The following is a 115,343-nucleotide window of genomic DNA, read 5'->3' on the forward strand; positions in this document are numbered from 1 at the left end:
CAAGCGGCTTTTGAATTAGATAAATTAGTTCAGATTATGACTAAATATCCTGAACTAGTGATTCATGCAACATCACATACAGATGCAAGAGGTCCGGAAGCTTATAATGCTGGTCTTTCTGAGCGTAGAGCAAAAACAACGGTACAGTACGTTATCTCTAAAGGGATTGATGCTTCTCGTATTACTGGAATGGGCAAAGGCGAATCTGAGCCTAAAATAGATTGTTCTGCCGGTTGTACTAAAGAACAACATGCCGAAAATAGACGATCTGAATTCCTTATTGTTAGCGGTGCGCCAATGACAGAGTAAGAATTTATCAAATAAATAATTATAAAGCCTATTCATTTTAAAATGAATAGGCTTTATTCTTTTTACCAATTAGTATAAGGATTTTTACTTAATTGAGAATTATAATACTTAACATCACCTGTCACCTCTTCACCAAGCCAATCTGGTTTTATAAATTTTTCATTCTCAGTATTTAATTCAACTTCAGCAATAACCAAACCTGAGTTATCACCGAAAAATTCATCCACTTCAAAAATATGATTTCCACATTTTATTTCGTATCGAATTTTATTAATAATACCTTTTTCACATAAATCTAAAAGACTTTCAGCTTCTTCAACAGAAATTTCTTTTTCCCACTCAAAACGAGACAATCCATTAGATGTTGACTCACCTTTAACTGTTAAATAACCCATATCTTTTTTTAAACGTATACGTACGGTACGTTTTTTATGACTATTTAAAAAACCTTGTTTAATACTATAACTATTAGAAGCTTCAGTTTTAAACATTTCAGAAGTCACTAAAAATTTACGTTCTATTTCTATCATATTTCTAACAATTGCTCCTTTAAATATATATTTTTTCCATTTGTCTATTATGCATTTTACTCATAAAGATAATAGCAAAAATAGCACCGACAGTTGCATACAACATATCAGACTGCGTGTCCCAAATATAACCTTGAGTTCCTAAGAAAGCATCTCCTCCCTCTCCAGTTCCTAAGGACACTGCCCATTCAATGAATTCATAAGTAACACTTATTGCCATTGCAATACAAACGACTACAAAATTCAACCACTTATTACTTCTAACAACATTTTTTCGAATAAGTATTTCCCTAATAATCATAGCGGGAACAAAACCCTGAGCAAAATGTCCAACTTTATCATAATTATTTCTAGACTGATTAAAAGTTTCTTGAATCCAATCAAACAAAGGGACTTCTGCATACGTATAGTGCCCACCAATTATTAAAATTGCACAATGCAAAAAAATTAAAATGTAAACCAAATTAGTAAACCTAAAACGCTTAAAAGTGACTATTAATAAAATAATACCTATTAGCGCAGGTAACACTTCTAAAAACCATGTAAAATATTCAAAAGGATTAATTGCCGACCAAATAAACAGTACTACTGTTAAAATAAGAAGGGTATATATAAGTTTCATAATAGTACCATTTATATAACCAAAGATATTATAAATTTGTTTCGTGCTAGATAACTTACCAATAAGAAAGATTATTCATGTAGATATGGATGCATTTTATGCTTCTGTAGCTCAAATGGATCATCCTGAACTAAAAGGTAAACCAATTGCTGTTGGAGGCGGAGGAACTCGAGGTGTTGTAAGTGCAGCGAGTTATGAAGCACGAAAATTTGGAGTAAAAAGCGCCATGTCTGGTCGGTTGGCAATAAAGTTATGCCCAGAACTTATCTTTGTAAAAACAGATTTTGAACGTTATACTGAAATTTCTAAACGCATTCGCAAGATTTTTTTAGATTATACAGATTTGGTAGAACCCTTATCTTTAGATGAAGCATATTTAGACGTTACAGAAAATAAAATAGGATCCCCTAGCGCATCATTAATTGCAAAGCAGATTAGACAACGTATTTTTAATGAAGTTGGCTTAACAGCGTCCGCTGGTATCTCTATAAATAAGTTTATAGCTAAAGTCGCTAGCGATTACAATAAACCCAACGGACAAAAAACCGTAAACCCAGAAGATGTCCTTCAATTTTTAGAAGATTTAGATATCAGAAAGTTCTATGGTGTAGGTAAAGTTACTGCTGAAAAAATGTATCAAAAAGGCATCTTTACAGGTAAAGATCTAAAAGCAAAAAGCTTAGAATATCTCGATGCACATTTCGGAAAATCTGGCCGCTACTACTATTATGTGGTAAGAGGCATTCATAACAGTGAAGTAAAACCTAATCGCATTAGAAAATCTTTAGCGGCAGAACGCACCTTTAGTGAAAACTTATCTTCAGAAATTTTTATGTTAGAAAAACTAGAGCATATCGCAGAAGAAGTCTCCAAACGATTAACCAAAAACAAGGTTACAGGCAAAACCATAACTTTAAAAATAAAATACAGCGACTTTACACTACAGACTAGAAGCAAAACTTTGCCTTATTATGTTAGCGAAAAAGCCATTATTCTTGAAACAGCAAAAGATTTATTATATCAAGATACCTTAAATAATTCCGTTAGACTTTTAGGAATCTCATTATCAAATTTAAACACAGATTCAAAAAAAATACAAAAAGAAGAAAAACAAGCTGTTAGTGTGCAACTAAAGTTTGAATTTTAAATTACATTCTAACAATGATTAAAATAAATGATTGCGAATTAAGCAAGATTCAACTTTTACACTTAATAAATAGCCAGCAAAAACTTAAAGCAGTAAAATTAATTAAGGATAAAACAGATATTGGATTAAAAGACTGCAAGGATATAGTGGATCAATTGGAGAGTAATCCAAATTATTATGATGGACAAACTATTAGTAAAACGATTGTAAATTATTCAAAAACGAATGAGAAAAAAGGAAGTCATCTAATAAAAGAGAATTCATCTAACAAGAAGAATCTCCTCGTATTATTACTAATTCTCTTGGCATTTATAATGCTTTATATGTATTCTATTAAGTAATCGTCTAATAGAATACATATAAAAGCTATTTTAATAATTCTTTACTTTAAAAACTACAACTTTCAATTTCAGTAATCCTCAATGTATTCACCATACCTTTATCTTGTATAGGCATCGCTGCTAAACTAATCAACATATCACCAACATCTAGGTAGCCTTTTTTACAAGCAATTACATTTACATCTTCAATGGTTTCATCTGTAGTAACAAACTTATCATAATAAAATGCCGTAACACCCCAAAGTAAACTCAACTGTGTTAAAATACGTCTATTAGATGTGAAAACTAAAATATGAGATGATGGTCTCCATGCCGAAATCTGAAATGCTGTATAACCACTATTTGTTAAAGTAGATATCGCTTTTGCATTGATCTCGTTTGCCATATTAGCTGCGTGATAACAAATCGCTTTTGTTATATATCGTTTAGTACGAATATGTGGTGGTGATTGAGGTACCTCAATAAGAGGAGAATCTTCAACACTCCTTATAATATTAGACATTTGGCGAATAACTTGAACTGGATATTGCCCTACAGACGTTTCACCAGATAACATCACAGCATCTGCTCCGTCCATCACAGAATTCGCAACATCATTAACCTCAGCACGTGTTGGTGTTAAGCTAGTAATCATTGTTTCCATCATTTGGGTTGCAATTATTACAGGTATTCTTGCGCGTTTAGCTCTTAAAACTAATTGCTTTTGTATTAATGGTACTTCTTCTGCAGGAATCTCAACACCTAAGTCACCACGAGCTACCATTAAACCATCACAATAAGCAACAATTTTATCAATATTCTCAACTGCTTCTGGTTTTTCAATCTTAGCTATAATTGGAATTTTGTGCTCACTATGTTCAGAAATTAGCTTTTCTAATTCCATTAAATCTTCTGCGTGACGCACAAATGATAATGCTATCCAATCTACTTTTTGTCCAATGGCGAAAATAGCATCTTCAATATCTTTTTCAGTTAAAGCAGGTTGAGAAATATTAGTATTTGGTAAGTTAACTCCCTTTTTAGATTTTAAAGGTCCACCTTGTATAACTCTTGCTTTTACTTCACTTTTCTTATCTGTAGAAACAACTTCAAAAATTAATTTTCCATCATCTAAAAGAATACGTTCTCCTGGTTTTGCGTCTTGTGGAAACTTATCGTACGTCATGTAAACGCGTTCCTTTGTACCTTCGAAACGTTTACCTGTAGCGAAAATAATCTCATCACCTTCATTTACAATAACCTCACCTTTCATTGTTCCAACACGCAACTTAGGACCTTGTAAATCGCCTAAAATTGAAGCATTATAGCCAAACTCTTCATTGAGTTCTCTAATCATTTTTATACGTTCTTCAACGTCTTTATAATCGGCATGAGAGAAGTTAATTCTAAATACATTACACCCTTCATCTAACATGGCCTTTAATACTTCTTTTGTACTAGTTGCAGGACCTAAAGTGGCTACTATTTTTGTTTTCTTATTTTTTGTTGACATTAATTCAAAATATTAAATGGTCTTTCGACTTTATTTTTAACGGGTCTACCGTATAACTTGTTATAATTTGTGGAATGGCTTTTAATTTATTTAAGATCACCTTTTCATCTACATTCTGTATTTCATCTGAAATCTTAATGAAATAATCTACTTTTTTGTGTTCTGAAATTAAATTGAATGTTTTAAGAACTTTTTCACTTTCGCTAAATAATGTTCCCGTACTACTCAAACTATCTTGTTCCTTTTTACAGACGTTAGAAATTAAATTCCATAACACATATTCTGTTTCATTATCCCATTCAAAGATACTGTATGAGGATTCTAAATATTTAAAGTCTATATCCTTCTCCTTACGTTCTAACTTAAGCCCTAAGTGTTTATTGAGGACATATGCTAATCTATAATCTTCTAACCTACAATGAATCGCAATTAATTTATAGGAATCATCATAAAAATCATCTACTTGAAGTTTGTGTAAAGCCATACAATTATAACTTTGAGCGGTAAATATAGTATAATAAACGGTTAAATTCTGTAACAATACGTTAAGATTAACCTTAAAATTCTACGAAAACGTTATCGTAAAGCTTATTTAATTCCTTGTAGCGAATCTATTTATTGAAGATTTGTAATTTCATTCTGAAAAGCAAAAAAAGCACGTTTAGCTGCTTTTTCTTCTGCCTTTTTCTTTGAAGTTGCTCTAGCTTTTGAAACCACCTTACCATTTAAAGTTAGTTTTACAGAAAAATGTTTTAATTCATCTTTACCTGTATCTTCATACACCTGAAAGTCAAAAGTATGTTTCTCTTTTTGGCACCATTCTATAAGTAAACTCTTATAGCTAATTACCTTACCTTCTAATGCTTCTATATCTATATGCGGATTAATAACGCGAGTATTTATAAATTTTTCACAAAACTTATAACCTCTATCTAAATAAATGGCACCTACCAAGGCTTCAAAAAGATTACCATGAATGTTGTCTCCAAAATTAGATTTCGGAATTCTACTTTCAACAAAATCTATAAGGCGTAATTCTTCACCTAATTTATTAAGATGTTCTCTACTTACTACCTTAGAACGCATTTTTGTGAGGTAACCCTCATCACCATGTGGTACTTTTTCAAATAAATAAGCTGCTATTACAGAACCAATTATAGCATCACCAACAAACTCCAGACGCTCGTAGTTAATTGGATTTCCTTTATCGTCCTTTATATTCATAGAACGGTGCGTAAATGCCGTAATATAAATTGATTTAGATTTGGGCTTAAATCCAAGTATCTCTTTGAGTTGTACAAAAAAATTCCCGTCTACTGGAGAGCGGGAATTTAATATGTTACGAATGAAGCTCATTCGGGATTTAATCTAATTTTTTAAATAACACACAAGCGTTGTGTCCGCCAAATCCAAATGTATTACTCATTGCGACTTTAATATCTCGTTTCTGAGCTTTATTAAGCGTTAAATTTAATTCTGGATCAATGTTTTCGTCAACCGTTTCGTGATTGATTGTTGGTGGCACAATACCATGTTCCATTGCTAAAATTGAAGCAATAGATTCAATAGCACCAGCAGCACCTAACAAGTGTCCGGTCATTGATTTTGTAGAATTAATATTAATGTTCTTAGCATGGCTACCAAAAACTTCAGATATAGCTTTTAACTCGGCAACATCACCTAAAGGTGTTGAAGTTCCGTGTGTATTAATATGATCTACATCTTCAGGTTTTAAACCAGCATTTTCTAAACAATTTTTCATTACCGCAACAACACCAATACCATCTGGATGTGGCGCTGTCATATGATATGCGTCTGAAGATAAACCTCCACCTACAACTTCTGCGTAGATTTTAGCTCCTCTTGCTTTAGCATGCTCATACTCTTCTAAAACAATCGCACCTGCTCCTTCACCTAATACAAAACCATCTCGGTTAGCATCAAATGGTCTAGAAGCTGTTTGTGGATCATCGTTACGAGTACTCATTGCGTGCATAGCGTTAAACCCTCCCATACCAGCAATAGTAACCGCTGCTTCACTTCCTCCTGTAATAATCACGTCACAAGTTCCTAAACGAATTGTATTTAAGGCATCGATCATTGAATTTGCAGAAGAAGCACATGCAGATACTGTGGTATAATTAGGACCCATAAAACCATATTTTATAGATATGTTTCCTGGCGCTATATCAGCAATCATTTTTGGAATGAAGAATGGGTTGAAACGAGGTGTTCCGTCACCAGCAGCAAAGTTTAACACTTCTTCCTGAAATGTTTCTAAACCACCAATTCCAGCTCCCCAAATCACTCCAACTCTCAGTTTGTTTAGCGAATCTAGATCTAGCTTTGAGTCTACAATTGCTTCATCTGAAGCGACCATTGCATACTGCGAAAACTTATCCATTCGTTTTGCTAACTTTCTATCAATAAAGTCAGTAACTTCAAAGTTTTTTATTTCACAAGCGAACTTGGTTTTGAACTTTTCAGGGTCAAAATGTGTTACCGGAGCTGCACCACTTTTCCCACTAATAAGAGCTTCCCAATATTCATCTTTGGTGTTCCCTATTGGTGTAAGTGCACCTAAACCCGTTACTACGACTCGCTTTAATTCCATAAAAATTGAGTTATTATTTTGCTGCTTCTATATAAGAAACCGCTTGACCAACTGTTGCTATGTTCTCAGCTTGATCGTCTGGTATTTGAATATCGAATTCTTTTTCGAATTCCATTATTAATTCTACAGTATCTAATGAATCCGCTCCTAAATCGTTTGTGAAGCTTGCTTCAGTTACAACTTCGTTTTCATCAACACCTAATTTATCTACGATAATCGCTTTTACTCGTGATGCAATGTCTGACATAATTTTTTAATTTTAAGTTTTAATTAGATGGCAAAAATAAAAAACTTTATTTGAATATTCATCTTTACCGATAAAATGTGTTTTTAATTTAGTAAAAATAAACAGAAGTATTTTAAGTTTTACCCTAATTGTTAATTATTATTCTTTTTTTTGTTTGAATAATTGAAGAAATATACCTGTAAATGAAACGTATTGTAATTTTTGCGTCCGGAAGTGGCTCTAATGCTGAAAATTTAATTAAGTTTTTTCACAACAGCGATAATGCGTCTGTTATTCAAGTACTAACTAACAATCCTCATGCCAAAGTTTTAGATCGCTGTAAAAAACTAAATATTAGCGCCTTATCTTTTAATAGAATTGCTTTTTCTAAGTCTGAAGATGTCTTAAATATTCTAAATACATCGCAACCAGATCTTATTGTATTAGCTGGCTTCCTTTGGAAGTTTCCAGAGTTTATACTAAAAGCCTATCCTAATAAGGTGATAAATATACACCCAGCATTATTACCAAAATATGGAGGAAAAGGTATGTACGGTATGAATGTTCATAACGCTGTAGTGGAAAATAAAGAAACCGAAACTGGCATCACTATACATTATGTAAACGAAAATTATGATGAAGGAGCCATTATTTTTCAAGCTAAATGTAGTGTTTTACCTACAGATACGGCAGATGATGTCGCAGAAAAGATTCATTTATTAGAAATGGAACATTTTCCTAAAATTGTAAATAGCTTATTATAGTATATAAAATCTAAAGTGCATTTTCGTAGAATTTACACACATGAGCAAAAAGAAAAAGAAATATTATACCGTTTGGCAAGGCCATAAAAAAGGAGTCTTTAATTCTTGGAATGCCTGCAAGGCCCAAATTAAAGATTACCAAGGAGCGCAATACAAATCATTCCCAACACTTGATGAAGCCGAAAAAGCACTAGAAGGGAATTACTTTGATTATATAGGAAAAAACAAAACATTTTCAAGTGGACTCTCGGAAGCTGATCTTAAAAAAATAGGACAACCTAATTATAATTCCATATCAGTAGACGCAGCTTCAAGCGGAAATCCTGGCATTATGGAATATAGAGGAGTGGATACAAAGACAAAAAAACAGCTCTTCATTCAAGGCCCTTTTGAACAAGGCACTAATAATATTGGCGAATTTTTAGCCTTAGTTCATGGTTTAGCATTTTTAAAACAACACAATAGCGACCGTATAATGTATACAGATTCTAGAACAGCTATGAGTTGGGTGCGTAAAAAAACGTGTAATTCTAAACTAAAACGTAGTGCCAAAAACAAACCGGTTTACGATTTGGTGGATCGTGCTGTGGAATGGCTAAAGACTAATGAGTATTCTACCACTATAGTAAAATGGGAAACTAAGGCTTGGGGAGAAATTCCTGCTGATTTTGGAAGGAAATAAACCCAATTAGTATTGTGTTAAATGGTGTTTCACAAAGAATATATTTTACGTAAATTTGCATCATAATTCAAAAATCTTTTATGAGTAAATTAGTAATTGTTGGTACTGTAGCCTTTGATGCTATTGAAACACCTTTCGGTAAAACTGATAAAATTCTTGGCGGTGCAGCAACATACATTGGCTTATCAGCTTCAAATTTTAACGTAGATTCTGCTGCTGTCTCTGTTGTAGGTGGCGATTTTCCGCAGGAATATTTAGATCTTCTAAAAAATAGAAACGTAAATATTGAAGGTATAGAAATTGTAAAAGATGGCAAGACGTTCTTTTGGAGTGGTAAATATCATAATGATATGAACTCTCGTGATACGTTAGCTACAGAGCTAAACGTATTAGAGCATTTTAATCCAATTGTTCCTGAAAACTATAGAGATTCAGAAGTTGTAATGCTAGGAAATTTACATCCTATGGTACAACAAGGTGTATTAGACCAAATGACTAAGAAACCTAAGTTGGCAATTTTAGACACTATGAATTTTTGGATGGACATTGCTTTAGATGACTTATTGTCTGTAATTAAAAATGTCGATGTTATTACTATTAATGATGAAGAAGCAAGACAATTAACTGGAGAATACTCTTTAGTTGTTGCAGCGAGAAAGATTCATGAAATGGGTCCAAAATACGTAGTCATTAAAAAAGGCGAACATGGAGCCTTATTGTTTCATAATGATAATGTGTTCTATGCTCCTGCTCTTCCTTTAGAAGAAGTCTTTGACCCTACAGGTGCTGGAGATACTTTTGCTGGTGGTTTTGCTGGTTATTTAGCAAAAACAGGCGATTTCTCTTTTGAGAATATGAAAACAGCCGTCATCTACGGCTCTACTCTAGCGTCCTTTTGCGTGGAAAAGTTTGGAACAGAGCGCATGCAAAACCTAACAGATAAGGAAATCTATAAACGATTAGACCAATTTAAAAGTCTAACACAATTTGATATCGAATTAAATTAAAACCAACGCGCTCTAAATTGAGTGCGTTTTTTTTTGTCCTATACCCAATTGAACTTTATTAAATAACACTAGCAGAAAACAAAACATGAGCGATGCTTTAAAACATGAATGCGGAATTGCACTCATTAGACTTTTAAAACCTTTAGAATACTACAAAGAGAAATATGGTAGTGCATTTTATGGTGTAAATAAAATGTATTTAATGATGGAAAAACAGCACAATCGCGGACAAGATGGTGCTGGTTTTGCAAGTATTAAATTAGACGTTAAACCGGGAGAACGTTACATAAGTCGTGTGCGATCTATTGCGCAACAACCCATACAAGATATTTTTGCCCAAATTAATGAACGTATTAATGAGGAGTTAACTAATAATCCACAGTATCAAGATAATGTGGCTTTGCAGAAAAAGAACATCCCTTATATAGGAGAAGTTTTATTAGGTCATGTTCGTTATGGTACTTTCGGCAAAAACAGCGTAGAAAGTGTTCATCCTTTTTTAAGACAAAACAATTGGATGCACAGAAACCTTATCGTAGCTGGTAATTTTAATATGACCAATGTTAACGAGCTTTTTGATAATTTAATTGAAATTGGTCAGCATCCAAAAGAAAAAGCGGACACCATTACAGTAATGGAAAAAATTGGTCATTTCTTAGATGACGCTGTTTCAAAAATCTATAAAGACCTTAAAAAAGAAGGCTACAATAAAAATGAATGCTCTCCATTAATTGCAGAACGTCTAAAAGTTGGAAAAATCTTAAAACATGCTGCAAAAAATTGGGATGGTGGTTATGCCATGGCAGGTTTATTAGGCCATGGAGATTCTTTTGTTTTAAGAGATCCTGCAGGCATTAGACCAGCTTATTATTATAAAGATGATGAAATTGTGGTGGTTGCCTCAGAGCGTCCTGTAATTCAAACCGTATTTAATGTTCCTTTTGAATCTGTTAAAGAATTAGATCCAGGACATGCCATCATTACTAAAAAGTCTGGTGAAACTAAAATTAAAAAAATATTAGAACCATTAGAACGAAAAGCATGTTCTTTTGAACGTGTCTATTTTTCTCGCGGAAGTGATGCTGAAATTTATCAAGAACGAAAAATGCTTGGTAGATTATTAATGCCAAAAGTTCTCGAAGCCATTAACAATGATACCAAAAACAGTGTGTTTTCATACATACCTAATACAGCAGAAACATCATTTTACGGTATGATTGAAACTGTTGAAGATCACCTTAATAAAAAGAAAACAGAATCCATATTAAACGGTAATGGTCAATTATCAACAGAAAAGGTTACCGAAATTTTATCCGAACGCCCGAGAATTGAGAAAATAGCCATTAAAGATGTTAAACTAAGAACCTTCATTACTGAGGATAGTAGTAGAGATGATTTGGTTGCACACGTTTATGATGTTACATATGGTGTTATAAAACCAACAGACAACTTAGTGATCATTGATGATAGTATTGTTAGAGGTACAACACTTAAAAAGAGTATCATTAAAATGATGGACCGATTAAACCCTAAGAAAATTGTTGTGGTTTCTTCAGCTCCTCAAATTCGCTATATTGATTGCTATGGTATAGATATGGCAAACTTGGAAACATTAATTGCTTTTAGAGCAGCTTTAGAATTATTAAAAGACAATAATCAATATCATATTGTAGAAGAGGTTTACCATAAATGTATTGAACAAGTTAACATGAAAGATAAAAATGTTGTTAACTACGTTAAAGAAATCTACGATAAATTTACAGACGAACAAATTTCAGATAAGATATCGGAGTTATTAGGTGGTGAAGATATAAATGCAGAGGTTAAAATTATTTTTCAACCTGTATCTAATTTACACAAAGCCTGTCCTAAAAACCTAGGAGACTGGTACTTTACTGGTAATTATCCTACTGCAGGAGGCAATAGAGTTGTAAATAGAGCTTTCATTAATTTTTACGAAGGCAATAAGGAACGTGCCTACTAAACGGTTCTAAAACAGCCTTTTATCCGATAAATATAGTATTTTATCGAAATAAAATGCATTTTATCCGATTATTGGTTCATTTTAACAAATTAAATCTACATTGGTCTCACCATAACATAAGTAGGTTAAGTTCATGGTAGATTTGGGGCAAAAAAAGGTGAACTTCGTTCACCTTTTTTTATACACCTTATTTAAAGTAACACTTTAAGTCATGCATTCAATAAAACCTAACTTTTACTCTTATTAAGTTAGAAACCTAGTACTTTCCACGCTTAGACTAATTTATAGGTCGTTTGTCCAAAAAATTGACTACTTAAAATAATGTCCACTTATATTTGACTCACCATAACATAAGTAGGTTAAGTTTATGGTAGATTTGGGGCAAAAAGGGTGAACATCTGTTCGCCCTTTTTCATACCCAATTCTTAAATAAAAATTTAGTAATACTAAAAAAATCCGAGCCTTTGTAAGACTCGGATTTTTCAATTTATTTAACACTAATAACGCTTAGCTTATTTAGCTTCAGCGTATCTTCTTTCAACTTCATTCCAGTTAATTACATTAAAGAATGCTTCAATATAATCTGGTCTTCTATTTTGATAATGTAAATAATACGCATGCTCCCAAACGTCTAAACCTAAAATTGGTGTGCCACCACAAGTAACACCTGGCATTAATGGGTTATCTTGGTTTGGCGTAGAACAAACCTCTACTTTACCTCCTTCATGAACACATAACCATGCCCAACCTGAACCGAATTGAGTTGCAGCAGCTTTAGAAAACGCATCTTTAAAAGCATCAACTGAACCAAATTCTGCTTCAATAGCATCTTTTAAATCACCAGACAAACGTCCTTTTCCTTCAGGATTCATTACCTCCCAAAATAATGAGTGATTGTAAAAACCACCTCCATTATTTCTAACAGCCTTATTATCCATATCTAAATTGATAAGAATATTTTCAATTGTTTTACCTTCTAAATCTGTTCCTTTAATAGCAGCATTTAAATTATTTGTGTAGCCTTGGTGATGTTTAGTATGATGAATCTCCATTGTGCGAGCATCAATATTAGGTTCTAAAGCATCGTAAGCATATTTTAATTTCGGTAATTCGAAAGCCATAATATTTTTGTTTTTAATTAGTTAATTATTTGTTTGAACTCAAATTTACAATAATGTCTGAGATTTTTTCTTAATAAACTATTAAGATTCCCTATTTTGGTATAAAAATTATCTCTTGCAAAATTCAACCTTCAAAATATATAATGCTTCTGCCGGAAGTGGAAAAACATTTACACTAGCAAAAGCTTATTTAAAAATATTAATTCAATCTAACAGTTACGATCAATTCAAATCTATTTTAGCGATTACGTTTACCAATAAAGCAGTCGGTGAAATGAAGGAACGTATTATAACTATGTTAAAATCGTTTTCGTCTGAAGAGAGTTTAAAAAACGCTCATCCAATGTTTGAAGCGATATGCGAAGAATTAAATATTAAACCCGAAATTCTTCATAATAAATCAAAACACATACTAAAACACATTATTCATAATTATGGTGCTTTTGATATTTCTACCATAGATGGCTTTACACATAGGGTTATTAGAACTTTTGCGCACGACTTAAAATTACCTGTTAATTTTGAAGTAGAGCTAGACCAAGAACGTCTTTTAAATGAAGCTGTTGATAGCCTTATCGCTAAAGCAGGAAGCGACAAAACACTAACTAAGGTTTTAGTGGATTTTGCAATTGAAAAAGCAGACGATGACAAAAGTTGGGATATTAGCTACGATTTTAATAAGATTTCGAAATTATTAGTCAATGAAAATGATCTATTTGCCATCAATACTTTAAAAGAGAAAACTCTTGAAGATTTTAAAGTTTTAAAACAGCAGTTAGCCAAAGAAATTATTCTGCTTGAAGAAAAAACTGAAAATATAGCATTTACGGCTTTAACTCTAATTGAAGAATCAGGTTTACAATTTAATGACTTCAATAGAAGTTCGCTTCCAAAACATTTTGAGAAATTAGCTGCTAAACAATTTTCGGTTGGGTTTGATGCCGCTTGGCAAAACGATTTAATTGAAGGCAATACACTTTACCCTAAACGTGTTTCTGATGATGTTGCATCAACTATTGAAAGTATTCAATCAAAATTATCGGAATATTTTGTTGCTTCAAAAACTTCAATTTTCAACATAAAACTAAAAAAAGGATTTTATAAAAACATTACACCTCTTTCGGTTTTAAATGCTATTAAAAATGAATTGGATCATTTAAAATCTGACCAAAATAAAATGTTGATTTCAGAATTCAACACTATTATTGGTAAAGAAATTAAAAATCAACCCACACCTTTTATATATGAGCGTTTAGGTGAAAAATTTAAACATTATTTTATTGATGAGTTTCAAGACACCTCAAAAATGCAATGGGAAAATTTAGTGCCATTACTAGAAAATGCACTTTCTGCAGCCAATGGTGATGCTATGCTGGTTGGTGATGCCAAGCAAGCTATTTACAGATGGAGAGGAGGTGAAGCTGAACAATTTATAAAGCTTTATAACAAGATTGACAATCCCTTTCAGCTAGAAGCTGAAGTATTACCTCTAGACACTAATTACCGGAGCGCCAAAGCAGTTATAGAATTTAACAATTCGTTTTTCGATTATTTAAGTGAAACTGCATTTAGTGAAGACGCTTATGCAGAACTTTTTAAAAAAGCGAAACAACAACCGCATAACACTTCAGAGGGTTATGTAAACCTTAATTTTTTAGATGTTCAAAAAGAAGATGATATTCACGAAATGTATGCTAGTGAGGTTTTAAAAACCATAAAGCAATGCCAAGACGATGGATTTCCTTTAAATGATATTTGTGTTTTGGTTAGAAAACGAAAAGAAGGTGTTGCTATTGCAAATTATCTTAACGAAAATGATATTAAAATTACATCATCTGAAACTTTGCTTTTAAAAAATTCGGATAAGGTTAATTTCCTTAATTCATTTTTAAAATTACTTGTTCAACCAAATAATGATAGCTTAAAAGTTGAAGTACTTTCCTATTTAGCAGAACAACGTGAAACGCAAGACAAACACTTATTTTACAAAACCTTTTTAAGACAAGATTTAGATGAGATGTTTTCAGAATTACATCAACTACATATTTATATTGACAAAAATCAATGCCTTCAATTGCCGCTTTATGAATTAGTAGAACATCTAATTAGAATGTTTAATTTAAATGAATCATCAGATGCGTATCTTCAATTTTATTTAGATGTTGTATTAGAATTTACGCAAAAACAAAATTCGGATTTGGCTGGTTTTATCAATTACTTTGAAAAGAAAGCAGATAAATTAAGTGTAGTCACACCAGAAAACATGAATGCTGTTGAGATAATGACGATTCATAAATCTAAAGGATTAGAATTTCCTGTAGTGATATTTCCTTATGCAGATCTTAATATTTATAGAGAATTAGAACCAAAAGTTTGGTTTCCGGTAAACTCAACAGACTACAATGGCTTTAATACTTTGTTATTAGATTACAAAAAAGATGTAGAGCATTTTGGCGAGACGGGAAAACTAATTTACAATACGCATCAAGCACAATTAGAATTAGACAATATTAACTTACTCTATGTTGTACTAACTAGAGCTGTGGAGCAATTGTACATTATTTCGAAAAAAGATATTAGCTCAAAAGGTGAAGTAAATAATAACACCTATTCTGGGAAGTTTATTAACTTTTTAATTAAAGAAAATAAATGGAATGACAACCAACTGAGTTATAGTTACGGTACAAAAACACCAAATAAAAATTCAGAAGAACAAGAGACTACACCAAGTGCTCTAAAGCTAATATCCGTTCCTAAAGAAGACCATAATTTAAAAATTGTTACCAAATCTGGCTTACTTTGGGATACACATCAAGAAGCAGCCATGGAGCGTGGTAATCTAGTGCATTTAATATTATCTAAAATAAAGACCTTTGAAGACTTAGACTTTGCTTTTAATGATTTATTGATTTCCGGAGACATTACTACCGAAAACAGTACAATTTTAAAGAACTTAGCTTTACAGATTATAGAGCACCCTAAATTAGAAGGTTATTTTCAAGACGATTATACGATATATAATGAACGTGATATCATTACGAGTTCTGGTCAACTTATAAGACCAGACCGACTAAATATTAATTCAAAAAATGAAGCTATTATTATAGATTACAAAACTGGTGAAGCCAAAGAGTCTTATGCAAATCAGCTTAACAATTATGAAGTTGTTTTAAATCAGATGAATTTAACTGTGATTCATAAATTATTGGTTTATATAAATGACACAATTGAAGTTATTGAAGTCTAATTTTTCCTAGTATCTTTGTTTAAACAACAAAATTAAAATTATGTACGGAGATATAAAAAACCATTTACAACAAGAAATAGAATCTATAAAAGAGGCTGGTCTTTTTAAAGAGGAACGTATTATCACATCTCCTCAAGGAGCAGAAATAACACTAAATACAGGGCAAAAAGTTTTAAATTTCTGCGCTAATAATTATTTAGGATTATCATCCCATCCAGATGTTATACAAGCGGCAAAAGATACTATGGATACACATGGTTTTGGGATGTCTTCAGTCCGATTTATTTGTGGCACTCAAGATATTCATAAAGAGCTAGAACAAAAAATTGCCGATTTCTACGGAACAGAAGACACTATATTATACGCTGCAGCTTTTGACGCTAATGGTGGAGTTTTTGAACCTTTATTAACTGCTGAGGATGCTATTATTTCAGATTCATTAAATCATGCTTCTATTATTGATGGCGTAAGATTATGTAAGGCAGCAAGATATCGTTACCAAAATAACGATATGGCAGATTTAGAAACACAGCTAATTGAAGCAAATGCTAAAGGGGCACGTTTCAAAATTATAGTAACTGATGGTGTATTTTCAATGGATGGTTTAGTTGCACCATTAGACAAAATATGTGATTTAGCTGATAAATATGATGCCATGGTGATGATTGATGAATGTCATGCTACTGGTTTTATTGGAGAAACTGGTATTGGTACACTTGAAGAAAAAGGGGTTCTAGGTAGAATAGACATTATCACAGGAACTTTAGGAAAAGCCCTTGGTGGAGCAATGGGAGGTTACACAACAGCTAAAAAAGAAATTGTTGAATTACTACGTCAGCGCTCTAGACCTTATTTATTTTCAAATTCTTTAGCTCCTGCAATTGTTGGTGCTTCAATTAAAGTATTTGACATGCTTAAAAATGATACTACGCTCAGAGATAAAGTAGATTGGAATACCAAGTATTTCAAAAAAGGTATAAAAGAAGCAGGTTTCGATATTGTAAATGGAGATTCTGCTATCGTACCCGTAATGTTATATGATGCCAAATTATCTCAAACTATGGCAAACATGCTATTAGAAGAAGGTATATATGTTATTGGTTTCTTTTATCCAGTAGTCCCAAAAGATAAGGCAAGAATAAGAGTACAACTTTCTGCGGCACATGATAGAAACCAGTTAGATAAGGCTATTTCTGCATTTGTAAAAGTTGGGAAAATATTAGAAATTATTTAAAACAATTACAAACTCGCTATTTTAGGGGTAAATCACAATATTTTTATACATTTATCTTTGTTAATAAAATTTAACAACTTACTTTTGCCTACAATTAACACTTAAAAATTTAAAATTAACTAGAATATGAAAAATCTTAGCAGATTATTTTTTGTTGCAGTGCTTATCGCAAGTTTTAGCACTTCTAATGCTCAAGACAAGAACAATCCCTGGGCTATTACAATTGGCGCTAACGCTGTTGACTTTTACCCAGTAGGAGAAGACGCACCTCAAGGAGAATATTTTGACCAATACTTTAATACAAAGGATCATTGGAACATTCTTCCTTCACTTTCTACAGTCTCAGTTTCAAGATATTTAACTGATGGCTTTACTTTTACTGCTAAAGGTTCTATAAACAGAATTGATAAATTCGGAGACTCTTCAGTAGATGACTTAAATTATTACGGTTTAGATGGTAAAGTTTCTTACAGCTTAATGGAAGTTATCAAATCTAAAACTATCGACCCTTATTTAGGTGTTGGTGGTGGTTACACTTGGGTTGACGAAATCGGAGCTGGAACATTAAACGGATCTTTTGGTTTTAACTTTTGGTTTACTGAAAACTTAGGTTTAAATCTTGAATCTACTTACAAGCATGCTTTTGAAGATTATTTATCTAGTCATTTCCAACATTCAGTTGGTTTTACATTTAAATTTGGTGGTACTGATACTGATGGTGACGGTGTTTACGATCATGAAGATGCTTGTCCTGACGAAGCTGGTTTAGAAATCTTCAATGGCTGTCCTGATTCTGATAATGATGGTATCCAAGATTCTAAAGATGACTGTCCTTATACTGCAGGTTTAGCTGAATTTAACGGTTGTCCTGATTCTGATGGAGATGGTGTAATGGATAAAGATGATAACTGTCCTGAAGTTGCTGGATTAAAAGCTTTAGCTGGTTGTCCTGATGCTGATGGTGACGGTGTTGCTGATGGTGTTGATAAATGTCCTAATGAAGCTGGTCCTATTGCAAATAACGGTTGTCCTTGGGCAGATACTGACGGTGATGGTGTATTAGATAAAGATGATAAATGTCCTAACGAAGCTGGTACAGCTGCTAATAATGGTTGTCCAGAAGTTAAGCCTACTGAAGAAGTAGTGAAAGCATTAAACACTTATGCAAGATCAATATTATTTGACACTGGTAAAGCTAGTTTCAAAAAACAAACTGACCCAATATTACAAGCTATGGTTGTAATCTTCAAAGAATATCCAAAAGCGGATTTCTCTATTGAAGGTCATACTGATAGTCAAGGTCCAAAAGCAAGTAACCAAGCATTATCTGAAAGAAGAGCTAATGCAGTTAGAGATTACTTAATTGCTAACGGAATTAGCGCTGCAAGATTAACTGCTGCTGGTTTTGGTGAGTCTAATCCTATTGCAAACAACAAAACTGCATCTGGAAGAAAAGAAAACAGACGTGTAGAGGTGAAGTTGAAAAACTAATCACATCTAAAATATATTAAAAAAACGCCTCGATATTCGGGGCGTTTTTTATTTTTATAGAATGGTAAGTTTTATAAAATCAGTTCTCATCGATCTTCAAAGCAAACACTTAAAATTAGAAGATCTATCATTTATTCTTCCAAGCAAACGTGCTGGTGTTTTTCTTAAACATCACCTTTCCACATTAATAGATCAACCCGTATTTTCTCCACAAATACTTAGCAGTGAAGAATTTGTTGAAGAACTTTCTGGATTACAAAAGTTACCAAATACAGATTTATTATTTAGACTATACGAAACGTATATAGAGCTTAATGATAACACAGATCAAGAACCTTTTGAATCATTTTCTAAATGGGCCCAAATACTTTTACAAGACTTTAATGAGATTGATCGCTATCTCATACCTCAAGAGCAAATATTCGATTACTTAAATGCCATAAAAGAGCTTAATCATTGGTCTTTGGAAAGCAACCCTACCAACCTTATTAAAAACCATTTAAAATTCTGGAAACAGCTTAAAACATATTATTCAGCCTACACCAAAAATCTATTGAATTCAAAACAAGGCTATCAAGGTTTAATTTACAGAGAAGCAGTAGACAACTTAGAGCATTACATAGAAAGCTCTAAAGGGAAAATACACATATTTTTAGGCTTCAATGCATTGAACACCGCTGAGTCTCAAATTATTCAAGGTTTGTTAAAAAATGATTTAGCTCATATTTATTGGGATATTGATGACGCATTTATTAATGACTCTATACATGATGCTGGTTGGTTTACAAGACAACATAGAAAACAATGGAATTATTTTAATGACCACACTTTTAATTGGGTAACAAATCACTATACAGAAGAAAAACAAATTCAAACTATTGGTATTCCTAAACTTGTTGGACAAGCAAAATATATTGGGCAGATATTAGAAGAACTCACTCAAAAAGAAACCAACCTTTCAAAAATTGCAGTTGTATTAGGTGAAGAACAACTATTACTTCCGGTTTTAAACTCAATTCCAAAATCAATAGATAAACTTAATGTTACAATGGGATTACCATTGCAATATGTACCTCTAGCTTCATTCTTTGAACAGCTTTTTAATATCCATAAAAACAATCCGAAGCAATTCTATTATAAAGATGTCATTGGTTTATTATCTCATCCTTCTATATATCCATTATTTAGCATATCTACACAAAATGTATCAAGCAATATTGTAGCTTCTATCCAAAAAAATAATACAGTATATATATCCTTAACTGAACTTAAGGAAATTGCTCAATCACACAAAGAACTTATAGAATTATTATTCAAAACTTGGGACAATACATCGCAAATAGCATTGCAAAGCTGTTCTGAACTCATTTTAAAAATGAAGGCCAATTTTGAGACAAATAAGGAAAGTCATAGTCTAGAATTAGAATATTTATATCGCTTCAATACCTTATTCAATCAATTATCTCAACTAGATTCAACTTACAAATATCTTAATTCAATTACAGCCTTACAATCTATTTACCAAGAGTTATTGAGCACCGAAACATTAGATTTTAAGGGAGAACCCCTAGAAGGACTTCAAATTATGGGTATGTTAGAATCTCGTGTTTTAGATTTTGAAACGGTAATTATTAGCTCTGTAAATGAGGGAATTCTACCTTCAGGAAAAACAAATAATTCGTTTATTCCATTCGATGTAAAAATTGAAAATAAACTACCAACTTTTAAAGAAAAAGACGCCGTTTATACCTATCATTTCTATAGACTTTTACAACGTGCTAAAAATGTATATATATTGTATAATACCGAAATTGACGCCTTAAAGGGAGGAGAGAAAAGTAGATTTATAACGCAATTAGATATCGAAGGTATACATAATATAAAGCATCAAATAATCGCACCAAACGTGCCTAATATTGAACAAAAATTACAACAAATAATTAAAACGCCAACTGTCATTGAACAACTAAAAGTGTTATCTAGCAAAGGTTACTCCCCCTCTTCCCTAACCAATTACATTCGCAATCCAATAGATTTTTACTATGAAAAAATATTAGGCATAAAAGAATTTGAAGAGGTTGAAGAAAATATTGCAGCTAACACATTAGGTTCTGTTATTCATAATTCATTAGAGGATTTTTACAAACCTTTAGAAGGTTCCCAATTGACCATAGAACACGTTAAATCTTTTAAAAGTGAGACCAAAGCAATGGTCACTAAACATTTTGAAGAGCTCTACAATAAAGGTGGGTTTTCTAACGGAAAAAACCTCATTATTTTTGAAATTGCCCAACGTTATATTTCCAACTTTCTCAATCAAGAAATTGAGAGTCTAAAACAAGGAAATGAAATAAAAATTCTTTCCATTGAAGCAGATGAAGACATCTCTATTAAAATTGAAGGTTTAGATTTTCCTATTAAATTAAAAGGGAAAGTAGATAGAATTGATAGCTTTAATGGTGTTACTAGGGTAATAGATTATAAATCTGGAAAAGTAGAACAAAACAAAGTAGAAATTGTTGATTGGGAAGATCTATGTTCCGATTACAACAAATACAGCAAGTCTTTTCAAGTGTTATGTTATGCCTATATGATGAAACAACAGAACCGTATTGAATTACCAATAGAAGCAGGTATTATTTCTTTTAAAAATCTAAACGAAGGCTTTTTAAAATTCGGAAAAAAACCGTCTTCTCATTCCAGAACAAAAGATCAATTAATAACACAAGATACTTTAGATAATTTTGAAGTTGAACTTAAAAAACTCATCACAGAAATCTGTAATCCTAAGGTAGATTTTATTGAAAAAGAAATTGACTAATGCAAATTGAAAAAAACATCGTTTTAGAACGAATAGACAAAAAACCCATTTTAATTGACACCTTTTATTCTGATGAAATAAAGCAAAAATCCGTCATTATTTTTTGCCACGGCTACAAAGGTTTTAAAGATTGGGGAGCTTGGAATCTAATGGCAACATATTTTGCTAAATCTGGATATTGTTTTGTGAAATTCAATTTTTCACATAATGGAGGCACAATAAATGACCCAATAGATTTTCCGGATCTAGAAGCCTTTGGTAATAATAACTACACTAGAGAGCTCGATGACCTAAATGACGTTATGGATTGGGTTCAGTCTCATTTCAAAAACAATCCCAATATAAACACAAATGAGATATCCCTAATTGGACATAGCCGAGGTGGTGGAATTGTATTGCTAAAATCTGCAGAAGATAAAAGAATCACTAAACTCATTACTTTAGCAAGCGTGAGTGATTTTGCTAGTAGATTTGGCTCTACAGAAGAAATTATAAAATGGAAAAATGATAGTGTAAAATATGTTACTAATGGCAGAACCAAACAACAAATGCCACATTATTATCAATTTTTTGAAGATTTTAAGGCAAATGAAACAAGACTTGATATTGCTTCTGCTACAAAAAAAATAGACATACCCATTTTAATTATTCATGGAGACAAAGACACATCTGTAAACATAAATGAAGCTAACAACATTGATAATTGGAGTTCTAATAGTAAATTGGAGATTATCACAGACGCAGATCACGTGTTTAATACTAATCACCCTTGGACAAAGGGCGAGCTTTCAAGTGAATTAAAATCCGTAGTTTCAAAAATTATAAATTTTATTTCATAAAAAAAGGCATGCTCAAAACATACCTTTTTGTGGAGAAGATCGGGCTCGAACCGACGACCTCTTGACTGCCAGTCAAGCACTCTAGCCAACTGAGCTACATCCCCAAAATTTCTATATATTTATTTTAATCCACTTAAGACCAAAACAGGTATTTTACTACTATGAAAATCCTTCTTTAAAATTGTATTCTTTTCCCAAAGCTTCTTAAAGAAACCTCTTTTTCGTCTTACTACACATAATAAATCTGGGTCATTCATTTTGTGGTGCTCTAAAAATGCCATAAATGTAGTTGGACTTTCTGCCTGTATTGTTGTTGATATAAGAGATTTTAATTCGTCATTAACATCAAAATCATGTTTTTTATGATGTGGTGTTTTTACCAAAAGTAACGCAACATTAGCATCAAATTGAGTTTTGATAGCTTTTAAAGGATATAAAACATTCTCTTTTCTTATAGTTGCAGATTTTAAAGCTAATAAAAGTTTTGAAAAAGGCTTAAAAACATAACCTTCTGGCACAACTAAAGCAGGAATCTGAGTTTGTTTTATAATCTTACCAGATGTTTTACCTAAATAAACTTCGTCTTTAATAGAGTTTGTTCTTGGCTCTAAAATAATGAGATCAACTTCCAAAGCATTACAAACCTTTTCTAGGGTATCAATTAATTTTCCTTTAAATGTTTTGGTAATAACTTCCACTCCTTTTGTGTCTATTGATGCCACATGACTTTCTAAAAACGACTTTGATTCAGCTTCTAAAATATGGTCTATTTTAATCATAGTACCAGCTTTAGTATAAACGTTATATATTTGAATAACATAAACTTTAGCACCAAACACTTTTGCAAAATCTACAGCATATTGTAAATGTGACTTTGCGTTTTTTGAGGAACCAACAGGAACTAATATCGTTTTCATCTATAGAAAATTAAGGTTTAAATTACCACAAAAGTACACATTATAAATGATTCGTAAAGCAGAAGAAAAAGATATTGAACCTATTTTAGAAATTACCAAAGCCTGTGCTAAACACATGATTTCTAATGGTATTTATCAATGGAACGAGCATTACCCAAACAAATCTGCTTTTAAAAATGATATTATACGTAATGAACTTTATGTTATAGAATTGAAATCTAATATAATTGGCTGTATAGTAATTACAACACTTATGGATTGTGAATATGAGCCTATTAAATGGTTAACTCATAATAAAAACAACCTCTATATTCATCGGTTAGCAGTTCATCCAAAACAGCAAGGATTAGGTTACGCTAAACAACTCATAACTTTTGCTGAACAATTTGCTATTGATAACTACTATAGCTCTATTCGATTAGATACCTTTTCACAGAACAAAAGAAACCAAAAATTTTACGAACTTCGCGGTTATAAACGATTAGGCAATATTTACTTTCCAAAGCAAAGTGAATTTCCTTTTTACTGTTACGAATTGGTATTGTGAGCACAGCTATAACTTTAAAACAAATTAACAAATTGGCGATTCCTGCTTTAATTTCAGGAGTATCTGAACCTATTTTGTCTTTAACTGATGCTGCAATTATTGGTAATATGGAACAGAATGCCACAACATCTTTAGCTGCTGTTGGTATTGTTACTACATTTTTATCCATGTTAATTTGGGTTTTGGGACAAACAAGAAGTGCTATTTCTTCCATTATTTCACAATACTTAGGTGCCGGAAATGTAGAAGCAGTGAAAAATTTACCAGCACAAGCTATTTTTGTAATTACAACACTTAGCCTTATAATTATAGCTGTTACGTATCCACTGGCTTCGCATATTTTTAAACTTTATAATGCCTCAGGAGACATTCTAAATTATAGTGTAGACTATTATCAAATTCGGGTTTTTGGATTTCCATTTACATTGTTTACAATAGCTGTTTTTGGGACCTTTAGAGGACTTCAAAACACCTATTTCCCAATGTTAATTGCTATTTCTGGGGCATTGGCTAATATTATTCTAGACTTTGTTTTTGTCTATGGTATTGAAGGTTATATTCCTGCCATGCACATTAAAGGTGCTGCTTATGCTAGTGTTATTGCGCAATTAATTATGGCTTTACTTTCAGCATATTATTTACTAAAAAAAACAGATATTCCTTTAATCGCAAAATTGCCTTTTAATCCTGAAATGAAACGTTTCGCGTTAATGATTCTTAATTTATTCATTAGAACCATCGCTTTAAATATTGCTTTGTATTTTGGAACGAGCTTTGCCACAAAATATGGTGAAAGCTACATCGCAGCTTACACTATTGCTATTAATTTATGGTTTTTAGGAGCTTTTCTTATTGATGGATATGCAAGCGCCGGGAACATCTTATCAGGAAAATTATTTGGCGCCAAAGATTACAAAAGTCTATTAGAACTCAGTAATAAATTGATTAAATATGGCATTTTTGTTGGGCTTTTTATTGGTGTAATTGGTGCTGTATTCTACTACCCTCTAGGAAATCTTTTTAGCAATGATGAAAACGTACTGAAGGAATTCTATAAGGTGTTTTGGATTGTTTTGGCCATGCAACCCTTATGTGCTCTAGCCTTTATTTTTGATGGTGTTTTTAAAGGACTAGGTAAGATGAAATATCTTAGAAACGTTTTGTTATTTTCTACATTGGTAATTTTTGTTCCTGTAATATTTTGGGTAGATAACCTAGATTATAAGCTTTATGGTATTTTTATTGCATTCACGCTTTGGATGATAGCACGTGGTTTGCCATTAATTATAAAATTTAGAAAAACATTTATTCCTCTAGCGCAAAACACTTAAATTTGACCAATACAATTTACTTCTATAATGAGCTTATTAATAACAGTATTACAAGACGTTAAAATAGACGAAAAACTTAAAAATGCACCAGACGGCGACTATGGTATTGGCATTTTTATTGGTACACTTTTACCTTTTGTAGTTTTAGTTATTATAGCTTTTATAATCTATAGATATAATAAAAACAGATATAAAGACAATTAATATGGATATACTTGGCTTTTTAGGCGGAAATGGCTTGTTCCTTATACTAGGGTTAGTACTTATAATTATATTTTTCTACAATAAATATAAAAGACGTTAATATAGGTTTACCGCGTTTTTAACCAACCTGTAATACTCAATCTTTGTGTATTTACTGGTTTTACTTCATGCTCTAATTCTTGGCTTTCAAAAATAACAACTTTGCCAGGAAATGGGTAAATCGTTTTGTCTTCACCATCTAAATATAGCACGAGCTCACCACCATTTTCGGGTTTCCAATCTTCACTATTTAAATAACAAACAAAAGATAATTTACGTCTATCATCATTCTGAAATGTATCTAAATGTCGTTTGTAATAGGTGTCCTTAGGATAAATGGCATAATGGAATTCCTTCTGATTAATACCAAGGAAACACGTGCGATTGAGGTAATCTTTTAAGTCATTGATTTTGTTGAAGAATAATTGCTCGGCAGAATTGATAACATTTTCATCTATCCAAAGAATAATATCACCACGTACCGCTTTTTTTACTAGCGCATTCGCCTTATTACCAATAGCCGATTTTTTAAACGCATCTTCTTCATACTTTAAAAGCAAAGAATGTCTTAATGCAATAACCTCATCTTCTGAAAAAAAATCATCAACAATACTATATTTTTGCGATGAAATGTCTAAAATAACACGCTCATAAAGCGAATTTTCAACAAACGGAATAGCTTCGAAAAGGCTACTCACCGTGACTTTTAAAGAAATTTAATCCTTTCATTATTTTTTAAAAATTTAAAAAAAGTGCGCAAATGTAATCTAAAAAGCCATTCCTTTTACATTTATAATATCTTTGCACTATAATTTAAAATCGCATGAGTAAAATTCGCATTACAAAACAATTTTCTTTTGAAACAGGTCACGCCTTATACGGTTACGACGGAAAGTGTAAAAATGTCCACGGTCATAGTTACCACCTTTTTGTTACCGTAATTGGGACACCAATAGCCGATTCCAACCATGTAAAATTTGGAATGGTGATTGATTTTGGCGATTTAAAGAAGATTGTAAAAGAAGAAATTGTAGATGTTTTTGACCATGCTACGGTTTTTAATAAAAATACACCACACGTAGAATTAGCTAGAGAATTAGAAGCTAGAGATCATAATGTGTTACTCGTAGATTATCAGCCAACAAGTGAAATGATGGTGATTGATTTTGCTGAAAAAATAAAACAGCGTTTACCAGAAACTATAAAATTACATTCTTTAAGGCTTTCAGAAACAACATCTTCTTTTGCTGAATGGTACGCTAGTGATAATGACTAAAACTAATCACATACATATTGCGGACGGAAAGAAGATTTATTTCGCATCAGATAATCATTTAGGAGCACCAACAAATGAAGCGTCTCGACCTCGTGAAAAAAAATTCGTCGCTTGGTTAGATGACATCAAACATGATGCTGCTGCTATTTTTTTAATGGGAGATCTCTTCGATTTTTGGTTCGAATATAAAACCGTTGTTCCTAAAGGATTTACTAGAACCCTTGGCAAACTAGCTGAAATTGCTGATTCCGGAATTCCGATTCATTATTTTGTGGGTAACCACGATTTATGGATGAATGGCTATTTTGAAGAAGAATTAGGTATTCCTGTTTATCATAAGCCTGAAGAATTCACGTTTAATGACACCTCTGTCTTTATTGGTCATGGTGATGGTTTAGGACCAGGAGATAAAGGCTATAAACGCATGAAAAAAGTGTTTACGAGTCCATTTTTTCAATGGTTATTCAAATGGATGCATCCTGATATTGGAGTTAAAATTGGGCAATATATGTCTGTAAAAAACAAAATGATTTCAGGCGATGATGATGCAAAGTTTTTAGGAGAAGAGAATGAATGGTTAGCGGTATATTGCAAACGTAAACTCGAAGATAAACACCGAGATTATTTTGTATTTGGTCATAGACACTTGCCTTTAGAAATTGACTTAAATGAAAAATCTAAGTATATCAACTTAGGCGACTGGATTCAGTATTATACTTATGGTGTTTTTGATGGTGAAACTTTTGAATTGAAGACATATTAAACAACTTCTTTTTCGTGCGCTTTAATATCTTCTTGTAAATCAAGATCCCTTAATGGCTGATTCTTAACACCGATAACAACAACAACTATAAGTGTAATAGTACCACCAAGTACAACCGCTAACGGAGCTCCAAAAATTTTGGCTGCTATTCCACTTTCAACAGCACCTAACTCATTTGATGACCCTACAAACATTGAGTTTACTGCACCTACGCGTCCTCTCATATGATCTGGTGTTTTTAATTGTAATATTGTTTGACGCACAACCATAGAAATCCCATCAAAAACACCTGCAAAGAATAAGGTTAAAACACTAAGCCACATTAATTTTGATGCTCCAAAAATTATCATACAAATCCCAAAACCAAAGATGGAAATGAGTAATTTCTTTCCTGTATTTTTTGTAATAGGAATATAGGTTGTGGCTAACATAGTTATAATACTACCTGAAGAAAGTGCTGCATTTAAAATACCTAAACCTCTTGGACCAGCATCTAAAATATCTTTAGCAAAAACAGTAAAAATAGCAACAGCTCCACCAAACAACACAGCTATCATATCTAAGGTTAATGCTCCTAAAACAACTTTATCATTAAATACAAAATTCAGTCCAGATTTAAGGCTTTCCTTTACGGTTTCGCTATTTCCTTTATTTAAAATAGGTTTTTTGCTTATGCCAAAGACTAATATTAGTGATATCATTACTAAAAAGAATATGATACCAAGTGTAAAATGAACATCAATCCAGGCAATTAAAAACCCACCACATAATGCTCCAAAAACATTTGCACCTTTCCAAGTACTACTGCTCCAAGTAGCTGCATTTGGATATATTTTCTTTGGTACAAGTAAAGCTATGAGAGAAAAGATAGTTGGACCAAAAAACGCTCTTAAAACACCACCAAAAAACACCAATCCATAGATGCTGTATAACACAAAATTCATTTCCCATGTAGATTCTATTTGGTCTGAAGTAAGCCAAAATAAACCAAAACTTATTAAAGAAAATAGCGCAATACACAGTGTGAAAAGGTTTCGTTTTTCCTTTTTGTCAACAATATGTCCTGCAAAGGGAGCAAGAAAAAAAGCAGGTAAAAACTCACACAAACCAATTATGGCAAGGCTTAATTTATCATCAGTCATTGAATACACTTGCCACTCAATAACTACAAACTGCATAGACCAACCAAAAACCAATGCAAAACGCACTAATAAAAAGATGTTGAATTCTTTAATTCTAAGTGCTGCGTAGGGATCGTTTTTAGCCACTGTATTATTCAATTAATTTAAACTCAACGCGTCTGTTTAGTTGCCTTCCTTCTTCAGTTTCATTATCTGAAATGGGTTGAGAGCTTCCAAATCCAAAAGACTTTATCTTAGACACATTAAGACCTTGCGAAATTAAATAATCTGCAACAGATTTTGCACGTTGCTTTGATAATTCTTTATTCCTTTTATCTAAGCCAACATTATCTGTATGACCGTAAATTTCTATACTTAAATTAGAGTTTTTACTAAGATGATTATACAATTGATTTAGCTCTTCTTTTGAAACATCTAACAATTCTGCTTTATCAAATTCGAATAGCACATTTTTGAAGGTGTAAACTTCGTTGACTTTGATGATTGGTTCCTCAATATTCTCTTCAATCTCTTTTATGTCTTCTTTTTCTAAAGGTTCTATTGAGACATCGTCTATGTAGTAATAGGAAAACGATTCATATTTAGTTTGTCTAGCTTTACTTTTTTTAGTGTTAGAATTTGTATTAAAATTACCAATAGCAAAATAATTTTCAAATCCTTCCGCCGTATAAGTAAAGGAGACCTCTATCCATTCTTTATCATTGTCATAAAACTCTTTACTAAACGTTGGACGAAAAGCTAAGCTTGGATGATGTTTAGCGATGAGTTTTGCATTAATATTAGTATTGGATTTAAAATTAGCTTTTTTAGATGTCATCATAATTCCTAACTCTTTAAGCGCATATCTTGAATTCTCGGCTAAACTGATATGAAATTTCACTTGATATTTATTTCCTCGTTTTAAGGTAGACTTTAAACTGCCTTGAACATATTCTCTATAATTCTTTTTGAAATAGATGTAAATTCCAGCATAAGCATTCCCTGTTCTTGCTTTTTGATAACCATTGAAGTTTTGAAAACCCATTTTATCACTACATGAATTAAAATAATCCGTTGTTCCATTATTTGGATTGGTCCAATTTTTTACATTTCTATGAAATAAGCTCATATCCCTAGGACAATCGTAGAAATCTTCAAAACTTGGGTTGTGTACTAAGTTTTGACTTGTTGATATAATGCCACAAAAAAGGAGGAGCAATAGAATTGGTTGTTTCATGTTTTATCAACGAAAAGGGATAGATTATATTTTATACCTACAAGGTTTTGTACACCTTACAAGATTTATCATTCTTTTATATCCTTCAATTTCAATTGTAAACTCACATTGCCATTCCAATGATTTTCGTCAATAGCGTAGGCAGCACTAAATGGTCTTTTGCTTTTAATAATGTCAATTTTATCGCCTAAGCCAAAACCAATGCAAACGATTTTATCACTGAATGATTGCGTCGCTGTAATGCGTAAATGTTTATCGTCTTCACCAACACATTTTCCGTAACCAGTGTCTTTCAGATTTTGCGACATAAAAGTTGGCGACATATTCCCAGGGCCAAATGGTGCAAACTGTTTTAAGATTCGCATTAATTTATCATTGATTTCTCCTAATTCAATATCTAAATCTATTTTAAGTTCTCGTGTTAGAAGTTTAGGATCAATGGTTGCTTTAACAACACTTTCAAACTTAGCTTTAAAGGCTTCGTAATTTTTTGGATCTAAAGTTAAACCTGCTGCGTATTTATGACCTCCAAATTGTTCAATATGTTCTGAACAAGCTTCCAATGCATTATACACATCAAAACCTGAAACGGAACGTGCCGAAGCCGCTAATTTATCTCCACTTTTTGTGAACACTAAGGTTGGTCTATAATAAGTTTCAATTAAACGTGATGCCACAATACCAATCACCCCTTTATGCCAAGTTTCATCATAAACAACTGTGGTAAATCCTTCTTGCTCGTTATTCTCTTCAATTTGAATTAAGGCTTCTTCTGTAATACGTTTATCGGTTTCACGACGATCTGTGTTAAACTCATCAATATCTACGGCATATTTTGCAGCGAGATTAAAATCGGTTTCGGTTAAAAGTGTTACAGCGTGGTTGCCGTGTTTCATTCGTCCGGCTGCATTAATTCGAGGTGCGATAATAAAAACCACATCTGTAATAGTAAGAATGTCCTTTTTAACCTCAGCGATAATCGCTTTCATTCCAGGTCTTGGGTTGGTATTTATAATGTTTAAACCCATATAAGCCAAAGCTCTATTTTCATCTACAATTGGGACGATATCTGCACCAATGGCAGTAGCAACCAAATCGAGATATTCAGTTAAATCTTCTACCGTTTGCCCTTGATTTGAAGCCAAAGCGGTAATTAGTTTAAACCCAACTCCACAGCCACATAATTCTTTAAAAGGATACTCGCAATCATCGCGTTTAGGATCTAAAACAGCTACCGCATCTGGAATTTCAGCTCCTGGTCTATGGTGGTCGCAGATTATAAAATCGACACCTTTGTCTTTAGCATATGCGACTTTGTCAATGGCTTTCACACCACAATCTAAGGCAATTATTAATGAAATGTCATTATCGTCTGCAAAGTCAATACCTTTATAAGATACACCATAACCTTCATCATAACGATCTGGAATATATGTGGCAACAGCATCTGTTCTTGTTTTTAAATACGAAGACATTAAAGCTACAGACGTTGTACCATCCACGTCATAATCACCATAAACCATAATATTTTCACCTTCTTCAATTGCTTTTTCGATTCTAGCAACGGCTTTATCCATATCTTTCATGAGGTATGGATCGTGAAGTTCTTTAAAACTAGGTCTGAAAAATGTTTTAGCAGCGTCGTAAGTATCGATACCTCTTTGCAATAATAATGTAGCAACGATATCGTCTACTTGAAGTGCTTTTTTTAGTTCTTCAACTTTTAAAGGGTCTGGTTTTGGTTTGAGTGTCCAACGCATAATTAATATAGAACAAACTTTATGTTCACTGTCAGGTCGATCGCAGTAGAGACCTGAATTATAAATAAAATTTATTAACCTCTCGACTGCGCTCGAGGAGACTTGGTACTATATTTTGGTTGCTATATGATAATGAATATTTGTTTCAACAGTAGCAAAACGACGAAACATTTCCATAACTCCACAATATTTTTCAACCGATAGATTAACGGCACGTTCACACTTTTTCTTATTTAAATCTGAACCATAAAAATGATAATCCACAACAACCGTATGATAATATTTAGGATGCTCATCAGTTAATTCACCTGAAACTTCAATTTTAAAATCATCAATTTCAACTTTCATTTTATCTAAAGTAGAAATCACATCTAAGCCTGAGCAACCTGCTAAAGATGATAACATCATAGCCTTAGGAGCCATTCCTGAGTTGGTACCTCCAAAATCTTCTGAAGCATCCATCATAATTGATGGCCATCTTGGATTATCGGATTCAAACACCATGTTTCCTTTCCAATGTGTTGTTATTTTATCTGCCATTTTTTTTAGTTTAAAAATTAGAACTAGTATCTTGTACAATCAAAAATACTACTAAAAAAATAACTATGGCACTAGTAACACCATTGTCTGCGGACCATGATTTAGAAACTAAAGAATTAGCTGAATTTTTTAATGAAACTCTTGGGTTTTGTCCTAATTCAGTTTTAACCATGCAACGCAGACCAGCAATAAGCAAAGCGTTCATTAATTTAAATAAAGCCGTAATGGCCAATGAAGGCAGAGTAACCTCAGCCTTAAAACGTATGATTGCTTGGGTGAGTAGTAATTCTACTGGTTGTCGCTATTGCCAAGCACATGCTATTAGAGCTGCAGAACGCTATGGAGCAGAACAAGAACAATTAGATAATATTTGGGAATACAGAACACATGCTGCTTTTTCTGAAGCGGAACGTGCTGCTTTAGATTTTAGCTTAGCTGCTTCTATGGTGCCAAATGCTGTTGATGCGGAAATAAAAGAGCGTTTATATAAACATTGGGACGAAGGTGAAATTGTAGAAATGTTAGGTGTAATTTCTCTTTTTGGATACTTAAACCGTTGGAATGATTCTATGGGAACTTCTATTGAAGAAGGAGCTGTGGAAAGTGGCAATAAGTATTTAGGAAAACATGGTTATGAAGTTGGGAAGCATGATGGGTCTCGATATTAGTTATAATAAAATCTTTTTATGAAGCTAATTAAATTCACATTTCTAATCTTAGTAAATGTTTTGTTATTATTTGGGTGTAAATCTTCTGAAAAGGATGAAAATGATGATTCTTTTACCATTATAGAAAGGCATGCTTATACTATTAATAATTATAATGGACTAGATTATTATAGGCTTAATAAGACTAAGAAATTTATGGATGGCTACTATGTTGTCGGAAATAAAATGTCTAAATGGGAGGAATTTGAATTTGATGGCGGGTTATTAAATGGCGATTATATTGTGTTTCATCCCAATGGGGAAATGTTTTCTCATACCAAATATTCTAAAGGGAAAAGACATGGTGATGAACTAATGTATTATCCTAATGGTGTTTTAAATAGTAAAAGCACTTACGATAATGACATATTAATAGGGAGTAAATACACGTATTTTAATAGTGGAAAAGTGTTATCGGAATCCAAAATTGAAGATGGTAAATCTATAGAAACACAACATTTTGATGTATTAGGAAATATTGTCTCTCAACGTTTTATTAAAGACGGAAGAACTATAACCCAAAGAATTGTTAAAGGGAAAATTTATTCTGAAATGATATCCTCTAATTATGACAGCTATGAAACTATAAAATTTTATAATGAAGATGGAAGTACTAAAATTTATTTACAAAGAGAAGAAGAAAATGATACGATGTATATTATAGAATTAGATGACAACGGAAAGGAAGTAAAACGCGTGAATGTTACGACTAATCCTGAAGAAGGTATGAAATACGCTGCATATTTTAATTAAGTTTTAGCGCCATCTATTCCTTGAGTATGTTCTTTACTTGTTTCTCTAGTTCAGGCACAACCAATTCCTCAAACCAAGGATTTTTACTTCTCCAAAACCGATTGGTAGGCGAAGGATGCGGAATTGGGAAATATTTAGGTAAGTATTCTTTATAATCTCCAACGGTTTCTGTCAACGTTCGTTTGGCGCTTTCTTTTAAATAATACTTTTGAGCGTAAGCACCTATTAAAATAATCAATTCTACATTGGGCATTTTATCTAATAATTGTTCATGCCATTGTGGAGCACATTCTGGCCTAGGAGGTAAATCGCCTGTTTTTGCTTTTCCTGGATAACAAAAACCCATTGGCATAATGGCAAAATTTTCGGTGTTGTAGAATTGTTCTTCTGTAACATTAAGCCATTGCCTTAGTTTCTTTCCGCTTTGGTCGTCCCAAGGAATGCCAGAGTCGTGGACTTTTGTTCCTGGTGCTTGACCAATAATTATAATTTTAGATTTTATGTGTGCTGTTACAACTGGTCTTGGACCTAACGGAAGGCATGCTTTACAGATGGTACATTGGCTGATATTATGTAGTAAGTTTTCCAAAGAATATATTTAAATTAAATTCTTCTAAAATTTCAATAAGTTACTTCTTTGTTAAAGGAAATTCTGAAAACTCTAAACCTTCAAATCCCGTTTTCATGAAGTTTCTAATGTTTTGATGTCCATTTCCTGCTGCGTCAATTAAAACTTCCTTGAAATAATAGCTTCCAAAACACGCTAATGCTTCTTCTTTTGAAAGATTCTGCTGTATTGCAAAGGCAAATAATTTGCATGATCCAGAATTTTCTCCCTTTTCATTTTTTAAAATGCCGTTTGTAAAACTTGTTGGAGTAAAATTATAATTTTCTTCAATGACGCTCATGCTTTCAGAGAATTCAATGTCCTTTTGCTGTGCCTTCAATTTGGTTAAAAAATTCTCTAAACTCATACTTTTATTTTTGCTTACCTCCCACCACAATAACAATTTCACCTTTAGGAGGTTTATTGGTATAATGCTCTAAGACCTCTTTTGCTGTTCCTCTTATGGTTTCTTCGTAAAGTTTCGTTAACTCTCTCGAAACAGATACCAACCTATCGTCTCCAAAATACTCACAAAAATGACCTAAGGTTTTTACCAACTTATGTGGACTTTCGTAAAAAATGATAGTTCTAGTTTCTTCCGCTAATAATAAAAGTCGAGTTTGACGACCTTTTTTTACAGGCAAAAAACCTTCGAACACAAACTTATCATTAGGTAAACCGCTATTTACTAATGCAGGCACAAATGCTGTTGCTCCTGGTAAACAATCTACTTCAATACCATTTTCTACACAAGCTCTCACTAATAAAAATCCAGGATCTGAAATCGCAGGTGTTCCTGCATCACTTATGACAGCTATTGTTACTCCAGATTTTAGTTTTTCAACTAAATGATTTACCGTTTTATGCTCATTATGCATGTGGTGACTTTGCATATGCGTAGAGATTTCAAAATGCTTTAAAAGCTTACCAGAAGTTCTGGTATCTTCAGCAAGTATTAAATCAACATCTTTTAAAACTTCTATAGCTCTAAAAGTGATATCTTTTAAATTTCCTATTGGAGTTGGTACTAGGTATAACTTCATATATAGCTTAACTTAATATCAAATTTACAATCTTTCTATATCTTAACGCAACCATTTACGATATTTAGCATCTTTAACATAAGATAGGGATTTTGTGTATTTAACTGTTATACTATTAGATTATTCAATTTCTTATTGCATTAATAAAACTATGAATTTATGATTGTAAAACAATTCCGCTTATTGTTTTTGTTCCTTTTCTGTTTACAAGCACACAGTCAAACCACAGATTTATCTATAGCTATTGAAGCACAGAACCTGAGTGGCACTGCAATATCTCAAATTGACATATATGAAGATTTTCAATATTTGGTTACTGTTTTAAATTCAGGAAACACGGTTAATAATGCAACTATTTCGGTAAATTTTGACACTGATCTAACGATCATATCTTATAATTCTCAAAACAATAATGCAGGCGCTTCAGATTTTTCTAATATTGATATTACTGGAAATGTTTTAACAGCCTCACTTGCCACAATGCCTAATAACTCTAGTGTACAGTTATTAGTTTTGGTAACTGCACCAACCAATTTGGGAGGTATTACTGCAAACGGCACTATTTCTCCACCAACAGACACCCAAGATATAAATACAAGTAACAACCAAGCCATAATATCTATTGATGTATTAGATATTATTATTGATTTTTCGGTAACTCATACACAAATAAATCCTACTGAAGGCACAGCAATTAGTGCTTGGGGAGATTCTGTAACTTATCAATTTACCATAACCAATAATAGTTCCATTGATTTTCCTTTTGCAAATATTTTAGGTAACCTTAGTTTAAGTTCAACCTATAATAATGGACAACCTTTTGCAGAATTTATATCGCTAGAATGTTTAGGTGCAACCAACGGAACCTCTTGTCCTGATTTAACTGGTTTTACCGGAAATAATGCGACAATAGAAACTATTAGTTCATTATTTAATTACGATATAGAAACAGAAATAACAGCTGGTGGAAGTATTACATTTGAAATGGTTTACAAGTATACCAATTTCTCTTGTTCTCCAGAACCATTGCCTATTGCTGTGGATAGCTATATTAGTATATTGATAAACAGTGCAAATACAATATCTGTGGTTTCAAATAGCGTCACCACAAATTTGCTACTAGCAGAAGTCTGCCCTGAAACAGATCTCTGTATTGAAACGGAACAAACCAATCCAGATGTTTCAACGAGCTTAGATTACGGACAAGACATTACATTTATAACAACCGTTTGTAATAATGGACCTGCTGCAACACCTATGCGTTTCTTTTTTCAGAATTTATCTCCTATAGATTGGAGTATCAGTTCTCTTACGTGTTTAGCTACAACTGGACCTGTTACTTGTAGTGATTTCACCTTAACAATAGGTAACCAAATTTGGGTGAGTAATGATTTTATTCTTCAGCCAAATACTACTATCACTATTGAAACGGTTTTGAGTTATACAGAACCTGAATGTAATAACAGTATCAATGAAATTGTTGCCATTGTGCGCAGCGCAACTAATATTCTAGATAGTCAATTATTAGATTCTAATCCTGAAAATAATTATTATTCTAATACACTACTTTTTCCTACTGTAGAACCTTGTGATGGTGAAGACCCAATTAATTTAGAAGTGACTAAAAATCAAATAAGCCCAGAATTGCCAAATGGAAGTTCTCAACAAAATACAGCTGCATGGGGTTTAGTGAGTTATGAGATCACTTTAACAAATGCAAATGACGAAGACACTATTATTGAATTACAAGATTATATGCCTGCATCGGGTGTTAATGCTATGTTAGCTACACTAATAAACGTAGAATGTGTCTCTACAACAGGCACAGCATCTTGTTTTAATATTACAAATGCAAATATAGGAACAACACTAGACGGCATCTCCGAAAATGGTGAGCCAGATATCTTTTGGCAAATTACATCCGAAGAAAATTGGGAATTACCAGCTAATAGCTCTATAACTTTTAATGTTACTGTAGATTGGATGCCTGCATGTTCTCCTGACCCAATGATTGGAACTAATGTTGTTAGCGTCGATTTTATAGATACAGGTGGTAGTATTCTTGGTACTCGTACAGATTCTGTAAATACTTATTTTGCTCCTTGTTTGGATTTAATAGTACAAACCTATCCCGAATTTACACAAGTAGATGTCAATCAAACTTTTAATTGGATTGTTGATATTAGTAATAGTACAACAAGTTCTGATGCTATAGATGTTGTTTTTGAAAACACACTTAACCCTGTTTTTAATATTATTGGAAATCCAACATGTACTGTAACCTCCGGAAATGCCGCATGTATCACAAACATTATTGTTACAGGAAACTTTATAACGGCAACAATTCCTTCTATGGAAGCTGGCTCTACCGTTAGAATTAGTATTCCAGTCACTGCACCAAGTTTTGGAGGTGCTTTTAATAATATTGCTGAAGCAATTCCTGATGCCACAAACAACCAAGAATTAACACCAGAATCTAATATATCTATTAATAGCGTTCAAGTCATTGCTCCTGTTTTAGAAAAATCATTTACTCCAAACACCATTTTGGAAGGAGGCCAAAGCGAATTAACCTTTACGGTTTTTAATGTGGCTTCTAATCCTAATCAAAATAACATTTCATTTACTGATAATTTACCAAACGGAGTCACGTTATTAAACGCTCCAATGTGGATTGAATCCAATGGTTGTACAGCTACTTTTATTGGTACCAGCGATGATACTTTTGTTGGAATTGAAAATTTAGTATTTCCTAGTGGAGTAAATAGTTGCACATTCTCAGTGATGGTAACTTCGGATACTGCTGGTAATTATCTTAACAATTTTCAAAATTTTAGTAATAGCAATAACATTGACACCTCTCAAACTAATGCAACTCTTAATGTTATTATTGATAATTCTGATGTAGATATTGAAATCATTAAAATGGTTGAGCCTTCAGAAGCTTTTTATGGTCAAAATGTTGATTTTACCATTACAGCAACTAATTTGGGTACAACTACCGCTACTCTTATAGAAGTTATTGATGCATTGCCACAGGGTTATGAATTTGTAGCTGCAAGCACAAGTTTAGGTGTTTTTGATAACAGTACATTTATTTGGAATATTCCGAGTATAGACCCTAACAATTCTGAAACATTAGTTTTAACTGCAAAGGTCATTTCTACAAACAATTTAAAAAACATTGCACTATTGAATAGCGTAAATGAACCCGATAGAAATCTCAACAATAATGAAGATGAAGCAAGCATAGAAATTTCTAATTGCCTTTCAATACCACAAGGGCTTTCTCCTAATGACGACGGAAAAAACGATGTATTTATAATTCCATGTATTGAAGATTATCCTGAAAATACATTTAAAATATACAATCGTTACGGTACACAAATTTACGAAGCCAAAAATTATGTGAATACATGGAACGGCACTGCTAATATGGGACTTTTAAAGAATTCTAAACTATTACCTGTAGGCACTTATTTTTATGTGTTAGAAATCAATGGCTTTGAAGATGGTTTTGTAGGTTATATTTATTTAAATTACTAATTATACCTGCCCTCAACAAGCTCAATAAAACGTGCTTCGTATTCTTCTTTGCCAACCCAATTATTATAGTCTGGTTTTACCATCTCTAAAATTAATTTTCTTGCGTCATCTAAAGAATGTGTCGTATTAATTTGAGAAATCACACGGTCGTAATCTTCGTTTTGGCCTTCAAATAAATGCTTAATAAAAGCCAATTTATCGTTAAGACCAATATTTAAACGTTGTCCTTTTAGTTTATCATTAAGCGATTTCTTTTCTAATTCAGCTTCACGTTTTTTAGCATCCTCAATAGGTTCAAACTCAGGAATATCTTCAAAACCAGATGTAATGGTTTCAAATTCAATAGAATCAGGAGTTTCTATTTCTTGTGACTTAATTTGTTCTAAAATAGGATCTATAGGCTCTTCTTCTTTTGGCATATGCTCAAACATATCCTTGATTTTTGCCATCACAGGTTCCATAATACCATCATCTTCAACCTCATCTAAATTTATATAAGTTCTATCTTCGACTTCAACATTATCACTCACTTTATTATTAAATGCAGTATCTAGCATTCCAAAAAAAGAAGAATCATGACCAATGGTTGGCATCTTATCTTCAAAATTTTCTTGAGCAAATTTTAAAACGGTGAGCTTTTCGTAAAGTTTAGAAACTTCTTCGTGCAATTGATCCACATCTTCTCTGCCTGTCAGTTTTAGAATCCTATGCGCAATACTAACTAATTCTGATTCTAATTTCTTTTTCATCTTTTCCTGAATTTTACTTTTGATTTTTAATAAATTTGCGTGACCTTTATAAAATCGGAGACTAGCTTCGATTTAGTGCTAAAATTACAAAATGTTTCTCGAAAATACAGTAAATCAGAAAGAACAATTTGGGTGGATTGAAGTCATCTGTGGATCGATGTTCTCCGGTAAGACCGAAGAATTAATACGAAGACTAAAACGTGCTCAGTTCGCAAAACAAAAGGTGGAAATTTTTAAGCCATCTGTTGATGTGCGTTATGATGAAGAAATGGTTGTTTCTCATGATGCTAATGAAATACGTTCTACACCTGTGCCTGCTGCTGCTAATATTCCAATTTTAGCAGATGGTTGCGATGTAGTTGGTATTGACGAAGCACAATTTTTTGATGACGAAATAGTTCGCGTTTGTAACGATTTGGCAAATAAGGGCATTCGTGTTATTGTGGCTGGTTTAGATATGGATTTTAAAGGTAATCCGTTTGGCCCAATGCCAAATCTTATGGCAACAGCAGAATACGTAACTAAAGTCCATGCCGTTTGTACAAAAACAGGGAATTTAGCACAATATAGCCATAGAAAAGCATTAAGTGATGAATTGGTTTTACTCGGTGAGGTTGATGAGTATGAACCTTTGAGCAGAGCTGCTTATTTTAAAAGCATGCAAAGAGATAAGCTAAGACAGATCAAAGTGAACGAAGCTGAAGAAATGGATTTTAAAGACCAAAAACGGGATGCCTAAAGCTAAGGAAACAGTCCTCGAAATTGATTTAAGTGCGCTTACACATAATTTCAATTATTTAAAATCAAAATTACAACCACAGACCAAATTTTTAGCTGTAGTTAAAGCTTTTGCTTATGGCAGTGATGCTGTAGAAATTGCAAAACACCTCCAAAAGTTAAATGTAGATTATTTTGCTGTGGCTTACGTAAATGAAGGTGTTGCTTTAAGGGATGCAGGCATCACAGCTCCTATTTTAGTTCTTCATCCACAATCTATCAGCTTTAAAACACTTATTGATCGTTGCTTAGAACCAAGTATTTATAGCACTCATGTTTTAGATGAGTTTATAAAAATCACTAAAGCACAATCTCAAAAAGATTATCCTGTTCATATAAAATTCAATACAGGATTAAATAGATTAGGATTTAAGGTAAATGATATTGATTCTATTGTTTCAAAATTAGATAACACATCGTCTATAAAAGTAAAATCTCTTTTTTCTCATTTAGTAGCTAGTGAGGACACCAATGAGTTAGAGTTTTCTAATAATCAAATCGAAAAATTTAAAACCATTGCAGCAACGTTTGAGGAAAAATCAGGCATCAAACCTTGGTTACATATGTGCAATACTTCTGGTATTATCAATTATCCCGAAGCACATTTTGATATGGTACGTTCTGGTATAGGACTTTATGGTTTTGGTAATTCTATAGAAGAGGACAACAAACTAAAACCTATTGCAAGTTTAAAATCTGTGATTTCTCAAATACATACAATAGAAAAGGATGAAACTGTAGGTTACAACAGAGCTTACACTGCTAAAGGCATAGAAAAAACAGCGACCATACCAATTGGTCATGCTGATGGTATTAGCCGAATTTATGGTCAAGAAAAAGGCTTTGTTACTATTAATAGTGAAAAAGCACCAATAATAGGCAATGTTTGCATGGATATGATAATGGTAAACATAACCAATATAGATTGTAAAGAAGGCGATGAGGTTATCATTTTCGATAACAAATACAAAGCCAACACATTAGCAGAAGCTGCAAATACGATTTCTTACGAAATTATGACCTCTATTTCCCAGCGTGTAAAACGTGTTTTTATACCCTAAAAAAACTATTTTTTAACAAAATGTGACTTTTTTAATTACCTTAGTGTCATACTAACTTAATAACTAACTATTAAAAACATTTAAATTATGTTAAAAGAATTTAAGAATTTTATTATGACAGGTAACGTGATTGATTTCGCTGTTGCTGTAATTATGGCTGGTGCTCTTGGAGCAGTAATAAACGGTTTCGTTTCTAAAATTGCAATGCCTCTAATTGGCCTTGTAAGTGGAGGCGTGAGTTTCTCGGATAAGTTTTGGACTCCAGGAGATGAGGTTTATGCAACTGTTGCTGCTGCAAAAGAAGCAGGTGTTGCTGCCGTAGAATATGGTGCATGGATTGACACTATTATTAGCTTACTTGTTGTTGGTTTTGTAATGTTTTTGATTGTAAAAGCTTACAACAAAACTAAAAAACCAGCTGAACCAGCAGCTCCTGCAGGACCTTCTGAAGTTGATTTATTAATGGAAATCAGAGACGCATTAAAAAAATAAAACACGTTTAGCCTCATCGCTACACTATTATTTTTTAACTGAACCCAGACTGAAAAGTCTGGGTTTTTCTTTTTACAAAACCTTTTTAAGTTCTTGTGAGAAAAGTTTAGATGCTCTTCGTTACTAAAAATTGTAAAACCCATAATTAAAAGCCCCTATTTTTATCATATTTTTAAGAACCAATTGCCCAATTTAATTAAAGAAAAGCTATAATTTTGAAACCATTAAATATAAAGAACGCATGAAAGTAGCAATTGTAGGAGCAACAGGTTTAGTAGGTAACGTAATGCTTAAAGTATTAGAAGAGCGTAATTTTCCTTTAGACGAATTATTATTAGTGGCCTCAGAACGTTCTGTAGGTAAAAAAATAAAGTTTAAAGGAGAAGATATTTCAGTTATTAGTATTCCAACAGCCATAGAAGCAAGACCAGATATTGCACTTTTCTCTGCTGGAGGCTCTACATCTTTAGAATGGGCACCAAAATTTGCAGAAGTCGGTACAACAGTTATAGACAACTCATCCGCTTGGAGAATGGACAGTTCTAAAAAATTGATAGTTCCAGAAATTAATGCCAATCAATTAACAAAATCAGACAAGATAATTGCCAACCCAAACTGTTCTACTATACAAATGGTAATGGCATTAGCTCCACTTCATAATAAATATAAAATTAAACGTATTGTCGTTTCTACCTATCAATCCGTATCTGGTACAGGAGTAAAAGCTGTTGAACAGATGGAGAATGAAATTTTAGGTAAAAAAGGAGAGATGGCTTACCCTTATCCTATTCATAAAAATGCCATTCCGCATTGTGATGTTTTTGAAGACAACGGTTACACCAAAGAAGAAATGAAATTGGTTAACGAAACTCAAAAAATATTAAGCGACCGTACCATTGCTGTCACTGCTACTGCTGTAAGAATTCCAACAGCAGGTGGACATAGTGAAGCTATAAATGTAGAATTTGAAAATGAATTTGATCTTACCGAAGTAAGACAACTTCTTAATAATACAGATGGTATTACCATTCAAGATAATTTAGAGACAAACTCTTACCCTATGCCAATGTATGCTCATGGTAAGGATGATGTTTTTGTTGGCCGCATCAGACGAGATGGGTCTCAACCTAATACTTTAAACATGTGGGTTGTAAGTGATAATCTTAGAAAAGGTGCTGCTACTAATACGGTTCAAATAGCAGAATTTCTTGTTGGTAATGCTTTAGTATAAAGCTCATTAGATTAGTTGTAGAATTTCTAAATGGCGATTAATTTGTGTATTTTAACTAATTAATTATTTGGTTAGTTGTTATTGTCTCTATATTGCCCTTCCGTTTTACTTTTAAGTTTTTGATTTTTTGACAAATGTCAGAAAACGAAAGTCTTATATTTGAGGTAAATGTTATTTTATTTCGAAAACAACTAATTATGAAAAAATTACTTCTCATTGCTTTAATACTCAGTACTTTTGTTTCTTGTAAAAACGAAACTGAAACTTTGAAAACAATTACTGTAGATTACCCTAAAACCAATAAAATTGTGGTTACGGATACAATTTTTGGTGAAGCCGTAGAAGATCCTTACCGTTGGTTGGAAGATGATCGGAGCAAGGAAACTGAATCTTGGGTTAAATCTCAAAACGAAGCTACTTTTGGTTATTTAGATAATATCCCATATCGCAAAGAATTAAAAGAGCGCCTTACAAAACTATGGAACTACGAAAAAATAGGATCACCATTTAAAGAAGGCGATTATACTTATTTTTATAAAAATGACGGTTTACAAAACCAATATGTCATTTACAGATATAAAACAAGTGAAGACCCAAATACTGCCGAAGTATTCTTAGATCCAAATACATTTAAAGAAGATGGTACTATTTCATTAGGAGGTGCTAGTTTTTCAAAAGATGGTAAAACACTAGCTTATGCTATCTCTGAAGGAGGAAGTGATTGGAGAAAAATCTTAGTAATGAACACAGAAACTAAAGAAATTGTTGAAGACACTTTAGTAGATGTAAAATTCAGTGGCATGTCTTGGTACAAAAACGAAGGCTTCTACTACTCTAGCTACGACAAACCAAAAGGTAGCGAATTGTCTGCAAAAACAGATCAGCATAAACTTTATTATCACAAGTTAGGAACAAAACAATCTGAAGATCTATTAATTTTTGGTGGAACTCCAGAACAAAAACATAGGTATATTGGAGGAGGAGTTACAGAAGATGATAGATATCTAGTTATATCTGCAAGTATCTCTACTTCTGGAAACAAGCTTTTCATTAAAGACTTATCACAACCTAACAGCCAACTTATTACCGTTTTAAATCATACAGATTCTGATTCAAATATTATTGAGAATGTTGGTTCTAAACTTTATATAGCAACCAATTTAGACGCACCAAATAAAAAAATCATTACAGTTGATGCTTCTAACCCAACACCAGAAAACTGGGTGGATTTTATTCCTGAAACTAAAAATGTACTAAGTCCATCTACAGCAGGTAGTTCCTTTTTTGCTCATTATATGGTAGACGCAGTATCAAAAGTATTGCAGTATGACTATGATGGTAAACTAATTAGAGAAGTAGAATTACCAGGAGTAGGAAGTGCTAGTGGCTTTGGTGCAAAAAAAGAAGATAAAGAATTATACTATTCATTTACTAATTATGTAACGCCAGGAAGTATTTATAAATATGATATAGATAAAGGTACTTCAGAATTATACAAAAAACCGAGTATCGATTTCAATCCTGAGGCTTACGAAAGTAAACAGGTGTTTTACACATCTAAAGATGGTACTAAAGTACCTATGATTATTACTTACAAAAAAGGACTAAAGCTTAACGGTAAAAATCCAACGATTCTTTATGGCTATGGAGGATTCAATATTAGCTTAACACCAAGTTTTAGCATTGCAAATGCTGTTTGGATGGAACAAGGAGGTGTTTATGCAGTACCTAACTTACGAGGAGGTGGCGAATACGGAAAAGCTTGGCATGATGCTGGTACAAAACTTCAAAAACAAAATGTTTTTGACGACTTTATTGCTGCAGCAGAATATCTTATTTCAGAACACTATACTTCTTCAGACTATTTGGCTATAAGAGGTGGTTCTAATGGTGGTTTATTAGTTGGTGCAACTATGACGCAGCGTCCAGATTTAATGAAAGTAGCCTTACCTGCGGTTGGTGTTTTAGATATGTTACGTTATCATACATTTACAGCTGGTGCTGGTTGGGCTTACGATTATGGCACAGCAGAAGATAGCAAAGAAATGTTTTACTACCTTAAGGGTTACTCACCTGTTCATAATGTAAAAAAAGGTGTAGAATATCCTGCTACAATGGTTACCACAGGTGATCATGATGATAGAGTTGTACCAGCACATAGTTTTAAATTTGCAGCTGAATTACAAAGTAAACAAGAGGGTAATAATCCAACATTAATAAGAATAGAAACAGATGCTGGTCATGGTGCAGGTACGCCTGTAAGTAAAACCATAGATCAATATGCTGATATCTTTGGTTTCACACTTTATAACATGGGATATGAAGTGCTACCAACCAAAATTGAAGAAAAAATAAAAGGATAATATTAACTAGCTATTAATTAAATCACATTAGTTGTCACTTAACCAACTCCACAAAGAAATAGAGGAAAAGGGAATAAAATTTCTTTTTACTGACTATTACGATACTATTGTTCACAGAAGAGTGCACCCAAATTACACACAACGTATTTGGGCTAAACTTATGATTAGAGAACTAGGATTACCTATATCTATCGATGAACTTTATTTTATTAGACAAGCCTCTGTTAAATACCTAATAGGAAAACTAGGCAAAGAAGATGTTGAAATTCCGTATGAAGCTCTAAAACAAGAAATTTGTAAACGCCTTATAAATGCTGATATTATCTCAATTGATGAAAAAGAAGCATTTATTTCTCTTTTTGAGGACGCTGATGTAAGAGCAGAATCGAGTGTTCAGTATTTAAACCAAGATGTATTAGATACCTTGAAGTATTTTAAATCTAAGGGAGTAAAAGTATACTTAGTTTCCGATTTTTATGGTTCTAAAACCCTTTTTGAAAAATTACTTGTGCATCATGGCATATCAGATGTATTTGATGAAGTTTATAGTTCCGCAGAATTAGAAAAAAGCAAACATGCAGGTACAATCTACGCTCCAATTCTTTCAGAATTATCAATTGAGGCTAAAGATGTAATAATGATTGGAGACAATCTAAGAAGCGATTATACCAATGCTATAAAAAGCGGACTTAACGCCTATCAATTACCACACAAAAAGTATCTAAAGAAAAACAAACGTAATAACTTCGGAAACGATAAAAAACGCTTAAATAACATCATCAACGATGTTTATAAAACCTGTAATAAAAGATCCTCCATTCCGTATACAGAATACATTGTGTTTTATCATACATTTATTGAGCGCATGTATGAAACGGCAAAAAGAAAGAAGTTAAAGGATTTATTCTTTTTATCGCGCGAAGGACAATATCTTAAAAAGCTATTTGATTCGTATCAAGATTTTGCTGTAATAGATGAGAGTAAAAAAATAAAAACACATTATTTAAAAATATCTAGACAAGCCTCACTTCAAATTGCACTAAAAGATCTTGACGTTGAAAATTTTGGTTATTTACAAAAAAAATATAGTAACCTTTCTGTAGATGATTTTTTATTGGCAGTTAACTGTCCTGAAGATTTAAAAAAACAAATAATTTCTGAACTTAAAGTTGATGGTAATACCGTTGTTGAAGGTTTTTTCACCTCTACAATTTTTAAAAATTTAAAAGAGAATACTAAATTTAAAGCCCATTATGATGCTCATAGACATGCAAATCATGAGGCCTTTAAAACTTACATTAATTCTTTTAATTCTGATATAGAAACTAATGGGATTTCGCTTGTAGATATTGGTTGGGGAGGAACAATGCAAGAGTCTATTTACAAGTTTTTTAATTATAAAATTCCTGTTACGGGTTATTATCTTGGATTAGGAGAAATCTATGATATTCAACCAAAAACGCAGCGCTACGGACTTAATTTTTCATTATTACCTTATACAGATTATAATGACAGTATTATAATGGCTAACATGCAACTCTATGAGCAATTTTCTGCTGCAGACCACGGAAGTGCATTAGGTTATAGTTTAGACGCTAAAGATTATACATTAGAGTATCACAAACCAGAAGAAAAATGGTTATATGATAATCATATAAAAGCACACCAAGAAGAAATGTTTACTTTGCACAAAGGGCTTTTAAAACGTTTAGAAACGTTATGTTACTCTGAAGAAAATATGCAAAATGCCATGACTAAAATGGCACTTAAAGTTGGATTATTTCAAAATACCAAAAAACTAAAATTTTTAGACACCTTAAGTCATGGGTTTTACCAAAATGTTGGTAATAATCAAGTGGGAATCACCTATAAAGCTCCAAAAATTGAAAACCCAATAAAATATGGGATAAGCTTCTTAATGACACCAGAAAAGAATTTTAGATACTTAGTAAAACTAAAACCTTTGCTCTACAAAAAGAATAAACTCATAGCCGCACTCACTCCGATGTACTTAATATACCTATATTACGGAGTTAACAAATATGTTAGATTTAAAGTTTTAAACCGTTTATTCTTGCTAAAGTATAATATGTTTAAATAAAACTTTAATCTAGTTTTATGTGAATACTATTGATTTTGCACCTAAACTTTTAAGATTCAACAAAAAAACCTTAGATTTAGCTCTAATTTTTCATCCACGGTAGGGTTTTTATTCACTTAATTGTCTTATTGATGTAGTAGAGTTATTGCAAATGAAAAAAAAATACTATCTCTGTTTTCTTTTAGTTTCGCTTCTGTTTTCTTGTGCTAAAGATGATGGCTTAACTCCATTAATTATTGATCCCAATCCGGTCACTTTCGAAATAGAAAATGTACCATACCAAACACTTTCAGAATATAACTTTTTCAACGGAGATCTTAAAGACTTAAATCCAAACTCTGGTGTTATTCCATATACATTAAACTCCAGTTTATTTACAGATTACGCCAAAAAAAAACGGTTTGTTTGGATGCCAAATAATACTAAGGCAACCTATATTAGCGATGATGTTTCTTTAGATTTTCCTGTTGGTGCTGTTTTAATAAAAAATTTCTATTACGATAATGTTCTCCCAAATAATGAAACACAACTCATTGAAACGCGTTTAATGATTAGAAAAAGTGAAGGTTGGATATTTGCTAATTATATATGGAACGAAGATCAAGACGAAGCCACTTTTAACCTTAATGGCAGTTTTGTAGATTTACAATGGCAAGAAAATGGAAATACAAACACAGTACAATATAGAGTTCCATCCGAAGCTAAATGTTTTACTTGTCATAAAATACAAGAAACACCAGAACCTATTGGTCCAAAACCAAGAAACTTAAATTTGATATATGATTATGAAGAGGGATCTGATAATCAACTTAATAAATTAGTAGCCTTAGGTTACCTAGAAAATTCGCTTCCTGAAAACATTTCGCGTTTACCCAATTATAGTGACACATCTCAACCTTTAGAGTCGAGAGTTAGAGCTTACCTAGAAATTAATTGTGCACATTGCCATTCTGAAGAAACACATTGTGCATATAGACCTATGCGCTTTGGGTATAGTGATACCGAAGATTATGGTAATATGGGTGTTTGTATAGAACCAGACACTGATCTTGGAGAAGAATTAAACCATATTGTTGAACCTGGAGATGCTAGAAACTCAGTTTTACACTACAGACTAATTTCTGTAGAACCCTCTACTAGAATGCCTCTTCTTGGAAGAAGTTTAAGACACAACGAAGGTGTTGATCTCATCGAAGAATGGATAACCTCACTAAACACAGACTGCAACTAAACCAAATAACCATGAAAAAAACTTTACTAATCACATCCCTTTTTGCTTTGTTTTGCTTCACTGCAAAAGCACAAGTATTAAATCAGCCTGCCAATTGGCCCAATGAAAATTGGAGTGTTACAGGCACTTATAACCTAGCGTACTTATATGCTGATCCAACTAGTATCTCATCATTTTCATTTGACGATGACGATGCTGGTGGAACATCAGATAACAGCGTTGCTTCAGAATCTCCAATTATTGATCTGACAGCCGCTTATAATGCAAACGAAAGTGAAATATTAGTTACTTTCCAATATGTCCTAAACACTATTGGCTCTGAAGAGTTTAGATTACAGTATTGGGATGCTGATAACAGTCAATGGACAAATTGGGGAAACAAAGTTAGCGACAATACCAATTTTGGATCAAACTTCTGTAATAGAAATCGTACTTTTTTCACTAGTGACCTTTTAACTATAACCCCTTTTACAAGCAACCAGCTACAAAACTTTAGGTATCGTTTATCTTATAATGATAATTCAACTTACGGATGGGGATTTTGTATAGACTCACCAACAATAAGTTCTATGGAGCCACCTGCTTGCCCTAGTGTCCTTAATCTATCTATTAACAATGTTAATGCCAATAGTGCTCAAGCTAATTGGAATATAGGTAGTACAGAAACATCATGGGAAATAGCAATACAATTAGCTTCTGAGAACCCTCCAACCACTGGCACAACAATTACTAATTTATCTTACACATTCTCTAGTTTAACTCAAGAAACCAATTATATCGTTTATGTTAGAGCAGTCTGTGGATCTGATGGTTTTAGTCTTTGGGAAACTATAAGCTTCACTACAGGTACAGACTTATCTGAATACCCTGTTACGTTCACAGCAAATCCTATTAGCACATCTGAAACTTACGACATCGCTTTAGTTGATCTCAACGGAGATTTTTTAGATGATGTAGTTTCAGTAAGCGCAAATAATATAAATGTTCATTATCAATTAGCGTCAGGTGGCTTTAACATGGTTAACATCGCAACAACAAATGCTGATTATTCTCCTAGTTGGAGTTTAGCCGCTGGAGACTTCGATAAGAATGGTTATAACGATCTTTTATACGGAGCAACAAATGGAGTAACATTTATGAAAGCTAATGATACAGGTACAGCTTATACTGAAATATCTGGTCCGGAAGATATTTTCTCTCAACGTTCTAATTTTGTTGATATTAACAACGATGGTCATTTAGATGCTTTTGTTTGTCATGATGTTCAAGCAAATGTGTATTACATTAATGATGGTTCTGGAAATTTAAATTATTATCAAGGACAAAGTGCTGGAGTAGTTCCAAATGGACTAGGTTTAACACCTGGTGGAGGAAATTACGGTACTGTTTGGATTGATTTTGATAACGATAGAGACATGGATTTGTTTATTGCTAAATGTCGTGGAGGATCCACAACGATTAGCACCAACGAACTCTGGAGAAATGATGGAAACGGAGTTTTTGTAAATGTCGCAGATAGTAATGGATGGTACAATACTAATTATTCAGGTGTTGGACATAACAACTCTTCTAATCTTGGTGATAATGTACAAACCTGGTCTTCAGCTTGGGCAGATTATGATAACGATGGAGATATGGATGTTTATGTTGGTGCAAGTAGTGATAGTAATGGAAATTCTAAATTAATGCGCAATAATGGAGATGGTACATTTACAGATGTCACAGCTGGCTCAGGTGTTTTAGACGCATCAATGGGCATTGAAAATGCACCAGCAGATTTTGATAATGATGGTTATGTAGACATATTGACTAATGGTGATATACTTTTCAACAATGGTGATTTCACATTTACCAACTACGACAATTATATGCCGCCAACAGGTGCCATAGGAGATGCTAATAATGATGGATTCTTAGACGTATTTAGAAGTGGTAATATTCATATCAATAATACAAATTCTAATAATTGGATTAAAATAAACACCGTTGGTAATAGTAGTAATTATAACGGAATTGGAGCTAGAATTGAAATACTAACACCTTCAGGAAAACAAATTAGAGATGTAAGAAGTGGTGAAGGTTTTGAATTTATGAGTTCATTAAATACTCATTTTGGTATTGGGACAGATACAGTTATTAATAGTATAACAATATATTGGCCTTCTGGCATTGTAGATTATATTGCAAATCCAGATATAAATACGACTCATAATATTGTAGAAGGTTCTGTTTTAAGTGTTATTGATGAAACTTTAGAAGACGTTTCTATATATCCTAACCCAGTGGAAGATGAACTTAATATTAAAACCTCAGCAGATCTAAATAATAAAATTGCAACGGTTTTTGATATTAATGGGAAACGTGTTCTTAATTTAAAACTTAAATCAACTACGATAGATGTTTCTACTTTAACAAGTGGTGTTTACTTTTTAAGGTTAGAATCAGAAGGACGAGTAATGAAACGAAAGTTCATAAAGCAATAATTTAAAACCATACTTTTTTTGAAAACCGTTTGAGAAATCAAGCGGTTTTTTTGTGTTATTTTTGCATTATGTTAAAGGTAGAAAACGTCTCTTTTGGATATTCAAAAACTAAGATTTTAAAGGCTATTGACTTTAGTGTTGAAGCAGGAGAAAATCTAGCGATTATTGGAGAAAGTGGCTCAGGAAAAAGTACACTTTTAAAATTAATTTATGGCGAATACGATTTAAAACAAGGTCATATTTTTTGGAAAGACGAAGAAATCTTAGGTCCAAAACACAACTTAGTGGTTGGTTACGATTTTATGAAATACGTGACCCAAGAATTTGACCTTATGCCTTTCATTACGGTTGAAGAAAACATAGGTAAATACTTGTCACGCTTTTATCCTGAAGAAAAACAAAAACGCACAGAGGAATTAATCAAAGTTGTAGAGCTCGAAGCCTTTGCCAAAACCAAAGTAAAACTATTAAGTGGAGGACAAAAACAACGTGTTGCCATTGCTAGAGCATTGGCAAAACAACCAGAAATTTTATTACTAGATGAACCTTTTAGTCATATAGATAATTTTAAAAAACAATCACTAAGACGAAGCGTTTTTAAATATCTAAAAGAAAATAATATTGCCTGTGTTGTTGCCACTCACGATAAAAATGACGTGCTTGGTTTTGCAGACCAACTTTTAGTTATTCATCAATCAGAAATTATCGCCAAAGACACACCTCAACATATTTATAACCATCCAAAATTGCCATTAATAGCCTCATTTTTTAGCGAATTTAACGTGATAGAACCTTATGGAATTGTGTATGCTAATCAGGTTAAGATTGTAAACCAGTCAGATTTAAAAGCTGTGGTTAAAACGTCTTATTTTAATGGCAATTCTTGGTTGATTGAGGCTGAATATAATTCAGAATCTATTTTTATTGAGCACAGCTCCAATGTAAATATAGGTAAGATTATCTTCATAAAAGTTTCAAAATAATTTGAACCACTTTTTAATTGCTATAAATTGATTGTGTATTATTATTTGAAATTATCAGATAAATTTAAATAATTTTGAGAAAAAGAATTTAATTTTTCAAAAAACACAAGAAAAGTTTTATTGCTTATAAGGCCTAAACAATTGATTTAAAATAAGGAAAAATGATTTAGTAGTATTTGAACTACTTTCTTAACGATAAAAAAAATCGTTTTACAAAACTTCAAGAATTTCAAACTTAGCATCCCTAAAAGCTACCTTATCACCAACACCTTTTGACAATAATAATTGCGCAATAGGTGTCGCGGCAGAAATAGCATAATAAGTAGTTTTATCTATTACTATTTCGCCAGCACTAACAGCAATAAAATAATTGGCTTGTGTTGTTTTTATTACAGAACCTAATGCCACTTTTTGGTGTTTAGATTCCACATTTACCTTATGAAGAATTTGCTTTTGTTTTTCGATTTCTGCTAACTGATGACCTGCTTTTTCACGTTCTAATTGTAGCATTGCTCGTCCTGTTTCGTGCTTATCACCTGCACTACTCTTAGTTTCAGACTGTAGTGAATTTTGAATATCTAAAATGGCTTTATTCACCGTTATTAAACGTTGCTCAACAAATACTAAACACAAATTATACAATTGTTCTTTTATTGTCATTTTTTATCCTTTAATTGAAACTCACCATAGAATTTCATTTGCTTTACAATCCATTGCTTTCGTTTTTGAATATAGTTAGTAGCAGGATTAGCACGGTATTTTCTTGGGTTTGGCAATATTGAAGCTATTGCTGCAGCTTCATAAGCACTTAAATTAGCTGCCGATTTTTTAAACCAATATTGAGAGGCAGCTTCAACACCATAGATACCAGGTCCCATTTCAATACTATTTAAATAGACTTCTAAAATGCGGTCTTTGGTCCAAATATTTTCAATTAAAAACGTAAAATAACTTTCTAACCCTTTACGCAGCCAACTGCGATCTGGCCATAAGAATACATTTTTAGCTGTTTGCTGACTAATAGTACTACCTCCTCTAATCCGTTTTCCCTTTTTATTGTATTCATAAGCTTTTTCAATAGCTTCAATATCAAAACCGCTATGTTCTAAAAACTTCTGATCTTCACTACAAATCACAGCTAATTGTATGTTTTTAGAGATTTTATCAATTGAAACCCAATCGTGTTTCCAATTATTAGTTTCATTAGTATTTTCAAAATAACGGATAAACATTAAAGGAGTCGCTTGTACTGGAACATATTTAAATAGAACCACCAACCCAATAGATAAGACAACACACCAAAAAACTAGTTTACCAAAAAATCTTAACAATTTTCTCATTTATTACTCTACTAAATCTGCTAATTCTTTACCTACTAAACTACCAATTGCTATTCCCATACCACCTAAACGTACTCCACAATATACATTATCTGATAATTGTTTTACAATCGCTTTTTTCTGTTTTCCAACTCCCATAATTCCACTCCAACGATGCTCAACTTCCACTTCTAAATTTGGTAAAATAGTGGTTTTTAATAGTTCTTCTAGTTTATTTTGAATGGTTTGTGTTTCTGCAAATTCTGTAGTTTCCTCTGCTTTAAAATCGAGATTTCTACCACCACCAAGCAATATCCTATTATCTATATTTCTAAAATAATAATAACCTTCATCTAGATGAAATGTACCTTTAATATGAAGGTTTTTTATAGGTTTAGTAATTAAAACTTGCGCTCTTGCTGGTTTTACTTTAGGAATATTAAGCTGTTTTGCAAATCCGTTAGTAGCAATAAAAAGTTTCTTTGTTGTTAGATTGAAATGGTTGGTTTTAATTTTTACTGTATTTAAATCTTCTGAAAATGCTTCGACGGTAGTATTATTCAATATTTTAATTCCTAATGATTGTACTTTTTTTAATAAAGCATCCATCATTTTTCCGGTATCAATTTGACCTTCAAATTGATTAAAACTATAATTAGATATTACATTTTTGAAACCAAGATTATTAGCTTTAAAAGCAAACACTTCAGTATTAAATATTGGATATAGCAATTGGTTAATTTCATCTTGCTTAGTTAAGCACAAATTATAAAGTGCTTCATTAGACTCTAGAAACAGTTCATAACCACCCAAATTTTGATAACCTATAGTTTTGTCGCTTAAAGTTTCTCGAAGCATCCGAAGCCCATTAATACGCTTTTTAACTAATTCTAAAACTTCTTCTTTAGAATGATGTTTTAAATCATCTATTATTTCACTTAAACTTCCAAAACACGCAAAACCTGCATTTTTTGTACTCGCTCCTTGTGGAAGAATTCCTTTTTCAAGAATTAAAATTTTAGATGTTGGATATCGTTGTTTTAATTGCAATGCACAATTAAGACCTACAATTCCACTTCCAACAATTGTAAAATCAATGTTAGTTAACCAATTTTTTATTTCCCAATAAGATAAATTCATAGCATAAAAAAAGCTCCTAAATATTTAGGAGCTTTTAAAATATAAATTAAATTCTTAATCTACTATTATTTTCTTGGTCACTTTTCTTGAGCCATCTGAAATGGTTAACATATAAACACCCGATTGTGCGTTATTAAGTTGTACCACTTCTTCAAATCTACTAACGCTACTATAAATTTTATTATAGATTGAACGCCCTCTCATATCATAAACATCAATTGAAATCGCTTCACCAGATTTTGGATTAAATCCAACATTAAACGATCCGTTGTTAGGATTAGGATAGATCGCTAGGTTATCAAGCTCATTTTCTTCAACACTCAAAGATTCTACACAGAATTCTAATGACCAATTTTGTAATATACCTGTATCACCAGAAAAGAAATCTGCAATTAAAATTGTCCAATCTCCTTGAGCATTCAACCCTGTAAATTCTGATAATGGTTCTGATGGATTATAAGTATTCCCAGATCCAGTCAATGCACAATCTATTTCTGATGCATTATCTTCGAATTCAATAAGTATATCATCATTATCACTACAATTTCCAGACCAAACATTAACCTCAGTAGTACCATCTGGATGAATTAATCTTACTAATAAATCTCCAACATAAGTATGTGCTATGTCTACATTAAACTTAAGAGATTCAATAGTAAAATTATCAGGAACATTAATAGTTCTTATCAAAGGTGTACCATTTGCAGGGTTAGAACCCGAACCTGTACCATCTGCTATTGCAGCGTTTGCATTGTTATCACTATAAGTAGTACATGAGACAGAAGCACCACCTACTGCAAAATTATTACTATTAACGTTAAAAAATATACCATTTGCTGCTTCAACCATTATTCTACTACTAAAAGATACAACGTTAGGCACCGTTATGATGTGTGAACCATCATTTGGTGTGTTAGAAGCTAAAACAGTATCAAAATTGTTACCACCATCGGTAGATAATAAAATATTAACATTGGCTTCATTTACGCCATTTCCAGTTGTTCCTGCGACATCCCAAGTAATTGTTTGGGTAGAACCTGCTGCCCAAGAAATTCCACTTACATTCTGCGATGTAACAGTAAAAGGTCCTGCGGCTGTAGTTACTGTTGCTATCATCTGATCTACATCTGTTTGCCCTCCACTTGCATCATTATCTCTTACAGTTAATAAGAACTTTATATTTCTATTAACCATTGCTAGTTTTTCCCATGTAGTAGAAACTCCTCCATTACTTATTATATCTGATAATCTAGGAATATATCTAACTGGGTCAGCTGTACCTTCAAATGATCTTACTAATGGTCCAGAAGTTGAAGTTTCAGTAGGCAATCCTGCTGTTCCCAAATCGTATTGTTCCCAAGTATAAGTTAGTGTTGACATTCCATCGACATCAGATGAACCACTTCCATCTAATTTATAAGGCGTTCCTTGTGGAATTGTATAATCCGCACCTGCAATAGCTACTGGTTCAGTGTTACCAGTTGCAGACCTATTTACAGGACAAGAACCTGTACTTGTAACGTGAGACCAAATACGATTAATACTATTTTGGTGAAAATAAGCATCAGATCCTATTTGAATATTGTCTGAGCCACAGATACCTGCATAAGCCATTATAGTAGATCCACTTCCTGGCTCATAGGCATTTGAGGCTGATCTATTTCCACCTGCACAACTACCAACAGTACCATTAAAAGTGTGAGGAGCACCAAATTGATGACCCAACTCATGTGCAACATAATCGATATCAAAAGAATCACCAATAGGTTGTCCTATACCAGTTACACCACTTGCTTTAGCACTATTTACACACGTTACACCCAAACCTGCTAATCCTCCGGCTCCAGTACTAAACGTATGTCCGATATCGTAATTAGATGAACCAATTGTAGCGTTTATTTGACTTTGACTCTGACTAATTAAAGTCCCTGTATTATTATTATTAAAAGGATCTGTTGAAGCATTGGTATAAATAATACTAGTATTATTAGCTACCAAAGTCATTGTTATTGACAAATCTCTTTCGTATACTCCATTAACTCTTGTAATAGTTACAACTATTGCAGCTAATGCACCTGCCGTAGTTCCTCCATGAAAAGCAGCGTATTCTCCTGTACAAGCTACAGCAAGACGATAATTTCTTAACATTCCGTCATCAGCATTTCTTGCTTGAGTTGTATCTTCAAAAGATCTATCTAAAGTTTCTAAACCATCAATAACACCACATTCAAAGTCAAAATTTCTAGCCTCTAAATTTTTCTTAGCATAAACGGTATAGATATTCCCTGTTGTAGAAAATGGATCTATAAACTGGGTACCATTAGACGTTCCTAAAAACATAGCATGTAAACCTTTTGGTGTGATACTAAATCTAATTATTTCTGTAGGATTGTCAATACCTTGACCTGCATAGGTTCTCATGTTAGGAAACTGAGCTTGAAGCTCTGGCTCCATTATAGAGGCTTCAAATACTCTAAACTTATTTAGTTTGCCTTCTGAATTAGGGAAAGAAATTACTGTATTTCCTTGATTTTCTCTATCCCCAACATTTAGTAATGCATTTTTTAATCCTTCAAGGTTTAATTGGAAAAATTTCTCTGTTTTGAGTTCAATTTTTCTTAAAACTTGTTCTGACTGTTTTGCTTTAGATCCGCTAACACTTGTCCACAATTCATTTGAATTTTGTGAGGTAGCAGATAAAGACATAAATGCTATTACAATTGTCGCAATTTTTATTACGTAATTTTTATTCATCATATGTGATTTTTTTTAATCCATAAATTTAGTGTATTTTTCCTATAATTAAAAAAATGTCATAAATTCATTTAAAAACTCTTATAAGTAAAAAACCCAAACTGAAAAGTTTGGGTTTTTATTTAATCTTCTATTTCCTTCTTCATTTCGAAATCTTCCATAAATTTAGTAGTATAGTTTCCTGCTAAATAATCTGGATGATCCATTAACTGTCGATGGAATGGTATGGTAGTTTTAATGCCCTCTATTACGAATTCATCTAAAGCACGCTTCATTTTATTGATAGCTTCTTCACGCGTTTGAGCTGTTGTAATCAGCTTTGCAATCATTGAATCATAATTAGGAGGAATGCTATAACCAGCATATACATGAGTATCTAATCTTACGCCATGACCTCCTGGTGCATGTAACGTTGTAATTCTTCCTGGAGAAGGTCTAAAGTCGTTAAATGGATCTTCTGCATTTATTCTACATTCAATAGAATGTAAATTTGGAGTATAATTTTTACCAGAAATTGGTACTCCTGCTGCTACTAAGATTTGTTCACGGATTAAATCGAAATCAATAACTTGTTCTGTTATTGGGTGTTCTACTTGAATACGTGTATTCATCTCCATAAAGTAGAAATTTCTGTGTTTATCTACTAAGAATTCCACTGTTCCGGCTCCTTCATACTTAATGTACTCAGCTGCTTTTACTGCAGCTTTACCCATTTTAGTTCTCAATTTATCTGTCATAAATGGAGAAGGCACCTCTTCTGTTAATTTTTGATGACGTCTTTGTATAGAACAATCTCTTTCTGAGAGATGACATGCTTTACCACGAGAATCACCAACAATTTGTATTTCTATATGACGAGGCTCTTCAATAAGCTTCTCCATATACATATCATCATTTCCAAATGCAGCTTTAGATTCTGCACGCGCAGATTCCCATGCATTTTGAAGATCTTCTGGTTTCCAAACGGCACGCATACCTTTACCTCCACCACCTGCAGAAGCTTTAAGCATTACAGGATAACCTGTTTCTTTAGCTACTTTTTTACAGTCTTCAAAGGTTTCAATAATTCCTTCACTTCCTGGCACACATGGTACACCTGCAGCTTTCATGGTCGCTTTGGCATTTGCCTTGTCTCCCATTCTATTAATCATTTCTTCAGAAGCACCAATAAATTTTATACCATGCTCTTCACAAATTTTAGAAAATTTAGCATTTTCTGATAAAAAACCATAACCTGGATGAATCGCATCTGCATTTGTAATTTCTGCTGCTGCAATAATATTGGCTATTTTAAGATAAGACAAATTACTTGCTGGCGGACCAATACAAACAGCTTCGTCTGCAAACTTAACATGTAGGCTATCTGCATCTGCAGTTGAATAAACTGCGACGGTTTTAATTCCCATTTCTTTACAGGTTCTTATAACTCTAAGCGCTATTTCACCTCTATTGGCAATTAGTATTTTTTTAAACATAACTTTTAGGTATTTAAAATTTCAAATTCCAAATTCCAACGTATTGGGATTTATGTTTTGGAATTTTAAATTTGGTTATGATGGATCAACTAAAAATAATGGCTGATCAAACTCTACTGGTGACGAATCATCCACAAGTACTTTTACAATTTTACCAGAAACTTCTGATTCAATTTCATTGAATAACTTCATCGCTTCAATTACACAAAGTACATCACCTTCTTTAATATCTGTACCTACTTCTACAAAGACAGGTTTGTCTGGTGACGGTTTACGATAAAATGTACCAATTATTGGTGACTTTATAGTAATATATTTTGAGTCCTCAACTGCAGCTGCAGATGCTGCTGCATCTTCTGTAGTTACTGCCACAGCTGGCTGTGCAGGCATTTGCTGTTGCATAACAGGTGCTGCTTGCATTGGCATATGTTGAACAATTGTAGTATCTTCTGAACCTGTTCTAATGGTAATTTTAATGTCGTCCATTTCTAACTTAACCTCACTTGCGCCAGATTTAGCTACAAACTTTATTAAGTTCTGAATTTCTTTTAAATCCATAATGTTTAGATATTTATTAGTTAGTTTTTTTGTTAGGAATTATAAGCCCATTTAAAATAAATTGAGCCCCAAGTAAATCCGCCACCAAAGGCAGCAAAAATAATTTTATCACCTTTTTTAAGTTGTGATTCATAATCAAATAATAACAATGGTAAGGTAGCGGAAGTTGTATTTCCATACCTTTGAATATTCATCATTACTTTTTTATCTTCTAAATTTATTCTGTTAGCTGTAGCATCAATAATGCGTTTATTAGCTTGGTGTGCCGCTAACCACGAAATATCATCGTTTGTAAGATGGTTTCTTGTCATTATTTTTTCTGCAACATCTGCCATATTAAAAACTGCATTTTTGAATACGGTTTTTCCATCTTGAAAAATGTAGTGTTTACCTTCTTTAAACGTATCTTCATTTATAGGATATGAAGAACCTCCATAAGTAGCTTGTAAAAACTCTCTTCCTTCTCCGTTACTTCTTAATAACTCATCTTGAAGACCTAAACCTTCATTATTAGGTTCAAATAAAACGGCACCTGCTCCATCTCCAAAAATGATGCATGTTGCTCTATCTTTATAATTTATAAATGATGAATTTTTATCAGCCCCTATTAAAAGAATTTTTTTATAACGGCCAGCTTCTATATATGCTGCTGCTGTTGACATTCCGAAAAGAAAACTAGAACATGCGGCTTCCAAATCGTATGAAAATGCATTAACAGCACCTATTTGTGTAGCCGTGTAAGCTGCAGTTGAAGCCGCTTTCATATCTGGTGAAGCAGTACAAACAATTACTAAATCTATTTCCTTAGGGTCTAAACCTTTTTTCTGTATTAAATCTTCTGCAGCTTTTATGGCTAAAAACGATGTTCCTTTTCCATCTTCCTTTAGAATTCTGCGTTCTTTAATACCTGTTCTTGTGGTAATCCATTCGTCGTTAGTTTCTACCATCGTTTCTAGTTCTTTGTTTGTTAAAACAAAGTCTGGAACATAGCCTCCGACAGCTGTAATTGCTGCTGTGATTTTACTCATTATTAGGATTTAGATAATTAAAAGTATGTAAAATTGACAAAAAACAGTGCATTTTAATCAGTTTTTATGGTTTTCGGGCAATTATTTACGCAAAGTAAATGGTTTTTGCGCTATCCAAAAAATAATAACAAAAAAAACGCTCACAAAGGAGCGTTTTCTTGTATGCATGCATAATACTTATGCTGCGTTTTCTTCTTCAACAGAGTTGTCAATTAATACTTGACCTCTGTAATATAATTTACCTTCGTGCCAATGTGCTCTATGGTATAAGTGTGGCTCACCAGTTGTTGGGCAAGTTGCTATTTGAGGTACAGAAGCTTTATAATGAGTTCTTCTTTTATCTCTTCTTGTTTTCGATATTTTACGCTTTGGATGTGCCATTTTAAATGTTATTTATCCGTTAATAGTTTTTTTAAATTATTCCAACGAGGATCAATATCCTCAGATGATTTTGTTTTTATGTCCTCACTTGGACTTAATTCTTCTAATTTTGAAAGTATATCCGACTGTAATGAACCGTCTTCAATACCAGGATGAACGCGCTTAATAGGAACTGCTAAAATAATTAGTTCATATATATATTGTGCGACATTAATTTCATACTCACCATGTGGTATAATTAATATGTCTTCATTCTCATCATTGTACTCGTTCCCAAACTTTACAACAAGCTTAAACTCGTCATTAATTGCCTGATCATAGGGTTCATTGGTGATATCACAATTTACATTTACTACACCTTCAGCACAAAAAAGCAACTCTAAAAGTGTCGATTTTTTATCTAATTTAAGGTCTATTTTAACGTCAACTGCATTGAATTCATCGTATTCAAAATGTTGAAAGAACGTATTATCAATTTGATAATCAAAATGATGCTCTCCTACTTTTAATCCAACAAAAGGGATTGTATAAGATTTTAATGCCTTCATTATCACATTCAATTTGAGCGTGCAAATATATAAAATTTTCCTTATTTACAGCTTAGATATCAACAAATTTTGTTTATAACTATCGTGATGTCTTTTTTAAGGGGTTTTTACTGTAGTGATTATACTCTTCCCTTTGTTTAAAAATCTGAATTGCAGTATAGATGGCTTGCTTCATTGAGCTTTCGTCAGCTATTCCTTTTCCCGCGATTTCATAAGCTGTTCCATGATCGGGTGAGGTTCTCACTTTTTCCAATCCTGCAGTATAATTAACACCTTGACCAAAAGCGATTGTTTTAAACGGAATTAAGCCTTGATCGTGATATGACGCAATAATTGCATCAAAATTTTTGTAGGTATTAGATCCAAAAAAGCTATCGGCAGAATATGGACCGTAAACTAAACTTCCATCAGATTTTATTTTTTCTAAGGCAGGTTTTAAGACGGTATCATCTTCATTGCCAATCACACCATTATCACCAGCATGCGGATTAATAGCTAAAATTGCTACTTTCGGTTTTCTTATCCCAAAATCTTGCTTTAAGGATTTCATAACTGTTGCTATTTTTTCCTTTATAAGACTTTCTGTTATAGTACTACTAGCGTCCTTAAGTGGTACATGATCTGTTAAAAGTCCTACGCGTAATGCATCAGAAACCATAAACATTAAACTTTTACCGTTTAAGGCTTTAGCTAAATAATCGGTATGACCAGGGAAATTAAAAGTATCTGATTGGATGTTCTGTTTATTAATTGGTGCTGTAACCAATACATCTATAGAACCTTCTTTTAATGCATTTGTTGCTGCAACCAAAGATTTAATGGCATACTCACCTATCGTTTTATCGTTCTTCCCGAAATCTATATTTACAGCTTCGTTCCAAACATTGACCACGTTAACTTTTCCGATTGCAATTTTATCTAGTGTATCTATATTAAAAAAATTGATTTTGCTCTTAAAATGATTTTTAAAAAACTGCATCGTTTTACCAGATGCAAAAATCACAGGAGTACTTAACTCTAAAGATCTCGGATCTTCATAAGCCTTAATTATAATTTCTGGTCCAATTCCATTAAGATCTCCTACTGATATACCTACAATGACCGATTCTTTTTGCTTCATAAATATGTTATGTTAATTGATATGAAAAATGACTAAACAACTTTGCATTTAATCTAAATTTCTATACATCAAACAAAGTTATAATTCATAAATTGGGTTTAACTTTGTAATTACAAATTTAACCCAAATTAAGTCTTATAAAATTAATTACGATTTGAAACTACTTTAAAATATATTATTTTATTGCATTTTTAAAACCGAATCACAAAGTTACATTGCTAATTTGAGTTAACTAATAAAAGTACAATTTATGTTTACAGGTATTATTGAAGATTTAGGAACAATTAATAAATTAGTAAAAGATGGAGGTAATCTACAGATTACAATGCAAACCCATATAACAAGTGAATTAAAAATAGATCAAAGTATTGCTCATAATGGTGTATGTTTAACTGTTGTTAATATTGAAGGTGATACCTACACTGTAACAGCCATCCAAGAAACCTTAGATAAAACAAATCTTGGTTCGTTAAAAGAACATCAGCTAATTAATATTGAACGCGCTATGAAATTAGGTGACAGATTAGATGGTCATATAGTTCAGGGACATGTAGACCAAACGGCAAAATGTATAGCAATTACTGAAGAAGATGGAAGTTGGGTTTTTACTTTTGAATATGACAAAAACCTCAACAATATAACAATTGAAAAAGGCTCAATAACTGTAAATGGAGTTAGTTTAACCGTTGTAAACTCACAATTAAATCAGTTTTCGGTAGCAATAATACCTTATACATATAACCATACTACTTTTAAAAACTTAAAAACTGGAGATATGGTAAATTTAGAATTTGATGTTATTGGTAAATATGTAAAACGATTAAACGATCTTAGAAACTAAGCAACTCGTTTAATAGATAATTTATACATTTTATAAATTCCGTAGACTAATGCTACAACGAATAATGCAATAATTCCACCGTCAATAGGAAGACCTGGTGGTGGTGGTGGCAATGGAGGTGGAGGTGTACCATTCTGTGCCATAGATACGAAACCTACTAAAAAAACTAAAATTGAGGCTAATATATACTTGTTCTGCATTCTGCTAAATAAGGTGTAAAAGTATAAAAAAAACTGAGCTGACAAAATTTATTCGGCTAAAAACATCCTTAAACGGTAAATTTTCTCGACGAACAGTTAAAAAAGCACTTAAGTTAGGGAAGTTAGCTACATTTTTAACTCATTTCAGCGACAAATATAGTATTAATTTTTAATTATTATTAATAGGATTGAATCTAATCCTAGATTTAACCTAAACTTTACATCTAATAATTATAGTTAAACTATAAATCTACTTCTAAAAATAAATACGTAAAACAGCATTAGTCGTAATCCCTAACGAATATCTGGAAAACTTTATTGCATTATCCTCTGCATCAATCCTATAATAGTTGTTGATTGGATTTTTAACATCAGAAATATTCCAAGCAGACATACCAACTTCTGAACGGAACACCTTATTTATCTTAAATTTATAAAGCACTGAAGCATCAATTCTTAAATAATCTTGTAATCGTTCGTTATTTGCCTTATCAAAATTGATATTATTACCTGTAACTTCATTTTCTACTAATGGTATCGATGTTGGTTTCCCTAGCCTATAATTTAATCCGGCAGAAATATTCCACGACTCATTACTATAGGTAGTACCCAATGTAAAGGCATGCGTAATATCAAAATTACTAGGGAATTTAATTTCTTCAAGCGTTTTAAAGGTATAATCGTTTTTTATATATGAATAACTCAACCACGTATTTAGATGATTGAAATTCTTTCGGACTAAAAATTCGGCTCCTAAAACATCATAGCTTCCTTTTTCTTTTTCAAATTCATACTTGGTGGTAAATCCCTGGCTTTGGGTGGTGATACCATCAACTTTTTTGTAATACACTTTCGCATCTATTAACCAACCTTTATTTTTATAAAGCAATCCTAATGAGGCTTGTTTGCTCTTAATAATAGGTATGCTATCATTATCTGTGAGTTGCCATCGACGTTTTTCTACTCCTAAAAAATCATTTTGGAAATTGATAATTTGGGAGGTGTTTTGATGTTTAAACTCACCTAAAGCTTCTAATTCAACATGATTTCCTAAAGCTTTTCGAATACTTAAACGCGGTTCTACAATCAATTCATCAAACTTTTCTAGATAATTCGCCCTTACTCCTAACTTAACGCTAAGATCTTTAGTGTCATTTTCAAACTGTGCCTGAGCAAAGACAGCTTGTTCTCGTAAAACTTCAGAATCACGTCGTACAAACCTTGGCACATCAATATCATTTAAGTTTGTAATTTCAGATTCAATAAAATTATAGCCCAAATTAAATTGCCATAAGTTTTGAGTATAAAACCCTTCTAATTTTGCCGATGTTTCAGACACTAAATTTTCTTGCAAAAAACGTTGTTCTGCCATAACGTTAGCATTTACTGCTTGTAATATATAATCTGTATTATAAACATTGAGCACAGTACTTAATTTATCATTCCATTGCCGACGATAATTTAAACCTACCGAAATACTATTTTGAGAAATGCTACTTTCTCGTGTTTCTTCTACTCCATTAAAAAGCGCAGATTCATCAAAGGTTAAATCGTTATGAACTAGCATAAAATTTAATCGTAAAAAATCCTTATCCGATGGCTTATAAAGCCACCTTAAAGACGCATCATAAAAATCGAAGGCTTGATTTGAGTTACTAACATTAGAGGTGTTTTCTGCGACCTCTGTATCTTGTGTCACACGTTCAAAATACGTTTTATAAGTTGGTGTTCTTACCAATTCATCAATAGATTTACGTCCTGCAATTTGAACTGAAGACTTTTCACCAATTGGTGCATTTAAAAATAAATCGGCATTAAGAAGATTAATTCCAAAGGAACCTTTAAAATTGGATTCGATGGTTTTACTAGAATGCATATCAATAGTTCCTGAAACACCATCGGTATAAGACGCATCTGTACCGTTATTAATTACGGTTGCCGTTTGTGTGATTTGTGGATTGAAACTTGAAATAAGTCCGAAAAAATGACTGGATTGATACATTTTTATGCCATCCCAAAGCATTAGATTTTGGTCGTGAGACCCTCCTCTTATATTAATATTGGAAACGGTTTCGTCAACGCTTAATACTCCAGGCAATGCCTGAACCGTATGTAACACATCAGACTCTATAAGTCCTGGAAGCAAGGTAAACTTGCTATAATCAATAGCGATACTTCCATCTTGTTGTTTGTCTATACCTTTAACAATATAGCCGTTGAGCACTACAGAACTAAACACTTCAGCTTCTTCAATTAAAGTAATAGCGTCACAACTATTTAATTTAAAAAATTGGGCTTGACGCTCTATGGTTTTAAAACCTATAAATCGGATGGTAAGAAGCGTCTCTAATGATGGTACTTCTATTTCAAAATAGCCATCATCATTAGCTACAGTGTAATTGTGTTTTGTATGAATAGTTGCTCCACAAAGCGGATTTTCCATGTTGTCTCGCAAATAACCACAAATTGTAATGGGTTTAGTGATACTAAAGACCACGTCGCTAATTTTGGTAAAAATTAAATTGGTCTGTTGTTCTATGGTTTCAATTTTTGTATTTAGACTTAGATCGTCAGCTAAAGGAATGACATAGATCTCTTTTAGAAGGTCACTTTTATAATTGAAATTAACATTATGACTTTTAGAAATCTCATTAAGCACTTGTATGATAGACATTTTTCCATCATTAGCTTGTGCTTTTACTGAAAAGCAAATTAATACACTTATTAAAAAAGTTATATACTTAATCTTTAGCATTGTGTATGACGACCTCTTTATTATTTATAATTTCATAGGTCAAACCAAGCGGCTGTGTAATTGCTTTTAAAGCATTATTAAGGTTATCGTGCTCAAATGCGCCTGTAAATCTCAACGTATTTGCAGTAATGGAATCGGTAATTGTGATATTATATTGACTTTCGAGTTCTAAAAGCACTGCTTGTACAGACGCATCTTTAAATACACTCATATTTTTAAGCCAATACGGTTCTGCTATAGCAATATTAGATTTTTTAGCAGTTCCTGATTTTAAAATAAACTCTGAACCGGCTGGTACTTTTGTAACCGCATCGTTATAACTGACTTGCACCAAGCCTTCATAACAGGTAACTTTAAAAATGCTATCCTTTGTAAACACATTAAACTCGGTTCCTAAAACGGTTACTTTTCCAAATTCAGTATTGACATCGAATTGCTTTCCTTTTTCGACATCAAAAAAAGCTTCTCCTTTTAAATTTAAGGTTCTTTCGTTTTCCCAATTTGAAGGACTATATGTAAGCTGAGACAACTCATTAAGTTCTACTCTAGAATTATCAGGAAGTGTAATGGTTTCTTTTTGTGCTAAATCGGTTGCAATTGTATTGGTATTATCTCTATTTAAAAACAAAAATAAGGTTAAACCAATAACAAAAACAGCTGCAAATCGTGATGCTATATTCATCCAATTAATTGACGAAGCCTTTTTATTTTGCAACTGGCTTTCTAAAGCTTCAAATGCAGGCACTTTTGCATTATGATGACCACTAAACCGCTTTGCTTCTTCTGCTATTTCATTATACAGCTTCGCATCCTCTAAAGCATTAAAAGCTTCCGCCTCTGCTTCAGATAAGTTGTTGTCCAACCATTTTTTTAGTAAATATTCTTTGTCCATAACTTGATGCTATACTTATAAAACAACTCAACTTTCAATTGTCCCAAAATTATTTTCAATTCAGTTCTTCTAATTGATCTTTCAACTTATTTAAGGCAGCATAAATTCTGTGTTCAGCTACTTTTTTGGTAATATTTAATAACTCTGCAATTTCTTTATGGGTTTTCCCATCGACCTTACTTAGAAGAAAAGCCACACGTTCTTCTTCTTTTAATGTTGACAAAGCTGTTTCGTAACGCTTTAAAAATTCCTTTTTACGCAGCATAAATTCTGGCGTCTCATTAGTGTAATCCTTAGGCTTTACTTCTTGGTGCTTAAAAACAACCTTTTGGTGCTTCACCTCGTTAAGCATCATATTATTTGCAACCGTATATAAATAAGATTTTGCAGCTTCAGGTGCCACTTTAGCACAATTTTCCCATAATTTAATAAAGGCATCTTGCACTTTATCTGAAGGGTTTAATAAATCACCATACTTATAGTATAGAATAGTGCTCATGCTTTGCGCATACTTTTCGTAAAGTTTAGAAAAGCGTAGTTTATCACAGATATCTTTGTGGAGCGACTTAGACAATTAAAAGTGTTTTTTTGAAATTTGAATTCTCAAAAGTATACTTTTTTTTAAAGACCACGCAACACAGGAATACATCGAATCAACTAAAATCAATGATTTAAAACCCAAAACAACTCAAATTATAATTAAATAAAAAAAAACAATATATTTTTCGGGACATTTAATTCATCAGTTGTTCTAAGTATAAAGACGGTAATTAATATGCCTTATTAATTGAAAAACTAAAAACAAATTATTTATGAAAACTATGAAACCTTTCCTTTTTGCCTTAGTTGGTTTATTCTTAACTATGACATCTTGTAGAACTGAAGATGATGTAAGTATTGACCCTCCAGCAGAATCTACTTTACAAGCTAATTCAGCTTTGACAAATCAGATTCAAAGAGTCGCCATGAACGATGGTTCTGTAGACAACATTGTTTACAATGCCAATTGTTTTACCATTCAACTGCCAATAACAGCAACCATAAATGGAGTAGAATTAACAATTACTAACATTGATGATTATGATGATCTTGAGGATATTCTAGATGAATTTGATGATGATGATGATGATACTATTGTTATCGATTTTCCTATCACCATTATTTTTGCAGATTACTCCGAAGTTCAAATTAACAGCTTAGATCAACTAGAAGATTATGCTGATGATTGTAATGATGAAAATGAATTTGACGATGATATTGAATGTTTAGATTTTGTATATCCAATTACAGCTTCCGTTTTTAATACTAATAACGAAGTTATTGAAACAATCACATTTACCAACGATTATGATCTTTATGAATTTATAGACGATATAGATGAAGATGATTTAATTGGGTTTGAATTTCCTATAAGTATTGTAATTGCTAATGGTAACGAAATTATAATTAATAATTTTAATGAGCTTGATGATGCCATTGATGAATATGATGACGATTGTGATGAAGACGATGATTACGACTATGATGATGACGATTGTACAAACTGTACACCAAGCCAATTAGAATCTATCTTAATAGGTTGTTCAGACTGGCATATAGACGAATTAGAACGCAATGACAATGATTTAGAAGACAACTATACAGGTTACCTTTTTAACTTCTTTGCAGATAATACAGTTACAGTGTCTTGGACTGGAAACACTGCCAATGGAACATGGACAACTAGCGAAACAGAAAACAATATCATAGTAACCTTTGATATTCCAGGATTTGACGATATCAATGATACGTGGATTTTACATGAAATTGATAACGACGACGACAATGACGATGATGATGATGATGATGATGATGATAACGAAACCGAAGTAAGTTTTGAAATAGGAGAAGACGACGAACTAGAATTTAAAAACAACAATTGTAACTAAATAGTTGACCAAAATAGTAATGGTCTAAATTTAATTTATTAATAGCAGAACCAACCATGAAGCAATTTGTGGTTGGTTTTTTTATTGTAGATCTACTTTTCTTTAATATCTGTGTTTATAGTCTCATAGACAGATTTAACCTCAGCTTCTCCATACTTTCGCTCTAAGCGTCTAATGGTAAAATGTGCCGTTGCCATCTTTTGAAAATGATCTACAAATACATAATTTAAACCACCTCCACCAATTGCTCCTACAATAGGTACGGCTTGTGCTAAAAATTTCTCGCTAATAAGAAGACTTAATCTCGTAGCAATTTTAGACAAGAAGTTACCAATAGCGTTAGAACCCAAAGCACTTGCTCCTTTAACTAAGCTATCTAAACTCATTTTTATACTTGCTGCCGAAACGTTACTTAAAGCTGAATTTAATGCCATACGTGTCGTGTAATAACTAGCTTCCATACCGTCATCATCTAGAGAATCTCCACCAAGAGCAAAAACTTGCAGACAAGCCATTTGCCCTTCTAAAGTATAAATATCTTCACCTTCACTGCGTGCAATATCCATAATAGTACGCATTAAAAACTTCGTTGTAAGCGTTACTTCTGAAGCAAAAATAGCAGTACCAAAACCTGTAGAAGACCCGAAAAAACCACTCAATACACCTGTACCTGTTACAATACTTTTATAGATGTTTTTTGAAGGTTTTTTAAATGTTTTGTTCTTTTGAATGGTTAATAAATTCGATTTTACTATTTTTAATAACACAGACTGAGTTATACTTTGCACCTTCAGTAATACTTTTTCAGGCACATGTTTAACACCCGTTTCTACTGTATTTCCTATTTTATTGACATTACGTATGGCCCAACCTAAATTTTGCATATTAGATTTTGCATCCTTTAAGGCTTCTTTATCTTCTGGTGTTATGGAACTTACTATTATATTCAAGTGCTAGTCTTTATTACAGTTTGTCGATAAAATATTATAATTGTTACAATATCATTCTGATTCGAATAAAATTAATTGTGTATTAATTATGTTTTTAATATTCAAAATGAAATAAAAAAAGCGCTCTTTATTATGGCAGCTAATATTATTGATGAAAGCTCAAGAAGATTTAGTAATGGGCAACTCGTAAAACCAATTGCAGTCTCAGCTTCTTTTTCTGGTGTTTTTACTCTTACTGAAATCAATGGGAAATTCTATGTGGATGGAGGCACATTAAATAATTTTCCTGTAGAACCTCTAAAGAACATATGCAATAAAATTATAGGTGTGTATGTAAATCCCCTAAAAGAGGTAAGTATAAAAGATTTAAAGCATTCTTACTCTATTGTAGAACGTGCTTATAAAATTAAAGTTGCAGCAGAGTCTATGAACAAATTTCCGGATTGTGATTTAGTTATAAATCCTCAGGAGTTAATAAATTTTGGCACTTTTGGAATGAATAATATTGATGCTCTTTTTAACTTGGGATACACATCTACAAAAAAAGCTCTTGAAGAATCCAAAGGTGTACTTAAAGATTTACTCTAAGTACAACCTATTTTTAGGTGAAATAAAATATTAAATATCCTTTGCCATAGTAGCAACATTGTATTTATCAAGACTATGAGAATAAAAAAGACTCTAGTTTACACTAAAGTCTTTTTTAATTTGTGGTCCCACTTGAATTATTATATAGTACATTAATGAAGAGTTATTTAGAGTAATACGGCGTTTCCAAGACACTATACTTGCAGCTAAATAGCAATATGGTGTATTATAGATGTATAAAGGTTTGAGCATCGATCAATATTTTCGTTATGCCAAAAAATTATGTGGTGACTCCTTTAGTTTACTATAATATATTTAAGCATATATGTGTATGTATGTTATGTGTTATTTTATATAAAAAGTGCATTAACATGAATAAATGTAAGCATTCAAGATCATATTTATTTGATGTATGCATTTATTCGGAGTCGCTTATGAGTTTTCTTTAAATTGGTATTAATACTGTCTTAAAAGGTTTTATGAGTATTTCTATTTTGGGATTCATATATTCAACTAGGTTAGATCTGATATGAAAAGATGGAAATATTTTTTAACCTTTAACATAAACACACAAAACCTTAATATATATTCTTATTTTTAAACCGTTTAATGCAATTGATTTACCATTTATATTGAAAAAAACACTACACATATTATTTCTTTTTTTTTTACTTACAAAAGTTTATGGGCAATACTCACCAAGTACTCACAACTATACTTTAGCAGAATATAAAGCTGGTAATCAAAATTGGGATATAACGAGATCTGAAGATGGCAAAATTTATGTCGCAAATAATAATGGGTTACTTGCCTATGATGCTTTAAATTGGAAATTCTATCAGTTACCAAATAAGACGACTGTTCGTTCTGTCTTTACAGATAATAATATCGTGTTCACTGGCTCTTATGAAGAGTTTGGGTATTGGGAAAAAGATGATTTTGGAGTTTTAAAATATGTCTCACTTAGTGATAAAGTTATAGATCAAATTTCAGCAAACGAAGAGATATGGCAAATCGTTAAGTTTAAAGATAAAATTATTTTTAGGTCATTTTTAAATATCTACATCTATGATTATAAAAACGTAATTCAGTTAAGTCCAAAATCGGCCATAATTTCTAGTAATGTTATTGACAACAAGCTTTACATCTGTACTCTAAATAAAGGTATTTTCTCCTTAGAAGATGAAAAGCTAAAACCATTCTTTTTTGATTCTCACCTATTAGACACCAAAATAGTTTCATTAACAAGTTACAATGATGGTTTGCTTTTACTAACCTCACTAAAAGGAAGCTATTATTTACATAACAATCAATTAAAACCAACCCGATTTAAAATTGATAAAGAGTTAAAGCAACATCAACTCAATAAATTTTCACAATTACCTAATGGAGAAATGGTTTTTGGTACCATTAAAAACGGTGTTTTTTTAACCGATGCTAAAGGCAATTTAAAATTTCATGTAAGTAAAGAAAATGGCTTAATTAATAATACGGTTTTAGGGCAATATATAGATACCTCAAATAATTTATGGTTAGGATTAGATAACGGTATATCTAAAATTGATTTAGATAGTCACCATTATTTCTTTAATGATCAATCTGGTAAACTAGGAGCCGTATACGATGTGGTAAAATATAGAGGGCAAATTTATATAGGCAGTAATACTGGTCTTTTCAAACTTAATAAAAATGATAAACTTCATTTTATAGAAGGCTCTCAAGGTCAGGTCTGGGATTTAATAATTATTGAAGATCAACTCTTTTGTGGTCATAATGAAGGAACTTTTGTGGTTGATGAAGATCAACTAACATGGATTTCGAGCTTTACTGGTGGATGGACGATTAAAAAAGTACCCGAACGCAAAAACACCTATATACAAGGAACGTATACTGGATTGGTAAAATTTGAAAAACAATTAGATAAATGGCACGTTAAGCATTTGGGCAAAACTACAATTCCCTCACGATTTCTGGCTTTTGAGGGTCCTAATATAGCTTGGGTAGCACATGCCTACAAAGGATTATATCGAGTAAAATTTGATGATAATTATGATACCATTTCTAGCGTTAAATCTTATGGCGACAAAGGAATTGGGTCTGACTTTAATCTGCGTGTTTATAACATAAAAAATAATATCAGTTTTAAAACAAATGATGGATGGCAAAAATACGAACCAATTATTGACTCAATTGTTCCTTATAATCTACTCAATGAAAAATTCGGAAAGGATAGTTATATCATTTCTGAAGAAGACACCAATCGTTTAGCATTAATCAATAATGACGGTCTAATTAGTTTTAAGGCTTTTAATAATATTACAGATAGTATCACCTTCGGAAATAGAAAAATTAAAAACCGATATGTTGTAGGTTACGAAAACATATCTAAAATCGAGGATTCTATATATGCACTTAACCTAGTAAATGGTTTTATGATGATTGATAATGGTTTTAAAAAGAATCTTGAATTATATAAACCTACAGTCGAATCCATTCTAATCAATAAAAAAGCTATTGCACTTAACTTTAAAGAAGAACCTTTATCTATAGAATATGGTGAAAGTTTAGAAATAGAAATAGTATCTCCGCGATCTACTAATCATTTTTTTGAATATAGGTTATTTGAAAATGACAATCATTGGAATGAGTTAGAAAATAATACAATAGAATTGACTAATTTAATTGAAGGCAATTATAAAATTGAATTTAGAGCAAAAAATGATTTTGGTAATATATCACCAATCCAAAGCTTAACATTTGAAATAAATCCACCTTGGTACAGAGGCACATTAGGTATTTTAATATATCTCTTAATTTTTGCCTTAGCTATATATACGTTTTTCTATGTTCAAAAAAGAAAACTTATTAGGGAACAAAGACTGATGAAGATTAAATATCAAAAGGAGCAGCAGAAACTACTTAGGGAAAAAACACTAGAAAATGAAAAACGAATTGTTCAATTAAAAAATGATGCACTACAAAGTGATATAAAATCTAAGAGTAAACAATTGGCAAATAACGCTATGGCTTTAGTTAAGAAGAATGAATCCCTTCAAGAAATTAAAAAAGAGTTAATGATTAACAAAGAAAGCTTTCAAAATTACTACGCCTATAAAAAGTTATTAAAAAAAGTTGATAATTCCATTGTGCTTAAAGATGAATGGGAAGTTTTTGAATATAACTTTAACCAGGTTCATGATGAGTTTTTTATAAAACTAAAAGATAAACATCCAAAGCTCACTTCTAAAGATTTAAAAATTTGTGCTTACATCAAAATGAATTTGTCTTCAAAAGAGATTGCTCCTTTGTTAAATATTTCTGTGAGAGGGGTAGAAACGCATAGATATCGATTAAATAAGAAGCTAAATTTAGATAATGACATTTCTATGGCGGATTATTTATTAAATATCAAATAATCCAAGCGTCAAATTATCATATTACCATTATTTCACTACGTCATTACTACGTCACTCTGTTAATTTCTTTAGAACTATAACGTTTTTTTAGTAGCTTTAGAGTACGTCATGTTAGGCTTTTTCTTAAATTCCGTTAACAAACTTAAGGCATGACGTAATTAAAATGTAAATAGAAGTTAACAGAATTTAACATTAGGTTATAATTTAGACAAACACAAAAACTAAATAATAAACTCTAATATTTATTAATTTCTATGAAAACAAAATTCAGTCTATTGTTAATGCTGTTTTTTTCGATTTGTGCTTTTGCACAGCAAGTTGAAATTAACGGAATTGTAACAACCGAAAGTGACGGAATGCCCTTACCAGGTGCAAACGTCTTAATCAAAGGAACAAGTAGAGGAACTACAACCGATTTTGATGGTAAATATACTATCAAAGTGTCGCGCGGAGAAGAAATTGAATTCAGTTATGTAGGTTTAGAAAGCCTAACATTTTTAATTGAAAACCAAACAGTACTTAACGTTGCCCTTAAAGATGATGTAGCTTCGTTAAACGAAGTTATTGTTATTGGTTATGGAACGCAGAAAAAAGCAGATTTAACTAGTGCTATTGCAACTATTAATCCAGAAGAGTTACATTCTACTCCAGCAGCACAGTTGGTTCAAGGATTTCAAGGAAAAGTAGCTGGTGTGCAAATTAGTAGTATAGGCTCTCCAGGAGAAACACCTCAGGTGAGAATACGTGGTACTAATTCTCTATCTGGAGATTCATCACCATTATATGTTGTAGATGGTATGTTTTATAGTAGTATTGATTTTTTAAATTCTAATGAAATAGAAAACGTTACTATACTAAAAGACGCTTCTGCTTCTGCTATATATGGTGTGAGAGCATCAAACGGTGTTATTTTAATAACTACTAAAGGAGGTCGATTTAATAAGAAAGCAGAAGTAACATTCTCATCTTATTATGGTATGCAAAGTGCACAGAATGTTCTAAAAATGGCAAATGCAGAACAGTTTGTAACATTTGCACAAGAGTCTGGATCCGCTTCAGAAATTTCAAGCGTAAATCAAGCAATTGAAAGATTTGGTCGTAGTAGAGTAAATCCTAATATACCAAATGTAAATACAGATTGGTATGATGAAGTATTAAGAGTTGCCTCAATTGAAAATTATGATTTACAAATTAATGGTGGCTCCGAAAGTATATCTTATGCTCTTGGTGGAAATTTTTTCCTTCAAGATGGTATTTTAGACATGAAGAATAGTTACGAACGTTTTAACCTTAGAGCAAAAGTAGACGCGAAGGCAACAGATTGGTTAAATGTTGGTGGAAACGTATTATTTAGTAATGCTGTTAAATATGATGATGAAGCATCTGCATGGCAGCTGACCTATTTTGCGGTTCCAATACTACCTGTTTACGATTACAATTTTACAGAAGCTAGCCCATCACCATACTCAGATGCAAGAGAAATTGGTTATAGAGATTCACAAAATCCATTTCCACTTTTAGACAATTCAGATAAAAGAGGAGAAAGAAGACGAACAACAGCTAATTTTTATGCGGATTTTAAAATTCTTAAAGATCGTTTAAGTTTTAAAACAACGTTATCTTATAATTATTTAGGAACTAATGAGCGTATCATGTTGTTGCCTTATTACATTACTGATGATTATCAAAGAAGTATTGATAATTCTACAATTACCAGAACAAATAGTGTAGTAGAAAATTACATTTTTGATAATGTTTTAACTTATACAAATACTTTTGGAGAACACGATTTAACTGTTATGGCTGGTACATCCTTTAGAGATGATTATTGGCGTTATTTTAGAGGAAGTGGTAATTTTGATCCAGGTAGTGCCTTTTTAAGAAATAATGAAAAAACTTGGTACATACAGAATACTTCTGAGGATAGTAGAACATCATTTGATAATGGTACCCAATACTATGGAATGTCTTATTTCGGTAGAGTACAGTATAAATTCAATGACAAATATTTAGCCTATGCTACTTTTCGTTCTGAGGGAAGTAACAAGTACGAAAACACCTATGTTAATTTACCAGCGTTTGGTTTAGGTTGGGAAATCTCTAAAGAGTCTTTTATGAAAGATATTAGTTTTATAAATTATTTAAAACTAAGAGCAGGTTGGGGAAAACTAGCCAATAACGCAGTAGCTGCAAGTATTCCTATCTCTGCAAGTACAATCTCTACTGTCTTTAATGATACTTATTATAATGGTTTTCAATTTTCTACAGTTGCAGATGACGTAGACTGGGAATATACCGAAGAATTAAATGTGGGTTTATCTGCAAATCTATTTGATAATAGATTGTCTTTAGAAGCAGACTATTTTATAAAAGACACCAAAAATTTAGTGATAGATATTAATCCATTAGTAGGTACAGAAGTTAGTAGCCAAAACGCTGGTTCTGTTAGAAATCGAGGTATTGAATTAGCAGCAACATGGAATGGCAAAATATCTAAAAATATTAGCTACAATATTTCTGGTAATTTTAGTACTATAGACAATCAAATAACAGGTTTAGCTGGTCAGCCCTACATTAATACTGGTACAGCAGAAGCAAGACAACGTTTAATTGTTGGTGAAGCCATTAATTCTTTCTATGGTTATGAAATAGAAGGTGTGTATCAAAATGAAGCAGAAATTGCTGCAGACCCTAATGTACAAGCAATTATAGCAGAAGGCACAGCGATTAACCCTGGTTATTTTAAATACAAAGACCTTAATAACGATGGCACAATAGATGCAAGTGATAGAAAAGTAATTGGATCACCAGTACCAACATATTATTTTGGTGGTAATATAGGAATTAATTACAAAGCCTTTGAGTTAAATATGGCCTTTTATGGGCAAGGTGGTAATGTAATTTTAAATACCAATCGCATGGAAGTTATTAGAACTCAAGGACGTAACATAGATGCAGAATTAGCAGTAAATCGCTGGCATGGAGAAGGAACAACTAATGAATTCCCATCTTCTGAAGGTTACAGAAACTTATGGAACCAAAAATTATCTGAATTCTTTTTACAAGACGGTGATTTCTTTAGAATTCAAAACATTCAGTTAGCCTACACTTTAAGAGAAGAAAAATTACCAGAAATGCGTTTTACACTTACTGCAGACCGTCCTCTATTGTGGACAAAAGGTTATAATGGTTTTAATCCAGAAGTTGGTTTTGATGGAAGAGATTCACAAACCTACCCAACACCATCGGTGTATACATTTGGCGTTACAGTTAAATTTTAAAAAAAATTAAGCAATGAAAAATATATTTAAATTTAGAATTATTTTATTCATTTTACCTGTTTTCTTATTTACTTGTGAAGATAACTTAGATGAAGAACAAGAACTTATCGTTCTAACAGGGCAGATAGACTACACGAGCGAAGATGGTGCATTTGGCGCATTAATTGGAGCCTATGAAAAATTTCAAAGTGTAGGATGGGAACAAATTCCGTTATTAGCAGTAAGAGGTGATGACGTTAATGCTGGTGGCCTTGGTGATCAGCAAGGATTTGCAGATACAGACAATTACATTTACGATAATAGCTATTGGATGTATAATTCAATTTTTGAAAATTGGTCTCAAGACATATTACAAATTACATCGCAAATTGAATCGTTAGAAAGATTTAGAGATGGTGGTGTAAATTCTGCCTTAATTGATCAATATATAGCCGAGTGTAAAGTATTAAGAGGGTTTATTACTCTAGAACTTTCTAGACTATTTGGAGATGTATATAAAATTCAAACAACAGATCAAACTCAAATAGAAGTACTACCTAAGGATGAATTAATGGTTTGGATTTCTACTCAAATGGATGAAGCAATCCCAAATTTATTAGATGTTGCTCCTTCGCAACGTACAGATTTACCAGGTGGTATTACCAGCTACACTGCACTAACAGTAAAAGCAATGGCTAATTTAGAAATTGGGAATTACCAAAATGTAGCAGATGCTACAGGTGAAATTATTAATTCTAATGCTTTCCAACTTTTTGATGATTACTATCATTTATTTAAAACAGACGGAAAATTAGCAAATGAAAATATTTTAGAAATTCAATATTCAGATTTTGGTCAAGCCTCTGGTGAAAATGTAAGTCACTTATTTGCGTTTTATGGGCCGCAAAACTGGACAGCTGCTGTGCCAGAAGCTACTAGTGGTTGGGGTTTTTACGAACCAAGCTTTAAGTTTATTAAATTCATGCTAGATAGAGGTGAAACGGTTCGTTTAGAAACTAGTGTTTTATTTACGGATAGAGGGATTGCAGAATTACAAACGGATCCTGCTTATGCTACATTACCAAGTTGGATTTCTAATACCACAAGAGATGGAGATGTTATAAACGATTATTCTAGAGCATATCAAGCAAGTGGCAAACATTATTTGCCTTCTATGGAGTTAACATCTGGTAGAACCGATTATGGAACTAATAAAAATTACACGGTTATACGTTATGCAGAAGTATTACTTATGTATGCAGAAGCCCTTACGAGAGGTGCAACTGGAACCGCTGGCACAGCAGATAATGCAGTAAATGAAGTTAGAAATAGAGCTGGCTTAGGAAATTTAAGTGGAGTAACTAGTGATCAAGTTATGGACGAAAAATTTGCAGAATTAGCTATGGAATGGGGAATTAGATATCACGACATGGTTAGACTAGAAAAAACGGAAGAATTGAGCTATGATGGTAGAACATTCACTATGCAAAAAGCATATTTACCTTATCCACAAGAGCAATTAGATCAAAGTTATATACTTAACGACTATTATCAAAGTCAACAAAATAATTAAGAAACTATGAAAAATACATTAATAAAATTATTTGGAATTTTTATGATGCTTTTTATAGCATCATGCGATGATGGATTAGATCCAATTACTCAGATAGATCCAGGATCAGATGCAGGTGCACCTGTCGTTGAGATAATATACCCTTCTGAAGGAGATGAAATAACTGGACTAGAATTAGTAGTACCTATAGATATATCTTTTAAAGTTGAAGATGATATAGAAGTTGTTTCAATAACTGTTAGTATTGACGGTACTCAAATAGCGACATTTGACAGTTCTAATGACACTTTTTTAGATTATAGAATTGTAGAAAGAGTATATACTTACGATAGTTTAACTGCTGGTGAACACACTGTAACAGTTACAGGAACCGATTTAGAAGGCAATACTGCAAGTACTACTGTTAATTTTTCTAAAGCTCCTCCTTATGAAGCAATATTTTCTGGTGAAGTATTCTACATGCCTTTTAACGGCACGTATACAGAACTATTATCAATAACTGATGCCACAGAAATAGGCACTCCTGATTTTGCAGGTGAAGCCTTTGACGGTTCAAATGCTTTCAAAGCTACTGAAGATTCATATTTAACTTTTCCAATAGAAGATTTAATGCTTGGTAGTAACATGAGTGGTGCTTTTTGGTACAAAGTTAATGGCTCACCTGATCGATCAGGAATTTTAACCGTTGGAGATGATGCCGATGACCGTTTACAAGGCTTTAGATTATTTAGAGAAGGTAGTGCAACTGAGCAGAGAATTAAGCTTAATGTTGGCACTGGTGATGGTGAAAGTTGGAATGATGGAGGCGTTATAGACGTCACTGCTGGAGAATGGGTACACATCGCCTTTACTATTGCACCTACAGAAACCATAATTTACCTAAACGGAATTGCAGTTAATACCGCAACCCCTTCTGGCGCTATTGATTGGACAGGTTGCACAGAATTAACCATTGGTGCAGGTGGAGAAACCTTTAGCTACTGGAACCATTTATCAGACGACAGTTTTATGGACGAGTTAAGATTATTCAATACAACCATGTCTCAAAGCGAGATTTTAAATATCATTAATGTTACTAATCCATACGAACCAATCTATGATGGTGAAACATTCTATATGCCTTTTGATGGCACTTATACAGAATTGGTGAGTTTAGATGAACCAACAGTTGTTGGTACACCTACTTATGCAGGCGACAGTCATGATGGTTCTAATGCTTTTATGGGAGCAACAGATTCTTACTTAACCTATCCTATAGATGGTTTGTTTGGCGCAGATGCATTTAGCGCTACATTTTGGTATAAAGTAAATTCTACACCAGATCGCGCAGGTATTTTAATCGTTGGTGATGATGTAGATGATAGATTTCAAGGGTTTAGATTGTTTAGAGAAGGAACTGAAACAGAACAGCGCATAAAAGTAAATGTTGGTGTTGGTGATGGTGAAAGTTGGAATGATGGAGGTCTTATAGATGTAACAGCAGAAGAATGGGTACATATAGCACTAACAGTTTCTGCAACAGAAAGTAAAATTTACTTCAATGGTGTAGAACAACTCTCTTCAACTTTAACATCAAGTATTGATTGGTCAGGTTGTAGTGAGCTAAACATTGGCGCTGGTGGTCCAACATTTAGCTATTGGAACCATCTATCAGATTTAAGTATGCTAGATGAATTACGCTTATATAACAAAGCTTTATCTGCAGCTGAAATTCAATCAATGCTTTAAAAACAATATAAGGAAATCAATATATTTTTTGAATTAGTCTTCAATACTTTAGCTGTATTTATAAAAGTATAAATACAGCTAAAGTTTATTTTAAAGTAGCTTTTATAAATGAATCCATCAAATTATAAATTTTTTTTGATAGTACTTGCTATACTATTCTTTTTAACGAGTTGCAATAATTCAAAAAAAAATAGTGTCAATAAACAAGTTGTTCCAGTAGTGAATAAATTAATTGGAGACAAATTGTTAGATACAATTCAAAAACAAACCATTAACTACTTCTGGGAAGGAGCAGAACCTAATTCTGGTTTGGCTAGAGAAAGGATTCATATGGATAATAATTATCCATCCTCACCAGAAAATACAGTAACAATTGGTGGTAGTGGATTTGGATTAATGGCAATCCTAGTAGGTATTGAAAGAGGCTTTATACCGAAGCAAGAAGCGTTAGACCGTTATATTAAAATAGTCAATTTTCTTGAAAAGGCCGACCGCTTTCATGGAGCTTGGCCACATTGGATCAATGGTGAAACTGGCAAAATGTATCCATTTACTAAAAAAGATAATGGAGGTGATTTAGTTGAAACTGCTTTTTTAATACAAGGGCTTCTTACTGTTTCAGAGTATTTTGATAGCGATGATAACAAAGAACAGCATTTACGATCAAAAATTGATAAATTATGGAAAGAGGTAGAATGGGATTGGTACACTAAAAATAATGAAGACGTTTTATATTGGCATTGGTCACCAGAATATAATTGGGAAATGAATTTTCCTGTTGGTGGTTATAATGAATGTTTAATAATGTATGTACTTGCTGCAAGCTCTCCAACACACCCAATAAATAAATCAGTTTACGACAAAGGTTGGGCTAGAAATGGTAATATAGTTTCCAAAGATTCTATGTATAACTTGCCTTTAGTTTTAGACTATTTTGAGCATAACGACGCTGCAGTTGGACCTTTATTTTGGTCACATTATTCATATCTAGGTTTAAACCCAAATGGACTCACAGATCAGTATGCAGATTATTGGAAGCTCACTCAAAATCATGCAAAAATTCATTATGAATATGCAATAGATAATCCTAAACATTTTAAAGGTTATGGAGATAGTCTTTGGGGATTAACTTCTAGCTATTCCATTAAAGGTTATGCTGGTCATAGACCTGGTGCAGATTTGGGAGTTATTTCTCCAACCGCAGCATTATCGTCCTTTCCATATACACCTAAAGAGAGCATGAATGTTTTAGTGAATATTTATAAAAATCATGATAGTTTAGTTGGCAAATACGGTCCTTACGATGCGTTTAGCTTTGAAAATAATTGGTCAGCACCTAGATATTTAGCTATAGACCAAGGACCAATTCCTGTAATGATAGAAAATTATAGAACAGGATTGTTATGGGGTTTATTTATGAAAAATAAAAATGTACAATCGGGTTTAGATAAGCTTGGTTTCCATTATAAAAAGACAAATTAAAAATGAAAATAGTTAAATTATTAATCGTAGGTATATTGCTTACAGCTTGCGGATCCGATGATGGTCCTGGTTATCAAGAACCTTATGACCCAAGTGATGATGATCCAGTTGTTGAAACATTAACCGATGAGGAACTGTTGGATTTAACTCAAGAAACGACCTTTAGATATTTTTGGGATTATGCCGAATCTAACTCTGGTGCAGCAAAAGAAAGATATCATCCTAACGACCCTACTAACAGTCAAAATGTAGTAACCACAGGCGGAAGCGGTTTTGGTTTAATGGCTATTTTAACAGGAATAGAACGTGGTTATATTACAAGAGCAGAAGGTGTTTCAAGATTAAATTTAATTTTAAATTTCTTTCAAGGTGCTGATCGTTTTCATGGTGCGTGGTCACATTGGATAGATGGAGGAACAGGTAATACTATTCCTTTCAGTGATCAAGATAATGGCGGTGATTTAGTTGAAACAGCTTTATTAGCGCAAGGTTTAATTTGCGTAAAAGAATATTTTAAAAATGGTACTACCGAAGAGGCAGAACTTGCTGCACAAGCAGATGCACTTTGGAAAGGTGTAGAATGGGATTGGTACACACAAGGGCAAAATGCATTGTATTGGCATTGGAGTCCTTCTAATGATTTTTCTATAAATCTAGAATTAAAAGGCTATAACGAAACATTAATAGCATTTATCTTAGGTGCAGCTTCGCCGGATTATTCAATTCCGGCTGAGGTGTACCATGAAGGTTGGGCTGACAATGGGAATATTGTTACTTCTGCGAGTCAATATAACACACCTTTAATTTTAGATCATGCAGGTACAGGAACAGGACCTCTTTTTTGGGCACATTATTCTTATTTAGGTTTAGATCCAAGAAATTTATCGGATCAATATGCTGATTATTGGGATTTGAATGTTAACCATACAAACATAAATTATCTACACTGTGTAGACAATCCAAACAGTTATGTAGATTACGGAACTGATTGTTGGGGCTTAACAGCTAGCTATACTAGGAATTCCGATGGTTCCGTAGGTTATACAGCTCACGACCCAGAAAATGATACAGGTGTTATTTCGCCTACTGCGGCAATAAGCTCTATTCCATATACGCCAGAAAAGTCATTAGCAGCTATGCATTATTTTTATAGTAAAAACGAAATTTTATTGGGTAATGCTGGTTTTTACGATGCGTTTAGTCCACAGTATAATGATTGGGTAACAGAACGCTATTTAGCTATAGACCAAGGACCAGAAATTATAATGATAGAAAATTATAGGTCGCAACTATTATGGAATTTATTCATGCAGAATGAAGATGTCCAAAATGGTTTAGATGCCTTAGGATTTACCTATTAAATCAATTTAAAATATGAAAAAATTAAAAACGTTTTTAATCTTTTGTTTGATGCTGTCTTCGACAATTGCATTCTCACAAAAGGATTTATTTAAAGAGAAGGTTCATATTAAAGGCGAAGACACTTTAAAGTATCGCATTATGTATCCTGAAAATTTTTCAGAAGATAATCAATATCCTGTGGTCTTATTTTTACATGGAGCAGGTGAGCGAGGTGATGATAATAAAAAACAGCTAGCAAATGGAAGTAAATTATTTACGGATAAAATGAATCGTGGCGCATTTCCGGCAATTGTTATTTTTCCTCAGTGTCCGCAAGAAAGTTATTGGTCTAATGCCAGTGTAGATAGAAGTAGTTATCCTATAAGTTTAGAATTTCCAAAAGATAAAGAAGCAACAAAGCCCATGCAGTTGGTAATAAATTTAATGCAAGAGGTAACTCGTAAAGATTACGTAAACAAAGCTAAAGTTTATGTCGGTGGTTTATCTATGGGTGGCATGGGAACGTTTGAAATTTTATCGAGACAGCCAGATATGTTTGCAGCTGCTTTTGCTATTTGTGGCAATGGAAATGCCGAGTTAGCTAAGGAGTATGCAACTAAAGTAGATCTATGGATTTTTCACGGAGCAGATGATAATGTTGTAGATCCAAAAGGCTCTGTAAAAATGGTAAACGCTATTTTAGAAAATGGAGGCAAACCTAATTTTACACTATACGCTGACGACAATCATAACAGTTGGGATTCTGCCTTTGCAGAACCAGAATTATTAACATGGCTTTTCTCTAAATCAAAAAAATAAAAAATGAAAAAACCTCAATTCGCTAAAATAAAAACGTTCACACTGGCAATAGGTGTTCTTTCGGTGCTGTCTTGCAATACTAATAATCAGAAAGCATCAACAACTCATAATGACAATCCTTTTGAAGAAAAGGTAGATTCTATTATTAGTTTAATGACGTTAGATGAAAAACTCGGTCAATTAAATTTGCCTGCAACAGGTCCAATTACAACAGGTTCTTCAAAAAGTACAGATGTTGTTTCAAAAATTGAAGAAGGTAAAATAGGTGGTCTTTTCAATATTAAGGATATTAAAAACATATACGAAGTTCAAAAAATAGCAGTAGAAAAAAGCCGATTAGGTATTCCACTTATTTTTGGAATGGATGTCATTCACGGATTCAAAACTACGTTTCCTATTCCACTAGGTTTATCTGCTTCTTGGGATATGGAAATGATTGAGAAAACAGCTCAGATTGCAGCTTCAGAAGCTAGTGCCAATGGAATTAATTGGACGTTTTCGCCAATGGTAGATATTTCTCGCGATCCTCGTTGGGGACGCGTTTCCGAAGGTAATGGAGAAGACCCTTTTTTAGGTAGCCAAATTGCAAAAGCGATGGTTAATGGTTACCAACAAAACGATATGTCTGCTAACAATACAATGATGGCATGTGTTAAACATTTCGCTTTGTACGGTGCAGCAGAAGCAGGTAGAGATTACAACACAGTAGATATGAGTCGTATTAGAATGTTCAACGAATATTTACCACCTTATAAAGCTGCTGTAGATGCAGGTGTCGGTTCTGTTATGGCTTCATTTAATGAAATTGATGGTGTGCCAGCAACTGGTAATAAATGGTTACTTACAGATTTATTAAGAGATGATTGGGCATTTAATGGATTTGTAGTTTCAGATTATACTGGAATTTACGAAATGATGGCACACGGAATGGGAGACGAAGTTGCTGTAACTTCTTTAGCTTTAAAAGCTGGTTTAGATATGGATATGGCAGGCGATTCACCAAATATTTCGGCCGCTTTTATTAAAAATTTAAAAACCGCTTTAGATAATGGCGACATTTCTATTAACGATGTTGATAAAGCTGTAGCGCGCGTACTGACTGCAAAATATCAAGTTGGTTTGTTTGAAGACCCTTATAAATATTGTAACGAAGAACGTGCAAAGAACGATGTTTATACGCAAGAGAATAGAGATTACGCACGTTTAGTTGGAGCAGAATCAACCGTTTTACTAAAAAACGAAAACCAAATATTACCATTAAAAAAATCGGGTACAATTGCGGTTATAGGACCATTAGCTAAAGCCAGTAACAATATGGCTGGTACATGGAGTGTTTCTACAGACCATGAAAATTGTATTTCTGTTTGGGATGGTTTACAGCAAACGGTAGGCAATGATGTCAACTTATTATATGCTAAAGGTAGTAACGTTGATTACGATTTTGAGTTAGAGAAACGTGCTACAATGTTTGGTAAAACGATTCCAAGAGATAATAGAACAGACCAGCAAATGATAAATGAAGCTGTTGCTATTGCAAAAAAATCAGATGTGATTTTAGCCACCATAGGTGAATCTTCAGAATTAAGTGGAGAAAGCAGTAGCCGTACAGATATTGGTATTCCACAAGTTCAAAAAGATTTATTAAACGCTTTATTAAAAACAGGAAAACCAGTTGTGTTAGTCTTGTTTACTGGGCGACCATTAACTTTGGTAGAAGAGAGCGAAAATGTACCATCTATTCTTAACGTATGGTTTCCTGGTAGTGAAGCTGGTTTATCTATTTCAGATGTGTTGTTTGGAGCAGTAAATCCTTCAGGTAAATTAACGGCGACTTTCCCAAGAAATGTTGGTCAGGTGCCATTATTCTATAATCATAAAAACACAGGACGACCATTAGGAAATTCTGAAGGACATTTCGAAAAATTTAAGTCCAATTATATTGACGCTCGTAATGAACCATTGTATCCTTTTGGTTACGGATTAAGTTATACAACCTTTAAATATGGTGATGTAAAATTAGATAAGACATCTATGTCTCAAAAAGATATGGTTACAGTGTCTGTAGATATTACAAATACTGGTGATTATGATGGTAAAGAAGTTGCTCAATTATACATTAGAGATGTTATAGGTTCTATCACTAGACCTGTAAAAGAATTAAAAGGGTTTCAGAAAATATTCTTAAAGAAAGGCGAAACAAAAACCGTAAGCTTTACACTTTCGGATGAAGATTTAAAATTCTACAATGCTAATATAGATTTTGTAGCCGAACCTGGCGATTTTCAAGTAGCAATCGGAACAGATTCTAACGTAGAATTTAAAAATACAATTACCCTTATTGATTAGTAGCTAAGATATGTCACATAATAAATTTAAAATAATAACACTTTGCTTATTGAGTTGTGTGGCATTTTCTTTTAGTGCTTTTGCACAAACTAAAACTATAAATTCGGGTTGGCAATATTCAGAAAATAAAACAAACTGGGAGACTATTAATATTCCGCACACATGGAATGATAAGGATGCTTTTGATGATGCACCTGGTTACAGACGAGGTTTAGGGTATTACCAGAAGCAGATTTTTGTAGCTTCAGATGAAAAAGAAAACATTCATTACTTAAAATTTAATGCGGTAAACCAAGAAGCTACTGTTTTTGTAAATGGTCATAACGTAGGAAATCATAAAGGTGGTTACACTGCTTTTAATTTTGAAATTACAAAGTACCTTAACTTTAATGATTTTAACCATATTGAAGTTATAGTAGATAATTCACACAATGAAAATATTCCACCATTAGATGCGGATTTTACATTTTATGGTGGCATTTATAGAGATGTAGAATTGATTTCGGTACCAAAACAACATCTAAGTTTAACCGATTTTGCTTCAGATGGCTATTACGTTAACTATTATAATGTTTCAGAAGAGCAAGCTGGTGTTGAGGTAAAGTTATTGGTTGATAATTTTGATTCGTTTAAATCTCAAAATCATTTGTATTTAAAAATTTTAGATGCGGAAGGTCAACTTATTTTAGAAGAACATAAAGGTTTTAAACTAAATGCAGCCACATCAAAAGACATTACAATCACATTTCCAGAAATTGAGAACCCAAAATTATGGTCGCCTAATAATCCTTATTTATATAAATTAGAAATTTCGTTAACTGATAAAAAGGGTAACATATTAGATTCAAAATCTTCAAATCTTGGATTCCGTTGGGCAACTGTAGATGCGGAAAAAGGTTTCTTTTTAAACGGAAAACCAATTAAACTGGTTGGTGTTAATCGGCATCAAGATTACGAGAGTTACGGAAATGCTGTTCCACTTTCATTACAGAAAAAAGATATTGAACTTATAAAAGAAATGGGTTCTAATGTCATTCGTTTTGCACATTATCCGCATGCTCGCGAGCTTTATAAAAAATGCGATGAACTCGGTATTTTAGTCTGGACAGAAATTCCTATCGTTAATAAAGTGACCAATACAGAAGCATTTGTTAATGTGTCTAAACAAATGCAAAAGGAGCATATTAAGCAGTATTATAATTTTCCGTCAGTGGTGATGATAGGTTACATGAATGAGATATTTCTGAGATTAGCCTTTGATAAAAAAGAGTCTGATGAGGAAAAGGAACACCGTAAGCAATTCACGTACAATTTAGCAAAACAGTTAGAAGACTTAACGAGAAGAGAAGCGCCAAACCACATCACAGTAATGGCATTGCATTTTAATGAGCTGTATAACGAAACTAAAATTGCAGATTTGCCAATGCTTGTGGGTTGGAATCTTTATTTTGGTTGGTACCACGACACAATTGAAGATTTGGGCGTATTCTTAGACGACCAACACCAACGTTATCCTAAGCGTTCCTTATTAATTTCAGAGTATGGACCAGGAGCAGATGTGCGAATTTCTGCAACAGAACCTTCGCGATACGATTATTCTCAAGACTATCAATTATTGTTACATTCTGGTTACTACAGTCAAGTAATGGAACGTGATTTTGTAACCGGAATGACAGCCTGGAATTTTGCAGATTTTGGCTCGGAATTTAGAGGAGAAACGATACCGCATGTCAATCAAAAAGGCATAATGCAATATAACAGAGCACCAAAAGAAGTGTACTATTGGTACCAATCTGTTTTAAAAACAAAAGAACCTTTTGTGCATATTGCTAATTACCAAAATGAACTAAACTTATTAGAAAAGAATACACATGAAGTCGTTATTTTTTCCAATCAAAATGAAGGAAAACTATATGTAAACGACGTCTTATATAAAGACATTAATTTTGAATTAGGTATAGCAAAAATCGAAGTTCCTTTGAAGCAAGGTGTAAATACAGTAAAGGTTGAAACAGCTAACACTACAGATGAAACTGATTTTAATGTTGAATTGTTTCAAAATTTAAAAACCAATCCAAAATCAGTTTTGGCAATTAATGTTGGTACACATATTAGTTTTAGAGATGATATCTTGGGTGTAACATTTTTAAAAGACAGACCTTATTCTGATAATTTATATGGTTATCTACCAAATTCTGGTAAGTGCACTAAAAAATTAATTCCTTTTAATATTAGTAACACTATTAACGAAGCTGTTTACCAGACTGTACTTGTAGATTGTAATGCCTACAAGGTTGATATACCTAACGGAAAGTATAAAGTAACCTTATATTTTGTAGAGCCTCAATTAAAAAATAAAACCAAAGTATTATTCAATTTAAAAGAAGCCAATGACGATTCTAAAGCAGATGTGATGCATAGAATTTTTGATATTAAATTAAATGCTAAAACCACAAGTAGCCAGTTTAATATGGCAAAAATGTATGATGATAAATACGGAATAATGCAAACGTCAGAAGTAAATATTGCCAAGAACGAAGGTTTAACAATTCAGCTTAATCCTATAAAGGGGGAAACCGTTCTAAGTGGTATTTTAATAGAAAAATTAGACTAAATGAACAAATTATTAGTAGCACTATTAATGTTGGTATCTGTGTCGCTTTCAGCTCAAGACATGGCCACTTATACCTTTTCTATAAAAGGTAACGACACTATAAAGTTAGATGTGTTTACACCAAAAAACATTAAGAAATCAGATACATTACCTGTGTTATTGTGGATGCATGGAGGCGGATTTTCAGGTAGTCATCGTGCGTATCCAGATGATAATAAATTGGTGAAATATGTTGCTAAAGAACAGAATTACATAGGTGTTTCTATTGATTATAGACAGTTAAGAAAGAATACAGCAACAGGTTTTGGTTGCGATTGTTCTAAAGACGAAAAATTAGAAACGTTTAAACAAGCGGTTATTGATTATATGGATGCTGCAAAATACATTGTGGTACATGCTAAAGAATTGCAAATAGATACCACTAAAATTATTGCAGGTGGCAGTAGTGCTGGAGCAGAAGGTATTTTAAATGCAGTGTTTATGCGCGAGTATTTTCTAGATAATGCAGAAGCTTATGATGAGGTGCAGTTTGCAGGTGTGTTTTCTTGTGCAGGAGCCGTTGTTGATGCTAGTTACATCAATAAAGATAATGTTGTGCCTTCCGTTTTATATCATGGCACAAAAGACCAATTAGTGCCTTTTGATAATGCAGCGCATCACCTTTGTGAGCCAACAAGAGATGGTTATATCATTCTAGATGGCTCAAATGTTATTGCAAAAAAGTTAGAAGAGTTAGAAACAGCTTATTATTTCAATATTGTAAAAGAAGGTCGTCATGAGGTATCATCAATTCCTTTTGAAGATTTAAATGCAATTTTCAACTTTTTCGAACAAACAATTATTAACAACGATGTCATTCAAACAAAAATTATAAAGACTAAAAACTAATGCGTTATTTATCAATACTTTTAATGTGTTTATTTGTGTTTCAATCGTGTAAAAACGAAACGAATAAAGATGCTGACATATCTAACAATTCTGAAAATTATAAACGACCAAACATCGTTTACATTATGGCAGATGACCACGCAGAACAAGCCATTAGCGCGTATGGTCATCCTATAAGTCAAATAGCACCAACACCAAATATTGACAGAATAGCCAATGATGGTGCACTGTTTAAAAATAACTTTTGTACCAACTCAATCTGTGGGCCTAGCAGAGCTGTTGTGTTAACAGGGAAATTTAGCCACCAAAATGGCTTTAAAATGAATGGAAATCGTTTTGATGGTAAACAACAAACCTTCCCAAAATTATTGCAAAAAGCAGGTTACCATACAGCCGTTATTGGTAAATGGCATTTGCATGGCAACCCAGAAGGTTTTGATTATTGGAATATTCTCACTGACCAAGGTAATTACTATAATCCTGATTTTATTTCCTTAAATGAAACAACAAAACTTGCTGATACAACTAGGATTAAAGGTTATGCAACCGATATTATTACAGAAGAAGGCTTATCTTATCTAAAACGTGTTAAAGATTCAGACCAACCCTTTATGCTAATGTTGCAACACAAAGCACCACACAGAAACTGGATGCCTGCATTAAGACATGCAAATAAATTCGATTCAATACAATTCCCATTACCAGACACCTATTTTACAAACCATGATGGTTCTGAAGCTTCAGAAGCGCAGTTACAGACTATTTATAAAGATATGTATGAAGGGCACGACTTAAAAATGACTACCAAAAAAGGAAGTTCAGAATTGGCTTGGAATCCATGGAAATCAGATTTTGAGCGTATGTCAAAAGAACAACGTTCCGCTTGGGATAAAGCGTATCAGGCAAAAAATGATGCTTTTCATGATGCTAATTTATCCGGAAAAGCTTTAGCAGAATGGAAAGGACAACGCTATTTACAAGAGTATTTAGCAACTATTGCGTCGGTTGATGAAGGTGTTGGTCGTGTTTTAGATTATTTAGAAGAAAACGGTTTGGCCGAAAATACAATTGTTATTTACACCACAGACCAAGGGTTTTATTTAGGTGAAAAAGGCTGGTTTGATAAACGTTATATGTACGAAGAATCACTCGCCATGCCATTATTAGTAAAGTATCCTAGAGCTATAAAACCAGGAACTGTAATTGAAGATTTAACGCAGAATCTAGATTTTGCAGAAACGTTTTTAGATTATGCACAGGCGGAAATTCCTGCAGATATGCAAGGTAAATCGCTACGTCCTCTTTTAGAAAACACATTTAATGATAATGACGATTTTAGAGATGCCGTGTATTATCATTATTACGATTATCCGGCATTTCACATGGTGAAGAAACATTACGGCATTAGAACAAAACGATACAAATTAATGCATTTTTATGATGATATTAATTCATGGGAATTATACGATTTAGAGGAGGATCCTTCAGAAATTCATAATCAAATTGATAATCTGGAGTACGATAAAATAGAAGATGAATTAAGGCAGAGGTTAATAGAACTTCAAAAACAATATAAAGTAACTGAAGAAGAGTTTAAGCAAGCGCCTAAAATTGATGTTGAAAAAGCCTATAAACAATTTGAAAGATTAAGAGGACATACAGGCACTTCTTATAATCCTGAAACTAATAAAGACACAAAATTATAAACCATGAAAAATATATTTTTCTTCATTGTAATAGCTTTTATGTTTTCATGTAATAATGAAAATAAAAAAGAGATTGATGAAAATTCTAATGATATAGAAGTTGTAAAAACCGTTTCGAATCAGCAGACCTATTGCAATCCATTAGATATAGATTATACGTATATGGTTTATAATTCTAGTAGAAATCAATCGTATCGTTCTGGTGCTGATCCTGCAGTTATTGAGTTTAAAGGCGAATATTACATGTTTGTAACACGTTCTTTTGGCTATTGGCATTCTACCGATTTGGTGAACTGGAATTTTATTAAACCAAAACAATGGTTTTTTGAAGGAAGCAACGCACCAACAGCTTTTAATTATAAAGATTCACTAGTTTATTTTGCAGGTGATCCTGCAGGTTATGGCAGTATTTTATATACAGATAATCCTAGAGAAGGCAACTGGACTCCGACAGCTTCGATTTCTAATAACATTCAAGATTCAGAATTATTTATAGATGACGATGGTAAAAGTTACCTGTTTTGGGGATCGTCTAACGTTCATCCTATTCGTGTTAAAATGTTGAATAAAGATGACCGTTTCTTAGAAGTTGGTGAGCGAAAAGAACTTATAAATCTCAATGAAGAAGAACATGGTTGGGAGCGTTTTGGCGAAAATAATTTTCATCCTACGTTAAAAGAAGGCTACATGGAAGGTGCTTCAATGACCAAACACAACGGAAAGTATTATTTGCAATACGCAGCACCAGGTACACAATTTAATGTCTATGCAGATGGAGTGTATGTTGGCGATTCGCCACTTGGACCTTTCACATACATGAAAAACAATCCGATGAGTTTTAAGCCTGGCGGATTTACTAATGGTGCAGGTCACGGCATTACTGTAAAGCAGACCAATGGACAATATTGGCATTTTGCCACAATGGCTTTAGCATCTAATGCGCAATGGGAACGCAGATTGTGCATGTTTCCTACCTATTTTGATGATGACGGTCTAATGTATTCCACAACCGATTATGGCGATTATCCTCGTTTTGGAGCTAATCATCCTACCAAAGCTGGTCAACATAATGGTTGGATGCTCTTGTCTTACAAAGGCGATGTAACCGTGTCTTCATCTTTAAAACAAGTGATGAAATTTATGTCTAACGACGATGAAGTTGAAGTCAATGAATTACCACTTCAGAAAAACGACGAAGGACAAATTATTTCTAAAGTTTTAACCGATGAAAATCCAAAAACGTTTTGGGTAGCTGAAGCTAATAACGATAAACAATGGCTAACGATAGAAATGAAAAACGCAGGAAGCATTAAAGCCTTACAGCTAAATTTTCATGATTATGAATCTGGAATTTACACACGTGTTGAAGATTTAAAGCATCGTTTTACAATTGAAACATCAGAAAATGGTACAACTTGGCACACCGTTGTAGATCGAAGTAAAAGTGATAAAGATGCGCCAAATGCTTATATTGTTTTAGACCAACCAGTCACTGCAAAATATGTAAGATATAATAATATTGAAGTGCCAGGAAACAATTTTGCCATGTCCGAAATTAGAGTTTTTGGTTTAGGATTAGGGAATAAGCCAGAACAAGTTTCAGGATTTAAAATTAAAAGAGAAACCGACCGTAGAGATGCTTCTTTTTCTTGGAAACCAGTTGAAGGTGCGCAAGGTTATAACATACGTTGGGGAATTGCGAAAGACAAACTTTACCAGTCTTGGCAAGTGTATGATACAGATTCGCATTTTATGCGTTGTTTAGATCGCGACACACCTTACTATTTTACCATTGAAGCGTTTAACGAAAATGGAATTTCAGCCTTAAGTAACATTCAATATATTAAATAAATTATTAGTTATGAGATATCTTTTTCTATTGTGTTTTACTATTTCTAGCCTAGGTTTTTCTCAAGACTTTTCTGTAATGAGCTATAATATAAAATTAGATTACCCTAAAGAAGGTAAAAATAGTTGGGCGAATAGGAAACCATTTTTTATCAATCAAATTCAATTTTATGAGCCAGATGTTTTAGGTGTGCAAGAAGCTATGCCAAATCAAATGAAAGATATGGATAGTGTATTGGTAAACTACAGTTATGTAGGTGTTGGCAGAGATGACGGCAAAAACGAAGGCGAATTTTCTGCCGTTTTTTATAAAACAGATAAGTTCAATGTTATTAACTCTGGTACATTTTGGTTATCTAAAACACCCAACAAAGTGAGTATGGGTTGGGATGCGGTTTGTAATAGAGTGTGCACTTATGTTTTATTAAAAGATAAAGATTCTGGTAAAAGTTTTTGGGTATTTAATACACATTTTGACCATGTTGGTAAAGAAGCACGAAAGAATAGCGCAACATTAATAATGGAAAAAATTAAGAAGCTAAATATGGATAATCACTCTGTAATATTAATAGGTGATTTTAATATGGAATCAGATCATGAAAGTATACAACATATAAAAACTGAATTGAAGGACTCAAAAGAAATTGCAGAATTAGATTTTGGACCAGAGGGCACATTTAATGGCTTTCAGTTTGATAAACCAGTAACAAGACGTATTGATTTTGCTTTTGTTAGTGAAGATGTCACAGTTTCTAAATACGCTGTTTTAAGTGATAATTGGAACTTACAGTACCCTTCAGATCATATGCCAGTTTTAATAAAAATTAATTTATAAATCGTATTCGTTATAATCTCAAAATACGCTAGACTAACTATTAAATAAATTCAAAAAAAATGAAAAAAGGTGTTTTCTTATTGTTAATTGCTGCGGTTTCCGCTTTAGGAGGTTTGCTATTTGGTTACGACACAGGTGTTATAAATGGAGCACAATTTTATCTTACAGAGTATTTTGATTTAAGTGATGGATTAAAAGGCTGGGTTGTAGGAAGTGCACTTTTAGGTTGTTTTGTTGGTGCTGTTGTTGCAGGACCGTTGAGTATTAAAATAGGAAGAAAATGGTCTCTAATAATATCTGCTATCTTTTTTACAGTTTCTGCATACGGATCGGGTTTACCAGAACTTTTTCCCCAAACAGTATCAATGCTAGTTGTCTTTAGAATTATTGGTGGATTAGGCATTGGTGTAGCCTCTATGAATGCACCAATGTACATTGCAGAAATAGCACCATCAAATATTAGAGGACGCATGGTCACCTATTACCAATTAGCTATTGTTATTGGATTTTTTGTAGTGTTCTTAGCTACATATTTTATTGGGAATGATTTAAGTGAAGCAGAAAACATTGAATTTGGCTGGCGTCGTATGTTTTGGTCAGAATTAATACCGAGTATTTTATTTTTAGTGTTGTTATTCATAGTTCCTAAAAGCCCTAGGTGGTTAGCTTTAAAAGGAAAAGATGCAGATGCTTTAGCTATTCTGAAAAAAATAAACGGAGATGATATTGCCTCTAAAGAAATGACACGGATTAAAGCGTCTTTAAATGAAACTAATGATGGAATTAAAGTCAATTATTTTGCAAAAGGTATTTTAGCTATTGTTGCAATAGGAACCGTTCTTTCTGTCCTACAACAATTTACGGGTATTAATGCTGTTCTTTATTATGGTGCGGATATTTTTGAAAAAGCACTCGGTTTTGGTAAAGAAGATGTGCTTGCTCAGCAAATATTATTAGCATTTGTTAACTTAGTATTTACATTTGTAGCCATGTTTACGGTAGACAAATTTGGTAGAAAACCATTGCTTTATATTGGTTCTGCTGGAATGATTATTGGATTTTTACTCTTAGCAATAACGCTTCAAACGGATAGTGTTGGTCTTTTATCATTGATAGGTGTATTACTTTTTATTGCTTCATTTGCGTTATCTATGGGACCAGTAGTTTGGGTTTTATTATCAGAAATGTTTCCAAATAAAATAAGGAGTGTTGCCATGTCTATTGCAGTAGCAGCACAATGGGCAGCAAATTATGTGGTTTCACAATCGTTTCCAGTTGTTATGGGAAGTGAAGTAAATAATAGTGCTGCATGGAATGGTTCACTACCATACTACATATTTATAGCCTTTATTTTAATTATAGTCTTTGTAACCTATAAATTTATACCGGAAACAAAAGGTAAAACTCTTGAAGAAATAGAAGGCTTTTGGAAATAATACCTTATCATAATAGCAACCGTTTCAGGAAAGATTTGAGCATATGCTTAAATAAAAAAGCCTTGAATATCTTAGTGATAATCAAGGCTTTAATTTGTGGTCCCACTTGGGCTCGAACCAAGGACCACCTGATTATGAGTCAGGTGCTCTAACCAACTGAGCTATGGGACCCATTAACATTGCTGTTAATTTTACTCTTATTTAAAAGAGTCTGCAATATTACTACATATTTTAAAACTCTACAAGAATTTTTATTCCTTTATCTCTTGACACAACTCTATTAAAACACCATTCGTTGATTTTGGATGCAAAAAAGCAATCAACTTATTATCCGCTCCTTCTTTTGGTTGCTTGTGTATCATAGTAAAACCTTCATTGGTTAAACGCTCTATTTCCTTCTCAATATTATCTACTGTAAAAGCAATATGATGCATACCTTCACCCTTTTTTTCTATAAATTTAGCAATTGCACTTTCTTCATGGGTTGCTTGTAACAATTCAATTTTATTTGGTCCGCATTGAAAAAAAGACGTTTTTACACCTTCGCTTTCCACATCTTCTATCTTATAATGTTCTTTACCAAATAAGGCTTTAAAAAGCATATTCGACTTTTCTATATCCTTTACTGCGATTCCTATGTGTTCTATTTTTTTCATCTAAAACATGTTTCAGTTTCCACAAAAGTGAAAACCTCATTAATAATTTACCTTCAAAAATAAGATAATCCTTAAATAACCTCTACTTTTGCAGACGATTAGTTACAATAGTCAGCCATGGAAGAATTTACACAAAGACAGAAAAAAATTGGAGGTATACTTCAACAAGACCTAGCAGAGGTTTTACAAAAAGCAGCTACTGATGGTGGTATGCGAGGCATAATCATTTCAGTTAGTAAAGTAAATGTTACTACAGACTTGTCTATGGCAAAAGTCTATCTTAGTATTTTCCCAAACAAAGAGGCTAAACCTTTATTAGAAGGTATTAAATCTAACAAACCATTAATTAGACACGAGTTGGCACAACGTACACGTCATCAACTTAGACGTATGCCACAGTTGGAATTTTTTATTGACGATTCATTAGAATATATTGATGGCATTGAGCGTTCTTTAAAAGGAGAAGACAATCCGTTAGAAAACCCAGACTTATTAGGTAAGCGTAAAAAATCTTAAGTGAATTTCCCTTTATATATAGCAAAACGTTATCTGTTTTCTAAAAGCAGTAATAATGCTATTAATATAATGACCTTAATTGCTTCTGGAGGAGTTATTATTGCTTCTGCAGCACTATTTATTGTGCTCTCCGTTTTTGCAGGCTTAAAAGATTTTAGTCTTCAATTTTCATCCTTTGTAGATCCAGATTTAAAATTAATGCCAACGGAAGGCAAATCGTTTCAATGGACTGAAAATGATAAAGCAACACTTTTAAAAATTGAAGGCATTGCAGATTATTCAGAGATTGTAGAAGAACGTATCATTATAAAATCTGAAAATAAGAATCTCTTAGCCACATTAAAAGGTGTAGATGAAAATTACTTAAATGTTACCAATATTGATACTATGGTAACTAAAGGCAATTGGTTTTCTCCTAATACCAATGAAGTTGTATCTGGATGGGGAATTTCTAATAACCTTTCTTTTGGTATCTTAGATTATCTCACGCCCTTATCTCTTTATGTTCCTAAAGTTGGTAAAGGCCAAGCAAGCTCACCAAAGGGTTATTACAATTCTGTTTACGTAACTAATGTTGGGTTGTTTGATCTTAATAATGAGGAACTGAATAACAACTACATCTTTTCAGATATTAAACTCGCTAAACAATTATTAAGTTATAATAACGGACAATTAAGTGCCTTAGAGCTTAAGTTAAAACCTGAAGCAAATGAAGCAGATATTAAAGCTCAGCTTGTAACCTCTTTTGGTAATAAATTCTATATAAAAAATAGAGCGGAACTTAACGATGCACTTTTCAAAATGTTGAACACCGAAAACTTAGCGATATACCTCATCTTTACTTTAGTAATTATAATTGCGCTATTCAATGTTATTGGAGCTATTATTATGATGATTTTAGATAAAAAGAAATCATTAAACACCTTATTTAATTTAGGTACTGAACCAAAAACAATTAAATCTATTTTCTTTTGGCAAGGCAGTTTAATGACAATTGTAAGTGGAATTATTGGAGTATCAATTGGTTTGCTCGTTGTGTTTTTACAACAAACTTTTAGCTTAGTAATGCTAGTGCCTGAAATAGATATGCCTTATCCTGTTCGATTAAATTTCTTAAACGTACTAGTAGTATTAGCAACCATCTTTGCTTTAGGAATTATTGCGTCTAGAATAGCATCTCAGCGTATTACTAAACAATTAATTCAATCTTAAGACGTAAACTGATAATCGGGAAAAGCTTTTAAAACCTCATCAAAAGCAGCAAAAACATCCTTAGAATCGTCACTAGTCACCATTTTCATTCTATATTCTTTAAAGTGCGGAATGCCTTTAAAATAGTTAGTGTAATGTCTTCTCGTTTCAAAAACACCTAATATTTCACCTTTCCAATCAATTGCCATTTGAAGATGACGTCTTGCGGCTTCAACACGTGCTGCTAATGAAATAGGTGCTAGATGTTCACCAGTTTCAAAAAAGTGCTTTACTTGCTTAAAAAACCATGGGTTTCCTATAGATGCCCTTCCAATCATTGCTCCATCTAAGCCATAAGAATCTCGCATTAGCATGGCTTTTTCTGGTGTATCTACATCACCATTACCAAATACAGGAATATGCATCCTCGGATTATTCTTCACTTCTGCAATCGGCTTCCAATCAGCTTCACCCTTATACATCTGAGCTCTGGTTCTACCATGTATAGAAATCGCTTTACAACCTACATCTTGTAAACGTTCTGCAACCTCAACAATTTTTATAGAATCATGATCCCAACCCAAACGTGTTTTCACTGTAACAGGCAAATTAGTACGCTTTACCATTTCGGCAGTGAGTTGTTCCATTAAACAGATATCTTTTAATATACCTGCTCCTGCTCCTTTTGAGACTACCTTTTTAACCGGACAACCAAAATTAATATCTATAATATCTGGATTTGATTTTTCTACGATATCAATAGTTTGCAACATGCTTTCCATATTGGCACCAAAAATCTGAATCCCAACTGGTCTTTCTTTTTCGTAGATATCTAATTTCATAACACTTTTTGCCGCATTACGAATTAAACCCTCACTACTTACAAACTCGGTATACACCACATCTGCACCTTGTTCTTTACAAAGTGCTCTAAATGGTGGATCGCTGACGTCTTCCATAGGTGCTAAAAGCAATGGAAAGTCTGGTAATTCTATGTCGCCTATTTTAACCAAGAGTTCTAATTTTGGTGCAAAATTAAGGTTTTTATTCATTAGTTTCTTAAAATGTATATTTACACCAAAATCTTAAATATGAAAAAGAGCCTGCTTTTACCTTTAATAACTTTTATATTACTTTCAAGCTGCAGTGCCATAGACGAGTTAACCAAATTTGATTTAGATTATCAAACTAATTTTTCTGTTGCATCAACAACATTGATAAACACTCCTTTTAATCTTTTTACTCCAGATATTACAACGGATTCTGAATCTTCATTTGAAATTAACAACACACATAAAGACTTAATTGAAAGTATTAAACTAAAGCGAATAAAACTTACAATTAATTCTCCAGACGATGGTAATTTTAATTTTTTGAAGGAAATTCATGTATATATTGAGGCAGAAGATATTGATGAAGTTGAAATTGCAAATATCTATGATTTAGAAAACACAAATTCAAACACTCTAGAATTGGATATTCTAGGTGAAGAATTAAAAGCATACATTAAAAAAGATAATTTTAATCTGCGTGTTAGAACTGTTACAGATGAAACTATTAACGAAACACATGATATTACAATAGACACAACATTTAGAGTAGATGCCGAAATATTAGGTGTTTAATTCTTTATGATTTTTAAACGATCAAACGTTTTATAAAACAAAAAAAGCCTTTACAAATTGTAAAGGCTTTTTTAATTATTTTATGATGTAACTTAATCGAATGTCATAGGTAATTTAAACTGCCCTTCAGTAATTTCTATAACATCAGTTGGATTTTCTGTATTATATAATTTTAAAGAGAAGTTTCCTTCTAGTAACTGACTTATTTCTATGGTTTGTGCACCAAAAATTACGTTAGTATTTGTAGAGCTTGTAATTTCAAAATTACTCCCGCTTTGATCTCCACCTAAGGTTGAGTACCATTCTTCTACTGTAGAATCTGGAGAATAAGAAACACTTATATCACCAGTAGAACCATTTACTACATTATCGCTTATAGCATAATCATAAGAACTTATAGGAAAAGCATCGTTGAACATTTGTGCTGCAGAATCTTCTGAACCACATAAATACATACGAATGAAATCAAAACTCATATTTGGTCTTGCTTCATTATCAAAATTAGGATAAACACCTATAGCGTAATTTAACCCACCATTATCTGGATAGTAAGCACAAGTTGTTGTAATTGAGTTCCCAGAGAATAACAATGAGTAATCTAATGTTGTTGCCGTTTCTTTTTGTCCGTATACAAATGGCTCACCATTTATCTTTCCAGAAATAAAATATAAATAATCATCATTATTTACATCTGATTCTGAATTAGAATCGTCACTGCTACAAGCAGAAAACATAAGAGTAGCTAATAAAAGTGTTAAAATTGATAGTTTTTTCAAAGTAGAATTGTTTTTATGTTGGGAGTAAAAGTACGTTATCTTTATTAAAAACCTAATTTATAATAAATTAACTAATATTATACTCACCTCTACTTTTGTATATAATTTACAACTCTATCAATGCCGTATATATGGCAAGATTAAAGTTATTAGTAAAACAAATGCTTCCTAGGCCTCCTAAAACTGTACCTTAGTATCAATTGTTTCCTCTCCACGTTTCACCGTAATAGCAGCTTCATCTCCGTTATCAAAAACAGATAAAGCACGCATATAACTCATCATATCAGTAATAGTACTATCCCCTAGTATAAGAACCACATCACCTTTTTGTAAACCAGCAGCAAATGCAGGAGTATCTTCTCTTGTACCATCAATCCGCATGCCTTTTCCATCATATAGATAATCTGGAACAACACCTAATCCTACTTTAAAACGCGGTGTTTCTTCGCTTTCATTTTTTGTTTTTCTGAAGGCTAATTCACCATTATCGTCTAAATCATTTATAATATCATAGATGTAATCTGAAATTAAATTCATGCCTTCATAATTCAATTTTTCGGCATCATCTCCAGGTTTGTGGTAATCTTCATGCTGACCTGTGAAGAAGTGCAATACTGGAATATCTATTAAATAGAAAGACGTATGATCACTTGGGCCTACTCCACTTTCGTTTTCAACAATTTTAAATTTATCGTTGTTGGCTTTCAAGGTTTGCTTAAACATTGGCGATGTTCCTGTACCGTAAACAGCCAAGGTACTATCGGCTTTCATTCTGCCAACCATGTCCATATTTATCATGTAATTGATAGATGCTGCATCAATAGTTGGGTTTTTAGAAAAATAATTAGAGCCTAATAATCCCATTTCTTCACCCGAAAACGCTAGAAACAAGTAGTTGTTTTTATCTTTAATTTCAGACTGGTCATTTTTTACTTTTAATCTACTCGCTAAATTTAGCATCACAGCTACTCCACTCGCATTATCATCTGCTCCATTATGTACGGCTTTATCTTCACCACGATATAAAGATCCTTCCCCTCCAAAACCTAAATGGTCGTAATGTGCTCCAATAACAATGGTTGTTTTTGCATTATTATCTATAAAACCAATGACATTGTGCCCAGTTATAGTACTATCTGCGTTAGTGGTAAATACAACTTCGCTATGTGGATCTGTTTTAGGCTTAAAAGAAAAAGATTGTAAAAAACCTTCTGTTCCTTTTGGCTGAACTCCAATTTCTTTAAAACGTTTTATAAGATATTCTGACGCTAAAACCTCCCCTTCTGTTCCAGTTTGGCGACCTTCTAATTTATCGTCAGCTAAAAATGTAACATCGTCTTTAATATTGTTTTCTAAAATTTTAGATTCATTTTTACATGATAGAAAGCCTATTAAAACTAATAAAATCAATACTTTTTTCATTTCGAAATCTATTTTTAAATTTTTCTTAGAAACGTATTTTACAAGTAACTACTGAAATATTTATCAGAAGTATTTGGTGGTACATTTCATCTTTAAGTCTTACTTTTACGCAAAATTAGGCATTAAATGCCACTTATTATAATACTTTACTATGAACAGAATAATCGCTATTTTAATTCTACTCGTTACCTTTTCATCTTGTAAAAATGACGCTTCAAAAACCACAGATGCTAGCGCAGGTGCTACGAAGAAATATGATACATTAATCTATCCTGAAGAAACACATTTTAAATCCATAAGACAAGTCACTTATGGTGGTGATAATGCAGAAGCCTATTGGAGTTTTGATGATAAGCAATTAGTATTTCAATCTAATAACGCGAAATGGAATGTTGGTTGCGATCAAATGTTTTTAATGAATGCTAACGAAACCTTTACAGATAGTATTGCTCCACCTATGATAAGTACAGGAAAAGGTAGAACTACTTGTGCTTATTTCTTGCCAGATAACAAACATATTATTTATGCTTCTACACATCTTGGAGGTGAGGAGTGTCCTGATACTCCACTTAGAAAAAACGGAAAATACATTTGGCCTATTTATGATACCTACGATATTTTTGTTGCTGATTTAGAAGGAAATATTGTAAACCAATTAACTAACGAAGTGGGTTACGATGCAGAACCAACGGTATCACCAAAGGGTGATAAAATTGTATTTACTTCAACTAGAAGTGGTGATTTAGAATTGTACACCATGAATATTGATGGTTCTGATGTAAAACAAATTACCCATGAATTGGGTTATGATGGAGGTGCATTCTTTTCTCCAGATGGTAGTAAATTAATCTTCCGTTCATCACGTCCTAAAACTGAGCAAGAAATAAAAGAATACAAAGACCTATTGGCCGAAGGTTTAGTTGAACCAACGGATATGGAACTTTATATTTGTAATGCTGATGGCTCTGAATTAAGACAATTAACCGATTTGGGTAATGCCAATTGGAGTCCATTTTTTCACCCTTCTGGCGAGAAAATTTTATTCTCTTCTAATTTTGAAGCAGAACGTGGTTTTCCTTTCAATTTATATTTAATTGATATTGATGGAAAGAATTTAAAACGAGTAACACATGGCGAAACGTTTGATGCCTTTCCTGTGTTTTCTAATGATGGTAAATATTTAGCGTTTTCTTCTAATAGAAATAATGGTGGAGGACGTGATACTAACTTGTTTATTGCTGAGTGGCAAGATTAACAGCTCTAACTACAGTAAATGTAATTATTGCATGTCTTTTAATCTTTCGCGCTCTTCTGCACTTGTAGTCCTCTCATTGGTGTTGAGTTTTGTGTTCCCAAATTTATAACGGAAACCAAATTTTACATATCTATTATCAGCATCTACAAACCTAGAACTAGATTGATTTAAGTAACTTGTTGTTGTGGAATAATCTTGTTGATTAAACAAATCACTAACAGATAGCGTTATCGTCCCTTTTTTGTCTAATATAGATTTAGAGATGCTTAACTCTGATACTAATTGATCCTCCATTGTGGTAAAGTATTGTAAATTTTTACTTCCATATACTAACAATAAACTCACATCTAGACTTCTATCTTTTAATAAAGAGAACGTATTCATAAGCTCACTATAATTAGACCATTGGTTCTGTTCTACAAACCCTTCTCCAAAATTGGATTCTTCATTGATATTAAAAAATGACGTTACAAAATAAAGGTTCCATGTATTTGTTGGGTAATAATCAAAAGCAAAATCAAATCCATAATCTATTCTCTTATCTAAATTAGTTGGAGTAAAAGCAATTACGTTGGTTTCATTATTTTGCCTAGGGAGTTCTGAGAAAGCACCATCATAATCCATATAATAAGCTTCAACTGTAAAATGTTCTAAAAAATTAGTTCCAATTTTATAATGATCTCTATATCTAGCGGCTAAATTTGGGTTACCCAATACTACCGTATTTTCATTTATAAAAAAGGTAAATGGATTCAAATCCGTAAAATTAGGTCTTTCAATACTGCGTTTATATGTTCCGTAAATACTTACATCTTCTAAAACCTGATAGGACAAACTTACATTAGGAAACCAATTTAAATAATCTTGAGGATTTGTTTCGTTTAACGTTAGCGACTTGCCATCAATGTTGGTTTGCTCTACTCTAAGGCCAAGACTTAAATCCCACTTGTCCCAAGATTTTGTATAGTTAGTGTATGCTGCAAATACATTTTCATCATATGTATAAGCATCTGTATTTGCTGCGTTTATAACCTCTGAACCTCCTAAAATATCTAATCTTTTTATATCACTGTCTGTTTTTACATTAGAATATTTTAATCCTACATCAAAATTAGAAGTTTCATTTAACGGTAAACTATAATCTAGCTTACCCAATATAATGTTTGTGTTTTGATTCGCTTGAGATTTAAACTCTGAACTCTGAGTAAACACATCATTTTCGTCAAAATTATTAGTGAATACATTTTGATCACGATCATAATCATAAATTGTATGATGAGCATTAAATGTTAAGTGAGCACTATTATCAAAATTATGTCTAAAAATTAAATCAGTTCCAATATTATATTTATTATCTCTAGATAAATTATCTGCTGTAAAACGACGAGAAAAATCCTGATTATTATCAAAAATATTAGTGTTATTTTTAATTTGATATTTAAAATATGGCAAATAAAGTCCTGTAGTTGTTAAACTCAAAGTGTTCTTATCATTAATAAAATAATCAAAATTAAGATTGAGGTTATGCGTTTCGGACCAAGTGTTTCTATTTACGTTAGACTTCCAAATTTCATCAATTTGGTCAGAGGTATCAAAAAAATTAACGCCTCGTTCTTCGTCTCTATTAATTTTTTGATTGGTGTAACTGTAATTTAAATTAAGATTGACTTTATTGTTTTTAAAATAATGGCTCGTTCCGGCATTATATCTTGGAAAAACACCTTGGTAATAATTTGTAAAAATGTTTCCTCTATAACCTGTTATTAAATTCTTACTCATTATAATATTAATAACAGAACCTGAATCGGCATCATAGCTTGCGGGTGGATTTGTGATCACCTCAACAGACTTAATACTATTTGCTGGTGCACTTTCTAAAAGTTGAATCAGCTCAGTTGAAGTTAATTGCACTTTACGATTATTGATATAAACCGTTGCTAGTGCACTCTTAATAGTTATACCTCCTTCAGTTACAATTACACCAGGTGTATTTTTTAAAACACTTAGTGTAGAACCTTCTGACAACGCTGTATTTTCTACATTAAAAATAAGCCGATCTGGCTTACGAGTTATAGTCGGTTTTTTTGCAATAACAGTAACTTCGTCTAAGCTCTCTGGAATTTCATTAAGCTGTATTTTTTTGAGATCTAAATGCCCTCTTAAAATAATTTTTTGAGAAAATTCTTGAAAACCAATAAAACTAATTTTAAGGAAATATGTAGCTAACGGAATATCATTAACCGTAAAATAACCAACATCATCTGTTGATGTTCCTTTTAAAAAGGTACTACCATCTTCAGCTAACAAAACCACATTTGATAACGCAATGGGCTCATTATTTAAGTCTACCACTTGCCCAGAAACTGATACTTCTTGCGCAAATACGACAAGACTGAGCATGAAAAGAATGACACTTAAAAAATATCGTAGGTTAGTAATCACTAAATTAGGTTTATATTGCAAGATATGAATTGTTTTTAACTTGTCACTGTGGTTTTTCCGCAGTAAAGGCGTTTTTATAAAACAAATTTTTAGATACACTAATGCGCAAGAAATCAATTATATTTGCAAATTACATATTGAACTGATACAATTAAGTTCATTGCCTTAGAAAAAGACATGAAGAACATACGTAATTTTTGCATTATTGCACATATTGACCACGGGAAAAGTACATTAGCTGATCGCTTATTAGACGTTACAGGTTCCGTAACTGCTCGCGAACAACAAGCACAACTTTTGGATAGTATGGATTTGGAACGCGAACGTGGTATTACCATAAAATCGCATGCGATACAAATGGATTATGAATATGAAGGTGAAAAATATGTTCTTAATCTTATAGATACTCCTGGCCATGTTGACTTCTCTTATGAAGTATCACGTTCTATTGCTGCCTGTGAAGGAGCCTTGTTGATTGTAGATGCAGCGCAAAGTATCCAAGCACAAACTATTTCTAATTTATACTTAGCACTAGAGAATGATTTAGAGATTATTCCGGTATTAAATAAAGTTGATTTACCAAGTGCAAATCCTGAGGAAGTTACAGACGATATTGTTGATCTTTTAGGTTGTAAACCAGAAGAAGTAATTCATGCCAGTGGAAAAACAGGTTTTGGAGTTGAAAATATTTTAAAAGCTATTATTGAACGCATTCCTGCGCCAAAAGGCAACGTAGATGAACCACTTCAAGCCTTAATTTTCGATTCTGTTTATAATACGTTTAGAGGTATTGAAACGTATTTTAGGGTTTTTAATGGGGAAATTAAAAAAGGCCAGAAAATTAAATTCGTGGCTACAGGTAAAGAATATTTTGCAGATGAAGTTGGGACTTTAAAACTAACTCAAGTAGCAAAACAAAGTGTAAAAGCTGGTGATGTTGGCTATTTAATTACAGGTATAAAAACAGCTAAAGAAGTAAAAGTTGGTGATACCATTACAGATTTTGCCAACCCAACAACAAATATTATTGAAGGTTTTGAAGATGTAAAACCGATGGTTTTTGCAGGTATATATCCTGTAGATACTGAAGATTACGAAGAACTTAGAAACTCAATGGAAAAACTGCAGCTTAATGATGCATCCTTAGTATTTCAACCAGAAAGTTCTGCTGCTTTAGGTTTTGGTTTTCGTTGTGGATTCTTAGGAATGTTGCACATGGAAATTATCCAAGAACGTTTGGAGCGTGAATTTGATATGACTGTAATTACAACGGTTCCTAACGTGTCTTACCATGCTTATACCAATAAAAATCCTGATGTTGCTTTTATTGTAAACAATCCTAGTGATTTACCAGAGCCAACAACCGTAAATCGTGTTGAAGAGCCATTTATTAAAGCAACTATAATTACCAAGGCTGATTTTGTTGGTAACGTTATGAGTCTGTGTATAGAAAAACGTGGAATGATTGTTAATCAGACCTACTTAACGACAGAACGTGTAGAATTGATTTTTGAAATGCCATTAGCCGAAATTGTTTTTGATTTTTATGATCGTTTAAAAACAGTATCTAAAGGTTATGCTTCTTTCGATTATCATCCAATAGGTATGAGAGCTTCTAAATTAGTACGATTAGATGTCTTATTAAATGCACAACCTGTAGATGCCCTTTCAGCCTTAATACATGCAGACAACGCGCATAACATTGGTAAAAAGATGTGTGAGAAGTTGAAGGAATTAATTCCAAGACAACAATTTGATATTCCTATTCAGGCTGCAATTGGTGCAAAAATTATTGCTCGTGAAACTGTGAAAGCACTTCGTAAAGATGTTACCGCAAAATGTTATGGTGGTGATATTTCTCGTAAACGTAAGTTGCTTGAGAAGCAGAAAAAAGGAAAGAAACGTATGAGACAGGTAGGTAATGTAGAAATACCTCAACAAGCGTTTATGGCTGTCTTGAAATTGAATGATTAATTAGATTATTAGTATACTTTAGTTTATCTGAATAACAAATACAAGAGATAAACTAAAGTATAGTTTAATAATCCATAAATTACTAATGCCAATCGAAATGGAAATTTTACAACAGAAAAAGTAACTGATGTAGTCTTTTCTCCTCCTTTATTAATTTTATCTAATGTGGTGTTTTCTTCTAACACAATATGATCTTCATTATCTAGCTCTACTTCTATTTCAGCTGAAGAATTTATTACAGTCTTTTTAAAAATTATATCTATTAAAAAAGTAAGTGGCCAAGCAAAAAACTTAATCCGTTTTTCTAATACTTTCTTAAGAGAGGGCCTAATAACATACATAGCAACACCTTTAAAAACATCAGAGAATGTGGCTTTTAATGGTAAATCTGCCTCGCGCTGTTGTTTTAATAAGCCAGCATCTTCATAAACATGCTTTGTAGTTTCTAAAGTGATTTTAAAGACATTATCTATATCATTTTTAATAGTGCTAAACAATCTAATAATGGAGAAGAGTAAAATAGATGGAATTGACACCATAAAGGTGATTATCCAAAATAGAACACCTAGAAAAGTATTATCAAGAAAAAATATACAAAAAAGCGTAAGTAAAGCCCAAAATATAATAAGATTGGTACCTAATACTTTACCTATATACAGAGGAAAAAATAGTGCATCAGCAATAGTTTCTGAAACCTCATCAACTTGATATTTAGAATAATCTACACGTAATTTTGAATTAGGATTCATCTACTAAACATCATCTTTAGCCACTTTTTCAACATCAAATGGTTTACCTAAATAGACCAATTTAAAACCTTCTCCTATGTCTCCAGTTTTAGAGTTAAATGAGGATATAATGTGAAGTTCTCCTTCATCATCCTTTATAAACAAAGGAATCTTATATTTATCCTTCCTAGTCATCTCTATTAGATTTTCATAATGTTCCTTGCCCTCTAATTCAATTTCTTGTATTGCAGGATATTTTCGAGTTACCTCTAATAAATTAATATAATCATCCGTTGGAGAGAACAAACCTTCTTCAGGGATTTTTTCAAGATTATTCATTTCATCTGCCGTCACCAATCTATAGGAACCGTTTTCTCCAAACTCTTTACCAAATTTTTCAATGACATAAGCATTAATATCAGAGTTTCCTGTCATTGCCATAATGTAACCAACATCATTTAACTCTATATTATCAGAAAGTGTATCAGAATAGATATTGGTATTTAAGGCTTCAAGACCTAACTCTACTGCTTTATTAATATTGTTTTGGTTACTATCAATTAATACAACATGTCTTCCATTGGTTTCTAAATAATGTCCTAATAATCGCGATAATTTAGAAGCACCTACAATTAAAATACCATTAGATTTTGTTAAAAATACACCTACTAATCTCGCAAATAAACGTGCTGTGGTGGCATTTAATAAAACTGTACCTAAAACAATCATAAATACTAAAGGTGTAATGTATTCTGCACCTTCAACACCTTGTTTCATCAATTTACTACCAAAAAGTGAGGCAATACCAGCAGCCACAATACCACGAGGACCAACCCAACTAATAAATAACTTTTCATTAAGGTTGAGCTTAGAACCATGAGTACTAACAAAAACAGCTAAAGGTCTAATTACAAACACTACTATCGCAAAAAGAATAGCTGTTTTCCATGTGTAAAGCAATAGCAAATCATCTATATCTATATTTGCTGATAAAAGAATAAATAAAATTGAAATTAATAATACACTAAGCGATTCTTTAAAGTATAAGAGTTCTTTGAGGTTTTCTAATTTACTGTTACCCAAAACCATTCCCATTACAACAACAGCCAATAAACCAGACTCGTGTGCAAATAATTCAGATTCTACAAATACCAACAATACGGTTGATAGAGAAACAACATTGAGCAAATAATGAGGAATAAGTTTTTTATTGATAGCAAAAGCTAAAGCATGAGCAAATGTAAATCCGAACGTTGTACCAAATAATACAATCTTTCCAAACTCAATCAGCGCTGTTTTTGTAAATCCACTATCTCCACCAACGCTTATAAATTCAAATACCAAAACGGCAACTAAAGCTCCAATTGGATCTATAAGTATGCCTTCCCATTTTAAAACAGTAGATACATCTTTTTTAAGTGGAATATTTCTTAGAATAGGTGTTATTACAGTAGGTCCTGTAACAATTATAAGACCAGCAAATAGAAATGATAAATCCCAGCTGAGTTCAAAAATATAATGAGCTACAATACCTGCTCCAAAAAATGTAATAGCAGAACCAACGGTTATTAATTTTGTAATTACTGGACCTACATTTTTTATTTCAGAGCGTTTTAAGGTTAATCCTCCTTCAAATAAAATAATACTTATGGCAAGAGATACAAAATAGTATAAGCTATCACCAGGAAACAATCCCTTTTTACCATTCCAAATGGGTTCTATCCATTTTGTGCCATCTTCACTTAAAAATTCTGCTGCAATAGGTCCAACTAATAATCCAATTAAGATTAACGGTAAAATCGCTGGAATTTTAAATTTCCATGCCACCCATTGCGCCAATATTCCTAGTATAATGATTCCTGCTAATTCTAACATCTATTTTCTTTTTTTTGTGAAAATACTAAATAATTCTTTTTAAAAAAGAGTGCTTAATTCCTTTATTAACTTTCCGCTTTTTTAAAATACCTTATCTTTCAAAACGAACTAACTAATTATTAAAATATAAATTGCCTTTAAAACCATTCAATACCATAGGAATTGGTGTCACTTTCTCACCAAATCTCAAAGCTAATATTTATGAAGCTGCAAGGTTATCGCAAATGCTTAAAACGCGTTTGGTTTTAATTCATGTTGGTGATAAATCCTCTGAAAAGCAAGCTAAATTCAATGCTATTTTAAAACCTTTTTTAAATGATAATTTAGACGTAGAAATTGTATTTAAGCCAGGTGATCCGGTTGATGTTATTCTATCAACTTCAAAAGAAAAACATATTGACTTACTGATTTTAGGCGCACTACAGCGCGAAAATTTCTTAAAATATTATGTAGGCTCTATTGCCAGAAAAATTACACGACAAGCTAAATGTTCTATTTTACTGCTCATAAAACCGTCTGTAGAAAGAATTCCTTGTGATCATATTGTAGTTAACGGATTAAAAGACCCAAAAACTAAAGAAACTATTGCTTCTGCATTTTATGTGGCAAATGCTTTGAGTGTTAATAAGGTGACAATTGTTGAAGAAATAACACAAGATGAATTAGCTGTAAAAGTAGAAGATGATAAATCTCTAAGAATGGCAAATATTGTTAAAGAACGTATTAAACTTAGAGAAAATGCACGTGTAAAAGCCATAATTGCGGATATTCCGGAAAACCACACAAAAGATGTTATTATAAAATCTCAACCCATTTTTGGTAAAAAAGGGTATTCCATTGGTCATTACGCTCAAATTGCAAGAGCCGACTTATTAATTATGAATTCACCTAGTAAAATGACCTTTTGGGATCGTCTTTTCCCTCACGATATTGAACACATATTAACAGAACTACCAACAGACGTTTTAATTATTCAATGAGCCCAAAACCAAATAAATTAAAAGCATTTTTTAAGGCATTACCTAAAAACATTTTTTCGGGTTTTGTGGTAAGTCTTATCGCATTACCATTAGGTTTAGGCTTGGCAATGGCAAGTGAAGCTCCACCGATTTCAGGTATTATAGCTGCAGTAGTTGGAGGTGTTGTAGTCTCTATTTTCGGTGGAAGTAATGTTACAATCGCTGGTCCTGGTAACGGATTGGTTGGTGTTCTTTTAGTAGCAATAACAACACTAGGTTTAGAGAGTGCTTATGCTGCTATTATTTGTTCTGGAATTCTTTTAGCTGTATTAGGATTTTTAAGAATGGGAAAACTAGCTGATTTTTTCCCTTCTTCTGCTATACAAGGTATGCTTGCTGCAATCGGACTTATTATATTAGGAAAACAATTTCATATTATGCTCGCTCACAAAATTAAGCGTGCAGATACTATAGATTATCTTATAGAAATTCCATTTACCATAAACGATGCAATTCATTATGATAAAACCGGTTTAATTTATGCTGCAGCTGCAGGTGTTTTAAGTTTAATTATTATGGTGTTCTATCCTAAAATTAGAAACAAGTATTTACAGCTTATACCTGCACCAATGTGGATTGTTATTCTATCTGTTGGATTCAGTTATTATTTTGAATTGGTTGCACATGAAACCAATCCTATTTCTTCGTTATACATGATTTCTGGTATACCAGAATTTAAGGATATCATAGCACAATTGCCAACTGTAAATTTTGGAAAAGCTGGTACATTTCCTTTTTGGTCTAGTGTTTTAGCTTTAACCTTAATTGCTAGTATTGAATCTCTACTAAGTATAAAAGCTGTAGATAAATTAGATCCAGAGAAAAGACGCTCTAACGTAAACTTAGATTTAAAAGCATTAGGCTTAGCAACTATTGGTAGTGGTTTTTTAGGTGGTTTAAATGTCGTTACTGTAATAGCAAGAAGTTCTGTAAACGTTAATAACAACGCAAGTAATCGGTCTTCAAACTTCTTTCATGCTACGTTTTTAGTCATCTTTATTGTATTATTTAGTACACAGTTAACTCGGATTCCTTTACCTGCTTTAATGGCAATTTTAGTATTTACAGGTTACAAATTAGCATCACCAACAACCATTAAAAGAATATTTTCAATAGGTAAAGAACAGGTTATTATATTTTTAGTCACATTATTTGTAACCTTAAAAGTTGGTCTTATTACGGGAATTCTTTCTGGTGTAATTGTTACATTTTTAATTCATATAGTTATTAATAAAAGTGCTTCACTATTCTTTAGAAATGTTTTAAAACCCAATGTCTTAATGTATCAAGAACAAGACAATGGAAATTACTATGTGAGTGTAAAACACTTTTGTAGCTTTTTAAATTTCTATAGGTTAAAAGAAAAGCTAGATGCAGTACCAGAAAATAGTGATGTCATTATTGATTTTTCACTTTGCAAATTTGTAGATCATACAGTGATGGAAAACCTTAATAACTATCGCGATTTGTTTATAAAACGAGATGGTCATTTTGATGTCATTGGTCTAGATTTACACGACTCAGATTCTAAGCATCCTTTTGCACTTAGGCGATTATTACCCGTTACTGGTATTCTTAAAAGCGGTTTAACAAAACGCCAAAATACACTTGAAGATTTTGCTCAAAATTATGAATTATCCTATGATTCTAAGAACGAAAAAGAAACTCACTTTTTAGATAAATTCCATTTTTTTAGAACAAAAACTATTGGTCATATTTATAATAAACTAACCACTAAAAATGATGCTATTAGCATTTTTGATATCGAATTTTCTGAAGGTGAATTTATAGCTAAAGAAACCATAAGAACTACGATGTTGTATATGACATTAGATAAAAAAATTCCTAAATTCACTCTAGATCGCGAAGGTTTTCTTGAAAAAGTATATGCTTTTGCTGGCTTTAAGGATATTCCCATTCAAGAACATTCAGATTTTAACAAACGTTTCTATTTATTGGGAGAAAATGAAACGGCTATTAAATCACTTTTTAATGATGAAATCACTCATTTCTTTGAAAGCAACCCTTATTACTACGTAGAATCTAATGGTAAATGTTTGTTGGTTTTTAGTAAAGAACGTTTAGCAAGTACAAAAGAAGTTAAGGCCTTATTTGACTTTGGAAAGCGTTTAAAGCAGGTCATTTCTTTATAATTATAAATCCTTTTGCTTCTCTGCATTATAATAAAGCTTTTTCAAACTTCTTTTTAAAAGTGTAAATCTATAAACACCTATCACAAAAAATATGACACAAAAAATCAAAGCAACAAGAGCTAAGTATTCAAAATTTGCAAACTCTTTTAATTGATACAATGCAATTGCACCTAATAACAAATACAAAGAGGATCTAACATAAGATAATAATGTGCGCTCATTAGCCAAACGCGTACGCTCAATAGCCAAATAATCTCTTAATATTATTTTTTGATCTGGCTCAAAATCACGTCCAAATCGTAAAAATTTAATTTTCTTTATTTTTAAAGGTGATTTAGATATTCGTTTCATTAGAAATTCATTTTATCATTCTAAATGTAATTATTTTTTAGAATAGTCAAAGATAACCAACTTCATATTTGTTAAATATCCATTAATTAATTGCGACTAACAACAATTAGTTTTAAAGCTTTTAGTAATTTGCAAGACTTTATAAATTTTTCTAAAATGCAATTATATCCTATTCAATCTGGAAATTTTAAGCTCGATGGTGGTGCTATGTTCGGTGTAGTACCAAAATCTATATGGCAACGCACTAATCCTGCGGATAATAACAACATGATAGACATTGCTGCACGTTGTTTATTAATAGAAGATGGTAATCGTCTTATATTAATAGATACGGGAATGGGTAATAAACAAAGCGAAAAATTTTACGGTTATTATTTTCTTTACGGAGATGATAGTATTGATAAATCATTAGCTTCTTACGGATTTCATAGAGATGATATTACAGATGTGTTTATGACGCATCTTCATTTTGATCATTGTGGAGGAAGTATTCAATGGAACAAAGACCGAACAGGCTACGAACCAGCATTTAAAAACGCACACTTTTGGAGTAATAAGGATCATTGGAAATGGGCAACAGAACCCAACAGACGAGAAGTTGCTTCGTTTTTAAAAGAGAATATTCTACCGATGGAAGAAAGTGGTCAGTTAAAATTTACTGACGTACCAGAGCAACATATATTAAAAAATTCAGGGTTAGGTTTTGATATCTTCTTTGCTAATGGACATACCGATAAGCAAATGATTCCGATGATACAATACAAAGGGAAAACCATTTGTTTTATGGCAGATTTATTACCAACCGTTGGTCATTTACCAATGCCTTTTGTAATGGGTTATGATACCAGACCTTTATTAACACTCGATGAAAAAGAGTTGTTTCTAAATATGGCAGCAGATAACAACTTCTATTTGTTTTTAGAACATGATGCCCACAACGAAATTATTACTGTTAAGCACACTGAAAAAGGAGTGAGACTCAATGAAACTTTTACTACTCAAACATTATTTAACTAAAATATAAACATAAAAACATGAAATTTAATACCAGATTAATAGCCTATTTAGGATTTGCAGGAACACTATTTTTAGGCTGTGGAGGAACAGCAGATATTCTTTCTACTCCAATTGAAAACATAGACACATCACCTTTAAAAGTGACAGAATTAACCGATGCTGAAGCTAAAAATTGGGGACATTTAGATCTTTTAAATGATACCATTCCAGGTATGAGTGTTGATAAGGCTTATGCTGAAAT

Annotated in this window: 96 protein-coding genes and 2 tRNA genes (1 of these 98 running past the window's edge); 55 read left to right on the top strand and 43 right to left on the bottom strand. The window is 32.6% G+C overall.

Annotated features, from left to right (window positions below; translation table 11 throughout):
• On the top strand, positions 1-309 hold a 309-nt coding region (locus tag DFQ10_RS00005; protein ID WP_147299152.1), incomplete at its 5' end, for an OmpA family protein.
• 62 nt (positions 310-371) lie between these two features.
• Here DFQ10_RS00005 and DFQ10_RS00010 read toward each other — a convergent pair.
• Together DFQ10_RS00010 and DFQ10_RS00015 are read right to left on the bottom strand one after the other, a co-directional pair.
• Positions 372-839, bottom strand: coding sequence for a CYTH domain-containing protein (locus tag DFQ10_RS00010; RefSeq protein WP_115815390.1), 468 nt, complete (start codon positions 837-839; stop codon positions 372-374).
• 19 nt (positions 840-858) lie between these two features.
• Positions 859-1,461, bottom strand: coding sequence for a DUF2238 domain-containing protein (locus DFQ10_RS00015; RefSeq protein ID WP_115815391.1), 603 nt, complete (start codon positions 1,459-1,461; stop codon positions 859-861).
• A gap of 43 nt (positions 1,462-1,504) precedes the next feature.
• Here DFQ10_RS00015 and dinB point away from each other — a divergent pair, with 43 nt between their 5' ends.
• Positions 1,505-2,608 carry a DNA polymerase IV gene (gene dinB, locus DFQ10_RS00020; protein ID WP_115815392.1) on the top strand — a complete coding sequence of 368 codons (1,104 nt, stop codon included), beginning with the start codon at positions 1,505-1,507 and terminating at the stop codon, positions 2,606-2,608.
• A gap of 14 nt (positions 2,609-2,622) precedes the next feature.
• Positions 2,623-2,949 (top strand): hypothetical protein, encoded by a 327-nt coding sequence (locus tag DFQ10_RS00025; protein ID WP_115815393.1) that lies wholly within the window; start codon positions 2,623-2,625, stop codon positions 2,947-2,949.
• 46 nt (positions 2,950-2,995) lie between these two features.
• Here DFQ10_RS00025 and pyk read toward each other — a convergent pair whose 3' ends face one another.
• From pyk to DFQ10_RS00050, 5 genes are all read right to left on the bottom strand, one after another.
• On the bottom strand, positions 2,996-4,441 hold the full coding sequence (gene pyk / locus DFQ10_RS00030) for a pyruvate kinase (protein WP_115815394.1): 1,446 nt from the start codon (positions 4,439-4,441) through the stop codon (positions 2,996-2,998).
• Between the two features lie 4 nt (positions 4,442-4,445).
• Positions 4,446-4,925, bottom strand: a complete 480-nt coding sequence (locus DFQ10_RS00035) for an IPExxxVDY family protein (RefSeq protein WP_115815395.1) — start codon at positions 4,923-4,925, stop codon at positions 4,446-4,448.
• A gap of 131 nt (positions 4,926-5,056) precedes the next feature.
• Positions 5,057-5,797, bottom strand: coding sequence for a ribonuclease III (rnc, locus tag DFQ10_RS00040; protein ID WP_115815396.1), 741 nt, complete (start codon positions 5,795-5,797; stop codon positions 5,057-5,059).
• Positions 5,798-5,804: 7 nt separating this feature from the next.
• Complete coding sequence (gene fabF, locus DFQ10_RS00045) at positions 5,805-7,055, bottom strand: beta-ketoacyl-ACP synthase II (protein WP_115815397.1); 1,251 nt, start codon at positions 7,053-7,055, stop codon at positions 5,805-5,807.
• Between the two features lie 13 nt (positions 7,056-7,068).
• Positions 7,069-7,302: an acyl carrier protein gene (locus DFQ10_RS00050; RefSeq protein ID WP_013869581.1), complete on the bottom strand. Its 234-nt coding sequence runs from the start codon at positions 7,300-7,302 to the stop codon at positions 7,069-7,071.
• A gap of 182 nt (positions 7,303-7,484) precedes the next feature.
• On the opposite strand from DFQ10_RS00050, the gene purN reads away from it, so the two are divergent.
• The 4 genes from purN to DFQ10_RS00070 all read left to right on the top strand — a co-directional run bounded on the left by purN (position 7,485) and on the right by DFQ10_RS00070 (position 11,718).
• Positions 7,485-8,045, top strand: coding sequence for a phosphoribosylglycinamide formyltransferase (gene purN, locus DFQ10_RS00055; protein WP_115815398.1), 561 nt, complete (start codon positions 7,485-7,487; stop codon positions 8,043-8,045).
• 40 nt (positions 8,046-8,085) lie between these two features.
• Positions 8,086-8,727 (top strand): ribonuclease H1 domain-containing protein, encoded by a 642-nt coding sequence (locus DFQ10_RS00060; protein WP_115815399.1) that lies wholly within the window; start codon positions 8,086-8,088, stop codon positions 8,725-8,727.
• Positions 8,728-8,807: 80 nt separating this feature from the next.
• Positions 8,808-9,734 carry a PfkB family carbohydrate kinase gene (locus DFQ10_RS00065; RefSeq protein ID WP_115815400.1) on the top strand — a complete coding sequence of 309 codons (927 nt, stop codon included), beginning with the start codon at positions 8,808-8,810 and terminating at the stop codon, positions 9,732-9,734.
• An 85-nt stretch (positions 9,735-9,819) separates the two neighbouring features.
• Positions 9,820-11,718: an amidophosphoribosyltransferase gene (locus tag DFQ10_RS00070; protein ID WP_115815401.1), complete on the top strand. Its 1,899-nt coding sequence runs from the start codon at positions 9,820-9,822 to the stop codon at positions 11,716-11,718.
• Between the two features lie 512 nt (positions 11,719-12,230).
• Here the strand turns inward: DFQ10_RS00070 and DFQ10_RS00075 are convergent.
• Positions 12,231-12,839: a superoxide dismutase gene (locus tag DFQ10_RS00075; protein ID WP_115815402.1), complete on the bottom strand. Its 609-nt coding sequence runs from the start codon at positions 12,837-12,839 to the stop codon at positions 12,231-12,233.
• A gap of 115 nt (positions 12,840-12,954) precedes the next feature.
• Here DFQ10_RS00075 and DFQ10_RS00080 point away from each other — a divergent pair, with 115 nt between their 5' ends.
• From DFQ10_RS00080 to DFQ10_RS00100, 5 genes are all read left to right on the top strand, one after another.
• On the top strand, positions 12,955-16,086 hold the full coding sequence (locus tag DFQ10_RS00080) for a UvrD-helicase domain-containing protein (protein ID WP_115815403.1): 3,132 nt from the start codon (positions 12,955-12,957) through the stop codon (positions 16,084-16,086).
• A 40-nt stretch (positions 16,087-16,126) separates the two neighbouring features.
• Complete coding sequence (gene kbl / locus DFQ10_RS00085; RefSeq protein ID WP_115815404.1) at positions 16,127-17,320, top strand: glycine C-acetyltransferase; 1,194 nt, start codon at positions 16,127-16,129, stop codon at positions 17,318-17,320.
• Positions 17,321-17,446: 126 nt separating this feature from the next.
• Positions 17,447-18,811, top strand: a complete 1,365-nt coding sequence (locus DFQ10_RS00090) for an OmpA family protein (RefSeq protein ID WP_115815405.1) — start codon at positions 17,447-17,449, stop codon at positions 18,809-18,811.
• A 61-nt stretch (positions 18,812-18,872) separates the two neighbouring features.
• Positions 18,873-21,632, top strand: a complete 2,760-nt coding sequence (locus DFQ10_RS00095; RefSeq protein ID WP_115815406.1) for a PD-(D/E)XK nuclease family protein — start codon at positions 18,873-18,875, stop codon at positions 21,630-21,632.
• Complete coding sequence (locus tag DFQ10_RS00100; RefSeq protein ID WP_115815407.1) at positions 21,632-22,471, top strand: alpha/beta hydrolase family protein; 840 nt, start codon at positions 21,632-21,634, stop codon at positions 22,469-22,471. Before DFQ10_RS00095 ends, DFQ10_RS00100 begins: the two co-directional genes overlap by 1 nt.
• 30 nt (positions 22,472-22,501) lie before the next feature.
• On the opposite strand, the gene DFQ10_RS00105 is transcribed toward DFQ10_RS00100, so the two are convergent.
• Positions 22,502-22,575, bottom strand: a tRNA-Ala gene (locus tag DFQ10_RS00105).
• 15 nt (positions 22,576-22,590) lie between these two features.
• On the bottom strand, positions 22,591-23,388 hold the full coding sequence (locus DFQ10_RS00110; protein ID WP_115815408.1) for a universal stress protein: 798 nt from the start codon (positions 23,386-23,388) through the stop codon (positions 22,591-22,593).
• Between the two features lie 46 nt (positions 23,389-23,434).
• On the opposite strand from DFQ10_RS00110, the gene DFQ10_RS00115 reads away from it, so the two are divergent.
• Genes DFQ10_RS00115 through DFQ10_RS18465 form a run of 3 tightly spaced genes read left to right on the top strand, consistent with a single transcriptional unit; the run spans position 23,435 to position 25,470 of the window.
• Positions 23,435-23,935, top strand: a complete 501-nt coding sequence (locus tag DFQ10_RS00115; RefSeq protein ID WP_115815409.1) for a GNAT family N-acetyltransferase — start codon at positions 23,435-23,437, stop codon at positions 23,933-23,935.
• Positions 23,932-25,266, top strand: coding sequence for an MATE family efflux transporter (locus DFQ10_RS00120; protein WP_115815410.1), 1,335 nt, complete (start codon positions 23,932-23,934; stop codon positions 25,264-25,266). The genes DFQ10_RS00115 and DFQ10_RS00120 overlap by 4 nt, the downstream gene beginning before the upstream one ends.
• Positions 25,267-25,293: 27 nt before the next feature.
• Entirely contained in the window at positions 25,294-25,470 is a 177-nt protein-coding gene (locus tag DFQ10_RS18465; RefSeq protein WP_181897545.1) for a hypothetical protein, read from the top strand.
• 107 nt (positions 25,471-25,577) lie between these two features.
• Here the strand turns inward: DFQ10_RS18465 and DFQ10_RS00125 are convergent, their stop codons facing one another.
• A complete protein-coding gene (locus DFQ10_RS00125; protein WP_115815411.1) occupies positions 25,578-26,207 on the bottom strand; it encodes a 2OG-Fe(II) oxygenase in 630 nt (209 codons plus the stop codon).
• A 125-nt stretch (positions 26,208-26,332) separates the two neighbouring features.
• On the opposite strand from DFQ10_RS00125, the gene DFQ10_RS00130 reads away from it, so the two are divergent.
• Positions 26,333-26,785 (top strand): 6-pyruvoyl trahydropterin synthase family protein, encoded by a 453-nt coding sequence (locus DFQ10_RS00130; protein ID WP_115815412.1) that lies wholly within the window; start codon positions 26,333-26,335, stop codon positions 26,783-26,785.
• 10 nt (positions 26,786-26,795) lie between these two features.
• Positions 26,796-27,548, top strand: coding sequence for a UDP-2,3-diacylglucosamine diphosphatase (locus DFQ10_RS00135; RefSeq protein WP_115816391.1), 753 nt, complete (start codon positions 26,796-26,798; stop codon positions 27,546-27,548).
• On the opposite strand, the gene DFQ10_RS00140 is transcribed toward DFQ10_RS00135, so the two are convergent.
• The 4 genes from DFQ10_RS00140 to DFQ10_RS00155 form a co-directional block, all read right to left on the bottom strand.
• Entirely contained in the window at positions 27,545-28,816 is a 1,272-nt protein-coding gene (locus DFQ10_RS00140) for an MFS transporter (RefSeq protein ID WP_115816392.1), read from the bottom strand. The genes DFQ10_RS00135 and DFQ10_RS00140 overlap by 4 nt on opposite strands.
• A 4-nt stretch (positions 28,817-28,820) precedes the next feature.
• On the bottom strand, positions 28,821-29,906 hold the full coding sequence (locus DFQ10_RS00145) for an OmpA family protein (protein ID WP_115815413.1): 1,086 nt from the start codon (positions 29,904-29,906) through the stop codon (positions 28,821-28,823).
• A gap of 68 nt (positions 29,907-29,974) precedes the next feature.
• A complete protein-coding gene (gene recJ, locus DFQ10_RS00150; RefSeq protein ID WP_115815414.1) occupies positions 29,975-31,666 on the bottom strand; it encodes a single-stranded-DNA-specific exonuclease RecJ in 1,692 nt (563 codons plus the stop codon).
• Between the two features lie 108 nt (positions 31,667-31,774).
• On the bottom strand, positions 31,775-32,206 hold the full coding sequence (locus tag DFQ10_RS00155; protein ID WP_115815415.1) for an OsmC family protein: 432 nt from the start codon (positions 32,204-32,206) through the stop codon (positions 31,775-31,777).
• A 65-nt stretch (positions 32,207-32,271) separates the two neighbouring features.
• Between DFQ10_RS00155 and DFQ10_RS00160 the strand changes: the two genes are divergently transcribed.
• Positions 32,272-32,874 carry a carboxymuconolactone decarboxylase family protein gene (locus tag DFQ10_RS00160; protein ID WP_115815416.1) on the top strand — a complete coding sequence of 201 codons (603 nt, stop codon included), beginning with the start codon at positions 32,272-32,274 and terminating at the stop codon, positions 32,872-32,874.
• Positions 32,875-32,892: 18 nt separating this feature from the next.
• Entirely contained in the window at positions 32,893-33,666 is a 774-nt protein-coding gene (locus DFQ10_RS00165) for a toxin-antitoxin system YwqK family antitoxin (protein WP_115815417.1), read from the top strand.
• Between the two features lie 13 nt (positions 33,667-33,679).
• On the opposite strand, the gene DFQ10_RS00170 is transcribed toward DFQ10_RS00165, so the two are convergent.
• Genes DFQ10_RS00170 through rsmI form a run of 3 tightly spaced genes read right to left on the bottom strand, consistent with a single transcriptional unit; the run spans position 33,680 to position 35,316 of the window.
• Positions 33,680-34,255, bottom strand: a complete 576-nt coding sequence (locus DFQ10_RS00170) for a uracil-DNA glycosylase family protein (RefSeq protein WP_115815418.1) — start codon at positions 34,253-34,255, stop codon at positions 33,680-33,682.
• A 40-nt stretch (positions 34,256-34,295) separates the two neighbouring features.
• A complete protein-coding gene (locus tag DFQ10_RS00175; RefSeq protein ID WP_115815419.1) occupies positions 34,296-34,640 on the bottom strand; it encodes a HopJ type III effector protein in 345 nt (114 codons plus the stop codon).
• A gap of 4 nt (positions 34,641-34,644) precedes the next feature.
• Entirely contained in the window at positions 34,645-35,316 is a 672-nt protein-coding gene (gene rsmI, locus DFQ10_RS00180) for a 16S rRNA (cytidine(1402)-2'-O)-methyltransferase (protein ID WP_115815420.1), read from the bottom strand.
• 159 nt (positions 35,317-35,475) lie between these two features.
• On the opposite strand from rsmI, the gene DFQ10_RS00185 reads away from it, so the two are divergent.
• The gene (locus DFQ10_RS00185; protein WP_115815421.1) at positions 35,476-38,862 is read left to right on the top strand and encodes a DUF7933 domain-containing protein; all 3,387 of its coding nucleotides are present in this window, start codon (positions 35,476-35,478) and stop codon (positions 38,860-38,862) included.
• Here the strand turns inward: DFQ10_RS00185 and DFQ10_RS00190 are convergent.
• Positions 38,859-39,611, bottom strand: coding sequence for a hypothetical protein (locus DFQ10_RS00190; protein ID WP_115815422.1), 753 nt, complete (start codon positions 39,609-39,611; stop codon positions 38,859-38,861). The genes DFQ10_RS00185 and DFQ10_RS00190 overlap by 4 nt on opposite strands.
• A 91-nt stretch (positions 39,612-39,702) precedes the next feature.
• On the opposite strand from DFQ10_RS00190, the gene DFQ10_RS00195 reads away from it, so the two are divergent.
• The 9 genes from DFQ10_RS00195 to DFQ10_RS00235 all read left to right on the top strand — a co-directional run bounded on the left by DFQ10_RS00195 (position 39,703) and on the right by DFQ10_RS00235 (position 52,333).
• Positions 39,703-40,350: a thymidine kinase gene (locus tag DFQ10_RS00195; protein ID WP_115815423.1), complete on the top strand. Its 648-nt coding sequence runs from the start codon at positions 39,703-39,705 to the stop codon at positions 40,348-40,350.
• Positions 40,343-41,449 (top strand): alanine racemase, encoded by a 1,107-nt coding sequence (gene alr / locus DFQ10_RS00200; protein WP_115815424.1) that lies wholly within the window; start codon positions 40,343-40,345, stop codon positions 41,447-41,449. The genes DFQ10_RS00195 and alr overlap by 8 nt, the downstream gene beginning before the upstream one ends.
• An 87-nt stretch (positions 41,450-41,536) precedes the next feature.
• Positions 41,537-41,941 (top strand): large conductance mechanosensitive channel protein MscL, encoded by a 405-nt coding sequence (mscL, locus tag DFQ10_RS00205; RefSeq protein WP_115815425.1) that lies wholly within the window; start codon positions 41,537-41,539, stop codon positions 41,939-41,941.
• Between the two features lie 241 nt (positions 41,942-42,182).
• The gene (locus tag DFQ10_RS00210; protein ID WP_115815426.1) at positions 42,183-43,172 is read left to right on the top strand and encodes an aspartate-semialdehyde dehydrogenase; all 990 of its coding nucleotides are present in this window, start codon (positions 42,183-42,185) and stop codon (positions 43,170-43,172) included.
• A 197-nt stretch (positions 43,173-43,369) separates the two neighbouring features.
• Positions 43,370-45,535, top strand: coding sequence for a prolyl oligopeptidase family serine peptidase (locus tag DFQ10_RS00215; RefSeq protein WP_115816393.1), 2,166 nt, complete (start codon positions 43,370-43,372; stop codon positions 45,533-45,535).
• Between the two features lie 31 nt (positions 45,536-45,566).
• Positions 45,567-47,636, top strand: a complete 2,070-nt coding sequence (locus DFQ10_RS00220; RefSeq protein WP_147299153.1) for an HAD family hydrolase — start codon at positions 45,567-45,569, stop codon at positions 47,634-47,636.
• 151 nt (positions 47,637-47,787) lie between these two features.
• Positions 47,788-48,867 carry an SO2930 family diheme c-type cytochrome gene (locus DFQ10_RS00225; RefSeq protein WP_115815428.1) on the top strand — a complete coding sequence of 360 codons (1,080 nt, stop codon included), beginning with the start codon at positions 47,788-47,790 and terminating at the stop codon, positions 48,865-48,867.
• 11 nt (positions 48,868-48,878) lie between these two features.
• Positions 48,879-51,350, top strand: a complete 2,472-nt coding sequence (locus DFQ10_RS00230; RefSeq protein ID WP_115816394.1) for an FG-GAP-like repeat-containing protein — start codon at positions 48,879-48,881, stop codon at positions 51,348-51,350.
• 68 nt (positions 51,351-51,418) lie between these two features.
• Positions 51,419-52,333 (top strand): ABC transporter ATP-binding protein, encoded by a 915-nt coding sequence (locus DFQ10_RS00235; RefSeq protein WP_115815429.1) that lies wholly within the window; start codon positions 51,419-51,421, stop codon positions 52,331-52,333.
• Between the two features lie 210 nt (positions 52,334-52,543).
• On the opposite strand, the gene DFQ10_RS00240 is transcribed toward DFQ10_RS00235, so the two are convergent.
• The 10 genes from DFQ10_RS00240 to pdxA form a co-directional block, all read right to left on the bottom strand.
• The gene (locus DFQ10_RS00240; RefSeq protein ID WP_115815430.1) at positions 52,544-52,993 is read right to left on the bottom strand and encodes a 3-oxoacyl-ACP synthase; all 450 of its coding nucleotides are present in this window, start codon (positions 52,991-52,993) and stop codon (positions 52,544-52,546) included.
• On the bottom strand, positions 52,990-53,673 hold the full coding sequence (gene mtgA, locus DFQ10_RS00245) for a monofunctional biosynthetic peptidoglycan transglycosylase (RefSeq protein ID WP_115815431.1): 684 nt from the start codon (positions 53,671-53,673) through the stop codon (positions 52,990-52,992). Before mtgA ends, DFQ10_RS00240 begins: the two co-directional genes overlap by 4 nt.
• Before the next feature lie 3 nt (positions 53,674-53,676).
• A complete protein-coding gene (locus DFQ10_RS00250; RefSeq protein WP_115815432.1) occupies positions 53,677-54,792 on the bottom strand; it encodes an NAD(P)/FAD-dependent oxidoreductase in 1,116 nt (371 codons plus the stop codon).
• Positions 54,793-54,846: 54 nt separating this feature from the next.
• The gene (locus DFQ10_RS00255) at positions 54,847-57,549 is read right to left on the bottom strand and encodes a zinc-dependent metalloprotease (RefSeq protein WP_115815433.1); all 2,703 of its coding nucleotides are present in this window, start codon (positions 57,547-57,549) and stop codon (positions 54,847-54,849) included.
• A gap of 119 nt (positions 57,550-57,668) precedes the next feature.
• Positions 57,669-59,021, bottom strand: a complete 1,353-nt coding sequence (gene accC / locus DFQ10_RS00260) for an acetyl-CoA carboxylase biotin carboxylase subunit (RefSeq protein WP_115815434.1) — start codon at positions 59,019-59,021, stop codon at positions 57,669-57,671.
• A gap of 75 nt (positions 59,022-59,096) precedes the next feature.
• Positions 59,097-59,579: an acetyl-CoA carboxylase biotin carboxyl carrier protein gene (accB, locus tag DFQ10_RS00265; RefSeq protein ID WP_115815435.1), complete on the bottom strand. Its 483-nt coding sequence runs from the start codon at positions 59,577-59,579 to the stop codon at positions 59,097-59,099.
• 32 nt (positions 59,580-59,611) lie between these two features.
• The gene (locus DFQ10_RS00270; protein ID WP_115815436.1) at positions 59,612-60,607 is read right to left on the bottom strand and encodes a beta-ketoacyl-ACP synthase III; all 996 of its coding nucleotides are present in this window, start codon (positions 60,605-60,607) and stop codon (positions 59,612-59,614) included.
• 177 nt (positions 60,608-60,784) lie between these two features.
• Entirely contained in the window at positions 60,785-60,988 is a 204-nt protein-coding gene (rpmF, locus tag DFQ10_RS00275) for a 50S ribosomal protein L32 (RefSeq protein WP_115815437.1), read from the bottom strand.
• Between the two features lie 8 nt (positions 60,989-60,996).
• Entirely contained in the window at positions 60,997-61,536 is a 540-nt protein-coding gene (locus tag DFQ10_RS00280) for a YceD family protein (protein WP_115815438.1), read from the bottom strand.
• Between the two features lie 79 nt (positions 61,537-61,615).
• Entirely contained in the window at positions 61,616-62,656 is a 1,041-nt protein-coding gene (gene pdxA, locus DFQ10_RS00285) for a 4-hydroxythreonine-4-phosphate dehydrogenase PdxA (RefSeq protein WP_115815439.1), read from the bottom strand.
• A 250-nt stretch (positions 62,657-62,906) separates the two neighbouring features.
• On the opposite strand from pdxA, the gene DFQ10_RS00290 reads away from it, so the two are divergent.
• Positions 62,907-63,497 (top strand): riboflavin synthase, encoded by a 591-nt coding sequence (locus tag DFQ10_RS00290; protein ID WP_115815440.1) that lies wholly within the window; start codon positions 62,907-62,909, stop codon positions 63,495-63,497.
• Here DFQ10_RS00290 and DFQ10_RS00295 read toward each other — a convergent pair.
• From DFQ10_RS00295 to DFQ10_RS00310, 4 genes are all read right to left on the bottom strand, one after another.
• Complete coding sequence (locus tag DFQ10_RS00295) at positions 63,494-63,697, bottom strand: PID-CTERM protein-sorting domain-containing protein (RefSeq protein WP_181897546.1); 204 nt, start codon at positions 63,695-63,697, stop codon at positions 63,494-63,496. The genes DFQ10_RS00290 and DFQ10_RS00295 overlap by 4 nt on opposite strands.
• Before the next feature lie 256 nt (positions 63,698-63,953).
• Entirely contained in the window at positions 63,954-66,371 is a 2,418-nt protein-coding gene (locus DFQ10_RS00300; protein ID WP_181897547.1) for a TonB-dependent receptor, read from the bottom strand.
• Positions 66,372-66,438: 67 nt separating this feature from the next.
• Positions 66,439-67,344 carry a FecR family protein gene (locus DFQ10_RS00305; protein WP_115815442.1) on the bottom strand — a complete coding sequence of 302 codons (906 nt, stop codon included), beginning with the start codon at positions 67,342-67,344 and terminating at the stop codon, positions 66,439-66,441.
• A 55-nt stretch (positions 67,345-67,399) separates the two neighbouring features.
• Positions 67,400-67,918, bottom strand: a complete 519-nt coding sequence (locus tag DFQ10_RS00310) for an RNA polymerase sigma factor (RefSeq protein ID WP_115815443.1) — start codon at positions 67,916-67,918, stop codon at positions 67,400-67,402.
• 238 nt (positions 67,919-68,156) lie between these two features.
• On the opposite strand from DFQ10_RS00310, the gene DFQ10_RS18470 reads away from it, so the two are divergent.
• Positions 68,157-69,272, top strand: a complete 1,116-nt coding sequence (locus tag DFQ10_RS18470; protein ID WP_181897548.1) for a hypothetical protein — start codon at positions 68,157-68,159, stop codon at positions 69,270-69,272.
• Between the two features lie 92 nt (positions 69,273-69,364).
• Here the strand turns inward: DFQ10_RS18470 and DFQ10_RS00320 are convergent, their stop codons facing one another.
• On the bottom strand, positions 69,365-70,222 hold the full coding sequence (locus DFQ10_RS00320; protein ID WP_115815444.1) for an EcsC family protein: 858 nt from the start codon (positions 70,220-70,222) through the stop codon (positions 69,365-69,367).
• 132 nt (positions 70,223-70,354) lie between these two features.
• Between DFQ10_RS00320 and DFQ10_RS00325 the strand changes: the two genes are divergently transcribed.
• The 15 genes from DFQ10_RS00325 (at position 70,355) to DFQ10_RS00395 (ending at position 96,102) form a co-directional block, all read left to right on the top strand.
• Positions 70,355-70,810, top strand: a complete 456-nt coding sequence (locus tag DFQ10_RS00325) for a patatin-like phospholipase family protein (protein WP_115815445.1) — start codon at positions 70,355-70,357, stop codon at positions 70,808-70,810.
• A 632-nt stretch (positions 70,811-71,442) separates the two neighbouring features.
• Positions 71,443-74,226 (top strand): helix-turn-helix and ligand-binding sensor domain-containing protein, encoded by a 2,784-nt coding sequence (locus tag DFQ10_RS00330; RefSeq protein WP_245940563.1) that lies wholly within the window; start codon positions 71,443-71,445, stop codon positions 74,224-74,226.
• 254 nt (positions 74,227-74,480) lie between these two features.
• Positions 74,481-77,507: a SusC/RagA family TonB-linked outer membrane protein gene (locus DFQ10_RS00335; protein ID WP_115815447.1), complete on the top strand. Its 3,027-nt coding sequence runs from the start codon at positions 74,481-74,483 to the stop codon at positions 77,505-77,507.
• Between the two features lie 13 nt (positions 77,508-77,520).
• Positions 77,521-79,059, top strand: coding sequence for a RagB/SusD family nutrient uptake outer membrane protein (locus DFQ10_RS00340; protein WP_115815448.1), 1,539 nt, complete (start codon positions 77,521-77,523; stop codon positions 79,057-79,059).
• A 6-nt stretch (positions 79,060-79,065) separates the two neighbouring features.
• Positions 79,066-80,787: a LamG-like jellyroll fold domain-containing protein gene (locus tag DFQ10_RS00345; protein ID WP_115815449.1), complete on the top strand. Its 1,722-nt coding sequence runs from the start codon at positions 79,066-79,068 to the stop codon at positions 80,785-80,787.
• A gap of 108 nt (positions 80,788-80,895) precedes the next feature.
• On the top strand, positions 80,896-82,269 hold the full coding sequence (locus tag DFQ10_RS00350) for a glucoamylase family protein (protein WP_115815450.1): 1,374 nt from the start codon (positions 80,896-80,898) through the stop codon (positions 82,267-82,269).
• A 2-nt stretch (positions 82,270-82,271) separates the two neighbouring features.
• Positions 82,272-83,630 carry a glucoamylase family protein gene (locus DFQ10_RS00355; protein ID WP_115815451.1) on the top strand — a complete coding sequence of 453 codons (1,359 nt, stop codon included), beginning with the start codon at positions 82,272-82,274 and terminating at the stop codon, positions 83,628-83,630.
• 13 nt (positions 83,631-83,643) lie between these two features.
• Complete coding sequence (locus DFQ10_RS00360) at positions 83,644-84,429, top strand: carboxylesterase family protein (protein WP_115815452.1); 786 nt, start codon at positions 83,644-83,646, stop codon at positions 84,427-84,429.
• A gap of 3 nt (positions 84,430-84,432) precedes the next feature.
• Positions 84,433-86,775 carry a beta-glucosidase BglX gene (gene bglX, locus DFQ10_RS00365; protein ID WP_115815453.1) on the top strand — a complete coding sequence of 781 codons (2,343 nt, stop codon included), beginning with the start codon at positions 84,433-84,435 and terminating at the stop codon, positions 86,773-86,775.
• Between the two features lie 10 nt (positions 86,776-86,785).
• A complete protein-coding gene (locus DFQ10_RS00370; protein ID WP_115815454.1) occupies positions 86,786-89,389 on the top strand; it encodes a glycoside hydrolase family 2 TIM barrel-domain containing protein in 2,604 nt (867 codons plus the stop codon).
• Positions 89,390-90,277 (top strand): alpha/beta hydrolase, encoded by an 888-nt coding sequence (locus tag DFQ10_RS00375; RefSeq protein ID WP_115815455.1) that lies wholly within the window; start codon positions 89,390-89,392, stop codon positions 90,275-90,277. It abuts the gene before it with no gap.
• Entirely contained in the window at positions 90,277-91,983 is a 1,707-nt protein-coding gene (locus DFQ10_RS00380; protein WP_115815456.1) for a sulfatase family protein, read from the top strand. Before DFQ10_RS00375 ends, DFQ10_RS00380 begins: the two co-directional genes overlap by 1 nt.
• Before the next feature lie 3 nt (positions 91,984-91,986).
• A complete protein-coding gene (locus tag DFQ10_RS00385; RefSeq protein ID WP_245940564.1) occupies positions 91,987-93,834 on the top strand; it encodes a family 43 glycosylhydrolase in 1,848 nt (615 codons plus the stop codon).
• Between the two features lie 10 nt (positions 93,835-93,844).
• A complete protein-coding gene (locus tag DFQ10_RS00390; RefSeq protein WP_115815458.1) occupies positions 93,845-94,666 on the top strand; it encodes an endonuclease/exonuclease/phosphatase family protein in 822 nt (273 codons plus the stop codon).
• A gap of 59 nt (positions 94,667-94,725) precedes the next feature.
• Complete coding sequence (locus DFQ10_RS00395; RefSeq protein ID WP_115815459.1) at positions 94,726-96,102, top strand: sugar porter family MFS transporter; 1,377 nt, start codon at positions 94,726-94,728, stop codon at positions 96,100-96,102.
• Between the two features lie 97 nt (positions 96,103-96,199).
• Here DFQ10_RS00395 and DFQ10_RS00400 read toward each other — a convergent pair.
• Both DFQ10_RS00400 and mce read right to left on the bottom strand, forming a co-directional pair.
• Positions 96,200-96,273 (bottom strand) — tRNA-Ile (locus tag DFQ10_RS00400).
• 80 nt (positions 96,274-96,353) lie between these two features.
• Complete coding sequence (mce, locus tag DFQ10_RS00405; protein ID WP_115815460.1) at positions 96,354-96,758, bottom strand: methylmalonyl-CoA epimerase; 405 nt, start codon at positions 96,756-96,758, stop codon at positions 96,354-96,356.
• Positions 96,759-96,875: 117 nt separating this feature from the next.
• Here mce and rbfA point away from each other — a divergent pair, with 117 nt between their 5' ends.
• A complete protein-coding gene (gene rbfA, locus DFQ10_RS00410) occupies positions 96,876-97,274 on the top strand; it encodes a 30S ribosome-binding factor RbfA (RefSeq protein WP_115815461.1) in 399 nt (132 codons plus the stop codon).
• Positions 97,275-98,486, top strand: coding sequence for an ABC transporter permease (locus tag DFQ10_RS00415; RefSeq protein WP_245940565.1), 1,212 nt, complete (start codon positions 97,275-97,277; stop codon positions 98,484-98,486).
• Here DFQ10_RS00415 and dusB read toward each other — a convergent pair.
• Positions 98,483-99,478 (bottom strand): tRNA dihydrouridine synthase DusB, encoded by a 996-nt coding sequence (dusB, locus tag DFQ10_RS00420; RefSeq protein ID WP_115816396.1) that lies wholly within the window; start codon positions 99,476-99,478, stop codon positions 98,483-98,485. The genes DFQ10_RS00415 and dusB overlap by 4 nt on opposite strands.
• Before the next feature lie 78 nt (positions 99,479-99,556).
• Here dusB and DFQ10_RS00425 point away from each other — a divergent pair, with 78 nt between their 5' ends.
• Positions 99,557-100,090, top strand: coding sequence for a hypothetical protein (locus DFQ10_RS00425; RefSeq protein ID WP_115816397.1), 534 nt, complete (start codon positions 99,557-99,559; stop codon positions 100,088-100,090).
• 92 nt (positions 100,091-100,182) lie between these two features.
• Here the strand turns inward: DFQ10_RS00425 and DFQ10_RS00430 are convergent, their stop codons facing one another.
• Together DFQ10_RS00430 and DFQ10_RS00435 are read right to left on the bottom strand one after the other, a co-directional pair.
• A complete protein-coding gene (locus tag DFQ10_RS00430; protein WP_115815463.1) occupies positions 100,183-100,866 on the bottom strand; it encodes a hypothetical protein in 684 nt (227 codons plus the stop codon).
• A 177-nt stretch (positions 100,867-101,043) separates the two neighbouring features.
• Positions 101,044-102,288 (bottom strand): M28 family peptidase, encoded by a 1,245-nt coding sequence (locus DFQ10_RS00435; protein ID WP_115815464.1) that lies wholly within the window; start codon positions 102,286-102,288, stop codon positions 101,044-101,046.
• A 151-nt stretch (positions 102,289-102,439) separates the two neighbouring features.
• On the opposite strand from DFQ10_RS00435, the gene DFQ10_RS00440 reads away from it, so the two are divergent.
• The gene (locus tag DFQ10_RS00440) at positions 102,440-103,543 is read left to right on the top strand and encodes a TolB family protein (RefSeq protein ID WP_115815465.1); all 1,104 of its coding nucleotides are present in this window, start codon (positions 102,440-102,442) and stop codon (positions 103,541-103,543) included.
• Between the two features lie 24 nt (positions 103,544-103,567).
• On the opposite strand, the gene DFQ10_RS00445 is transcribed toward DFQ10_RS00440, so the two are convergent.
• The gene (locus DFQ10_RS00445) at positions 103,568-105,943 is read right to left on the bottom strand and encodes an outer membrane beta-barrel family protein (RefSeq protein ID WP_245940566.1); all 2,376 of its coding nucleotides are present in this window, start codon (positions 105,941-105,943) and stop codon (positions 103,568-103,570) included.
• Between the two features lie 219 nt (positions 105,944-106,162).
• On the opposite strand from DFQ10_RS00445, the gene lepA reads away from it, so the two are divergent.
• Positions 106,163-107,959, top strand: coding sequence for a translation elongation factor 4 (gene lepA, locus DFQ10_RS00450; RefSeq protein ID WP_115815466.1), 1,797 nt, complete (start codon positions 106,163-106,165; stop codon positions 107,957-107,959).
• A 23-nt stretch (positions 107,960-107,982) separates the two neighbouring features.
• Here lepA and DFQ10_RS00455 read toward each other — a convergent pair whose 3' ends face one another.
• On the bottom strand, positions 107,983-108,708 hold the full coding sequence (locus DFQ10_RS00455; RefSeq protein ID WP_115815467.1) for a hypothetical protein: 726 nt from the start codon (positions 108,706-108,708) through the stop codon (positions 107,983-107,985).
• Between the two features lie 3 nt (positions 108,709-108,711).
• Positions 108,712-110,562 (bottom strand): cation:proton antiporter, encoded by a 1,851-nt coding sequence (locus DFQ10_RS00460; protein ID WP_115815468.1) that lies wholly within the window; start codon positions 110,560-110,562, stop codon positions 108,712-108,714.
• A gap of 131 nt (positions 110,563-110,693) precedes the next feature.
• Between DFQ10_RS00460 and DFQ10_RS00465 the strand changes: the two genes are divergently transcribed.
• Both DFQ10_RS00465 and DFQ10_RS00470 read left to right on the top strand, forming a co-directional pair.
• On the top strand, positions 110,694-111,542 hold the full coding sequence (locus tag DFQ10_RS00465; protein ID WP_115815469.1) for a universal stress protein: 849 nt from the start codon (positions 110,694-110,696) through the stop codon (positions 111,540-111,542).
• The gene (locus DFQ10_RS00470; RefSeq protein ID WP_115815470.1) at positions 111,539-113,734 is read left to right on the top strand and encodes a SulP family inorganic anion transporter; all 2,196 of its coding nucleotides are present in this window, start codon (positions 111,539-111,541) and stop codon (positions 113,732-113,734) included. The genes DFQ10_RS00465 and DFQ10_RS00470 overlap by 4 nt, the downstream gene beginning before the upstream one ends.
• Here the strand turns inward: DFQ10_RS00470 and DFQ10_RS00475 are convergent, their stop codons facing one another.
• Complete coding sequence (locus tag DFQ10_RS00475; RefSeq protein ID WP_317124886.1) at positions 113,735-114,085, bottom strand: DUF202 domain-containing protein; 351 nt, start codon at positions 114,083-114,085, stop codon at positions 113,735-113,737.
• 156 nt (positions 114,086-114,241) lie between these two features.
• Between DFQ10_RS00475 and DFQ10_RS00480 the strand changes: the two genes are divergently transcribed.
• Together DFQ10_RS00480 and DFQ10_RS00485 are read left to right on the top strand one after the other, a co-directional pair.
• On the top strand, positions 114,242-115,102 hold the full coding sequence (locus tag DFQ10_RS00480; protein WP_115816400.1) for an MBL fold metallo-hydrolase: 861 nt from the start codon (positions 114,242-114,244) through the stop codon (positions 115,100-115,102).
• A 17-nt stretch (positions 115,103-115,119) separates the two neighbouring features.
• Positions 115,120-115,343, top strand: partial view of a S8 family peptidase gene (locus tag DFQ10_RS00485; RefSeq protein WP_115815471.1) — the start only. 1,378 nt of this gene lie beyond the right edge of the window; 224 of the gene's 1,602 nt are visible here — the first part of the coding sequence; its start codon is at positions 115,120-115,122; its stop codon lies off the right edge, out of view.

Source organism: Winogradskyella eximia (assembly GCF_003386165.1).
Taxonomy (GTDB): domain Bacteria; phylum Bacteroidota; class Bacteroidia; order Flavobacteriales; family Flavobacteriaceae; genus Winogradskyella; species Winogradskyella eximia.

Bases quoted from the DNA above. Each gene is read 5' to 3' on its own strand.
- kbl (WP_115815404.1), top strand. From the start codon at position 16,127: ATGTACGGAGATATAAAAAACCATTTACAACAAGAAATAGAATCTATA.
- DFQ10_RS00165 (WP_115815417.1), top strand. From the start codon at position 32,893: ATGAAGCTAATTAAATTCACATTTCTAATCTTAGTAAATGTTTTGTTA.
- rsmI (WP_115815420.1), bottom strand. From the start codon at position 35,316: ATGAAGTTATACCTAGTACCAACTCCAATAGGAAATTTAAAAGATATC.
- DFQ10_RS00350 (WP_115815450.1), top strand. From the start codon at position 80,896: ATGAATCCATCAAATTATAAATTTTTTTTGATAGTACTTGCTATACTA.
- alr (WP_115815424.1), top strand. From the start codon at position 40,343: ATGCCTAAAGCTAAGGAAACAGTCCTCGAAATTGATTTAAGTGCGCTT.
- DFQ10_RS00210 (WP_115815426.1), top strand. From the start codon at position 42,183: ATGAAAGTAGCAATTGTAGGAGCAACAGGTTTAGTAGGTAACGTAATG.
- DFQ10_RS00130 (WP_115815412.1), top strand. From the start codon at position 26,333: ATGAGTAAAATTCGCATTACAAAACAATTTTCTTTTGAAACAGGTCAC.
- DFQ10_RS00035 (WP_115815395.1), bottom strand. From the start codon at position 4,925: ATGGCTTTACACAAACTTCAAGTAGATGATTTTTATGATGATTCCTAT.
- accB (WP_115815435.1), bottom strand. From the start codon at position 59,579: ATGGATTTAAAAGAAATTCAGAACTTAATAAAGTTTGTAGCTAAATCT.
- DFQ10_RS00110 (WP_115815408.1), bottom strand. From the start codon at position 23,388: ATGAAAACGATATTAGTTCCTGTTGGTTCCTCAAAAAACGCAAAGTCA.
- DFQ10_RS00385 (WP_245940564.1), top strand. From the start codon at position 91,987: ATGAAAAATATATTTTTCTTCATTGTAATAGCTTTTATGTTTTCATGT.
- bglX (WP_115815453.1), top strand. From the start codon at position 84,433: ATGAAAAAACCTCAATTCGCTAAAATAAAAACGTTCACACTGGCAATA.
- DFQ10_RS00065 (WP_115815400.1), top strand. From the start codon at position 8,808: ATGAGTAAATTAGTAATTGTTGGTACTGTAGCCTTTGATGCTATTGAA.
- DFQ10_RS00355 (WP_115815451.1), top strand. From the start codon at position 82,272: ATGAAAATAGTTAAATTATTAATCGTAGGTATATTGCTTACAGCTTGC.
- DFQ10_RS18465 (WP_181897545.1), top strand. From the start codon at position 25,294: ATGAGCTTATTAATAACAGTATTACAAGACGTTAAAATAGACGAAAAA.
- DFQ10_RS00190 (WP_115815422.1), bottom strand. From the start codon at position 39,611: ATGAAAAAGAAATTAGAATCAGAATTAGTTAGTATTGCGCATAGGATT.
- mtgA (WP_115815431.1), bottom strand. From the start codon at position 53,673: ATGAGAAAATTGTTAAGATTTTTTGGTAAACTAGTTTTTTGGTGTGTT.
- DFQ10_RS18470 (WP_181897548.1), top strand. From the start codon at position 68,157: ATGAAAACTATGAAACCTTTCCTTTTTGCCTTAGTTGGTTTATTCTTA.
- DFQ10_RS00070 (WP_115815401.1), top strand. From the start codon at position 9,820: ATGAGCGATGCTTTAAAACATGAATGCGGAATTGCACTCATTAGACTT.
- DFQ10_RS00175 (WP_115815419.1), bottom strand. From the start codon at position 34,640: ATGAGTTTAGAGAATTTTTTAACCAAATTGAAGGCACAGCAAAAGGAC.
- DFQ10_RS00185 (WP_115815421.1), top strand. From the start codon at position 35,476: ATGATTGTAAAACAATTCCGCTTATTGTTTTTGTTCCTTTTCTGTTTA.
- DFQ10_RS00440 (WP_115815465.1), top strand. From the start codon at position 102,440: ATGAACAGAATAATCGCTATTTTAATTCTACTCGTTACCTTTTCATCT.
- fabF (WP_115815397.1), bottom strand. From the start codon at position 7,055: ATGGAATTAAAGCGAGTCGTAGTAACGGGTTTAGGTGCACTTACACCA.
- DFQ10_RS00370 (WP_115815454.1), top strand. From the start codon at position 86,786: ATGTCACATAATAAATTTAAAATAATAACACTTTGCTTATTGAGTTGT.
- DFQ10_RS00360 (WP_115815452.1), top strand. From the start codon at position 83,644: ATGAAAAAATTAAAAACGTTTTTAATCTTTTGTTTGATGCTGTCTTCG.
- DFQ10_RS00455 (WP_115815467.1), bottom strand. From the start codon at position 108,708: ATGAATCCTAATTCAAAATTACGTGTAGATTATTCTAAATATCAAGTT.
- DFQ10_RS00195 (WP_115815423.1), top strand. From the start codon at position 39,703: ATGTTTCTCGAAAATACAGTAAATCAGAAAGAACAATTTGGGTGGATT.
- DFQ10_RS00100 (WP_115815407.1), top strand. From the start codon at position 21,632: ATGCAAATTGAAAAAAACATCGTTTTAGAACGAATAGACAAAAAACCC.
- DFQ10_RS00305 (WP_115815442.1), bottom strand. From the start codon at position 67,344: ATGGACAAAGAATATTTACTAAAAAAATGGTTGGACAACAACTTATCT.
- DFQ10_RS00390 (WP_115815458.1), top strand. From the start codon at position 93,845: ATGAGATATCTTTTTCTATTGTGTTTTACTATTTCTAGCCTAGGTTTT.
- DFQ10_RS00425 (WP_115816397.1), top strand. From the start codon at position 99,557: ATGAAAAAGAGCCTGCTTTTACCTTTAATAACTTTTATATTACTTTCA.
- DFQ10_RS00160 (WP_115815416.1), top strand. From the start codon at position 32,272: ATGGCACTAGTAACACCATTGTCTGCGGACCATGATTTAGAAACTAAA.
- recJ (WP_115815414.1), bottom strand. From the start codon at position 31,666: ATGCGTTGGACACTCAAACCAAAACCAGACCCTTTAAAAGTTGAAGAA.
- rpmF (WP_115815437.1), bottom strand. From the start codon at position 60,988: ATGGCACATCCAAAGCGTAAAATATCGAAAACAAGAAGAGATAAAAGA.
- DFQ10_RS00075 (WP_115815402.1), bottom strand. From the start codon at position 12,839: ATGGCTTTCGAATTACCGAAATTAAAATATGCTTACGATGCTTTAGAA.
- DFQ10_RS00270 (WP_115815436.1), bottom strand. From the start codon at position 60,607: ATGAGTAAAATCACAGCAGCAATTACAGCTGTCGGAGGCTATGTTCCA.
- DFQ10_RS00340 (WP_115815448.1), top strand. From the start codon at position 77,521: ATGAAAAATATATTTAAATTTAGAATTATTTTATTCATTTTACCTGTT.
- rnc (WP_115815396.1), bottom strand. From the start codon at position 5,797: ATGAGCTTCATTCGTAACATATTAAATTCCCGCTCTCCAGTAGACGGG.
- DFQ10_RS00050 (WP_013869581.1), bottom strand. From the start codon at position 7,302: ATGTCAGACATTGCATCACGAGTAAAAGCGATTATCGTAGATAAATTA.
- DFQ10_RS00460 (WP_115815468.1), bottom strand. From the start codon at position 110,562: ATGTTAGAATTAGCAGGAATCATTATACTAGGAATATTGGCGCAATGG.
- DFQ10_RS00325 (WP_115815445.1), top strand. From the start codon at position 70,355: ATGGCAGCTAATATTATTGATGAAAGCTCAAGAAGATTTAGTAATGGG.
- DFQ10_RS00115 (WP_115815409.1), top strand. From the start codon at position 23,435: ATGATTCGTAAAGCAGAAGAAAAAGATATTGAACCTATTTTAGAAATT.
- DFQ10_RS00255 (WP_115815433.1), bottom strand. From the start codon at position 57,549: ATGATGAATAAAAATTACGTAATAAAAATTGCGACAATTGTAATAGCA.
- DFQ10_RS00230 (WP_115816394.1), top strand. From the start codon at position 48,879: ATGAAAAAAACTTTACTAATCACATCCCTTTTTGCTTTGTTTTGCTTC.
- mce (WP_115815460.1), bottom strand. From the start codon at position 96,758: ATGAAAAAAATAGAACACATAGGAATCGCAGTAAAGGATATAGAAAAG.
- DFQ10_RS00335 (WP_115815447.1), top strand. From the start codon at position 74,481: ATGAAAACAAAATTCAGTCTATTGTTAATGCTGTTTTTTTCGATTTGT.
- DFQ10_RS00225 (WP_115815428.1), top strand. From the start codon at position 47,788: ATGAAAAAAAAATACTATCTCTGTTTTCTTTTAGTTTCGCTTCTGTTT.
- DFQ10_RS00280 (WP_115815438.1), bottom strand. From the start codon at position 61,536: ATGAAGGCATTAAAATCTTATACAATCCCTTTTGTTGGATTAAAAGTA.
- DFQ10_RS00010 (WP_115815390.1), bottom strand. From the start codon at position 839: ATGATAGAAATAGAACGTAAATTTTTAGTGACTTCTGAAATGTTTAAA.
- DFQ10_RS00470 (WP_115815470.1), top strand. From the start codon at position 111,539: ATGAGCCCAAAACCAAATAAATTAAAAGCATTTTTTAAGGCATTACCT.
- pyk (WP_115815394.1), bottom strand. From the start codon at position 4,441: ATGTCAACAAAAAATAAGAAAACAAAAATAGTAGCCACTTTAGGTCCT.
- DFQ10_RS00145 (WP_115815413.1), bottom strand. From the start codon at position 29,906: ATGAAACAACCAATTCTATTGCTCCTCCTTTTTTGTGGCATTATATCA.
- DFQ10_RS00475 (WP_317124886.1), bottom strand. From the start codon at position 114,085: ATGAAACGAATATCTAAATCACCTTTAAAAATAAAGAAAATTAAATTT.
- purN (WP_115815398.1), top strand. From the start codon at position 7,485: ATGAAACGTATTGTAATTTTTGCGTCCGGAAGTGGCTCTAATGCTGAA.
- DFQ10_RS00375 (WP_115815455.1), top strand. From the start codon at position 89,390: ATGAACAAATTATTAGTAGCACTATTAATGTTGGTATCTGTGTCGCTT.
- DFQ10_RS00290 (WP_115815440.1), top strand. From the start codon at position 62,907: ATGTTTACAGGTATTATTGAAGATTTAGGAACAATTAATAAATTAGTA.
- mscL (WP_115815425.1), top strand. From the start codon at position 41,537: ATGTTAAAAGAATTTAAGAATTTTATTATGACAGGTAACGTGATTGAT.
- pdxA (WP_115815439.1), bottom strand. From the start codon at position 62,656: ATGAAGCAAAAAGAATCGGTCATTGTAGGTATATCAGTAGGAGATCTT.
- DFQ10_RS00155 (WP_115815415.1), bottom strand. From the start codon at position 32,206: ATGGCAGATAAAATAACAACACATTGGAAAGGAAACATGGTGTTTGAA.
- DFQ10_RS00095 (WP_115815406.1), top strand. From the start codon at position 18,873: ATGGTAAGTTTTATAAAATCAGTTCTCATCGATCTTCAAAGCAAACAC.
- DFQ10_RS00240 (WP_115815430.1), bottom strand. From the start codon at position 52,993: ATGACAATAAAAGAACAATTGTATAATTTGTGTTTAGTATTTGTTGAG.
- DFQ10_RS00345 (WP_115815449.1), top strand. From the start codon at position 79,066: ATGAAAAATACATTAATAAAATTATTTGGAATTTTTATGATGCTTTTT.
- DFQ10_RS00480 (WP_115816400.1), top strand. From the start codon at position 114,242: ATGCAATTATATCCTATTCAATCTGGAAATTTTAAGCTCGATGGTGGT.
- DFQ10_RS00250 (WP_115815432.1), bottom strand. From the start codon at position 54,792: ATGAATTTATCTTATTGGGAAATAAAAAATTGGTTAACTAACATTGAT.
- DFQ10_RS00445 (WP_245940566.1), bottom strand. From the start codon at position 105,943: ATGCTCAGTCTTGTCGTATTTGCGCAAGAAGTATCAGTTTCTGGGCAA.
- DFQ10_RS00215 (WP_115816393.1), top strand. From the start codon at position 43,370: ATGAAAAAATTACTTCTCATTGCTTTAATACTCAGTACTTTTGTTTCT.
- DFQ10_RS00025 (WP_115815393.1), top strand. From the start codon at position 2,623: ATGATTAAAATAAATGATTGCGAATTAAGCAAGATTCAACTTTTACAC.
- DFQ10_RS00435 (WP_115815464.1), bottom strand. From the start codon at position 102,288: ATGAAAAAAGTATTGATTTTATTAGTTTTAATAGGCTTTCTATCATGT.
- DFQ10_RS00015 (WP_115815391.1), bottom strand. From the start codon at position 1,461: ATGAAACTTATATATACCCTTCTTATTTTAACAGTAGTACTGTTTATT.
- accC (WP_115815434.1), bottom strand. From the start codon at position 59,021: ATGTTTAAAAAAATACTAATTGCCAATAGAGGTGAAATAGCGCTTAGA.
- DFQ10_RS00235 (WP_115815429.1), top strand. From the start codon at position 51,419: ATGTTAAAGGTAGAAAACGTCTCTTTTGGATATTCAAAAACTAAGATT.
- DFQ10_RS00090 (WP_115815405.1), top strand. From the start codon at position 17,447: ATGAAAAATCTTAGCAGATTATTTTTTGTTGCAGTGCTTATCGCAAGT.
- lepA (WP_115815466.1), top strand. From the start codon at position 106,163: ATGAAGAACATACGTAATTTTTGCATTATTGCACATATTGACCACGGG.
- DFQ10_RS00395 (WP_115815459.1), top strand. From the start codon at position 94,726: ATGAAAAAAGGTGTTTTCTTATTGTTAATTGCTGCGGTTTCCGCTTTA.
- DFQ10_RS00380 (WP_115815456.1), top strand. From the start codon at position 90,277: ATGCGTTATTTATCAATACTTTTAATGTGTTTATTTGTGTTTCAATCG.
- DFQ10_RS00295 (WP_181897546.1), bottom strand. From the start codon at position 63,697: ATGCAGAACAAGTATATATTAGCCTCAATTTTAGTTTTTTTAGTAGGT.
- DFQ10_RS00300 (WP_181897547.1), bottom strand. From the start codon at position 66,371: ATGTCTATCATACAAGTGCTTAATGAGATTTCTAAAAGTCATAATGTT.
- rbfA (WP_115815461.1), top strand. From the start codon at position 96,876: ATGGAAGAATTTACACAAAGACAGAAAAAAATTGGAGGTATACTTCAA.
- DFQ10_RS00060 (WP_115815399.1), top strand. From the start codon at position 8,086: ATGAGCAAAAAGAAAAAGAAATATTATACCGTTTGGCAAGGCCATAAA.